This is a genomic window from Actinosynnema sp. NPDC053489 (assembly GCF_044544865.1).
Classification (GTDB): domain Bacteria; phylum Actinomycetota; class Actinomycetes; order Mycobacteriales; family Pseudonocardiaceae; genus Actinosynnema.
On sequence record NZ_JBITXT010000001.1, the window covers coordinates 403700 to 519042 of the forward strand.

General features: G+C 74.9%; 67 protein-coding genes (2 of these 67 running past the window's edge). 44 read left to right on the forward strand and 23 right to left on the reverse strand.

All coding sequences use genetic code 11. The features are described 5' to 3' along the window. Together eccCa (ACIGNX_RS01575) and ACIGNX_RS01580 are read left to right on the forward strand one after the other, a co-directional pair. Positions 1-2307, forward strand: partial view of a type VII secretion protein EccCa gene (gene eccCa / locus ACIGNX_RS01575; RefSeq protein ID WP_396535128.1) — the 3' portion only. 1647 nt of this gene lie to the left of the window's left edge; 2307 of the gene's 3954 nt are visible here — the last part of the coding sequence; the start codon falls outside the window, past its left edge; its stop codon occupies positions 2305-2307. A gap of 311 nt (positions 2308-2618) precedes the next feature. Next, positions 2619-2873: a hypothetical protein gene (locus ACIGNX_RS01580; RefSeq protein WP_396535130.1), complete on the forward strand. Its 255-nt coding sequence runs from the start codon at positions 2619-2621 to the stop codon at positions 2871-2873. A 163-nt stretch (positions 2874-3036) separates the two neighbouring features. Here ACIGNX_RS01580 and ACIGNX_RS01585 read toward each other — a convergent pair whose 3' ends face one another. Genes ACIGNX_RS01585 through ACIGNX_RS01600 form a run of 4 tightly spaced genes read right to left on the reverse strand, consistent with a single transcriptional unit; the run spans position 3037 to position 8876 of the window. Continuing rightward, the gene (locus ACIGNX_RS01585) at positions 3037-4203 is read right to left on the reverse strand and encodes a S8 family serine peptidase (RefSeq protein ID WP_396535132.1); all 1167 of its coding nucleotides are present in this window, start codon (positions 4201-4203) and stop codon (positions 3037-3039) included. Next, positions 4200-7493 carry a right-handed parallel beta-helix repeat-containing protein gene (locus ACIGNX_RS01590; RefSeq protein WP_396535134.1) on the reverse strand — a complete coding sequence of 1098 codons (3294 nt, stop codon included), beginning with the start codon at positions 7491-7493 and terminating at the stop codon, positions 4200-4202. Before ACIGNX_RS01590 ends, ACIGNX_RS01585 begins: the two co-directional genes overlap by 4 nt. Positions 7494-7503: 10 nt before the next feature. Continuing rightward, entirely contained in the window at positions 7504-8118 is a 615-nt protein-coding gene (locus ACIGNX_RS01595) for a response regulator transcription factor (protein ID WP_396535136.1), read from the reverse strand. Between the two features lie 17 nt (positions 8119-8135). After that, positions 8136-8876: a LuxR family transcriptional regulator gene (locus ACIGNX_RS01600; protein WP_396535138.1), complete on the reverse strand. Its 741-nt coding sequence runs from the start codon at positions 8874-8876 to the stop codon at positions 8136-8138. A gap of 343 nt (positions 8877-9219) precedes the next feature. Between ACIGNX_RS01600 and ACIGNX_RS01605 the strand changes: the two genes are divergently transcribed. Beyond that, entirely contained in the window at positions 9220-10392 is a 1173-nt protein-coding gene (locus ACIGNX_RS01605) for a helix-turn-helix domain-containing protein (RefSeq protein WP_396535646.1), read from the forward strand. Further along, positions 10389-12779, forward strand: a complete 2391-nt coding sequence (locus ACIGNX_RS01610; protein WP_396535140.1) for an ATP-binding protein — start codon at positions 10389-10391, stop codon at positions 12777-12779. The genes ACIGNX_RS01605 and ACIGNX_RS01610 overlap by 4 nt, the downstream gene beginning before the upstream one ends. Positions 12780-12848: 69 nt before the next feature. On the opposite strand, the gene ACIGNX_RS01615 is transcribed toward ACIGNX_RS01610, so the two are convergent. The 3 genes from ACIGNX_RS01615 to ACIGNX_RS01625 form a co-directional block, all read right to left on the reverse strand. Then, positions 12849-13136, reverse strand: a complete 288-nt coding sequence (locus ACIGNX_RS01615) for a hypothetical protein (protein WP_396535142.1) — start codon at positions 13134-13136, stop codon at positions 12849-12851. Positions 13137-13261: 125 nt separating this feature from the next. After that, positions 13262-14530, reverse strand: coding sequence for a sensor histidine kinase (locus ACIGNX_RS01620; RefSeq protein WP_396535144.1), 1269 nt, complete (start codon positions 14528-14530; stop codon positions 13262-13264). After that, on the reverse strand, positions 14527-15225 hold the full coding sequence (locus ACIGNX_RS01625; protein WP_396535146.1) for a response regulator transcription factor: 699 nt from the start codon (positions 15223-15225) through the stop codon (positions 14527-14529). Before ACIGNX_RS01625 ends, ACIGNX_RS01620 begins: the two co-directional genes overlap by 4 nt. A 189-nt stretch (positions 15226-15414) precedes the next feature. Here ACIGNX_RS01625 and ACIGNX_RS01630 point away from each other — a divergent pair, with 189 nt between their 5' ends. From ACIGNX_RS01630 to ACIGNX_RS01655, 6 genes are all read left to right on the forward strand, one after another. Next, positions 15415-16620 (forward strand): ABC transporter ATP-binding protein, encoded by a 1206-nt coding sequence (locus ACIGNX_RS01630; RefSeq protein WP_396535148.1) that lies wholly within the window; start codon positions 15415-15417, stop codon positions 16618-16620. Next, the gene (locus ACIGNX_RS01635; protein WP_396535150.1) at positions 16617-17921 is read left to right on the forward strand and encodes an ABC transporter substrate-binding protein; all 1305 of its coding nucleotides are present in this window, start codon (positions 16617-16619) and stop codon (positions 17919-17921) included. Before ACIGNX_RS01630 ends, ACIGNX_RS01635 begins: the two co-directional genes overlap by 4 nt. After that, positions 17918-19237, forward strand: coding sequence for an ABC transporter permease subunit (locus ACIGNX_RS01640; protein WP_396535152.1), 1320 nt, complete (start codon positions 17918-17920; stop codon positions 19235-19237). Before ACIGNX_RS01635 ends, ACIGNX_RS01640 begins: the two co-directional genes overlap by 4 nt. Then, on the forward strand, positions 19234-20154 hold the full coding sequence (locus tag ACIGNX_RS01645; RefSeq protein WP_396535154.1) for a carbohydrate ABC transporter permease: 921 nt from the start codon (positions 19234-19236) through the stop codon (positions 20152-20154). The genes ACIGNX_RS01640 and ACIGNX_RS01645 overlap by 4 nt, the downstream gene beginning before the upstream one ends. A gap of 260 nt (positions 20155-20414) precedes the next feature. Beyond that, positions 20415-22784, forward strand: coding sequence for an ATP-binding protein (locus ACIGNX_RS01650; RefSeq protein WP_396535156.1), 2370 nt, complete (start codon positions 20415-20417; stop codon positions 22782-22784). Between the two features lie 131 nt (positions 22785-22915). Further along, on the forward strand, positions 22916-23455 hold the full coding sequence (locus ACIGNX_RS01655) for a hypothetical protein (protein ID WP_396535158.1): 540 nt from the start codon (positions 22916-22918) through the stop codon (positions 23453-23455). Positions 23456-23503: 48 nt separating this feature from the next. Here the strand turns inward: ACIGNX_RS01655 and otsB are convergent, their stop codons facing one another. Continuing rightward, positions 23504-26086 (reverse strand): trehalose-phosphatase, encoded by a 2583-nt coding sequence (gene otsB / locus ACIGNX_RS01660; RefSeq protein WP_396535160.1) that lies wholly within the window; start codon positions 26084-26086, stop codon positions 23504-23506. Between the two features lie 169 nt (positions 26087-26255). Then, positions 26256-27059, reverse strand: coding sequence for a winged-helix domain-containing protein (locus ACIGNX_RS01665; RefSeq protein ID WP_396535162.1), 804 nt, complete (start codon positions 27057-27059; stop codon positions 26256-26258). 259 nt (positions 27060-27318) lie between these two features. Between ACIGNX_RS01665 and ACIGNX_RS01670 the strand changes: the two genes are divergently transcribed. The 7 genes from ACIGNX_RS01670 to ACIGNX_RS01700 all read left to right on the forward strand — a co-directional run bounded on the left by ACIGNX_RS01670 (position 27319) and on the right by ACIGNX_RS01700 (position 35877). Continuing rightward, on the forward strand, positions 27319-28068 hold the full coding sequence (locus tag ACIGNX_RS01670; RefSeq protein ID WP_396535164.1) for an SAM-dependent methyltransferase: 750 nt from the start codon (positions 27319-27321) through the stop codon (positions 28066-28068). A 563-nt stretch (positions 28069-28631) separates the two neighbouring features. Continuing rightward, a complete protein-coding gene (locus tag ACIGNX_RS01675; RefSeq protein ID WP_396535166.1) occupies positions 28632-28988 on the forward strand; it encodes a hypothetical protein in 357 nt (118 codons plus the stop codon). Positions 28989-29496: 508 nt separating this feature from the next. Next, positions 29497-31011: a histidine ammonia-lyase gene (hutH, locus tag ACIGNX_RS01680; RefSeq protein ID WP_396535168.1), complete on the forward strand. Its 1515-nt coding sequence runs from the start codon at positions 29497-29499 to the stop codon at positions 31009-31011. After that, on the forward strand, positions 31008-31877 hold the full coding sequence (locus tag ACIGNX_RS01685; protein ID WP_396535170.1) for an L-tyrosine 3-hydroxylase: 870 nt from the start codon (positions 31008-31010) through the stop codon (positions 31875-31877). Before hutH ends, ACIGNX_RS01685 begins: the two co-directional genes overlap by 4 nt. After that, the gene (locus ACIGNX_RS01690) at positions 31874-32539 is read left to right on the forward strand and encodes an O-methyltransferase (protein WP_396535172.1); all 666 of its coding nucleotides are present in this window, start codon (positions 31874-31876) and stop codon (positions 32537-32539) included. Before ACIGNX_RS01685 ends, ACIGNX_RS01690 begins: the two co-directional genes overlap by 4 nt. Positions 32540-32559: 20 nt before the next feature. Then, entirely contained in the window at positions 32560-33585 is a 1026-nt protein-coding gene (locus ACIGNX_RS01695) for a zinc-binding dehydrogenase (protein ID WP_396535174.1), read from the forward strand. A gap of 15 nt (positions 33586-33600) precedes the next feature. Then, a complete protein-coding gene (locus tag ACIGNX_RS01700) occupies positions 33601-35877 on the forward strand; it encodes an SDR family NAD(P)-dependent oxidoreductase (RefSeq protein WP_396535176.1) in 2277 nt (758 codons plus the stop codon). Here ACIGNX_RS01700 and ACIGNX_RS01705 read toward each other — a convergent pair. The 4 genes from ACIGNX_RS01705 to ACIGNX_RS01720 all read right to left on the reverse strand — a co-directional run bounded on the left by ACIGNX_RS01705 (position 35852) and on the right by ACIGNX_RS01720 (position 39768). Beyond that, entirely contained in the window at positions 35852-36220 is a 369-nt protein-coding gene (locus ACIGNX_RS01705; protein WP_396535178.1) for a hypothetical protein, read from the reverse strand. The two genes, ACIGNX_RS01700 and ACIGNX_RS01705, sit on opposite strands and share 26 nt — an antisense overlap. A gap of 120 nt (positions 36221-36340) precedes the next feature. Continuing rightward, on the reverse strand, positions 36341-37090 hold the full coding sequence (locus tag ACIGNX_RS01710; protein ID WP_396535180.1) for an SDR family oxidoreductase: 750 nt from the start codon (positions 37088-37090) through the stop codon (positions 36341-36343). A 112-nt stretch (positions 37091-37202) separates the two neighbouring features. Beyond that, entirely contained in the window at positions 37203-37700 is a 498-nt protein-coding gene (locus tag ACIGNX_RS01715) for a sigma-70 family RNA polymerase sigma factor (protein WP_396535182.1), read from the reverse strand. Between the two features lie 202 nt (positions 37701-37902). Then, on the reverse strand, positions 37903-39768 hold the full coding sequence (locus ACIGNX_RS01720; protein ID WP_396535184.1) for an Hsp70 family protein: 1866 nt from the start codon (positions 39766-39768) through the stop codon (positions 37903-37905). Between the two features lie 134 nt (positions 39769-39902). Here ACIGNX_RS01720 and ACIGNX_RS01725 point away from each other — a divergent pair, with 134 nt between their 5' ends. The 4 genes from ACIGNX_RS01725 (at position 39903) to ACIGNX_RS01740 (ending at position 44151) form a co-directional block, all read left to right on the forward strand. Then, a complete protein-coding gene (locus ACIGNX_RS01725; RefSeq protein ID WP_396535186.1) occupies positions 39903-40439 on the forward strand; it encodes a histidine kinase in 537 nt (178 codons plus the stop codon). Then, positions 40430-41095, forward strand: coding sequence for a response regulator transcription factor (locus ACIGNX_RS01730; protein WP_396535188.1), 666 nt, complete (start codon positions 40430-40432; stop codon positions 41093-41095). The genes ACIGNX_RS01725 and ACIGNX_RS01730 overlap by 10 nt, the downstream gene beginning before the upstream one ends. 281 nt (positions 41096-41376) lie before the next feature. Beyond that, positions 41377-43152 carry a hypothetical protein gene (locus ACIGNX_RS01735; protein WP_396535190.1) on the forward strand — a complete coding sequence of 592 codons (1776 nt, stop codon included), beginning with the start codon at positions 41377-41379 and terminating at the stop codon, positions 43150-43152. Between the two features lie 18 nt (positions 43153-43170). Next, positions 43171-44151 carry a sensor histidine kinase gene (locus ACIGNX_RS01740; RefSeq protein ID WP_396535192.1) on the forward strand — a complete coding sequence of 327 codons (981 nt, stop codon included), beginning with the start codon at positions 43171-43173 and terminating at the stop codon, positions 44149-44151. 9 nt (positions 44152-44160) lie between these two features. Here the strand turns inward: ACIGNX_RS01740 and ACIGNX_RS01745 are convergent, their stop codons facing one another. After that, entirely contained in the window at positions 44161-44829 is a 669-nt protein-coding gene (locus ACIGNX_RS01745; RefSeq protein ID WP_396535194.1) for a LuxR C-terminal-related transcriptional regulator, read from the reverse strand. Between the two features lie 487 nt (positions 44830-45316). Here ACIGNX_RS01745 and ACIGNX_RS01750 point away from each other — a divergent pair, with 487 nt between their 5' ends. The 14 genes from ACIGNX_RS01750 to ACIGNX_RS01815 all read left to right on the forward strand — a co-directional run bounded on the left by ACIGNX_RS01750 (position 45317) and on the right by ACIGNX_RS01815 (position 90887). Beyond that, positions 45317-47569, forward strand: coding sequence for a helix-turn-helix domain-containing protein (locus tag ACIGNX_RS01750; RefSeq protein ID WP_396535196.1), 2253 nt, complete (start codon positions 45317-45319; stop codon positions 47567-47569). A gap of 458 nt (positions 47570-48027) precedes the next feature. Further along, positions 48028-48444 (forward strand): YbaB/EbfC family nucleoid-associated protein, encoded by a 417-nt coding sequence (locus ACIGNX_RS01755; protein ID WP_396535198.1) that lies wholly within the window; start codon positions 48028-48030, stop codon positions 48442-48444. A gap of 5 nt (positions 48445-48449) precedes the next feature. After that, positions 48450-48896, forward strand: a complete 447-nt coding sequence (locus tag ACIGNX_RS01760) for a hypothetical protein (protein ID WP_396535200.1) — start codon at positions 48450-48452, stop codon at positions 48894-48896. A gap of 66 nt (positions 48897-48962) precedes the next feature. Then, on the forward strand, positions 48963-72350 hold the full coding sequence (locus tag ACIGNX_RS01765; protein ID WP_396535202.1) for a hypothetical protein: 23388 nt from the start codon (positions 48963-48965) through the stop codon (positions 72348-72350). A 27-nt stretch (positions 72351-72377) separates the two neighbouring features. Continuing rightward, positions 72378-73028: a type VII secretion system-associated protein gene (locus ACIGNX_RS01770; protein WP_396535204.1), complete on the forward strand. Its 651-nt coding sequence runs from the start codon at positions 72378-72380 to the stop codon at positions 73026-73028. 268 nt (positions 73029-73296) lie between these two features. After that, the gene (locus ACIGNX_RS01775; RefSeq protein WP_396535206.1) at positions 73297-73617 is read left to right on the forward strand and encodes a WXG100 family type VII secretion target; all 321 of its coding nucleotides are present in this window, start codon (positions 73297-73299) and stop codon (positions 73615-73617) included. Positions 73618-73658: 41 nt separating this feature from the next. After that, on the forward strand, positions 73659-73961 hold the full coding sequence (locus ACIGNX_RS01780; protein ID WP_396535208.1) for a WXG100 family type VII secretion target: 303 nt from the start codon (positions 73659-73661) through the stop codon (positions 73959-73961). Positions 73962-74037: 76 nt separating this feature from the next. Next, positions 74038-74568, forward strand: a complete 531-nt coding sequence (locus ACIGNX_RS01785) for a hypothetical protein (protein WP_396535210.1) — start codon at positions 74038-74040, stop codon at positions 74566-74568. Positions 74569-74644: 76 nt separating this feature from the next. Further along, on the forward strand, positions 74645-77908 hold the full coding sequence (locus ACIGNX_RS01790; RefSeq protein ID WP_396535212.1) for a WXG100 family type VII secretion target: 3264 nt from the start codon (positions 74645-74647) through the stop codon (positions 77906-77908). Further along, positions 77905-81936, forward strand: a complete 4032-nt coding sequence (gene eccCa / locus ACIGNX_RS01795) for a type VII secretion protein EccCa (RefSeq protein ID WP_396535214.1) — start codon at positions 77905-77907, stop codon at positions 81934-81936. Before ACIGNX_RS01790 ends, eccCa (ACIGNX_RS01795) begins: the two co-directional genes overlap by 4 nt. Continuing rightward, a complete protein-coding gene (gene eccD, locus ACIGNX_RS01800; protein WP_396535216.1) occupies positions 81933-83333 on the forward strand; it encodes a type VII secretion integral membrane protein EccD in 1401 nt (466 codons plus the stop codon). The genes eccCa (ACIGNX_RS01795) and eccD overlap by 4 nt, the downstream gene beginning before the upstream one ends. A gap of 6 nt (positions 83334-83339) precedes the next feature. Further along, positions 83340-84713, forward strand: a complete 1374-nt coding sequence (gene eccB / locus ACIGNX_RS01805; protein ID WP_396535218.1) for a type VII secretion protein EccB — start codon at positions 83340-83342, stop codon at positions 84711-84713. Continuing rightward, on the forward strand, positions 84706-87564 hold the full coding sequence (locus tag ACIGNX_RS01810) for a hypothetical protein (protein ID WP_396535220.1): 2859 nt from the start codon (positions 84706-84708) through the stop codon (positions 87562-87564). The genes eccB and ACIGNX_RS01810 overlap by 8 nt, the downstream gene beginning before the upstream one ends. Beyond that, entirely contained in the window at positions 87561-90887 is a 3327-nt protein-coding gene (locus ACIGNX_RS01815) for a right-handed parallel beta-helix repeat-containing protein (protein ID WP_396535222.1), read from the forward strand. The genes ACIGNX_RS01810 and ACIGNX_RS01815 overlap by 4 nt, the downstream gene beginning before the upstream one ends. Before the next feature lie 67 nt (positions 90888-90954). Here the strand turns inward: ACIGNX_RS01815 and ACIGNX_RS01820 are convergent, their stop codons facing one another. Further along, complete coding sequence (locus ACIGNX_RS01820) at positions 90955-91392, reverse strand: hypothetical protein (protein WP_396535224.1); 438 nt, start codon at positions 91390-91392, stop codon at positions 90955-90957. Between the two features lie 158 nt (positions 91393-91550). On the opposite strand from ACIGNX_RS01820, the gene ACIGNX_RS01825 reads away from it, so the two are divergent. After that, positions 91551-92372 (forward strand): glutamate ABC transporter substrate-binding protein, encoded by an 822-nt coding sequence (locus ACIGNX_RS01825; protein ID WP_396535226.1) that lies wholly within the window; start codon positions 91551-91553, stop codon positions 92370-92372. A gap of 58 nt (positions 92373-92430) precedes the next feature. Here ACIGNX_RS01825 and ACIGNX_RS01830 read toward each other — a convergent pair whose 3' ends face one another. Beyond that, positions 92431-93219 carry an SAM-dependent methyltransferase gene (locus tag ACIGNX_RS01830; RefSeq protein ID WP_396535228.1) on the reverse strand — a complete coding sequence of 263 codons (789 nt, stop codon included), beginning with the start codon at positions 93217-93219 and terminating at the stop codon, positions 92431-92433. Between the two features lie 919 nt (positions 93220-94138). Here ACIGNX_RS01830 and ACIGNX_RS01835 point away from each other — a divergent pair. Then, positions 94139-95551, forward strand: a complete 1413-nt coding sequence (locus tag ACIGNX_RS01835) for an RICIN domain-containing protein (protein ID WP_396535230.1) — start codon at positions 94139-94141, stop codon at positions 95549-95551. Positions 95552-95641: 90 nt separating this feature from the next. On the opposite strand, the gene ACIGNX_RS01840 is transcribed toward ACIGNX_RS01835, so the two are convergent. Continuing rightward, the gene (locus ACIGNX_RS01840) at positions 95642-96487 is read right to left on the reverse strand and encodes a UbiA family prenyltransferase (protein ID WP_396535232.1); all 846 of its coding nucleotides are present in this window, start codon (positions 96485-96487) and stop codon (positions 95642-95644) included. A 36-nt stretch (positions 96488-96523) separates the two neighbouring features. Here ACIGNX_RS01840 and ACIGNX_RS01845 point away from each other — a divergent pair, with 36 nt between their 5' ends. From ACIGNX_RS01845 to ACIGNX_RS01870, 6 genes are all read left to right on the forward strand, one after another. Further along, positions 96524-97582 (forward strand): type III polyketide synthase, encoded by a 1059-nt coding sequence (locus tag ACIGNX_RS01845; protein ID WP_396535234.1) that lies wholly within the window; start codon positions 96524-96526, stop codon positions 97580-97582. Then, positions 97579-98097, forward strand: a complete 519-nt coding sequence (locus ACIGNX_RS01850) for an isoprenylcysteine carboxyl methyltransferase family protein (protein WP_396535236.1) — start codon at positions 97579-97581, stop codon at positions 98095-98097. Before ACIGNX_RS01845 ends, ACIGNX_RS01850 begins: the two co-directional genes overlap by 4 nt. Next, entirely contained in the window at positions 98090-99121 is a 1032-nt protein-coding gene (locus ACIGNX_RS01855; RefSeq protein WP_396535238.1) for an NAD(P)/FAD-dependent oxidoreductase, read from the forward strand. Before ACIGNX_RS01850 ends, ACIGNX_RS01855 begins: the two co-directional genes overlap by 8 nt. Further along, positions 99121-100272, forward strand: a complete 1152-nt coding sequence (locus ACIGNX_RS01860) for a geranylgeranyl reductase family protein (RefSeq protein WP_396535240.1) — start codon at positions 99121-99123, stop codon at positions 100270-100272. Before ACIGNX_RS01855 ends, ACIGNX_RS01860 begins: the two co-directional genes overlap by 1 nt. 60 nt (positions 100273-100332) lie before the next feature. Next, complete coding sequence (locus ACIGNX_RS01865) at positions 100333-101184, forward strand: SDR family oxidoreductase (RefSeq protein WP_396535242.1); 852 nt, start codon at positions 100333-100335, stop codon at positions 101182-101184. 112 nt (positions 101185-101296) lie between these two features. Beyond that, positions 101297-101758: a DUF5980 family protein gene (locus ACIGNX_RS01870; RefSeq protein WP_396535244.1), complete on the forward strand. Its 462-nt coding sequence runs from the start codon at positions 101297-101299 to the stop codon at positions 101756-101758. Between the two features lie 151 nt (positions 101759-101909). Here the strand turns inward: ACIGNX_RS01870 and ACIGNX_RS01875 are convergent, their stop codons facing one another. The 6 genes from ACIGNX_RS01875 to ACIGNX_RS01900 are packed head-to-tail and all read right to left on the reverse strand — an operon-like array spanning position 101910 to position 109451. Continuing rightward, positions 101910-104183: a lantibiotic dehydratase gene (locus ACIGNX_RS01875; RefSeq protein WP_396535246.1), complete on the reverse strand. Its 2274-nt coding sequence runs from the start codon at positions 104181-104183 to the stop codon at positions 101910-101912. A gap of 1 nt (position 104184) precedes the next feature. Continuing rightward, positions 104185-104439 (reverse strand): acyl carrier protein, encoded by a 255-nt coding sequence (locus tag ACIGNX_RS01880; RefSeq protein WP_396535248.1) that lies wholly within the window; start codon positions 104437-104439, stop codon positions 104185-104187. Then, positions 104436-105431 carry a threonine/serine dehydratase gene (locus ACIGNX_RS01885; protein WP_396535250.1) on the reverse strand — a complete coding sequence of 332 codons (996 nt, stop codon included), beginning with the start codon at positions 105429-105431 and terminating at the stop codon, positions 104436-104438. Before ACIGNX_RS01885 ends, ACIGNX_RS01880 begins: the two co-directional genes overlap by 4 nt. After that, positions 105428-106900, reverse strand: coding sequence for an amino acid adenylation domain-containing protein (locus ACIGNX_RS01890; RefSeq protein ID WP_396535252.1), 1473 nt, complete (start codon positions 106898-106900; stop codon positions 105428-105430). The genes ACIGNX_RS01885 and ACIGNX_RS01890 overlap by 4 nt, the downstream gene beginning before the upstream one ends. A gap of 1 nt (position 106901) precedes the next feature. After that, a complete protein-coding gene (locus ACIGNX_RS01895) occupies positions 106902-109220 on the reverse strand; it encodes a lantibiotic dehydratase (RefSeq protein ID WP_396535254.1) in 2319 nt (772 codons plus the stop codon). Positions 109221-109247: 27 nt separating this feature from the next. Beyond that, complete coding sequence (locus ACIGNX_RS01900) at positions 109248-109451, reverse strand: MbtH family protein (RefSeq protein WP_396535256.1); 204 nt, start codon at positions 109449-109451, stop codon at positions 109248-109250. A 180-nt stretch (positions 109452-109631) separates the two neighbouring features. On the opposite strand from ACIGNX_RS01900, the gene ACIGNX_RS01905 reads away from it, so the two are divergent. Next, positions 109632-115343, forward strand: the 5' portion of a protein-coding gene (locus ACIGNX_RS01905) for an amino acid adenylation domain-containing protein (protein ID WP_396535258.1). 495 nt of this gene lie beyond the right edge of the window; the window shows 5712 of its 6207 coding nt (coding positions 1-5712); its start codon is at positions 109632-109634; the stop codon falls past the right edge of the window.

A 115343-nucleotide genomic window follows, 5' to 3' on the forward strand; every position in this document is an offset into this window, starting at 1 on the left:
CTGCACGGCGAGCTGATGCGCCGCCAGGAGCTGCTGCGCCGGTCCGGCAACCACGCCTCGGCGCTGGAGTACGAGCGCGCCCGCGCCGCCGGCGCCGAGTTGGACCCGTTGCCGACGCTGTTCGTGGTGGTCGACGAGTTCAGCGAGCTGCTGGCCGCGCACCGGGAGTTCATGGACCTGTTCGTCATGATCGGCCGGCTCGGGCGCAGCCTGGGCGTGCACCTGCTGCTGGCCTCCCAGCGGCTGGACGAGGGGCGCACGCACCAGCTGGAGTCGCACCTGTCCTACCGGATCGGCCTGCGCACGTTCTCGGCGATGGAGAGCCGCGCGGTGCTGGGCGTGCCCGACGCCTACGAGCTGCCCACCAGCCCGGGCAACGGCTTCCTCAAGACCGACACCTCCACGCTGACCCGGTTCAAGGCCGCCTACGTCTCCGGCGCCTACCGCCCCGAGCGCCGCCGCGTTCGCGCCTCGGTGGTCGCGAGCCACGTGGTGCCCTACACCACCGCCTACGTGCCGCCGGTCGAGCCGCTCGTGGTGCCCGAGCCCGAACCGGAACCGGACACCGCCAGCCTGCTGGAGGTGGCGGTGGACCGGCTGGTCGACGCCGGGCCGCCCGCGCACGCGGTGTGGCTGCCGCCGCTGGGCGACCCCCCGACGCTGGACGGGCTGGTGGCGCCCGCCCCGCGCTACGACGGCACGGGCTCGTTGCGGACGGTGGTGGGCGTGGTGGACCGGCCGTTCGAGCAGCAGCGCGACCTGCTGACCGCCGACCTGTCCGGCGCCGGCGGGCACGTGGTGGTCGTCGGCGGCCCGCAGAGCGGCAAGAGCACCCTCGTGCGCACCCTGATCGCCGGGCTCGCGCTCACCCACAGCCCGCGCGAGGTGCAGTTCTACTGCCTGGACTTCGGCGGCGGCACGCTGCCGGGCCTGCTCGGGCTGCCGCACGTGGGCGGCGTGGCGGGCCGGCTGGACACCGAGCGGATGAGCCGCACCCTGCTGGAGGTCTCCGGGCTGATCACCCGGCGCGAGCAGTGGTTCGCCGAGCACGGCGTGGACTCCATGCCGACCTACCGCCGCCGCCGCGCCGCCAGCGAGTTCGCCGACGAGCCCTACGGTGACGTGTTCCTGGTGGTGGACGGCTGGTCCACGATCCGGCAGGACTTCCCCGACCTGGTGCCGCTGTTCGCGCAGATCGGCACCCGCGGCCTGAGCTACGGCGTGCACCTGGTGGTCACCGCGTCCCGCTGGGGCGAGCTGACCAGCGCGCTGCGCGACCAGCTCGGCACCCGCTTCGAGCTGCGGCTCGGTGACGCCATCGACTCCCACGTCAACATCCGCACCGCCGCCAAGGTCCCGAAGATCCCCGGCCGCGGCCTGACCGAGCAGGAGCTGCACTTCCTGACCGCGCTGCCGCGGGTGGACGGCGTCGCGTCGGCCGACGACCTCGCCGCGGGCGTGGCGGGCCTGGTCGAGACCGTGGCGTCGGCCTGGGACGGGCCCGGCGCGCCGCCGGTGCGGACGCTGCCCGTCCGCCTGCCGGTGGCCGAGCTGCCGCCGCCGGAGGGGGAGCTGGACCTGCGGGTGGCGCTGGGCCTGCGCGAGGAGGACCTGGCCCCGCTGTGGCACGACTTCGGCGCGCACCCGCACCTGCTGGTCGTCGGCGACGCGGAGAGCGGCAAGACCAACGTGCTGCGCCTGGTCGCGGACGCCGTGGTGCGGCGCTTCGGGCCGGACGAGGCGAAGGTGATCGTGGTCGACCAGCGCCGCGAGCTGTACGACTGCGTCCCGGAAGCCCACCGGCTCGGCTACGCGGTGGCCGTGGACGTGGTCAAGCAGCTCGTGGACGGCGCGGCGAACGCGATGCGCAACCGCCTGCCCGGCCCGGAGGTCACGCCGGCCCGGCTGCGGCGGCGGGACTGGTGGCGCGGCCCGCAGCTGTTCCTGGTCGTCGACGACCACGACCTGCTGGGCGGTCCGACCGCGAGCCCGTTCCTGCCGCTGCTGGACCACCTGGCGCAGGGCGTGGAACTGGGCCTGCACGTGGTGGTGGCGCGTTCGGCCAACGGCGCGGCCCGCGGCATGGGCGACCCGCTGCTGCGGCGGCTGGTGGAGGTCAACACGCCCGCGCTGCTGCTGTCGTGCCCGCCCGCGGAGGGCCCGGTGTTCGCCGGTGTCAAGCCGCGCGCCCTGGTCCCGGGCCGGGCGCAGCACATCAGCCGGCGCGGGGTGTCGCTGGTGCAGACCGGGCTCGTGCAGCCGGACGAGCGGGAGGCGCGGGTGTCGGACGCCCTGAGGGGCGGCTGAACCGCCTGTCCGCGGCCGCCGCCGAAATGGGGAAATCGACCTCCGGGTAATGCGAAAACCGAGTGGAACTCACTCGATCGGTTCATCCCGGTGTTTCGGTGGCGGTCCTGTCGGCGGCCTCCGGAAGGGTGTACCGTCTCGTCCGGACGCATCTCCGCTTCGTTCTGACAGGGGATCTTCGACCCCGAAGGCCCTGATCAGGGCCGTGTCGGGCTGGTTGCGGTGGTCGCCCGGGAATCCTTGGCGAATTCCGGCGCGGCACTTGCGCCCGTTCCCGGTCGTGCGTTGTGCAATTCGAGGAGGTCGGTCGCATGTCGAAACCCGTGAACATCCCCGGCAGGGGCGGCGCCAGTCGGGACGAGGAAATCACCCAACTGCTCAGGCGGTTGCAGGAGTGGTACGACCACCCGGTGGGCAGCCCCGACGACGTCGAGAGCCAGAAGCAGATGATCAGACCGGTCCTGGACCGGCTGGCACAGGCCGCCAACCCCGGTGCCCAGCACACCTCCAGCGAGGTCGGCGGGGCCATCGACGCGGCGAGGAAGCTGCTGGACAACCGCAGGTGAACCCCCGGCTCCCGACGGACCCCACCGCCGCCGGGAGCCGACGCCCGGGTGCCCGCGACCGGCAGCCCGGTCGCCGTCGCGGATCGGCTGCTCCCCGATCACCGACCGCCGGGTGCCGCTCGGCTCCCGTCGGCCGGGCGAGCCGGACTCCTGCCCGGTTCGATCACCGCGAGCCGGCCGCCCACCGCCCACCGGGCCGCCACCGCCGCCGCCGGCCGCGCGGCAGCACCGCCGCCGCGATCCCCAGCAGCGCCGCCACGCCCACCGCCCCTGCCGCGACGGCCACCGCGACCGCCACACCCGGACGGGTCGGCGGCCCCGGCACGGCCGGCAGCGCCTCCGCCGGAGCCGCGCGCCCCGCGGACGGGAGCACGGCGGTCAGGGCCGCCACCGGGTCCACCGCCGGGTGGTCGCCCACCGGGTAGCCGGTGCGCTCCAGCCGTTGCACCAGCTCCGCCGGACCCAGGCGCGGGTGGCGGGCCAGCACCAGCGCCGCCGTCGCGGCGGTGTAGGCCGCGGCGAAACCGGGACCGCCCGCGGTGAAGTGACCGCCACCCGGACCGAGGCCGGTCAGCTTGTCGCCGGGCGCGAGCAGGTCCACGGTCGCGCCGCGCGGTGTGGTCACCGGCCCGTCCGGGCCGAGCGCCGCAACCGACAGCACCTCCGGGTACGCGGCGGGGTAGACCTCGCCGTCGCGCTGCTGGCCCTCCACCGTCGCCGCCGCCACCACGAGCACCCGGCGCTCGGCGGCCAGCCGCACGGCCTCGCGCAGCGCGTCGTTGCCCGCCGACACCCCGGGCAGCACGGCGACCACCGCCGCCCGCGCCTCCACCGCCGCCCGCAGCCCCACCGCGAGCGCGTCGGCGTTGGTGTTGCCCCGCCCGTCGGTCACCCGCACGGCCAGCACCCGCGCGTCCGGGGCGACGCCCGCCAGACCCGCACCCGGTTGCGGTGCGGCGGCGACCAGGCCCGCGGCGAGCGTGCCGTGCCCCACGCAGTCGCCCTGGGCCGGACCGCCGGCCACGACGTCCGGGCCCGGCCGGACGCGGTCGCGCAGTGCCGGCGAGGACGTGTCCGCCCCGGTGTCCAGCACCGCCACCAGCACGCCCGCGCCGCGGCTGAACCGCCACGCGTCGGCCACGCCGGTGCGGGCCTGGTGCCACGGCACCTGGTCGGTGTGCCGCCCCGACGTGGCGGTGCAGCCGCGCGAGTCCGGCAGCACCTGCGGGATCGCCGGCAGCACCACCTCGTCGGCCCGCGCGGGCGCGGTGGTCAGCGCGACCGCCGCCACCGCCACCACCGCCGCCGAGAGGGACCGCCCCGCCCTCACGCCGGCACGTCCACCGGCAGCAGGGCACGCAGGTCGGCCACGTCGGGCGAACCCATCCGGTTCACCCGGCCCGCCTGGCGGGTCACCATGGCCTCCACCAGTTGGCGCGCGTAGCGGGCGTTGCCGAACGTCCCGTCGCGCGCCACCGACCCGAAGTGGGCGAGCACCGCCGCCGCGGTGTCCGGGCCGCACTCGTAGCCGGCGGCGGCGGTCCGGCGGACCACGATCTCGGTCAGCTCCTCGGCGGTGTAGTCCTCGAACCGGACGTGCCGGGTGAACCGCGACGCCAGCCCCGGGTTGGACGCCAGGAACTCCCGCATCCGGTCCGGGTAGCCCGCCACGACCACGGCCACCTCGTCGCGGTGGTCCTCCATGAGCTTCACCAGCGTGTCCACCGCCTCCTGCCCGAAGTCGCCGGGCGAACCGGGGGTCAGGGCGTACGCCTCGTCGATGAACAGCACCCCGCCGCGGGCGCGCTCGAACGCGTCGCGGGTGAGCTGCGCGGTGTGGCCGACGTAGCGGCCGACCAGGTCGGCCCGCCCGACCTCGACCAGCTGCCCGGTGCGCAGCACGCCCAGCGCGTGCAGGATCGCCCCGTACAGCCGCGCCACGGTGGTCTTGCCGGTGCCCGGCGGCCCGGCGAACACGGCGTGCCGGGTCACCGCCGCCGCGGGCAGGCCCGCGCGCCTGCGCCGCCGGTTGGCCTCCAGCAGGTCGACCAGCTCGGCGACCTCGGTCTTGACCGCGGCCAACCCGACCATGCCCGTCAACGACCGCAACAACTCCTCAGCGGCCCGCGGCTCGTCCTCGACGCCGGACACGGTCGCCGCGGCGGCCTCGTCCACGTCCGCGGGCAGCAGCAGGGTGAGGTCGCGGGCGGCGATGTCGGGCCGGGCCGCCACGCGCGAGGCGTGCCGGTCCAGCATCTCCTCGAACACCTTGCGCGCCACGCGGCCGTTGCCGAAGTCCGGGCCGCGGTGCATCCGCCGGAAGTGCTCGGCCAGGGTCTCCCGGACGCCGTCGGCCAGCTCGTAGTGGTGCGCGGCGCACATCCGCTCGGTGATCAGCACCAGTTCGTCCACCGAGTAGTTCTCGAACTCGACCGTGCGGCTGAACCGCGACGCCAGCCCGGGGTTGGTGCCCAGGAAGTCGCGCATCCGGTCGGTGTAGCCCGCCGCGATCACCACCAGGTCGTCGCGGTGGTCCTCCATGAGCTTGACCAGGGTGTCCACCGCCTCGCGGCCGAAGTCCGGGCCGCCGCCGGGTTCCTGCGCCAGCGCGTACGCCTCGTCGACGAACAGCACCCCGCCCAGCGCCCTGGTGACCACCTCGGTGGTCTTGATGGCCGTGCCGCCGACGACCTGCGCCACCAGGTCGGCCCGCGCGACCTCGACCAGGTGCCCGCTGCGCAGCACGCCCAGGGAGGCCAGGATCGCCCCGTACAGCCGGGCCACGGTCGTCTTGCCGGTGCCCGGCGGCCCGGCGAAGATCAGGTGCCGGCCGGTGGGCGGCACGGGCAGCCCGGCCCGCTGCCGGTGCCGGGCCAGCCGGTTGAGGTTGATCAGCGTCGTGACCTGCCGCTTCACGCCGTCCAGGCCTACCAGCGCCTGCAACTGCGCCACCGGCCCTTCCGGGTCGACGCGCTGCTCGACCACCGGCACGGTCGGTTCCGCGACGGCGGTCGCCTGGGCGGAGCCGTGGGCGTCCGGGTGGCCGTTGTCCCGGCTGACCAGGTCGTGCACCGACAGCCGGTCGCCGGGCGCGACCTGGCGCAGCCCCGCGCCCCGGTTGCCGGTCACCACGCAGTCGGCCAGGCTCACCGCCTCGACGGTCTCCACCCGCACGCCGTCGCCGCCGTTGTCGTCCACCTCGGTGGCGGTGAGCGCGGCCCGCGCGCCGGCCGCGACCAGCACGCCGGGTCCCGCGCTGCCGCGCACCGCCGAGCGGGTCAGGGTCAGCTCGCCGCCCTCCTCCACCGCGACGCCCTCCGCGCCCGCGCCGGTCACCTCGCTGTCGCGCACCACCAGCACGCCGCCCTGCCCGACCGACAACCCGGCCCGCCGGGCGTCGCGCACGGTGGTGCCGCCGAGCTGGGTCCGCGCCCCGCCGGAGACCCGGACGCCCGCCTGCCCGGCGGCCTCCACCACGCAGTCCTCGACGCGCCCGCGCGCGTCCGAGCCGAACTCGACCCCCGCGGTCCCGGCGCGCACGACGCGGGCCCGCCGCAGCAGCGGGTTGGCGCCGGAGCGCACGTCCACCCCCGCCCCGGCCGGGGCGTCCACCTCCAGCCGGTCGAACTCCGGGGCCGCGCCCTCGGTGACCAGGACGCCCGCCTCCCGGCCGCCGCGCACCGACAACCGGCTGAACGCCGGGGCGCCGTGCCCGCCGACCCACACGCCGGGGCCGCCGGACTCGACCACCTCGCAGTCCTCGAACACCCCGCGGGACCGGTCGGCCACGTGCACGCCCCGCCCGCCCGCGCCCTCGACGCGGCAGCGGCGCAGAACGGGGTCGGAACCGCCGGTCAGCGCGATGCCGTGGCCCGTGGAACCGACGACCACGACGTCCTCCAGCACCGCCGCGCCGGACGTGGTCAGGTGCGCGCCCACCGGGGCACCGCGCACGGATGTCCGCACCACGCGGGTGGCGCTGGCCTGCTCCAGCGCGATGGCGGGCTTGTCGGTGGCGGAGATCTCGCAGTCCTCGACGGTGCCGCGGCCGTGGCCGTTGGCGCACACGCCGTTGCCGCGCGCGTCGCGCAGCACGCTGTGGCGGATCACCGGGTCGGCCCGCTCGCCGATCACCACCGCCGAGGTGCCCACGTGCTCGATGACGCAGTCCTCGACGACGCTGCCCGCCGCGGAGGTGTCCACGATGCCCGCGCCCGCCGGGTTGGTCACCCGGCACTTGCGCATGGCCACCGACCCGCGCTCGCGGGCCAGCACCGCCGTCCACCCGGAGCCGAGGACCTCGCAGTCGTCCATCGCCAACTGCCCACGCGGGACGTCCACCGCGGGCAGGTCGTCGTCGTGGCCCTGGAGCACCAGGCCGCTGAGCTTCACCCCGTCGGCGACGACCCGGATGGCGCTGCCGCGCGGCGGGCTGATCCGGACGCTGCCGGGCGCGTCCTCGGTGGTGATCGTCACCAGCTTCGTGACGACCAGGTTCTCCTCGTACCGGCCCGCGGCCACCTGGATCACCGCGCCGCTGCGCGCCGCCTCCAGCGCCTGCCCGATGGTCTGGTGCCCACCGGGGCGTTCCTTGTGGACGGACACCAGGTGGCGGCCCACGCTCCCCCTCCTAGATGATGCCCGCGCGCAGCGCGTAGGCCACGGCGTGCGGTCGGTTGCGCAGGTTCAGCCGGTTCATCAGCGAGTAGACGATGTTCTTGACCGTCCGCTCCGAGTAGACGAGCTCCTGGGCGATCTCGGCGGTGCCCTTGCCCTGCGCCATCAGCCGCAGCACGTCCACCTCGCGCGGGGACAGCCCCGAGGCGGTGAGCCCGTGGGGCACCAAAACGTCCCGCTGGAGCCGCTTGACCTGTTCCAGCAGCGCCGCCACCAGGTCGGTGGGCAGTTCCCCGCCGCCGGCCAGCACCTCGCGCACCGCGGCCACGAGCCGGTCGCCGGTGGCCTCGGCGGTGGGCACCACGCACGCCACGCCGCACTCCACCGCGCCCAGCAGGTCGGACTCGGGCAGCCCCGAGGTCACCAGCACCACGCGCGCCGGGCACGCGGCGGTGACGCGCCGCAGCTGCGGCAGCACCTCGCCGGACGCGCACACCACGAGCACCTCCGCCTCCTCGGCGCGGCGCGCGGTCAGCACCTCCACCTCCGGGCTGACGCGCAGCTGGCTGACCACCCCCGCCAGGCTGATCGGGTCGGTCGCGTGGACCGCCACGCGGATCTGTCCCACCGGCTCCTCACTTCCCCTCAGATGACGCCCGCCTGGAACGCGTAGGCCACCGCGTGCGGCCGGTTGCGCAGCCCCAGCCGCTTGGTGAGCCCTTGCACGACCTGCTTGACCGCGCGCGGCGAGCAGTCCAGCCGCGCCGCGATCTCCTCGGTGTCGCAGCCCTCGGCCACCAGCCGGAGCACGTCCACCTCGTGCGGCGCCAGGCCCGACAGCTCCAGCCCGCGCGGGCGCAGCACCTCCAGCCGCACCCGGCGCAGCTCGTCCAGCAGCGCGCCGAGGAACGCCGGGTGCAGCGCGGGCACGCCGCGCGCGGCGTCCAGCACCGCGTCCCGCAGCCGCCGCGGGGTCGCCTCGGACCGGCGCAGCACCGCCACCACGCCGCACTCCACTGCGGTCAGCACGTCCAGCGCGGTGACGTCGTCGGCCACCAGGACGCGCCGCCCGCGGCCGGCCGCGCGCATCGTGCGCATCAGGTCGGGGGTGACCGCCGGCGCGCAGACCACCTGCACGTCCGCCGACGAGCCGGCCTCGACCAGGTCGAACCCGATCAGCGCCGCCCGCACCCCGGCCGCGGTCACGGGGTCGCCGCCGTGCAGGGCGACCCGCGGCCGCGGCGCGCTGTGGCGGCGGGACGCGCACAGCTCGGCGAGCCGGGGCGGGGTGCCGACGCGGGCCGGCGGTGCGGGCGCGAAAACTTTCGCGGCCAGGTGTCCGGACAGGATCGTTGAATTCGGCACAACTACCGTCTGCGATGGCACGGCCACTCCTCGGTGAAGGGTTCGACAGGATGTGGTGAATCGGGAAATTACGGCGCGCCCGGTTCGACACCAATGTCGCTTGAGCATTCCTTGAGGAGTGACGGCAATCACAGTTCATTGCTTTTCGGGGGTGGCGTGAGTTATCTGCCCGCGAGTGCGGGACAGGGGTAATTCAACTGCTCCGGCCCTGGTCGCACGAGGCAATCCAGGCGGCAGGTTTTCCTGCCGGGGGCGTGGCCGGGATATCCTGGGCGCGTGCCGGTCGGCGCGCGGGAACGGGTGCGAGGCGGAACACGTGGGGTGGGCTCCGGTGGACGACGCCGAACGTGAATCGGTCTTCGGTGTGCTGCTGCGGGCGCACCGGGTCGCCGCCCGGCTGAGTCAACAAGAGCTTTCCCGAATGGCGGGAATCGGTGAACGGACGATTCGCGACCTGGAAAGCGGACGGGCCCGCCGGCCGCACCCGCCGACCGTGGTGGACCTCGCCCGCGCGCTCGGCCTGGGCGACCGCGACCGGGACCGGCTGCTGCGCGCCGCGCGACCGGGCCCGTCCGAACCCCCGGCGGAAGCCGGACCCCCGTCCGGACCCGGACCCCTGTCGGACACCGCCGCGCCGCCCGAGCCGGTGGAACCGGTCGGCCGTGCCGCCGAGGTTGACCTGGTGACGGCGGCGGCCACTCGTGGCGTCGTGGTGGTCACCGGTCAGGCGGGGGTCGGCAAGAGCGCCTTGGCGCTGCACGCGGCACGGCGGCTCGGCGGCGAGGTCCACTACCTCGACCTGTGCCCGGTCCGCACGGCGGGCGACGACCCGCTGCGCAGGCTGCTGCACGGCGTGGGCGTGCCACCCGAGGAGGTGCCCGGGGACGCCGACGAGCGTCGCGACCTGCTGCGCGCGCGGACCGCCGAGGGGACCGGGGTCCTGGTGCTGGACGACGCCGCCGCGGAGGCGCAGGTCCGCCCGCTGCTGCCCGGCGGCCGGGGGTGGGCGGTGCTGGTGACCAGCCGCGGCCCGTTGGCGGGTCTGGCGCACGCCCACCGGGTCGTCGTGGACCCGCTGCGCCCCGACGACGCCCGGCGGCTGCTGGAGCGCGCGGCCGGCACCGCGGTCCCGGCCGAGCTGGTCGACGCCTGCCGGGGGCTCCCGCTGGTGCTGCTCGCCGCGGCCCGGCTGGTGGCCGAGGGCGGTCCCGGCCACGCCCTCGAACGGCTGCGCGACGAACGGGCGCTGCTGGACCTGCTCGACGGTCCGCGGTCGGGCCTGCGCGGCTCGCTGCGGGCCGCCTACGAGCGCACCGGCCCGGCCGGCCGCGTGCTGTTGCGCCGCCTGGCCCTGCTCCCCGAGGGCGACCACACCGTCGCCGAGGTCGCCGCGCCGACCGGGTGCGCCGAGGCCGAGGAACTGCTGGAAGCGCTCGTGGACGTCGGGCTGGTGCGGTCGGCGGCCGGGCGCTACGCGGTGCCCCACCTGGCCCGCCTGTTCGCCGCCGAGCAGGCGGCGGTCGAGGACCCGCGGTGATCGGGCCGGCCGGGGACGACGTGGAGTTCGGCGAGCTGCTGCGCCGCCACCGCGTCGCGGCGGGGCTGAGCCAGGAACGGCTGGCCGAGGTGTCCGGCGTGGCCACCCGCACCGTGCGCAACCTGGAACTGGGCCGGGTGCGGCGGCCACGCCTGCCCACCGCCCGGGACCTGGCCGACGGCCTGGGCCTGACCACCGCCGACCGCGACCGCTTCCTGCGCGTCGCCCGCACCACCCGTCGCCTCGCCGTCGAACGCGGCTACCGACCCCTGCCCTGGGTGTGCCCGGTGCCCGACGACCTCCCCGACTTCGTCGGCCGCGCCGCCGAGTTCGCGGCGCTGACCGCCCTGGCGAGCGGTGCACCGACGCCCGTCACCGCCGTGCTGACCGGCCAGGGCGGGGTGGGCAAGTCCAGCCTCGTGGTGCGCACCGCCCACCACCTCGCCCCGCGGTTCCCCCACGGCGCGCGCTACCTCGACCTGCGCGGCGTCGCGCCGACCCCGCTGCCGGTGCCGACCGCCCTGCACCGGCTGCTGCGCTCGCTCGGCGTGCCCGAGGCGCAGGTACCCGCGCAGCCGGAGGACCGGCTCGCGCTGTACCGGTCCCTGGCCGGCGAGCGCGGCGGCGTCCTGGTGCTGGACAACGCCGCGGACGAGGACCAGGTCCGGCCGCTGGTACCGCGCGCCGGCGGGTGGCTGGTGCTGGTCACCGGGCGGCGCTCGCTGTCCGGCCTGCCCGCCGCGACCCGGCTGTCGCTGGACCTGCTCGCCCCGGAGGAGGCGCGGGCGTTCCTCGCCGGGCTCGTCGGGCCCGGGCGCGTCGGGGACCCGGCGGCCGTGGCCGACCTCGTGGAGCTGTGCGGCCGGTTGCCGCTGGCGCTGCGCATCGCCGGCCAGCGGCTCGCCAGCCGTCCCCAGTGGACGGTCGACGACCTGGCGGTCCGGCTGCGGGACGAGCAGCGACGGCTGTCCGCGCTGTCCGCGGGCGACCTCCAACTGCGAGCGTCGTTCGCGGTCAGCTACGAACAGCTCGACCCCGGGGAGCGCACGGTGTTCCGGCGGCTGCCCCTCGTGCCGGTCGACCAGTACACCCCGGAACTCGCCGCCGTGCTGTCCGAAGTGGACGAGGACACCGCGCGCCGCGCCTTCGCCGGCCTGGTGGACATCGGCCTGGCGCACCGCTCACCGGTCGGCGACCGCTACCTGCTGCACGACCTGGTGCGGCTGTTCGCGCACGAACGCGCGCTGGAGGAGGACGACGGCCGGGACGCGGCGGTCGAGCGCGCCCGCCGCCGGTTGCTGGAGACCGCCATCGCCGCCGGGCGGACCTTCGACCCCGACACGGGGGACGACGAGCCGGCACCGCTCGACACCGGGACCGGCGACGCGATGACGTGGCTGGACGAGGAGCAGGCGGCGTGGACGTGGGCGCTGCGCCGCACCGCCGACACCGGGCTGCACGCCGAGGTGCTCGCCGCCGCCGAGGCCCTGCACTGGTACTCCGACCGGCGGCCGTTCCAGGCGCCCTGGCGCGAAGTGTTCGAACGGGGCATCGCGGCGGCCGTGGCGCTGCGCGACACCCGCGAGGAGGTGCTGCGGCGCAACCAGCTCGGGTGGACCCTCGTCATCGTGGAGAGCCGCCTGGAGGACGCGCTGGCCGAGCACCACCGGGCGCTGGCGCTGTGCGGGGGGCTGGACGACCGGCGGCTGACCGCGTGGACCCGGTACTACTGCGGTGGTGTCGCCCGCTACCTGGGCCGGCTGGAGGACGCCGCCGAGCACCACTCCGTCGCCGTCGAGCTGTTCGGCCGGGACGGCTACCCGCTGGGCGTGGCGGTGGCGCGCAAGGAGCTGGCGACGTGCCGGTGGCGGCAGGACCGACCGGACGAGGCGGCCGCGATCCTGGCCGACGCGCTGACGTCCTGGCACCGCGACGGCGCGGGGACGAAGGCGTTCCGCGAGGTGGAGGCGTTGCTGCTGCTGGAATCCGGCCGCGTGGCCAACGCGCGGGGCCGCTACGCCGAGGGGGTGGAGCACCTCACGGCGTCCGTCGCGGCCTACCGGCAGGTGCTGCACGCCTTCTCCGTGCCCAGGGCGCAGCGGGAGCTGGCGCAGGCGCAGCACCGGCTGGGCCGCACCGCCGAGGCCGTCGCCACGCTGGGGGAGGCGCTGGCCCTGGTCGAGCAGGACGGCGACGTGCCCGAGCAGGCCCGAATCCTGCGCGAACTGGGCGCGCTGCACCGCGCGGCCGGCGATCCCGCAGCGGCGCGCGAAGCCTGGCTGCGGGCGGCGGAGCTGTGCGCCTCGCTGGACCTCCCGGAACTGCGCACCCTGGCCGCCGAGGTGGCCGCGGACCTCACGGACGCACCCGGCCCGCCGCGGTCGTGACGGACGACGTCGGCGAGCCGCCGGGGGACCGGGGTGGCCGATCGCTCGACCGGCCACCCGGCGGGACCCTCAGAGGCCGAACCAGAGGTAGTAGATGCCGCCACCCTTGGCTTGGACCGCGCACGCCTTCCACTCGCGCTGGCTGAGCTTCGTCGCGCACACGAGCTGGGCTGCGGACGCGCTCGTGTACCAGGTGTAGAAGTACGGGGTGGACGCCTTCGGCGGGTTGCCGGGCGTGGGGGCGGTCGTGCCCGGCGCGCCACCCGAGCCGGGACCGGTGGCGGCGGAGGCGGCGGGTGCGCCGACGGCGAGCGCGGCGCAGACGAGCACGACGGCCGTTGCGAACTTGCGGAGCATGGGTTCTCCTCGTGGATGCCTTGACAGCGCCACGAGTCTCGGGGGTGCGAGGCCCGGGGAACCGGGGGAGCGCGTGGTTCTGCCCGGCCACACCACGAGAACCACCCTTCCGCCCCTGCGGGGCGTCACCGATCCCGGCCGGGGTTCTCGCAGTTCTTCCACAGGCGCCAGGCACGAGGGTCGTCCGAGCGGTGCTCGCGATCGGCCTCGCACAACCGCAGCCGCACGCGGGCACCGCCCAGCCTGCCCCGGTCGGCCACCACGTGACCGCCGGTGGCCTCCACGGTGGACCGGGCGATGTCCAGGCCCAGCCCGGTCGACCCGCTGCCGCTCGCGCCCCGGCTCAGCGCGCGGCCGGTGTTGGCGAACCCCGGGCCGCCGTCCTCCACCACCAGCGTGACCCACCCGGCGTGCCGGACGACCTCGACCGACACCGGCGCGGAGGGCGGGGTGTGCTGGAAGACGTTGGTCAGCAGCGCGTCCACGGCCGCGTCGAGCCGGTCGCGGGGCAGGGCGACCGGGATCGGCTCCTCCGGCAGCACCACCTCGCACAGCCGGCCCTGGGTCTCGGCGTGCGCGGACCAGAACACCATGCGCTCGGCCACGGCGGCGGCGAGGTCGCAGGTCGGCGCGGAGCTGGGCGGCGCGACGGGCCGCAGGGAGCGGATGATCCGGTCGACGTCGCGCTCGAGGGCGTCGACGGAGGCGCGGACGCGGTCGGCCGCGGGGCCGGAGCCGATCGCGTCGGCGTCCAGGCGCAGGGCGGTCAGCGGGGTCCGCAGCCGGTGCGAGACGTCCGCGATCATCTCCCGCTCCTTGGCGAGCAGCCGCTCGGTGCGGTCGGCGTTGGCGTCGATCGCCTCGGCGAGCGCCTCCAGCTCGCGCGGCCCCTCGACGCGCACGCGACCGCCGCTTCCCCCGGCGACCTCGGTGAGCGCCCTCAGCGCCCGTGCCACCGGGTGCAGGGGTCGCAGGCCCAGCAGCACCGCGCCCGCCCCGGCCGCCGCGGCGACCAGCAGCGCCAGCGCCCAGGTCGCGAACGGCACCGGTGTCGGCGACGGCGCCAGGGACACCGAGGCGTCACCCCCGCCCGCCGCCCGCACCCGCAGCACGACGGAAGCATCGCCGGCGCGCGTCCCCAGCACCCCGCCGTCGGGCAGCCGCACCTCCAGCCTGCCCGACCGGCCCGCCTCGGTGCGGGTCGCGGCGGCGCGGACGACGTCCGGGTCCGCGCTCACGGCGAGCACCTGCGCGACGACCTCGGCGTCACGCGCGTCCCGCTGCCGGACCAGGTCCCGCTCGTGCGCCGCGGTGAGCACGACGACCAGCAGGACCAGCGGCACGGCCAGCGCGCAGCAGGCGCGGAGCAGGGCTCGGGTGGCGAGCCGGGTCATCCCGGCGCCGTGAGCCGGTAACCGACCCCGCGGACGGTGTGCAGGTAGCGCGGCGCCGCCGCGGTCTCGCCGAGCTTGCGGCGCAGCCACGACGTGTGCACGTCGAGGGTGCGGTCGTCGGCCGTGGTCGCGCGGCCCCACACCGCCTGGAACAGCTCGCGCCGGCCGACCACCCGGCCCGGCTGCCGGGCCAGGTGGGCGAGCAGGTCGAACTCGCGCCTGCTCAGCTCCAGCGCCTCGCCGTCCAGCGCCACCTGCCGCGTGCCCAGGTCGATGCGCAGCGCCCCCAGCTCCACGACGTCCTCGCGCTCCGCATCCTCCTGGGCGGAGGGCGACTTGCTGCGGCGCAGCAGGGCGTTGATCCGGGCCGCGAGGTGCGTGCCGGAGAACGGCTTGACGATGTAGTCGTCGGCGCCCGCGTTGAGCGAGCGCACCACCGACTCCTCGTCGCCGCGGGCGGTCGCCACGAGGACCGGCACGTTGCTGACGCCGCGCAGCATCCGCAGCGCCGCCACGCCGTCGAGGTCGGGCAGGCCGAGGTCGAGCACCACGATGTCGAGCCCGCCGACCGCGGCCTCCCGCAGCGCGGCGGCGGCCGTGCCCACGGCGTGCGCCACGTGGCCGAGCCCGCGCAGCGCGTGCACCAGCGCGGCCTGGACCGCCGGGTCGTCTTCGACCACGAGTGCTCTCGACATGGCGGGAGCCTAGGCACGGTACCCGGTCGCGGGCGCGCGAACAGGGGGCGTCCGGGCACACATCTCTTCCCCCGCAGACCTTATGACGATCGTTCTCACTCCTTAGGGCCCAGTTAGGGCGGCGGGGCCTACGTTCTGCGCCACACCGCGTTCGCGGTGCCCCTGGTTTCACACAGTCGTGGAGTTGGTGTGGCAGAACTGGTGCTTGCCGGGCTCGGCAAGGCTTACGGCGACGGCACGCGTGCCGTCACGAACCTCGACCTGGACATCCACGACGGGGAGTTCCTCGTCCTGGTGGGTCCCTCGGGGTGCGGGAAGACGACCGCGCTGCGGATGGTGGCGGGTCTGGAGAGCATCAGCGAGGGCACCATCCGGATCGGCGACCGCGTCGTGAACGACGTGCCGTCGCGCGACCGGGACGTGGCGATGGTCTTCCAGTCCTACGCCCTGTACCCGCACCTGAACGTGTTCGACAACATCGCCTTCGGGCTCACCCTGCGCAAGATGCCCAAGCAGGAGATCGAGGCGCGGGTCCGGCGGGTGGCCGAGGTGCTGGAGCTGGCCGACCACCTCGACCGCAAGCCCCGCAACCTCTCCGGCGGGCAGCGGCAGCGGGTGGCGATGGGCCGGGCGATGGTGCGCGCGCCGCAGGTGTTCCTGATGGACGAGCCGCTGTCCAACCTGGACGCCAAGCTGCGGGTGCAGATGCGCGCCCAGATCGCCCGGATGCAGCGCGACCTCGGCGTCACGACCGTCTACGTGACCCACGACCAGACCGAGGCGATGACGCTGGGCGACCGCGTCGCGGTGATGAAGCGCGGCGTGCTCCAGCAGGTCGGCCCGCCCCAGGAGCTGTACGACCGGCCGGTGAACCTGTTCGTCGCGGGCTTCATCGGCTCCCCGGGCATGAACCTGCTGACCGCGCGGCTCGACGTGGACGACCAGGGGCAGCACTGGGTGACGCTCGGGTCGGACGCGCTGCTGCTGCCGGAGTCGGTGCTGCGCGAGCGGCCCGCGCTGGCCGGGTACGTGGGCCGGGACGTCGTGCTCGGCATCCGCCCGGAGGACATGGAGGACGCCGAGCTGGTCGAGCACTCCGAGGGCTCGCTGCTGCACTCGGTCGCCGACCTGGTCGAGGCGATGGGCTCCGACGTGCTCGTGCACTTCCCGGTGGACGCCGACCCCGCCGACACCGAGGACACCCGCGCGCTGGCCGAGGACTCCGGCGCGGACGACGTGCCGTCGCCCGCCAAGGGCACCGTGCTGGTCGGCCGCTTCAGCCCGCGCTCGCGGATCTACGAGGGACAACGCGTCGCCACCTGGGTCGACACGTCCCGCCTGCACTTCTTCGACCCGGCCACCGGTGCCGCTGTCTGGAACGAGGAGAACCGATGAGGACCACCACCGCCATCGCGGGCGCGCTCGCCGTCGCCTGCGCGCTGAGCGCCTGCGGCAGCGGCACGTCGACCGGGGGCTCCGGCGCCCTGGAGGGCCGGACCGCCGAGGTCGTCGGCACCTGGTCGGGCGAGGAGCAGGCCCGCTTCGAGAAGGTGCTCGCCGCCTTCAGCGACAAGACCGGCGCGAAGGTCACCTACACCCCCGCGGGCGACGAGCTGCCGACCGTCGTGCAGACCAGGGTCTCCGGCGGCACGCCGCCGAGCGTCGCGCTGGTCGCGCAGCCCGGGTTCGCCGCCCAGCTCGCCAGGTCCGGCGCGATCAAGCCGGTCGACGGCGAGGTCCAGCGGGCCGTCGCGGAGCACTACGCGCCGGTCTGGGAGACGCTGGGCAGCGTCGACGGCAAGCTCTACGGCGTCTACTTCAAGGCCGCCAACAAGTCCACCGTCTGGTACAGCCCGAAGGCGTTCCAGGACGCCGCCCTCCCGGTCGACGCCCCGGGCACGTGGGACGAGTTCCTGAGCGTGGGCCGCGCGCTCGCCGACGCCGGCAAGCCCGCCGTGTCGATCGCCGGCGCCGACGGCTGGACGCTCACCGACTGGTTCGAGAACGTCTACCTGCGCACGGCCGGCGCCGCCGACTACGACAAGCTGGCCAAGCACGAGATCCCGTGGACCGACCCGTCGGTGCGGGTGGCGCTGGAGGAGCTGGCGAAGCTCTTCGGCGATCAGCGGTTGGTCGAGGGCGGTCCGGCGGGCGCGTTGCAGACCGAGTTCCCGAAGTCGGTCACCACCGTCTTCGGCTCACCGGGCAGGGCCGCGATGGTGTTCGAGGGCGACTTCGTCTCCGGCGTGATCAGCTCCAGCACGGACGCCGCCGTCGGCGAGGACGCGGTGTTCTTCCCGTTCCCCTCGGTGAGGGGCAGCGCGCCCGCCGTCGTCGCCGGCGGTGACATGGCCGTGCAGTTCAAGGACGACCAGGTCACCAAGGAGCTGATGGAGTTCCTGGCCTCGCCCGAGGCCGGTGCGGTGTGGGCGGCCGAGGGCGGCTACCTGTCGGCCAACAAGGACATCGCGCCGGGCACCTACCCCGACGACGTCACCCGCGAGCTGGCCGGGCAGATCGTGGACGCCGGCGACAACGTGCGCTTCGACCTCTCCGACCTCGCACCGGCCGCGTTCGGCGGCACGAAGGGCGCGGGCATGTGGAAGGCCCTCCAGGACTTCCTCGCCGACCCGACCAAGCTCGACGAGACCGTGCAGCGGCTCGAAGCCGACGCCGCCAAGGCGTACGCGCCGTGACCCGCGCGCCGCGGGTCCGCCGCGTGCCCGGTGGGGTCCGCACGGCCGAGCCGGGGCGATCCCCCGGCAAGGCCGCGCTGTTCCTCCTGCCCGCCGTGCTGCTGCTCGGCGCGCTGGTCGTCTACCCGCTGGTCTACTCCCTGTTCCGCAGCTTCTTCGACGCGGGCGGTGACCGGTTCGTCGGCGTGGACAACTACGTCGAGGCGTTCACCGACCCCCGCACGCTGGTCGCGTTCCGCAACAACGTGATCTGGGTGGTCGTCGCCCCGGCGGCGGTGACCTGCCTCGGGCTGGTCTTCGGGGTGCTGACCGAGCGCATCCGGTGGGCCACCGCGTTCCGGCTGGTCCTGTTCATGCCCATGGCGATCTCGCTGTTCGCCTCCGGGATCATCTTCCGCCTGGTCTACGAGGAGGACCCGGCGCGGGGCGTGGTCAACGCCGCCGCGGTCGGCGTGCACGACGCGTTCGCGTCGCCCTCGCCGTACCCCGGCGCCCGGCCGCGCGACGGTTTCACGGCCACCGAGGACGGCTACGTCGGCGCGGACCCGGTGTCACCCGGGGACGTGGTGCTGCTGCCGCTGGTCGGTTACGCACCGCAGCAGGTGCCCGCCGAAGCGCGTCCCGTACCGCCGCCGACACCCGGCGCAGGCGAGGTGCGGGGCGCGGTGTGGCTCGACGTGTCGCAGGGCGGCCGGGCCGGTCGGATCGACCCCGCCGAACGCGGTCTGCCCGGTGTCGAGGTGCGGGCCGTGCGGGACGGCGCGGTCGTGGCGACGGCGACGACCGGGGACGACGGCCGCTTCACCTTCGTCGGCCTGGGGCCGGGGGAGTACTCGGTGCGGCTGCCGGCCGACAACTTCACCCCGCCGTTCCGCGGCCTGACCTGGCTCGGGCCGACCCTGGTCACCCCGGTGATCATCTCGGCCTGGATCTGGATCATGACCGGGTTCGCCATCACGTTCATCGCCGCCGGCCTGTCCGCGATCCCGCGCGACGCGCTAGAGGCGGCCCGGGTCGACGGGGCCACCGAGTGGCAGGTGTTCAAGCGGGTCACCGTGCCCCTGCTCGCCCCGGTGCTGCTCACCGTCTTCGTCACGCTGGTCATCAACGTGCTGAAGATCTTCGAGCTGGTGTTCGTCATCGCGCCCGGCTCGGTGCAGGAGGAGGCCAACGTGCTGGCCCTGCAGATGTGGCAGGTGTCGTTCGGCTCGGGTGGCGACCAGGGCGTCGGCAGCGCGCTGGCGATCGTGCTGTTCCTGCTGGTCGCCCCGGCGATGGTGTACAACGTCCGCAAGTTCCGACGGGAGCGGTCATGACTGCGGTGGTGTCACGGGGGACCCGTGAGGTCCGCGTCGTCGAGGTGCCGGTGACCGGCTCGCCGCGGCGCGGTCCGCTCACCCGGCTCGTCGCCGCGCTCGGCAACGGCGCGGTGCAGGTCGGCCTCGCGCTGGTGGCGCTGTTCTGGCTCATGCCGGTGTTCGGCCTGCTGGTCGCCTCGCTGCGGGACGAGCGGGCCAACAGCGCGGGCGGCTGGTGGACGGTCTTCACCAAGCCCGCCGAGCTGACCCTGGGCAACTACGCCGACCTGGCGGGCAACACCACGATCTGGCGGTCGTTCCTCAACACCGTCCTCATCGCGGTGCCCTCCACGGTGCTGGTGGTGGTGATCTCCGCGCTCGCCGCCTACGCCCTGGCGTGGATCGACTTCCCCGGTCGCGACTGGCTCACCGTCGTGGTGGTCGGCCTGCTGGTGATGCCGATCCAGGTGGCGCTGATCCCGGTGGCGAAGCTGTTCGGCGCGCTCGGCCTGTTCGGCACGATCACCGGCGTGGTGCTGTTCCACGTCGCCTTCGGCCTGCCGTTCGCGGTGTTCCTGCTGCGCAACTTCTTCACCGGCATCCCGGTGAACCTGGTGGAGGCGGCGCGGATGGACGGGGCGACCGAGTGGGTGGTGTTCAAGCGGGTCGTCCTGCCCATCGCCAAGCCCGCGCTCGCGTCGCTGACGATCTTCCAGTTCCTCTGGGTCTGGAACGACCTGCTCGTGGCCCTGGTGTTCGCCGACCAGGACTCGGCGCCGATCACCGTCGCCCTGCGGGCGCAGTTGCGGCAGTTCGGCGCGAACATCGACCTGCTGTCCACCGGGGCGTTCCTGTCCATGGCGGTGCCGCTGGCGGTGTTCCTGGCGTTCCAGAAGTACTTCGTCCAAGGGGTGCTCGCCGGCTCCACCAAGTAGCGGCCACGGGGACCCCCGGTGCCGCTCACGATCGGGAGGCCCGCTCCGCGACCCGGGGCGGGCCTCCTGCCCTTCCGGGCACCGGGAGGTGCCCGAAAGACCCTTGTGCGGATCGCTCGCGATCGTTCCCCCGCGCCGGGCGCGTGCCGCTGGTGACAGGTCGTGCTCTACCCTGCTGACTCCCGTTCGCCCGAACGGACCGCCGGGGGAGCCGAGTGGGAGGTCCACCCCTCGGGTGGGCGTGGAGGAGGTGGGCTCTCGTGGCCGTCGCGACGTCGTTCGGCGACTTCCTGAGGTTCTACCGGTTGCGGGCGTCGCTCACCCAGGACGAGCTGGCCGAGCGGACCGGGGTGAGCGTCCGGGCGATCCGCGACGCGGAGCGCGGCCGGGCGACCAGCCCCCGGCGGAGCACGGTGCTGCTGCTCGCCGAGGGGCTCGGGTTGACCGAGGAGGAGACCGGCGACCTGCTCGCCAAGGCCGAGCGGCCCGCCCCGCCCGGCGACGAGCAGCCCGAGGTGCCGCGCGAGCTGCCCCCGGCGCTGCCCGACCTGACCGGCAGGCGGTCGGAGCTGCGCCTGCTGGCCGACCAGGCCGAGGAGGCGGCGTCCTCGCCCACGCCGCACGTCACGGTGGTCCACGGCCCGCCGGGCGTCGGCAAGACGTCCCTCGTGGTGAGCGCCGGGCACGAGCTGGGCGGCCGGTTCGCCGACGGCTGCCTGTTCCTCGACCTGCGGGGCACGCGGGCCGACCGGCTCGACCCCGACCAGGCGGTGCGCCGGCTGCTGCGGGCGTGCGGCGTGCGGCCCGCCGACGTCCCGGCCGACAGCGGCCACCGGCTGGCCCTGTACCGGTCGGTGCTGCGCGACCGCTCGGTGCTGCTCATCCTGGACAACCCGCTGGACGAGGCGCAGGTGCGCCCGCTGCTGGTCACCGGACCCGGCTCGATGGTGCTCATCAGCAGCCGCAACCTGCTCGTCGGCCTGCACGCGACGAGCCGGCTCGAACTGGGCCTGCTGCCCGAGCCCGACGCCGTCGACCTGCTCGGCACGATCGTGGGCCGCGACCGGGTCGCCGCCGAACCGGAGGAGACGGCACGGGTGGTCCGCCTGTGCGGTGGCGTGCCGCTGGCGCTGCGCATCTCCGGCGACCGGCTGGCCGGTCGACCCGGGTGGCCGGTGGCGCGGCTGGCCGACCAGCTCGCCGACGAGCGGCACCGGCTGTCCGCGCTCAGCGCGGGCGACGTGCAGGTGCGTGCCGCGTTCGAGCTGTCCTACCGGGTGCTCGACGACCGCGCCAGGGCGGTGTTCCGCCGCCTGTCGCTGCTGCCCAGCGCCGACGTCGGCGTCGGGACCGCGGCGGTCGTCGCCGGGCTCCCGCCGGACGACACCGAGGCGGTCCTGGAGCAGCTCACCGACGCCAGCCTGCTCGGCGTGAGTGCGAAACCCGGTCGCTACACCGTGCACGACCTGCTCCGGCTGTTCGCCGCGGAACGGCTGGAGCGCGACGAGCGGCCCGAGGCGGTGCAGGCCGCCCGCCTGCGCGCGCGGGACTGGCCGGCCGCGACCGCGACCGCGGCGGCCCGGTGCTTCACCCCCGGCCACGAACCACCGGACGAGGTCCGGGCGCTGTTCCCGGACCTCGCCGCGGCCACCGCCTGGCTGCTGGACGAGCAGGCCAACTGGCTCGGGGCGCTGCGCCTGCTCGTGCGGGACGGGCAGCACCGCCAGGTCCTCGACCTGGCCACGGCGATGCACTGGTACTCCGACCACCAGGGCGACGGCTCCCTGTGGCTGGAGGTCTTCACCGCGGGCGCGGACGCCGCGCGGGCGCTGGGCGCCGCCGACGACGAGGCGGCCCAGCTGAACTTCCTCTGCTGGACGCACTACATCCTCCTGGGACGTCCGCAGGACGCCCTGGAGGCGCACCGGCGGGCCCTGCGGGTCGCGACCGAGGCGGGCAACCTGGTCGAGCAGGCGTGGGCGCTGTACTACCGGGGCGGGATCGAGGTGGTCTTCGGCAGCCCCACCGCGGCCGTCGACTTCGCCGAGGAGTCCGTCCGGCTGTTCGAGGAAGCCGGCTACCCCCTCGGGGAGCACCTGGCGTGGTCCGCGCTCGGCAAGGCCCTCCACCGGGCCGGCCGGTTCGAGGAGGCGGTCGGGGCCCAGCGGCGGGCGATCCAGCGGTACCGGCGGTGGCAGGGGATCGAGGGCCCCGCGACCGACAACAGCCTCGGCGTGATGCTGATGCGGCTGGGGGAGTCGCTGTCCCCGTGCGGTCGGCACGAGGAGGCGCTGGAGGCCTTCGCCGAGGCCGACGCCTGCTTCACCGCGAACGCCGCGCGCACCGGGCTGGCCAACGTCAACGTCATGCGCGGCGAGCTGCTCGGCCGGATGGGCGAGTTCGACGCGGCGCACGCGCAGTTCACCACCGCACTCGGGGGACCGCTGTCACCGAACCTGGAGATGCGCCTGCTGCTCTCGGCGGCGTCGCTGTGCGAGGAGCACGGCCGATCCGCCGAGACCAACGAGTACCGCGTCCGCGCCTACGCGCTGTGCGACCGGTTCGACGCGCCGGGGATGGTCGCTCGGCGCCGCGAGCTGGAGGAGGCGCTGGGCATCGCGGGGCGGTGACCGGGACCCGTTGGACGAACGGGCACGGTCGGCTGTCCGACGGTGCCTCAGCTCCCGCGAGGACCGGACGGGACACCCGGCAGGTGGTCCACTGGCCGTGGAGGCCGGGTGCGCACCGCCGGGAGGCAAGGGTGATCTGCTGGGACCGCGTGGGTGACGAGCTGGTCGTCGGGGTGTTCGAGCCGGAGGAGATCGCTGCGCTCCGGGACTACGCGACCCTCTTCAAGCGCCTGGTCGAGTGGCGGTTGGCCACCCACGAGCCCGTCGAGGTCCTCGGCGTGCGGCTCGGGCTGTCCCTGCCGCCCGCGGTCGTCGAGGACGAGCGGCTGCTGGCCGTGCTGCACCGCCACCTCGGGGCCGACGCCGACGACCACGAGCTGCTGTGGTGGGAGCCCGAGTGCCTGCGCACCCTGGCGGACCACCTGGACGTGCTGCAGGCGACGCTGCCACCGGCGGGCGGCGTCATCGTGCTGCTGGACGACGCGGCCCAGGCCGTGGCGTGGATCAAAGCGGGGCGCGACATCACCGCCGCGATGGCCGTGGTCCGCGACGCGGGCGAACCCGAGGTCGCGGAGCGCACGGCGGTCACGATCGCCTGGCTGACCGAGCTGCTGGACCGGTTGCACGACCACGCGACCAGGGACTCGGACACCTCCGTCATCCCGTGGTAACCGCCGGGCCCTCCGGTCCGCCGAGGACCGGAGGGCCCGGCGCGGTGGCTACTCCCGGTGCGGTTGGGCGGACAGCAGTTGGGCGCAGCGGATGAGGCCCAGGTGGCTGTAGGCCTGGGGGTGGTTGCCGAGGGAGCGTTCGGCGATGGGGTCGTACTCCTCGGGGAGCAGGCCGGTGGGGCCGGCGGCGTCGACCATCTGGGTGAACAGTTCTTCGGCTTCGGTGCGGCGGCCGGTGAGGAGGTAGGCCTCGATCATCCAGGCGGCGCAGAGGTGGAAGCCGCCTTCGTCGCCGGGCAGGCCGTCGTCGCGGCGGTAGCGGTAGACGGTGGAGCCGGAGCGCAGTTCGGCCTCGATGGCGGTGACGGTGGCCTGGAAGCGGTCGTCGGTGGGGTCGATGAGTCCGGAGAGGCCGACGTGCAGGGAGGCGGCGTCGAGGTCGTCGCCGTCGTAGGCGGTGGTGAAGGACTGCGCCTCCTCGCTCCAGCCGTGCTCGAGCACGTCGGTGGCGATGGTGTCGCGCAGCACCGGCCACGCCGGGTCGACCTCGCGCCCGTGGTCCTGGGCGAGTGCGAGCGCGCGGTCGACGGTGACCCAGCACATGACCTTGGAGTAGACGTGGTGGCGGGGTGCGTGCCGCTCCTCCCAGATGCCGTGGTCGGGCTCGTGCCAGCGGCGGGCCACCGCCTCGACCATCGACCGCACCACGTGCCAGTCCGGGTCGGTCAGCTCGCCGCGCGCGGCGGCCAGGTGGGCGACGAGGTCCACGACCGGCCCGAACACGTCGAGCTGGACCTGCTGGTTGGCCAGGTTGCCCACCCGGACGGGTCGGGAGCCCGCGTAGCCCGGCAGGGTGTCGATGACGGCCTCGGCACCGAGGGCGGTGCCCTGGAGCGTGTAGAGGGGGTGCAGGCGCTCGGGTCCGGGGATGGTGGCCAGCACGCCGTGCAGCCAGCGCAGGAATCCGTCGGCTTCCGCCAGGGACCCGACCGAGACCAGGGCCTGGGCGGTCAGGGCGGCGTCGCGCAGCCAGCAGTAGCGGTAGTCCCAGTTGCGGATGCCGCCCAGCTCCTCGGGCAGCGAGGTGGTCGCGGCGGCCATGATCGCACCGGTGTCGTGGTGCACCAGGCCCTTCAGGGTCAGCGCCGACCGCAGCACCAGTTCGGGTTCCACGGCCGGCAGGTCGAGCGTGGCCGCCCAGTCGGACCAGAACGCAGCCGCCCGGGCACACCGCTCCGGCTCGGCGACGGAGGTGTCGGAGAGGTCGTCGGTGCCGCAGCGCAGCTCCAGCAGGATCGGCGCGCCCTCACGGGGCCGCACCACGGCGGTGGCGGTCTCCTGGATGCCGTCGCTGGTGATCTGCCAGTCCACACCCGGCGAGCGCAGCACCATCGGCTCGGAGGTGCCCACCACGCGCAGGCCGTCGCGCTCGCGCAGCAGCCGCACCGGCACCTGCCCGAACTCCGGCCGCGGCGCGAAGGTGATCACCGCGTTGGTCGACCCGGAGATCCGCCGCACCAGGTCGGTGCGGTGCCCGGGCACGTCGTGGTCGAGGTAGTCGGTCACCAACAACCGCGACCAGCGCGTCTCCACGATCATCGTGCCCGGCACGTACCGCTGCCCCAACGGCAGCGACCCGTGCTCCGGCTTGATCGAGAAGTGACCCGCCGACGGACCGCCCAGCAGGTCGGCGAACACCGCCGCCGAGTCCGGCTCCGGGTGGCACAACCAGTTCACCCGCGCATCGGGGGTCAACAACGCCACCGACCGCTCGTTGGCCAGCATGGTCAACCGCTCGATCGGCACCGCCTGGTCACCGTGCAACCAGGCGCGGCGCTCCTCCAGCAGGAACGCCAGCACCGTGGCCACGTCCAGCGTGTCGGTGACGTGGAACTCGGCCAGCGACTCGCCGTCACCGACCTTGATGCCCACGTCCGGACCCGACAACCGGGCGAACGCCTTCTCGTCGGTCACGTCGTCGCCCACGAACACCGCCGCGGTCGCCGACGCGCGGTGCCGCAGCACGTCCAGGGCATGGCCCTTGTCCGTCTGCACCACCGCCAACTCGACCACCGCCTTGCCCTCGGTCACGTGGACGCCGTGCCACGTGGCCGGGCCGAGCCGGATGTCGTCGACCAACGCCTGCGCCGTGCCCGCCTCGCACCGCCGGTGGTGCACCGCGACGCTCGCCGGCTTCACCTCCAGCAGCGCGCCGGGGGCACGGGTGATCAGCGCCGACAGCTCCTCGCCCAGGGCCTCCAGCAGCACCCGCGCCTGCGGCGCCAGGGCGTGCACGAAACCGACGTCGAACTCGGAGCCGTGCGAACCCACCAGGTGCACCTCCGACGGCAGGCGCGACAGCGTCGCCAGGTCGCGCAGCGCACGTCCCGAGACCACCGCGGTGGTCGTCTCGTGCAGCGCCGCCAGCGAGCGCAGGGCCGCGACGGCGCTGCTGTCCGGTCGTGCGTCCTGCGGCACCTGCGCGATCGGGGCCAGCGTCCCGTCGAAGTCGCAGGCGACCAGCAGGTGCGGCGTGCGCGCGAGCCGGACCAGCGCCCGGCGGAGGTCGGGCGGGAGCGTGCGCGTCTCCCGTCCCCCCGTCGACCCCGGGGCCTCGACCACAGTTGTCACTCGTCTTCCTCCCTGTTCGCGTACCGGTCCCGACCCCGCTCGGGACCGCGGGCTCCGCAGGAGAACACGGCACGACGCGGGAAACGGCCCGGATGCCCTGCGGGCTCCCCAGGTCTGCCCTCGACTTCCGGTCCTTGAGGTTCGCTTGAAGTCCCGCGGCGGCGCGGCGTCAGCACGACGGCGGCCACCGGCGCGCCTGGTCCGGGATCGCCGGTGGCACCGGGTCGGCCCGGTGCGTGCCGGAGCCGGTGAGCGCGCGCGATCGCGGCAGGGGTGCGGCCAGCTTGACCCCCACCCCGAACACGGCCTGGAGGTAGCCGCCCGCACCGGCCGACTCCTCCAGCCGCCGGCGCAGGCGGGTCACGCACGCGTTCACCACCCGGCAGGTCCCGTGCCCGCCCCACAGCGCGTCGAGCAGCTCCCGCCTGCCGACGACCTCGCCGGGGCGTCGGGCGAGGTGGACCAGCAGGTCGAACTCCCGGTTGGACAGGTGCACCGGCCGGTGGTCGACGGTCGCGGTCCGCGTGCCGGTGTCCAGCACCAGGCCGCCGACGACCAGGTCGTCCCCCTCGGCGGGGGTGACGGGTGCGGCGGTGCGCGCCGTCGACCACCGCGCCCGCCGGACGATCGCCGCCAGCCGGGCCGCCACCTCGGCCGCCGGCGCGTCGTCGGCCAGGCACTCGGCGGCACCCGCGGCGAACAGCTCCTCGACCGCCGGTCCGGTCCGCCGGTCCGCCACCACGATCACCGGCCTGCCGCTCCCGGCCGCGAAGGAGGACACCTGGCCCAGCACGAACCGCGGCGGGGCCGGCGCGAGCGCGAGGACGACGGCCTGGAGGGAGGGGTCGCCGGCCAGCGCGTGGCGCGCGTGGGCGACGGTGTCCACCCGGTGGACCGGGAACCGCCCGGCCAACGCGGTGGCCACCCCCCTCGCGGTCGCGGGGTCCGGGCTGAGCAGGAGGATCGGGTGCATGGTGTCTCCGGTGCCGGGGATGTTGCGGCAGTACACCAAGGAACGCGCTCGATCCCGCAACCGTCTTGAGCAAGGGTTGACGTGTAGAAACGATCACACCGCCGCTCGGGGTCCTCTGTCGACGGACGGTCTGCCCGCGGTGTGCACACTTGACGGTCAAAAGGGGCACGGACAGCCGGAACGACCCTCCCGCGCGGGCGTCGTGGGGTTCCCTGGTCAGTCACGGACCGGGCCGCCGGTCCTCGACGGAGGGGACCGGATGATCGCGCCGCCCGACCACGCCGCCGTTCCGCCCTCCGGTCGGTTCGCGCCGCCGCACCCGACCGCGGCCGAGGAGGTGCGCCGGTTGCGGCGGCACGAGCGCGAGTTCCTGACCAGGGCGACGATCTTCATGCTGGACCGGGGCATCCGGCAGTTCCTCGACCTCGGCTCGGGCCTGCCCACCGAGGGCGGCCCGCACGACACGCTCACCTACCTGGGCGTGGACGGGCGGGTCGTGCACGTCGACTCGGACCCGGAGGTGGTGCGGGCCGGGCGTTCGCTGGTGCGCGACACCGGGCGGCGCGGCCACTTCCTGTGCGCCGACGCCGCCGACGCCCACGACGTGCTGGCCGCGTGCGCGGTGAACGGGTGGCTCGACCTCGACGAGCCGGTGGGCGTGCTGGCGGTGGGCCTGCTGCACCTCCTGCCGCCGCGGTCGGACCCGTGGTCGGTCGTGCCCCGGTACTGCGCCCCGCTGGTCGGCGGCAGCGCCGCCGCGATCACGCACCTGGCCCCTCGCCGCACCGGGGCGGACGCGTGCGAGGTCGCGCGCCTCGTCGCCGGGCCGGGCGGTTCGGCGCACCCGCGCGGTCACGCCGACGTCGTCGACATGTTCGCGGGCCTCCGCCTCGTCAAGCCGGGTGTCGTCGCGCTGCCGTACCGGTGGGCGCCCGGGCTGTTCCCCTCCCCGGCGCCACCGGTGGCCGAACCCGTCACGGCGCTGGCCGGGCTCGGGGTCAAGTGGTGATCCCGGGCCGCCGGCGGTCCGGTCGGACGTCGACGGACAGGCAGCACCTGTTGTCCTGAAGGGCAAACAGCCTTCGCGCTGCCCGTCCGCGTCCCGGTGTGCGCATAGCGTGTCGGCGAACCCGACCACCGATCCGGGAGCCCGCGGGATGCCGCAGTCGTTGCGCCAGTTCGAGACGCCGATCCTGCCGGTGACCCCGCCCTCGGGCACCAGGGTGCTGCGGTTGCCCCGGCGTCGAGGGCGATCGGGTCACCACGTCGACGTGGGCGGAGCCGGTGCGGCGGCCGGCCTGCGAGCAGTCCGGTGTGGACAGCGCACTCGTGGCCGCGTGCGCCCTGGGTCCGCACGTCCTGGTGATCGAGAACCGCGAGGCGTGGACCGCTCGTGGGCGTCGTGCGGCACGTTCGCGGTGTCGCGCACCGCGGTGTCGGCGCAGGGCGGTGTCGGCGCAGTGCGGTGGCCACGGTGAGTCGGTCTTCGTGGTCGGCCGGTGGTCGACCGGAGGTGTCCGGTGCGGCGCTCCCGCCGTGACCGGGTTGACAAGCACGAGAATCGGAGGAGCAATGCGCAAGTCGAAGTCGCGCCGCGTCGCGCTGGCGGGTCTGGCCGCCGCCACGGGGCTGGCGCTCTCGGTGCTCGGCGCCGGGCAGGCCCAGGCGGCGACGCCCGGCAAGATCACGGTCTGCACCGGCAAGGACTTCTTCATCACCGTGCAGTTCCCCGGTCGCGGTGGCCTGTCCTTCACCCCGGCCAAGAGGCCGAACTACGTCACGTGCGCCACGGCCTCGATCGGTGGCAACGGGACCAACGAGCGCTTCGACGTCTACAGCGGGAGCCGCTACCTGGGCTCGTCCATCTACAACAGCTCGCGCGGTGCGGAGGTCCACGGCGTCCCCGGCCCGAGCTTCTACGTCATCTGACGTCCGACGCCGACGAGCGGTGCCCGGGGCCCTGCCGCCCCGGGCACCGCTCGTCGGCGTTCCCTCCGGCCCTTCGCGTTGCCCGGTCTGACAAAGCACCTTGCCCGAACGGCCCTGCGAGGGCACCAACAGGGCTCGACCTACCCCGTGCAGCCCCATGCTGACCCAGTGGCGAACGGGCGCACCGCGCGCACCGCCGCCCCGGCCGGCGAAGGAGGCGTGAATCGCGGATAACATTCGTGTGGCGTTCGGAAAAACCTTCATCACCGGGTGTCCGGGGGTGGCCTAGGTGGTTTTTGCCGGGCCGTTTCCGGAAGTGTTCATCGTGGTGAAGTCGGGCGCATCGTCGCAGGTCACTGACTGATCAACTGCTTCTGCTGTGTGTCGCAGCTATCTTTTCGCCTTCTTTTCGGGTCGCTGTCCGGGTGTTAGCCTTCGCCGCGACCGCATTCCTCCGCCGCTGTGGTGAACATTCTCCGCTCCTCACTCACCGTTCGAGGACGTCCCCATGACACTGGTCCCTGCCGTTTTCACGCTTTCCTCGACCGACCCCCTGACCCCCGCCTCGCTCGAGGCCGCCGCCCGACCGGTGGACGTCGTCGTCACCGAGGAGACCGAACGCCGGGTGGCGCGGGGCCGCGCCTTCGTGGACCGGTGCCTCGCCGACGGCCGGCCGGTCTACGGGGCGACGACCGGATTCGGTCCCCTGGTCGTCTTCGACGGCCGCGCCGACGACGAGGACCAGTGCGACAACGCGTTGCAGCACCTGACCGCCGGCCAAGGCCCCGACCTGCCCGTCGAGGTCGTGCGCGCGGCCGTGCTGGTGCGGTTCCGGTCGCTGTCGCACGGCCTGTCCGGCGTCTCGCCCGCGGTGTTCCGCGGGTTGCGGGACATGCTGGCCACCTCGTTCACGCCCGCCGTGCCGGAGTTCGGCTCCGTGGGCGCCAGCGGCGACCTGGTGCCGCTGGCGCACGTCGTGCAGGCGCTGCGCGGTGTCGGGCACGCCTATTTCGACGGCGTGCGGATGCCGGCGGCCGAGGCGTTGGCGCTGGCCGGCCTCACGCCGTTGGCGCTGACCGGCCGGGACGCGTTGTCGCTGGTCAACGGCACGTCGGTGACCACGGCGGCGGCCGGGCTGGCGGTGGCGTCGGCCCGCCGCTCGCACGAGGTCGCGCTCGCGCTGAGCGCCCTGCTCACCGACCTGCTGGGCGCGGCGCCCGCGTTCCTGTCGCCGCACCTGCTCTCCGCGTTCGGGCACCCGGAGACGGCGTGGGCCGGGCGGCGGCTGGCGCACTGGCTGGAGGGCACGGTCCCCACCGGCAAGCGGTCCCTCCAGGAGCCCTACAGCGTGCGGTGCGCGCCGCAGCTGCTCGGCGCGGCGGGCTCCGCGCTGGACTGGGCGGAGCGGACCGTCCGGCACGACCTGGACGGGGTCAGCGACAACCCGCTGTTCTTCGCCGACGAGGACCTGACCGCGCACGGGGGCAACTTCTTCGGCCAGCCCGCCGCGTTCGCCTCCGACACGCTGTCGATGGCGCTGACCCAGACCGGCAACCTCGCCGAGCGCCAGCTCGACCTGCTCATCGACCCGAACCGCAACGCCGGCCTGCCGGCGATGCTCACCCCGCACGCGGGCGAGCAGCACGGCGTGCAGGGGCTCCAGGTCGTCGCCACGTCGGTGGTGGTGGCGATGCGGCGGGCGTGCGTCCCGGCGAGCACCCAGAGCATCCCGACCAACCTGCACAACCAGGACGTCATCCCGTTCGGCACGCAGGCGGCGATCACCGCGCTGCGGCAGGCCCGGCAACTGCGGGTGCTGCACGGCTGCCTGGGCGTGGCCCTGCGGCAGGCCGCCCACCTGCGCCCGGGCGGGGCGACCGCGCCCCGCTGCGCCGAGCTGGTCGGGGCGCTGGCCGAGGTGGTCGAGCCGGTCGACCGGGACCGGCCGCTGGACGCCGACATCCGCGCCGCCGCCGACGCCCTGGACCGGTTCGTCGGTGCCGTGACGGGAGGTGCTGAATGAGCACTCCCGTCGCGGAAGTGCGGCCGGCCGACGCCGGCACCGCTCCCGGTCCCGACCCGTTCGCCGAGCCCGCCCTGCTGCGCCTGCCGTGGCCGGACGCGCCCTTCACCTCCGGCGACGACTGCGCCGACCCGTCCTGCGTCGCCCACGCCGACCCGACCCGCCCGCCGGACGTGCCGCGCCGGTGGCCCGAGGTGGACCGGGACGGCACGATCGGTTGGTACCGCTGGATCGTCGGCCACCACGCCGCGGTCTGCGCGTGGCGGCTCATGGTCGAACGGCTCACCGACGCCCTGGCCGGCGCACCCGGGGCCGGCACGGCCGTCGCCGAGCTGTTCGACGCGTACTCGGCCCTCCTGCTCTACTCCGGGAGCTGCTCGCCGGAGACCTACGCCGCCGTCATCCGGGCCCGCATGAAGGCCCGGCACCCCGCGTTCAGCGGCACGTGGGCCCGCGACCACGAGCACGTCACCGCCCTGGTGGCGCGGTTCCGCCCCCACGCGGGCACCCGGCTCAAGCAGGCGCTGAAGTTCAACGGCTACGTCCACATGGGGGTCGGCAGGCGGCTCGTCCCCGCGGGCAAGTCGCTGCTGCGCGAGTCCGGCGGCCACGCCGGGGCCGTCACCGAGGCCGACCGCGACCGCTTCGACGAGTTCTTCCTCATCGACCGCGCCCCGGTGTGCGCGGCCGGGTTCGAGGGCCAGACCGCCGAACGCGTCGGCCTGGCCCTGGCCGACCTCGCCGTGCGCCCCGCGGACGTCGACTACGGCGACGACCGGGTCAACGCCCTCCAGGCCGCCCTGCCCACCCACCTCGAACGCCTGCGCGACCTCGCCCGCCCGGCACCACGAAGGGACACCCCATGACCCTCACCGACGCCCCGAAGTCGGTGGCGCTCACCGACGAGGTGCTCACCTACGTCCAGGACCAGGTGGTGCTCTCCGACGTCCAGCGCGACCTCGTCGAGCGCACCCGCGCGCTCGGCGGCGTGGCGGAGATGCAGATCCCGTCCGCCCAGGGCGCGCTGCTGACCCTGCTCGCCCGCACCGTCAACGCCCAGACCATCGTGGAGGTCGGCACCTTCACCGGCTACTCGACCCTGGCGCTGGCCCAGGGCCTGCTGCCCGGCGGCCAGGTCCTCACCTGCGACCTGTCCGCCGAGTGGACCGGCATCGCCCGCCGGGCGTGGGAGGCCGCCGGGGTCGCCGACCGCATCCGGGTGGAACTCGGGCCGGCCGCCGACACCCTGCGCCGCATCCCCGACGAACCCGTGGTCGACCTGGTGTTCCTCGACGCCGACAAGGCCGGCTACGTCGAGTACTGGGAGCTGCTGGTGCCGCGCGTGCGCCCCGGCGGCCTGCTGCTCGCCGACAACGTGCTCTACGCCGGCGAAGCCGCGTCCCCCGACGCCACCGGCAACGCCAAGGCCATCCGCGACTTCAACGCCCACGTGCTGGCCGACGACCGCGTGGAGTCCGTCCTGCTGACCGTCTCCGACGGCCTCACCATCGCCCGCAAGAAGCACTGACCGAACGAGGAGGAACACCGATGAGAGCCGCCATCCTCCGAGGAGCCGGAGACCTCGGCGTCGACACCGTGCCCGACGCCGCCGTGGAGACCCCGACCGACGCGGTCGTGCGAGTGGTCGCCGCGGGCATCTGCGGCACCGACCTGCGCGGGTACGCCGGTCAGCCCGGCCCGGTGCAGGGGCCGCGCTGCGGGCACGAGTTCGTCGGCGTGGTCACCGAGACGGGGACCGACGTGCGGACGCTGCGCCGGGGCGACCTGGTCGTCTCGCCGTTCATGTTCTCCGACGGCGTGTGCGGGCCGTGCGGGCGGGGCGTCCCCAGCTCGTGCCGCTCGGGCGGCATGTTCGGGGTCGACGCGGGCGGCGGGCAGGCCGAGGCGGTGCGGGTGCCGTTCGCCGACACCACGCTGGTGCCGGTGCGGGCGTCCCCCGACGACGAGCGCGTCCCCGCCCTGCTGGCCCTGGCCGACGTCATGGCGACCGGCACGCACGCCATCGCCTCGGCCGGGCTGCACCGCGGCGCGGCGGTCGCCGTGGTCGGCGACGGCGCGGTCGGGCTGTGCGCGGTGCTGGCCGCCCACCGCGCCGGGGCCGAGCGGGTGTTCCTGCTGGGCCGCCACCCCCGCCGGCTGGAGATCGGCAAGGCGTTCGGTGCCACCGACCTGGTGACGACCCGTGGGGAGGAGGCCCACGCCGCCATCGCGGAGGCCACCGGCGGCGTCGGCGTCGACCTGGTGGTGGACGCGGTGGGGGAGCAGGCCGCGTTGGACACCGCGATGGCGGTCGTGGCCGACGGCGGGGCGCTGGCCCTGGTCGGCGGCCCGCACGGCGGGGTGAACGCGATGCTGTGCTTCCTGCGCAACATCCGGGTCGCCGGCGGCCTCGCCCCGTCGCGCGCCTACCTGCCCGCGCTGGTGGACCAGGTGCTCTCCGGCGCGCTCGACCCCTCGCCGGTGTTCGACCTCGCGGTGTCCCTGGACGACGTGGCCTCGGGCTACCGGGCCATGGCGGACCGCTCGGCCACCAAGGTGCTCGTCCGCCCCTGACCACGGAGCCCTTCGATGACGATCCCCTCCCTCGACCCGGCCGACACCGCGCTGACGGCCTGGGTCCTGCCCCGCCGCCCACCGGCGGCCGACGGCCGGACCGCGCTGGTCGACCACTCCCGGGGCCACCGGCGGCGGTGGTCGTACGCCGAGCTGGTCACGGCGGTGGCGAACCTGGCCGCGCACCTGCGCGACAGCGGCCTCCACGAGGACGACGTGGTGGCCGTGCTGGTGGAGAACAGCGCCGAGTTCGTCATCGCCTACCACGGCGTGCTGGCGGCGGGCGGGGTCGTGCTGCCGCTGGAGCCGCGTGCCCGCGAGGGGGACTGGGCCGCCGAGGTCACCCGTCGCGGGGCCCGGTTCGCCGTCGCGGAGGCGGTGCTGTGGCCGGACCTGCCGCTCCCGGCGGGTCAGGTGGTCCACATCGGACCGAACGGGAGCGGGGCCGGGTGGGACGAGGTCGTCGCCGGACCGCGCCGCACCGTGCCCGAGCCGGCAGGCGGCGACCGGACCGCGGTGCTCATGTCGTCCAGCGGCACGCTGGGGGAGCCGAAGACGGTGGTGGTGACCCACCGCAACCTCGTGGTCGGGTTGGCGCAGATCGACCGGGTGCACCGGCTGCGCGAGGGTGAACCGGTCGTCGCCGTGGGACCGTTGCGGCACGTCTACGGGATGCAGATGGCCATGAACGCGGCCCTGCGCGCCGGCAGCCCTCTCGTGATCGGGTACGCCCGGTTCGCCGTCGCCGCGTTCGCCGGGCTGCTGGCCGCCGAACGGATCGGGGTCGCCTACCTGGTGCCGAGCGCGGTCGCGGAACTCGGTGCGCTGCCGGACCCGCCACCGCTGCCCGACCTGCGCGCGGTCGTCTCCGGCGGCGCACCTCTGCCGACGGCCGCCGCGACGGCGTTCACCCGGGCGTACGGCCTGCCGGTGATCCAGGGGTTCGGCATGACGGAGGCCGGGTGCGTCTCCTTCACCCCCGACGGCGATCACGGCCCGGCCGGCACGGTCGGCGTGGTGCTGCCCGGCACCGAAGCCCGGTTCGTCGACCCGGAGACCTGCCGGGACGTGCCCTACGGGGAGCCGGGGGAGCTGTGGTTGCGCGGCCCGCAGGTCGCGGCGGGCCACCTCGCGCCGGACACCGGCGAGGTCGTGCCGCTGTGCGACGAGCAGGGCTGGTTCCGCACCGGCGACCTGGCCGCGCCCGACGCGGGGCGGCTGCGGATCACCGGCCGGCTCAAGTCGATGATCAAGTACAAGGGGCACCGGATCTCGCCCGCCGAGCTGGAGGACGTGCTGACCGGCCACCCCGCCGTGCGGGCCGCGCTGGTCGTCGGCGAACCCGACCCGGTGGCCGGTGAACTGCCCAAGGCGTACGTCGTGGTGGACCAGGAGGTGCCGCTGGACGACCTCGCCGCCTTCGTCGCCGCCGCGGTGCCCCCGCACAAGCGGGTCCGGCTCGTGGAGCGGGTCCGCGAGATCCCCCGCTCCGCCACCGGCAAGCCCGTGCGACCGCCCGCGCTGCGCGTGGTCGTCACGGGCGGCGGGCGCGGTCTGGGGCGGGAGTTCGTCCTCGCGCTGGCCGGGGCCGGGATGTCGGTGCTCGCCGTGGGGCGCGACCGCACGGCGTTGGAGGAGACCGCCGAGCTGGCGGCCGACGCGCGGGGCCGGGTCGAGGTCGCGGTGGCCGACGTGACCGATCCCGTCCTCGCCCTCGGCCCGGCCGACGTCCTGGTGGCCAACGCGGGCGTCCCCGGGCCGATAGGTCCGATGTGGACGGTTGATGCGGACGACTGGTGGCGCGCTCAGGAGGTGAACCTGCGCGGCGCGCACACCGCCGTGCGGACCGTGGTGCCCGGCATGGTCGACGCCGGCCACGGGAGGGTGATCACCGTCGTCAGCAAGGCGGGCAAGCGCCGCTGGCCGCACGCCGGCGCGTACGCCGTGTCCAAGGCCGCGCTCATCTCCTACACCACCAACCTCGACGGCGAGCTGCGCGGCACGGGCGTCACCGCGATCGCGTTCGACCCGGGCCTGCTCGACACCGGCATCACCCGCGCCCACCTCGACCGCGGCCACGTCGGCGACCCGTGGGCCGACAAGATCCTCGACTTCACCCTCAAGGCCCGGGAGGAGGGCGGCTTCACCCCGGTCGAGGACGCCACCCGCGCGCTGGTCCGCATCGCCACCGGTTCCGCCGACCACCTGGCCGGGCGCTACGTCACCGTCGCGGACGTGGCGCCCGGCGAGGCCGCCGGTCGGGACGTCAGTACGGGAGCTTCCCGTAGGTGAAGGTGGAGAGACTGGCCCAGGTCTGCACCAGCGTGCGGCCCGAGCTGTACGTCCGGTCGAGGGGGGTGATCCTGGTGGTCCGGAAGGTCCGGACACCCGTGACGTGGAGGTAGAACCGCTCGTTGGTCGAGGCCAAGACCTCGAGGCACCCCTGGGGTGTGACGACGTAGGTCGACTTGCCGCCGCGGTCGGGGAAGACCGCGTCCACGTAGTAATCCGAGCCGTAGTTGCACAGCTTGAAGGTCGTCGTCGCCGCCTGCGCGGTGCCGGTCACGCCCAGGGGCGCGACGGCGGCGATCGCGATCGCCGCCACGACCGACGCGATCCGCTTCACCAAGGTCATGTCAGGAACTCCCGGGATCTGGTTGACAGGTCCGATGTGGACACGATCATCCTGTCCGCGTGGCGGAGCGGTCGGCAACGGGTCTGCCCGATACCCCCGCGTTCGCTGCCCTCGCCGGGATCAGGTGGGCTGCCGCGTCGACAGGACGAGCAGCTGCTTGAAGTTGACGTGCCCGGGCCTGCTGGTCGCGTAGGCGACCAGGTCGGCCACGTCGGCCGGCAGCAGGCACGGCACGTGCGTGGCCAGCGCCTCGGCGGGTACGTCCGGGTTGCCGGTGTACTCGCTGAGCAGCTCCGTGGCGACCAGGCCGGGTTCGACGGCCGTCACCCGCACGCCCAGCGGCCCCAGCTCGGTGCGCAGCCCGGCCGACAGGTGGGACACGGCGGCCTTCGTGGCGGTGTAGACGCCGAACCCGGGGTGCACGGAGTGCGCGCCCGCCGAGGAGATGTTCACCAGGTCGGCGACGCCCTCGGCGCCCGCGGCGACGAGGTCGGGGGTGAACGCGCGCGACACCGCGAGCACGCCCTTGAGGTTGGTGTCGACCATGCGGTCCCAGTCGCGCGGGTCGCTCTCGGCGAAGGGGCCCTGCACCAGCACGCCCGCGTTGTTCACCACCAGGTCGACCCGGCCCACCCCGGCGTGCACCGCGTCGACCAGGTCGGTCGGGTCGCCGGTCACGTCGGCGGGCACGGCGACCGCCGTGCCGCCCTCGGCGGTGATCCTGCCTGCCAGGTCGGTGATGCGGTCCGCGCGTCTGGCCACCAGGGCGACCGCGGCGCCCGAACGCGCCAAGAGCAGGGCGATTTCCGCGCCGATACCGCTCGCGGCTCCCGTCACCACGGCCGTGCGGCCGCTCAGGTCGTAAGTCATGGCCCGACTCAAGCACATCCGCGTGGCGGAGGTCACTCCTGTGCGGTGAACTTGTTGAATCGTAATGGTTTCCCGCGTGGAGTTCGTCAAGAAGACCTGTGTGGACGGTTGTTCACGCGGCGAGGTCGTCGCGGAAGTCGGACGAGCGCAGGGTGCGCAGGGCGTTGTGCAGCCGGCTCTTGACCGTGCCGAGCGGGATGTCGAGCGCCCGGGCGGTCGCGGCGGCGGTGCGGTCGGCGAAGTAGACGTGGACGAGGGTGGCGCGGTGCCGGGCGGGCAGCGCGGACAGGGCGGCACCCACGACGATGCGCTGGAGCACCTGGTCGTCGGGCTCCGGGACGAGCGTCGGGTCGGTGTCGGGCAGTTCGACCTCGGCCGGGCGGGCCTGGCGGTGGCGGTGCTGGTCGACGGCCACGTTGTGCGCCACGCGGAACAGCCAGCCGCGCACCGAACCCCGGTCCTCGGTGAGGCGGTCGAGGTTGCGCCAGGCGCGCATCCAGGTCTCCTGGACGACGTCCTCGGCGCGGTGGCGGTCACCGCGGCACAGGCGCGTGGCGTAGGCGAGCAGCGCGGTGCCGTGGTCCTGCACGATGCTCTCGAAACCGGACATCCTGGCTTCCTCCCACCGGGTGCTTCCCTTGTGGGTGGAGGATGTCCTCTCGGGGAGGGCTGGGGCGTTGGGTCTGTCCCCACACCGGGCGGGGGTGTCCCGAAGATCCGGTGGAGGTGCCCTCCCGCGCGGGGTGGGGGAATCCCCACCCCGGACGGCCCGCGCCCACCTCAGCGCACGGCGGCACCGGCCGGGGCGCGGGTCACTGGAGGTCGTCGCAGCGGGTGGCCTGGGGGCTGTCGGCCTCGCGGGGTATCCAGCGGATCATGCCGAAGTCCGCCTCGAACCGGCCCTCGGTGCGCAGCAGCAGGAGCGTGTCGACCTTGGTGGGGTCCAGGCCCGCGTCGACGAAGCACGCCAGCGGTATCCGCACGGTCGACCTCCGCCCCACGGGCAGGGCGCGCAGCACTCGGGTCGCGTCGACCTCGCCCGCGCACGGGTAGGTGCAGTGCGCGCCCACGGTCACGGCCGCAGCGGGCGCAACGCGCACGACGACGTCGAACACCACCGCGCCGCGCGCCTCGACCACGGCGGTCAGGTCCAGCTTGTTGTCCGGGTCCTGGAAGGACAGCTGACCCGCGCCGGCACCGCTCCACTTCACGGCCAGGCCCTGCTCACCGCCCAGGTCGCCGGGGACCACCGAGACCGCCGGGTGCGACGCGGTGCGGCCGGGGCCGATGCGGGTGCCGCTCCAGTCCTGGTCCGACGAGATGACGCTCGTGAAGGGCGGCACGTCCCGGCCGTCGAAGATCCGGGTCTCGGTGCCGGCCATGCGGCGCGTCCCCGGCGCCGCCGCCGCGTCGGTCGTGGAGGCCGGTGCGCCGGCCGCGGACGTGGTCCCGTTGTCGTTCGGCACCAGGGCGACCGCGGTGGCCGCCGCCGCCACGGCCACCGCGGCAGCGGCGGCGGGCACCAGCCACCGGGGCCGCCGGCGGGCGGGGGCCACCGGCAGCGCGGGAACGGGGTGCGGCGCGGGGGCGGGCCGGGGTGCCGCGGGTCGGGGCGCGGTGACGGCCTCGCCCGCCATCGCCGCCGCGCCCAGGGCCACGGTGAGCTTCGGGTGCAGGCCGACCCGGACCGGCCTGCCGAAGGCCGCCGACACCATCTGCGGCACCAGCGGGATGCGCGACGAGCCACCCGCGAGCAGCACGGCGGACAGGTCCTGCGGGCGCAGCCCGGCCGAGGCGATCGTGCGCTGCATGGCCTCGGTGGTCAGCGCCACGGCGGGCCGGATCATGTCGTTGAACTCCAGCCGCGTCACCTCCACCTCCCGCACCCCGCCGGGCAGCGGGACCCGGATCGTCACGGACGGCTCGGTGGACAGCTCCTCCTTGGCGCGCACGCACAGCGCCCGGATCTCGCCCAGCGCCGCCGAGTCGCGGGGGTCGGCGGGGTCCAGGGCGCCCACCGCCCCGTCGAGCCTGGCGTCCACCTCGCTGAGCAGGGCGTCGTCGAAGTCCATCCCGCCCAGCCGCTCGACGCCCTCCGGGGTGCCGAGGATCTCCATGCCGCCGGGGCGCGCCCGCAGGACCGTGGTGTCGAACGTGCCGCCGCCGAGGTCGTAGACGGCGATCAGCTCGCCGTCCCCCAGCCGCCGTTCCACCGCGTAGTGCATGGCCGCGGCCTCCGGCTCGGTCACCACCCGCGCGTCCCGCACGCCCGCCAGGACCGGCACCTCGGCGAAGTGCTCCCGCCGGTAGGGACCCCACACGGCGGGGCAGGTCAGCACGACCTGGTTCGGCGGCGCGCCCTCCGCGGCCCGCACCGCGGCCAGCACGTCGCGCAGCTGCGCGGCCAGCAGGGCGGTGGCCGAGAACGCCGCACCCCCGATGACCAGCGGCGTCGGGTCGCCCAACCGGCGCTTGAAGCCGCGGCTGAGCCGGGTCGGCTCCGTGCGGCCCGCCACGACCGCCGTGTCGCCGCTGAGGGTGCCGCCGCTCGGGGTGACGAACACCGCCGAGGGCGTGACCACCTCGGGACCGAGGTGGACCATGCGCGTGCCCGTCGGTCCGGACACCGCCGCCGCGGTGAAACTGGTGCCGAGGTCGACACCGATCGCGTAGTGCACTGGACGACCCTTCCGCGCATGTTCGAGGGTGCTCGGCGATCATCCAAGCCCGCCGGAGGGGGGTAGGGACATCCCTACCGTCCATTAGGGAAGCCCACATTGCCCGAACGACTCCGCCGGCCGATCCTGGCGCCGTGCCCGGACGCATCGGTGTACTCCTGTCGCTGCTCGGCGTGCCCGCCCACCGGCTGCGCGCGCCCGACCGGGCCACCGCCGACCTGCGCTGCGAACTGGAGCACACCTTGCACGACGGACCCGCGCTGCGCGTGTCCGCGCTCGCCCTCGAACTGGGCCTGGCCGCCACGGCGGTCACCGACCCGGTCGGGCGGCAGCGCCTGGACTCGGCCCAGGACACCGTGCGACTCGTCCTGGAAGACCTGAGGGCGGTGGGGGAGGCGCTGCACCCACCGCTGCTGGCCGGGGCGGGCCTGGAGCCCGCGCTGCGCGCCGTGGCCGACCGGCTCGACCTCGCCCTCACCGTGGACGTCGCCGGCCTCGCCCCGGCGGACCACCGCCGCACGTGCCTGCTCGTCGCCGACCACCTGCGCTCGCTGTGGCCGGGCGCGGTGGTGTCGGTGCGGGTGCGCGGCGGCGCCCGGCTGGTCCGGGTGCTGATCACCGTGGCCGGTCGGCGCCCGCTGCGGCACTGGGCGGTGATCCGGTGCGCGTAGCCATCGCCGAGGACGGCGCCCTGTTCCGCGAGGGCCTGGTGCTGCTGCTGGAGGCCGCCGGGCACGAAGTCGTGGGGTGCGTGCCCGACGGCGACCGCCTGCTGGCGCTGCTGGCGGGCGAGCCCGTCGACGTCGCGGTGCTCGACATCCGGATGCCGCCCGAACCCGACGGCGGGCTGGTGACCGCCGAGCGCATCCGGGCGACGTGGCCGGAGACCGGGCTGCTGCTGCTGTCGCACCACGCCGAGACCCACTACCTGATGCGGGTGCTGGAGATCGGCACCGAGCGCATCGGCTACCGGCTGAAGGAGCAGGTCGCGGGCGTGCGGGTGCTGAGCGACACGCTGGACCGCGTCGTGGCGGGCGAGATCGTCATCGAGCCGGTGCTGGCCAAGCGGTTGGTGCGCGGCCGGGTGGGGCGCGAGGACGACCCGCTCGACGCGCTCACCGAGCGCGAGGCCGACGTGCTGCGGCTGATGGCGGAGGGGCGCACGAACAACGCCATCGCCGCCGAGATGTTCGTCTCGGTCAAGGCGGTGGAGAAGCACACCGCGTCGATCTTCACCAAGCTGGACATCTCCGGCGACCCGTCCGTCCACCACCGCCGGGTCCTGGCGGTCCTGGCCTACCTGCGGTCGCACCGGATCAGCGGGTAGGCCGGGTGCTCCCCCGTCGGCGGCAGGCCGTGCCCCCGCACCGGACGGCGGCCACGACCCCCGCCCCGCTGCTCCCGACCGCCCTCGTGCGCGACCTGGCGGAGCAGGTGGGCGGCGAGGCGGTGTGCCGCGCGCCGGGTCCCGGGGGCGAGGTGGAGATCGCCGCCTGGCCGCCGCGAGTTGTGGATTCGGGGGTGGGGAGTGGTGCGGAGGGCTGGGGTGGTGCGGAGGGCTGGGGTGGTGCGGGGGTTCGGCGTGGCGCGGGTGCGGGGGGTGGAGCTGTGGTCGAGCCGGTGCCCGGTGGCGGGGTCGTGCTGCTGACCAAGCCGACCGCGCTCACCCCGGCCGACCGCGCCGCGCTGCGCGAGACCGCCGGCTGGCTGGGTGTCGCGCTGCGCCTGGACCGCGCCCGCGCCGACCGCGACAGCGCCGCCGCCAGGGCCGAGGCGCTGACCGGTGACCTGGCCGCCGCCCGCGCCCGGTTGGCGGAGGTGCGCGACCTGGAGCGCCGCCGCCTCGTCGCCGCCATCACGGGCGTGACCGGTCGGGGCTTCGCCGACGTGCGCGCCGCCGTCGCCGACCTGCGCGCCGTGGTGGACCGCGCGGCAGCGGGTGAGCTGGGGTCCGGGGAGTCCCGGGAGGAGGCCGCCGGGCGGTTGGGTGCCGCGCTGGACGAGCTGATCGAGCGCTTCCGCGGCCTGGTGCGCGGGGTGTACCCGGCGATGCTGCCCGAGCGCGGGCCGAGGGCCGCGCTGGAGGAGCTGGCCGCCACCCTGCCCGCGCCGGTCCGGTTCCGCGGCGGGCTGGTCCGCCAGGTCGGCTGGGAGGTCGAGTCCGGGCTCTACCACGCGGTGGCCGCGGTGTTGCGCCTGGTGGCCGACCGCTGTGACGGCGAACCGGTCCACGTCGACCTGGCCGACGAGGACGGCGAGCTGCGCGCGCGGGTCACCGCCGCCTGGCCGGGCGGTGCCGCCGGGATGGCCGCGGCGCTCGCGGACGACGCCGACCGGATCGCGGTGCTCGGTGGCGGGCTGGAGTGCGTCGACCGCGCCGGCGGCACGGTCGAGGTGGCGATCAGGCTCCGCAGGCATGTCGGCGCCCCGCCGGAGCGCCCGCCCGCCCCCGGTCTGCGCGACGCGATCGACGACCTGCTGCGCCGGGGCTGGCAGGGTGCGCCCGACGAGCGCGCCCGCGCGCGGTGGGAGGCCGTCGCCGAGCGGCTGCACGCCCCGCCCCGCCTGGCCGTCCTCGCGGGCCCGGCGACCGCCGCCGTCGTGGCCGCCCTCACCGGCGCGGAGGTCGCACCCGTCGACCGGCCCACCTGGTACGCCCACGGTGACGGCGGCGCGACCGTCGACGCCCACGGCACCCCCGTCGTGCTGCTGCCCGCCGAACCGCTGCGCGGGCTGTCGGTGCTGGCCCTGCCCGGGGCGGTCGACGCCACCCGCGCCGCAGCCCTGCCCGTCGAGCCGCGCTGGTCGGTCGACGCGGTCCTGAGCCCGGGCCTGCCGCCGTGGTTCCGCGCCGCCCTGTCGGCGAGCGGCCATCGAGTGCTCGTGCTGGACGTCCTGGGCGTGGACCACCACGAGGCCGACCCGACCGGGGCCCTCGCCGCCGTCCGGGACCGGTTGGCGCGTGGCCTGCTCGCCCGTGCCGACGTCGTCGCGGCCCGCCGCGCCCTGGTCGACATCGAGGCCCTGCCGGGCGCGGACGACCTGCGGTGGGCCACCGAGCGCGTCCGCGCCGCCGCCCACGACCTGGCCGAACTCCGGGTGCTCGACGACATCGACCGGGGAGCGGTCCCGCTGGGCGACGACCACCCGGCCGCCGTGCGCCTGCTCGGCGCGTTCGGCACCGACCCGCGCACCCGGCTCGGCCTGCCCGCCCACACCCCGGACGACCGCCTGCACGCCGCCGCCCGAGCCGAGGTGGACCGCTGGCGCGCCCTGGCCGCCCGCCCCGGCCGCTCGTCGGCGCTGCGCGACGCGGCCGAAACCCTGGTGCGCACGTGCGAGGGCGTCGTGGCGGCCACCGCCGCCGGGGCCGGGCCGACCTGACCGGGGTACCTTCGCCGGGTGCGGTGGCGGGATCGCGAGCGACGGGCGGTGGCCGCGGTGGCCGAGTGGTCGCGGCTGCCCGTCGGCCCCGGCGGGCAACCCGACCTGCGGCTGCTCGCCGAGGGCATCGGCCGGGCGGTCGGTGCGGCAGGCTGCTGGGTCCGGGTGGGCGGCCACCACCACGGGTGGGGCGCCGACGGTCCCGGCGCGGCGGTGGCGGTGGAGCACGGCGGACAGGTCCAGGGCTCGTTCGGGCTCGTCCCGGCACCGGCCGGGTCGGTCGGTGAGCTGGCGGCGGCCCTCGGTCCCGTGCTGGCCGCCGGTCGCCTGCACGCCGAGGCGGACGCGTTGCGCCGCCGCGGCGACGCCGCCGCCCGGGAGCTCGCCGACGCCCGCTGGCACGCCGCCGCGGAGATGGAGGCCGAGCGCCGCCGCCTCGAACGCGACCTGCACGACGGCGCGCAGCACCAGCTCGTGGCCCTGAAGCTCGCGGCGGCGCTGGCCGAGCACGCCGCGGCGTCCGGCGACCTCGCCGCCGCCGCCCGCGCCCTGGCCGGGCTGGCGGACCGCCTCGACGCCGCCGAGGCGGTCGTGGAGCGGACGGCGGCCGGCGTGCTGCCCCTGGCCCTGGTGTCGGACGGGCTCGTCGCGGCGCTGGCCGCCGAGTTCGCGGGCCACGCCGACGTCACCCTCGACGCGGGACCGGATGTGCCGCACTGCCCTCCCGCCGCGGCGACGGCGGTGTACTTCATCTGCGTGGAGGCGGTCAACAACGCCCGCAAGCACGCTCCCGGCGCGGCCGTCGCGGTCACCCTGCGCGGCACGCCGGGATCGCTGGGCTTCAGCGTCACCGACGACGGCCCCGGCTTCGCGGAGCTGCCCCCGGACGCGGGCCTGCACCACCTCGGCTCCCGCGCCACCGCCGTGGGCGGCTGGGTGCGGGTCCGGTCGACGCCGGGCCGGGGCACCACCGTCAGCGGAGCCGTGCCGACGGCGTGACCGCGGTCGTCAGATCAGGCCGTGGCGGAGGGCGTAGGCGACGGCGTGGGCGCGGTTGCGGAGGTTGAGCCGGCTGAGCATGTTGTGCAGGACGTTCTTCACGGTGCGCTCGGAGTAGATCAGGCGTTCGGCGATCTCGGCGGTGTCCATGCCGTCGGCGAGGAGGCGCAGCACCTCGGTCTCGCGGAGCGAGAGCCCGCTGAGGGTGAGGTCGCGGGGCGCGAGGGTGTTCTCCTGGAGGTGCTTGAGGGCCTGCAGGACGGTGCCGAGCTGGTGCGCGGGGAGGTCGCCGCGGCCCTCGCGGGCGTCGGCGATGGCGCGCAGCAGGCGCGACTTGGTGGCGGCCTCGGCCCGGGGGACCAGGACGACCAGGCCGTGCTCGATCGCGGTCCACAGCTCCGCCTGGCGCAGGTCGTCGGCGATGAGCACCAGGCGGGTGTCCGGGCTGATCTGGGTGACGAGGTTGTGCAGGCCGTTGTCGGGCACGGCCATGAGGACGTCGGCTTCGTGCACCTGCTCCACGATGTCGAGCCCCGGGGTGGGGCGCAGCATGGCGACCAGCCCGGAGGCGACCAGGGGATCGGTCGCCTGCACCGCGAGGCGGATGCTCGTGCGGCGTGCCTGTCCCGGGGGAGCCGAGCGGCGGTGATCGCTCGGCCAGGCGGTGTGCGGCGTCATGGCACCAGGGAACCGCGTCCGACCGGCGGTGCCAAGCGGTTCCGGGCGGCAGCTTTTCGAGAGCGAAAAGCTGCCGGTCCTCGCCGTTCCGCGCTTTGTCGGAAGTGACCCGGAACACGTGCCGAGTGGCTGAACCTCCGCCCGCCTGGGAAACGTGGAAGAAGGTCACCGCAGGCCCGGTGAGGGCATCGAGCCTGGTAGAGCTGCTGTGACGCTGTTTTCTCACCGGTGCCGCCCTCGATCAGCCAACACTCGGGAGTAACTTTCCGCAAACCGTAATCCCGGAGTGTGGGAGATGGCCCGTACGCGTTGCGAAGGGTTTACATCGGCTTGCTGCCCGCTTGAGGTCGACTTAATGAATGGCGGCTCCGCTCCCGGATTCGACCACGCGCGCCGCGCTGGAAGTGGAATGTTCAACCACCGCGCCTCTCGCGCCCCGACGAGGGCGTTTCCCCTCTTGCGGGCGCAAGAGGTTGAATACCGGGCTGTGACCGGTCTCGCGGCCCCGAGCCCCAGCTCGTCCTTCGGCCTGTGCCTGATGCGGTACCGCACGGGGGCGGGGCTCTCGCAGGCGGAGCTGGCCCGCGCCTCGGGCATGAGCGTCCGCGCGCTGCGCGAGCTGGAGCGCGGGCGGGCCGCCGCGGCGCAGGAGCGGTCGGTGGAGCTGCTGGCCGAGGCGCTCGGGCTCACCGGGGACGAGCGGGAGTCGTTCGTCCTGCTCGCGAAGGAGGGGCGCCGCCGCACCACGCGCACGGGCAACAGGACGATGCTCTACGCGCTGCCGGTCGTGCCCCGGCTGATCGGCCGGGAGGAGGAGCTGGAGCGGTTGGCGGCGGAGGCGGGCACGGGCGGCGTGGTCGTGGTCGCCGGCCCGCCGGGGGTCGGCAAGACCTCGCTCGCGGTCGCCGCCGCCGGTGCGCTGGCCCACCTGTTCCCGGACGGTTGCCTCGCACTGGACCTGCGCGGTGTCGACGACCGGCCGATCCCGGCGACCACCGCCCTGGAGCGGATGCTGACCGCGCTGGGCGTGGCCCCGATGCGCATCCCCGCGAGCGAGGAGGGCCGCGCCTCGCTGTACCGGACGCTGCTGCGCGACCGGCGCGTGCTGGTCGTGCTGGACAACGCCGCCGACGAGGCCCAGGTCCGCCCCCTGCTCGGCACCGGCGAGCGCAGCCTGACGATCGTCACGTGCCGCCGCGCGCTCGCCGGGCTGGAGTCGGCGCGCTGGCTGCCGCTGGAGGTGCTGCCCACCCGGGGGGCGCTCGACCTGCTGGCGTCCATCGTGGGCGAGGACACCGTGCGGGAGCAGGCGACGGCCGCGCACGACCTGGTGTCGCTGTGCGGGAACCTGCCGCTGGCCGTGCGGATCGCGGGCAACCGGCTGGCCACCCGCAGGTCCTGGTCGATCGCCTACCTCGTCCGGCAGTTGCGCGACGAGCACCGCCGGCTCGACTCGCTGTCGGCGGGCGACCTGCACCTGCGCTCGGCGTTCGAGGTCTCGCTGCGCCGGCTCTCGCCCGAGGCGCAGCGGGTGTTCCGCCGCCTCGCGCTCATCCCCGGCGCCCACTTCGACGACGACCTCGCCGCCGTCGCGGCGGACGTGCCCCCCGAGCGGATCGGCGCGCACCTGGACGAGTTGGTGGAGGCGTCGCTGCTCACCACCTCCGGGCCCCGGCGCCTGCAGTTCCACGACCTGCTGCGCCTGTTCGCGGGTGAGCGCCTGGCCGCCGAGGAACCGGAGCACGTGCGGGCCGAGCTGCGCGACGGCCTCTACTCCCACGTCCTGGCCAAGGCGTCCGCCGCGGGCGACCTGTTCTACCCGCACGTGCGCGAGGCGCCCGCGGACAACCCGTTCCGGTCCCAGGACGAGGCGAAGGAGTGGTTGGGCGAGCAGGCGACGAACTGGGTCGCCGTGCAGCGCGAGGCCGCGGAACTCGGGTGGCACCGCCGCGTGCTCGACTGCACCTGGGCGCTGCACCGCTACGCCCACGGCCGCGAGCCCGAGCAGCGCTGGGACGAGATCTTCGGGATCGGCCTGCGCGCCGCCAGGGCGTTGGGCGACCGGGTCGCGGAGGTCGACATGCTCACCCAGATGGGATCGGCGCAGCACTGGACCGCCGCCGAGACGGAACGCGCCATCGTCAGCTTCGGCGAGGCGATCGCCCTGGCCGAGGAGATCGGTTACCACCGGGGGATCACCATCGCCAGCGCGTCCCTGGGGCAGACGATGTTCAGCACCGGCCGCACCGAAGAGGGGATGGCGCACAGCCTCCGCGCCTACGAGATGTCGATGGGCTACGACTTCTTCGACGTCAAGCTCTGGATGGCGCTCGGGTTAGGCACCGTGCTCAACATCGCGGGCCGGTTCGAGGAGGCGCTGGACGTGCACCGCACCCTCCTGGCCGAGGTGGGGGTCCGCCGGGAGCAGACGAACCCGGAGACGGCGAAGAAGGTGACGACGCTGCTGCTCGCCCTCATCGCCGACGGCCTCGCGGGCCTCGGGCAGTGGCTGGAGGCGGCGCGGCACTACCACCAGGCCGGGAAGCTGGCGTTCGACAAGCAGCCGGGGTACCGCAGCGAGGCCGAACTGGCGCTGGCCGAGGGCATCGCGTGGCGCGAGGCGGGGCAGTACGAGCACGCGCGGACCCGCCTGCTGTTCGCGCTCGACCTGTCGGACGGCCCCGCCTCCCGCGTGGAGCGCGAGCGCGCCGAGGCCGAGCTGGCCCGGTTGCCCGACTGATCGCCCGTGCCGCGGCCGGGTCGGGTTCGGTCGCGCCGGTGATCGTTCCCGCCCCGGGCTGAGCCGGTTCCCGGACCGACCGTTCGCGCCGCCCCCGGTGCGCGCGAGCGGCCGGCCGGGGGAACCGGCCGCTCGCCGGAGCCGGAACGGCCCGCGGTCCCGGCCCGGACAACGGGGGAGGGCGCGGAGGCCGGTTGTCCGGACCGGGGACGCTCGACCAGCGTGCTCGATCCGCGGGTGGGAGAACACCGCCTGCGGCCTTCGGTGCCCGAATTCCCCCTGATACCTGCCCCTTGCGACGCCGTCCGAGGTGGACGGGTCGCCGACCGCGGCTCACCGGGGTGATGGGGCAGCCTTGGTTTCACTTCCACACTCTCCTCGGGCGGATCGCGTTGATCGCCACCGATCACGTGGCTGTACTCGTCCTCATCGACCGCGAGTTGGTGAGGAGGGTGCACGTGACGAACCCGCACTCGGAGCAGATCGAGCACCTCATGGCGCAGTACCGCAGGCAGTTCGCCGAACTCCAGGAGACCCAGCGACGCCTGCGGGAGATCTCCTGCACGGTGACCGCACCGCGCCAGGTGGTCGCGGTGACCGCTGGCCACGGCGGGGTCGTGAAGGACATCAAGTTCCCGACCGGGGCGTTCAAGCGCATGACACCCGGCGAGCTGGCCTCCGTCCTGGTGAAGGCCATCGGCGACGCGCAGCAGCAGGCGACCCGCGAGGCCGCCGCGGTGGTCGCGCCGACGCTCCCGCCCGGCGTGGACGCCGAGAAGCTGTTCTCCGGCGGGGTCGACCTCCAGTCCGCCCTGACCCCGGAACCGCCGCCCCTGCAGGACATCACCCGCGACCTGATGAAGATGAGGAGCTGATCACCGTGGCGACCAAGGGCAACGGCTCCGGTGGCGGCGACCGCGACGAAGAGCCGTCGTCCACCGGTGGCTCCGGTCAGCCGGACTTCGGCTCCGGCTCCGGCTACCTCAGCGTGGACACCGACGGGCTCTACCGCGGAGGCGCCGACATCGACGGGCTCGGCGGCACCATCCACGGGTTCGGGCAGACGTTCATGGGGTTCATCAGCCGACCGCCGCTGCTCACCGGCGAGGTCGACGACACCTGGGAGCGGTTCGCACCCGACTACAACGCGGGCATCGAGACGTTCGTGGGCGGCATCTTCAGCTTCTCCCAGGCCGTGGCCGGCATCGCGCGGAGCGTGTACGACTTCGCCGAGTTCTGCGCGGGCATCGAGGAGAACGCCACGTACATCGGCAAGAACGCGCTGAACATCAAGCCGCCGTCGGGGTCGACCGGCGGGGAGCAGTAGCAGTCGGTTCGCCCGACCCCGTGGGAAGTCGTCGTGCCGCAGGAGTTCCGGAGGAGGGGCTGACCGGTGATCCTCCCCCCTCCCGACCCCGCGTTCGACTGGCTGTGGGTCCTCATCGCGGGCAGCAAGGCGCAGCGGGTCGACGTCGACCAGGGACGCGTGCACGCGGCGTACTGGTACCAGGGCGGGGCGACGCTCCAGGAGCTGGCCAACCAGCTCGTGGAGCTGACCGCCGGCGTGGAGAACTCCATCGGCGGCGAGACGGCGGCGGCCTTCCGCGGGTACGTCCAGCGGTTGGCGTCGACCGTGCCGCAGCTCGTCACGCTGGCGCAGCGGCAGGGCGACTCCCTGCTCGACCTCGCGCTCAACGTCGAGGCCGCCATCTACGGGATGTACATCGAGGTCGCGTTCTTCGCCGCCTCGATCGCCACGGCGCTGCTCAGCCCGTTCACCGCGCCGCTGGTGCCGTCGTTGATCACCGCCGCCCGGACGGCGGTCAACCAGATCCTCCACCAGCTGCACTGGATCGTGCGCGTGCTGGTCGAGGCGCTCCAGGAGGGCGTCGAGGAGGTGATTCAGGGCGCGATCGCCCAGATCACGCAGTTCTTGGAGGGCAACCGGCACGACTGGGACAAGACGAGCACGCTGATCGAGTTCGTGGCCGGATCGGCGGCGGGCGGCATCATCGGCGGCAACCACGCGCTCGCGCACAAGTTCAAACCGGAGCTGAACAACAGGGCGTGGTTCCACGGGCTCAACGAGGCCTTCGCGGAGACCATCGTCGGCATCGGCGCGGCGGGCATCCTCGGCCAGAGCATGGACGACGCGTGGACGGGGACGGTCAACGGCGCGTTCAGCGGCTCGTTGGACAAGAAGGTCAACGACGTCGGCGACGCGATCGACGAGGTCGTCAACGGCCCGAAGTTCGGCGCGCCGGACACGTCCGGGTTCACGCCCGTGCCCCGACCCGAGGTGTTCGGGGGACCGGGCGGTGCGAACAAGGGCACGGGCGGGCCGGGTCCGGAGGTGCCCAATCTCGACGGTCCCGGTCTCGACGGCCCCGGTCTCAAGGGCGGCGGCACCAACGGGGGCAACGGGTCCTCCGGTGATCCGTCCGGTGTGGACGTTCCGACGACCGGGGACGACCAAACCGACCCCCAGCTCCCCCCGCCGCTCACGAACGGGCCGGAGGGGGTCGGTGGTCCCGAGGACATCCGGCCTGGCACACCCCAGCCGGAGATCACGCAGCCCGACGTCACGCAACCCGACACCACGCAGCCCGACGTCCTGCCGCCGGGAGCACTGCCACCTGGCACCCTGCCGCCGGGGACGCTGCCGCCGGGGACGCTGCCGCCCAAGGCCTCGCTTCCGCAGAACTTCGCGCCCGGCACCCAGCCGCCGGGAGATGTGCCACCTGGAGCACTGCCACAGGGAACCCAGTTGCCGGGCAACCAGCTGCCGGGGGCTCAATTGCCGGGTACCCAACCGCCGGGCACCCCGCCGACCGGGATTCAGCCGCCGAGCACCCAGCCGCCGGGGAACTTCGCGCCGGGGACCCAACCGCCGGCCACCCTGCCGCCGACCATCCCGCCGACCGGAACTCAGCCGCCGGAGACTCAGCTACCGGGGACTCAGTTGCCGGGCGACTTCGCGCCGATCACCCAGGACCCGGTGTCGTTGCCGCCGGAGAGCTTGGTGCCGGGGACACCGCCACCCGACACCACGCCGCCGCTCGACCTGACCCCGGTGGGTCAGAACCCGCCGTCGGTGCAGAACCCTCCGATCCAGAACCTTCCGGTCCAGAACCCGTCAGGGCCGAGCACCCCGGGGTTGAACACTCCGGGGTTGAACACTCCGGAGTCGGGCATCCCGGCGTTGGACGCGCCGCCGGTGTCGAGCGCGCCGCAACCGGACCACCAGCCGGTGACCAACGCGCCGTCGCTCCAAAACCCGTCGGGGATCGATGTGCCGGTGGTCGAGTCGCCGGTGGCGGAGACGCCGGTGGACTTCCCGCCGGTGACCGAGACACCGGTCATCGAGACACCGGTCATCGAGACGCCGGTGGGCGAAGTGCCGGTCGGCGAGACGCCGGTCGGCCAGATCCCGGTGGGCCAGATCCCGGTGGGCCGGTCGCCGGAAGTCGGGACGCCGCCGAGCCAACTGCCGGTGGACCAAGCTCCGTCGCCCGTGGTCGAGAGCCCGGTCGGCACCCCGGCTGCCCCGGCACCGCAGCCGAACGCCCCGGCACCGCAGCAGAACCCGCAGGCGGGGGACGCGGTGGTCCGCGGTGGTCGGGACATCCCGTCCTCCGGCGACCCGGTGAACCCGACCGTCCCGACCGGCCCGACCGGCCCGACCCACCTGGACGGCCTGCCACCGGTCATCGACGCCCCCACCGACCCGTTCACCCAGCCGTACGACAGCGACAGCGACAGCGACTCCGAGGTCGAGGTCGAGGTCGAGGTCGAGTCGATCTTCGACGACGGCCGCACCGACGTGACCGACGCGACCGACCTCGGCGACCCCGCTGACCTGGCTGACCCGGTCAACCCCGCGGTCGACCTCGCAGCAGGTCCTGCGGTCGGCACCGCCCCGCCCCAGCCGGTCTTCGCCACCCCGCACGGCTACCCGCGCGACCAGCTCGACCAGGCGACCCCGGTGCAGCGCGGTCGGGTGCACGTGGCACCGGGGTGGCCCGCGCCGGTCCGGTCGGCGTTCGAGGTGCGGCGGGCGAAGCAGGGCGGCGACAGCGTCGTGGAGATCACCGTGGCGGTCGACCTCGACCCGGACGGCCGCTACGACGACGCCACCAAGCAGGCGGTGATGCGGGACGCCCAACTCGCCGTCGACGAGTTCTACAACCGGCCCGACCTCCGCCTGCCCAACGGCGACCTGCTCCGCTTCCGGATCACCCCCAAACCGGCCGACGGGCCGGCGCACCACGTGGTCGCGCTCGACCCCGACCACGAGATCGACCAGAACCACTGGCGGCCGGGCCAGCTCGCCGCCCACACCGCGCACGAGTTCGGCCACATGATCGGCCTGGTCGAGGAGTACTCGACGACCCCGGGCAGGCTCGACGTGACCGGCACGGTCATGGGCCGCCAGGTCGAGGTCGGTCCGGACGGCAAGCCCCGACCGCTGCCGAACCCGCGCGTGCCGCAGCGCTACGTCGACGTCCTGGCGCTGGCCGTCGGCGACCCGGCGCAACCGGCCGGGAAGATCACCGCCGACCTGCCGGCGGACACGCCGCTGCCCAGGGCGTTCACCGGCGTCCCCGAGGCGGCCGGCACGAAGGGCGACCGCACCGCCGACGTCGACCAGCCGGGTGAGCACGAGCAGGAGGAGCAGGACCACGCGCACGACGGGCAGCGCGGCGAGACCGTGCAGGACGCGGTCACCGGGCAGGCGGTCCGGGACAGCCTGCCCGACTACCTGCGCACCAGCCGTTCCCTCGGCGTCGCCGCCCAGAAGGGCAAGCTCACCGGGGCCGCGCTCGAAGTCGAGGCGCACCTGAGGAAGCTCGCACCCCGCGTGAAGGTGTGGAAGGGCGTGGAGGACGTCGCCAAGGCACTCGCCGACTCCGTGGCGGGCACCCTGGTCGACGGTGGCGCGCGGGCCGTCGTCAAGGGCGACGGCAAGTACTACGAGCTGAGGATGCGCTCCACGTTCGACTGGGACGGCCTCCAGGTCGAGGGCAAGGGCACCTACACCCTGAACGCGGAGTCGAAGGACAAGCGCAGGACCGCGGACGAGTCCGGCCACAAGCGCGACGCCAACCTGCTGCCGGTCGTGCAGTTCTCCGGCCTGCCCGGCATCGTCGTCCAGTTCGTGCCCGGCGTGCCGATCGCGCCGACCGAGGAGGTCGGCGGCGGGACCAAGTCGGAGCTGGCCCGGTCGTCGGCGATCGCCTTCGGCTCGCCGCAGGAGGTCACCGCGCCCCTGACGGTGCGGTTCTCCCTCTTCGACGAGCGCGCGCGGCCGGTGCGGGTCGAGGGCGAGGTCCGGGAGGTCGAAGCCGGGGGAGAGGTCCTGCTCACCACCTCCACGGAGCTGGCCACCCAGGACGACGCGGGTGCCCTGGTCCTCGCGACCACCGCGCCGAAGGACCGCGACGCGGGCACCGAGAGCGACGTCGAAGCCCTGGCGCGGCACGGCATCCACCCGGTGGACCGGGACGCGCCGCCGCCGAGGCGGTTCGTCCCGGAGTCGGTCGTCGTCAACCGGGGCGCGGAGTCCGGGGGCATCCGCCCCTTCGCCGACCAGGTCATCGCGCTGCTGGGACCCCGGTACGCGAAGGCGACCTCCGTGGGCGCGCACGGGCGCGACGTGGTCCACGAGTTCGTCAGCGAGGGCAACATCCGGTCCAACCTGCGGAGGATGACGGTCTTCGACGGGACCGCCGACCCGGAGGCGGGCTGGATCCGCTCCGAGCCGATCTTCAAGGGCAAGAACCGCGGCGGGTTCGAGTGGCGGACCAGGATCACCCAGCTGGAGATGCGGGCGGTGGCCCGGTGGGTCCGGGTCGACGGCACCGCGCCGAACACGTCGATCACCGAGCGGCGGCACGACCACCACGAGCACTCCCACCGCAACAAGCTGAAGCGCCGCTGGGGCCTGTCCGGCTTCGTCGGCGGCGGCGGTGACGTCCAACCCCTCGTCACCGTGGCGGGCGGCCTCACCTACAACACGAGCCTGGAGCGCAACGCCTCCTCCGGCCTGGAGCACTCGACCGCGGCGAAGGACGCCGTGGAGATCAAGGGCGACGCCGTCCGCTACGAGATGGTCTACGACATCGAGGTCCGCCAGGTCGGCCGGGCCGGGCGCAAGCCCTGGAAGCTCGACGGCAACGTCAGCTCCCACCAGTGGAGCACCCAGGAGCACGCCCGCCGCTCCGGGATCGTCCCGCGGCGGCCGGACGGCGAGATGTTCCGCTCCGGCCCGGACCGGACGACGCGCGGCCCGCGCGAGTTCGAGGACGGCCGGGCGCTGCTCGGCCTGGTGGAGGAGCTCGACCAGGGCGAACTGCTCAACCGGGCGTTCCAGCCCCTGCTGACCAAGCTGTCCTCGGAGAAGAGGTGGTACCTCGACCAGAAGAAGTTCCTGCGGCACCTGGAGAACCGCACGGCGAACAAGCACCGGTACGCGCACTCGTTCACCGGTCCCGACGTCGACAACGGCAAGCTGACCACCAAGGTCGCCAAGGCGCTCGAACTCGGCGCCAACCTGGGCGACGCGCTCTCCGAGCAGGAGATCTCCCACCTGGTCGAGCACATGTCCGACCGCGGGTCGGGCCTGTTCATCCCGCTCAAGCACGGGGGCTGGGTCCACGACCACACCGTCACGGTCGTGCTGAAGGCCGACGTCGGCCCCGTCGAGGAGGGGGAGCCGCTCGACGCCACCGAGGTCCACGGCCTGTCCAAGAACAAGGACGTCACCACCGTCGAGACGGGGCGGGGACGGGAGTTCGAGATCGGCGGCGGTCCGCAGGGCCGGGCGCTCGGGCCGCTCGGCTCGACGGACTCGACGGTCGCGTTCGGCGTGCTGCTGGCGGGCGTGCGCGGTTCCCGGGCGTGGATCGCCGAGGTGTCGTCGACCCTGACCGGCAAGCGCAACACCGAGCGCAAGCGGGGCGACTCCCTCACCCCGGACGGCAAGGTCGGCAACCGCGCGGTGCGCCAGTTCCGCGCCAAGGTCACGATCACCGGCGAGATCGACTTCACCGAGCGGCCCAAGAAGGGTGCTCGCAAGATCAGTTTCGGGCGTCCTGGCCGCCAGGCGCCCGAGGTGCTGCCCCTCGCCGCACCGGACCCCGTCGAGTTCGAGCTGCGGGTGCTGGTCCCGGAGGCGCTGCTCGGCCGGCCCGGGCAGGACGAGGGGGGCGACGCCCGCACGCCCGAACCGACGCGACCGGTCGACCCGGCCCTGCTCAAGCCGCCGCACGCCCTGCCGGCCCCGATGTCCCGCTCCTTCGACGACATCGAGGTGGTGGCGTTCACCGCCGCGCCCGAGCTGCAGGCCGCCGCGACCGACGTGCTGAGCGCCGCCTCCGACCACGACCCGGTCGTGCGCTCCCGGGACCAGGCCATCGCCCGCGCGATCAACACCCGGCTCTCGCCCGAGTCGCTCAAGGGCGACCCCCGGTTGTTCAGCCGCACCACGATCATCGACTCCTCGCAGCTGGTCTACGAGCGCCGCGCGGAGGACCTGGTCGCGACCCTGGGCGTGGCGTTCCGGCCGAAGCTCTCGGCACGCCAGGTCACCGCCGAGGAGTTCCAGGAGGTGGTGCGCGAGCACGAGGCGTCGGCCAAGGTGTCCGGCTCCGGCGGCACCGTCGACCAGTTCCGCGGCTACGTGGTCGCGGTGCCGCTGCTGACCCAGAAGGGCTTCACGGGCGCGGCGGGCGGCACCAACGAGGTCGCCGCGCGCGGTGTCTTCGTGATCGCCGCCTCCCCGTACAGCGTCAGCCGGGGCCACACCGCCGCCGTGCACCTGAAGGGCGGCGAGAAGCTCGCCGTCGGGACCCCGGCGCGCAGGATGGTCCTGGCCAGGGTCGACATCGAGTCCACCGTGGTCGCGGAGGCGCAGCACAAGGGCAACCTCAGCTTCGGCCTGGTGCGGCCCGACCCGGCGCGGACCGAGGGCGCGGTCGTGGACCTGCCCGAGTCGGCCCTGGTCTGGCTCACCGAGGAGCAGTTCCACGAGCTGCGGACCGGGGAACCGCCGCAGCGCGTCGAGCCCACCGCCACCGCCGAGCGCGGCGTGGAGCCGCCCGCGTCGCTGCGGCCGGGCGGGTCGGCCAAGCCGTCGATCGGCCTGGGCGGCATCATCGAGCCGATCGACCTGAGCGCGCAGGTCGACGCCCTGCGCGTGAAGCTGGCCGCCAACCCCGACGTCGGCCCCGAGCTGGCGGCCCGGCTGCTGCCCGACAGCTCGCTGGACCCGAAGAACGCCAACATCGCCGCGGTCAAGTGGTTCCTGTCCGACGCGAACCGCATGGTCAACAGCCTGATCAACGGCGGCACGTCCACACCGGTGCGGCTGGAGGACCGCTTCAGCGGGCGCACCTACGACCTGACGCTCGACGCGACGTTCACCCAGGCCCCCGAACGCGGTGTGGTCGGCAACTTCACCAAGCTCAAGTCGACGGTGACCGCCGAGTTCGGCGTCAAGACGGTCAAGAGCCGGGCGCGGACCCTGTTCACCTGGCTCGCCTCCGCCCGTCCCGCGCTGACCGTCCGCGAGGAGAAGGGCCCGGCCACCACCGACGGCCGCGCCCAGGGCCAGGTCGGCGGCGGCCTCGGCGTGGAGAAGCTCTCCGGCATCCGCGACCGCAAGAAGACGGCGGAGAAAGCCACCAAGTACACCCAGAGCGGCGCGCTCAAGGGCCCCGCCGCGAGCCACCGCTGGAAGCTCGACCTCACCGTCGGCATCGGGCGGCACGGCAGGGACCTGGCCTCCGTCCGGGTGTCCGAGGACGTGCGGATCACCAAGCTCGCCGAAGAGGCGTTCCCCGAACCGGAGCACGGCGGCCTGCTCGGCTCGGCCGAACCGAGCGCCCCGGCGAGGTCCGCGGTGATGACCGACGACGACCTGGCGGCCTGGCGGGCCGGCGGCGACCGGGAGACCACGCGGCTGCCCGCCGTCGAGGACTACTGGGCCGAGCACTACTTCGGCGACGTGGAACGGCTGCGGTCCCTGGCCAAGGACGTGCTCGTCCACTCCGGCGTCCCGATCACCGCGCAGGTCGAGCGGGCGGTGAAGGCCGGCATCACGCCCGCCGCGGTGCGCGCCGGGCTGTCCGCCGGGACCGAGGGCACGTTCAAGGTGCCGCTGCCCGGCGGGGTCGACCGCTCCCTGGAGATCCACATCCGGTTGCCGGGCAAGCCCCGCTTCGCCAGCGCCAGCGCCGGTGTCGACATCCGGTCCTACCGGATGAACACCGAGAAGGAGGAGGTGAAGATCACCGCGGGCGGTGAGGTGGAGCTCCTGGAGACCGCGCCGTTCGGCACCGGTGGCGAGTCGAACTCGGTCCCGCCCGACGGGTCCGGCCAACCGCCCGTGCGGCAGGCGTTCGACGACAAGTCCGGTTCGGCACAGCGGCAGGTCACCACGGTCACCGGTCCCCAGGACGAGCAGGCGGAGCACACCAGGACCGCGGGCCCGGCCCGCACCTTCGACCCGCTGATGCCGTGGACGATCGCACCGGACGACAAGCTGTCCCGCGTCCTGCTGACCGGCGCCGAGTTCCGGGTTGTGGCCATGCCCGCGACCAAGCCGTCGTCGGGCAGGGTCGCGGTCAGTTACCGGGACCTGACCACGCACGACGCGTACGCGGTGCGGATGCGCGACACCGCGGCCACCGAGCTGACCGGGAAGACGCTGCCGCCGGAGCTGGTCAAGGCCACCAGGGACCTGGCGGCCAAGGGCAAGGCGTGGCTGGCCGCCGAGCAGCGCGCGCTCGCGCCGACCGCCGAGCGCGAGGCCAGGGAGCGCCCGATCGACGTGGCCGCCCGCTCGCGCGCGAACCGGCTGGTCGAGCTGGACGAGCTGGAGGAGGTGTTCGCCGAGCAGCAGGCCGAGGTGCGCGACCTCCGGCGACGACTCGACACCGCGATGAAGGCGGCCGCCCAGCGCGGTCGCACCCGCGGTCCCGCGGCCGTGCGGAAGGCGCGAGCGGACCTGATCGTCGCCCGTCGCGCCTGGCACGCCGGGCAGACGGACCTGGGCAGGCTGGACGACCGCAGGAAGGCGCTGGTCGCCGAGCTGTCCGAGGGCGGCGTCACCATCGACCAGCTACGCCGGTACGCCGCCGCGCTGGAGGCCGAGCGCACGGCCGTCGAGGCCGAGCGGAAGGCGGAGGGGGAGTGGTGGGACGCCAAGGCGGTGTACGACCGGGAGGTCGCCGCCCTGCACGAGCAGGAGGCGTTGGAGCGGCGTGCCGACCGGACGCCGGACGGCACGCCGGAGGAGTCGCCCGGCCGGTCTGGTGCTGACCGGGGCAGTGCCGACCGGGGTGGTGTGGACCGGGGCAGTGCAGACCAGGGCGGGGCCGACCGGGGTGGTGTGGACCGGGGCAGTGCAGACCAGGGCGGGGCCGACCGGGGTGGTGTGGACCGGGGCAGTGCAGACCAGGGCGGGGCTGACCAGGGCAGCGCCGACCGGGGCAGCGCCGACCAGGGCGGGGCCGACCGGGGTGGTGTGGACCGGGGTGGTGCCGACCCGAAGCGCGGGCCGTCCACCTCCCGGAGGGCGCCGGTGCTGCCGCCGATCCCCGAGTCGGGTGACCTCGACGACCTGATGTCCGCGGTGCAGGACCTGCCGGCCCCGGGGTCGTGGGCCGACGAGGTCGCGGCGGCGCGGCGCAACCTGGGCAAGCTGTCGACCACCGCGCACGAGCGCCTGCAGGACGAGGCGCGGCAGTTGGTCCCGCCACCGGACGGCTCGCTGTTCCTGGGGACGCGCACGCCCGAGCAGATCGCGCGGGAGCGGCTGCTCGACGAGGTCCGCGCCGTGGTGGCCGACGAGCGCCGCCGCCGCGGGCCGCAGGCCGCCGCCGACCGGGCCCGGGAGCTGATCGCCCGGTTCGACCTCAGGCGCACCCGCGGCCTGCTCGGCAAGGGCCCGCTCCCGGTGGAACCGCCCGACCCGCACACCGCCGGCGAGTCCTCGTCGGCCGGCGCGCGGCGCGAAGGGCTCCCCGCCCGGGACGAGACCGCCCACCACCCGGCGCCGCTCGACCCGAGCCCGCCGCAGGACGACGTCGACAACACCGCCCCCACCGCGGAGGAGGTCGAGGACACCGACCCCACCCCGGAGGAGTCGGCGTTCGCGAACATCACCGACGCGGTGGGCGGCCTGGCCCGGCTCGACCTGCCCGAGGCCGAGCTGCGGGCGAAGCTGGCCGAGTACAGCTCCCTGGCAGACGACGACCTGCTCGAACCGCACGAGCTGCCGCCGGGGACCCGTGCCCGGCTGGTCGCCCTGAACGACTCGCTCGCGGCGTTCGGCGACCCGGAGACCGCGGCGCGGGTGCGCGTGCTGGTCACCGAAGCGCTGCTGGCCGCGAGCCTGGTGCCCAGCCGCGCCCTGGAGGGGCCACCGGCCAGGGCGGGGCACGGCGTCGTGCTGGACCGCCTCGCCATCCAGCCCGTCGCACCCGACCGGCTCAGCCGGCTGCTCGACCAGCTCCACGACCACCTGGTCCGCGGTCAGGACCCGTTCACCGCGCCGCACTCGCCCCTGCGCGGCCTGGACGTGCCGGCGGACGCGGTCCTGCCGGTGCGGCTGGCCCACCTCGGCCTGGTCAACCTGGACGCCGAAGCCCGGGACGCGGTCGTCCACAGCACGCTGTTCGCCGCCCTGGTCGCCCACCCCGCGGCGCTCACCGAGTCGATGTTCGCCGGCTCCGGCCACACCCACCGGTACTTCCCGACCACCTCGGCCGCGGCGGCGGTCGACGCGGCCGTCCGCAGCACGTCCCCGACGTTCGCGACCCTGCTGCACCTCGGCCGCGCCGCGGCCCTGGCGACCGGCCCCCGACCCGGCAGCGGGCGGGTCGGGGCCGCGGTCCGGGAGTTCAGGAACCTCCAGCGGCTCGCCCTCGACCTCGTGACCCGGGACCAGGCCCTCCCCGCCACGCGCGAGACGTGGCGCGAACTGGCGGGCCTGTGGTCCCGGGTGGTGCAGGACCTGGCGTCCGCCGACAGCGGGAAGCCCGGACCCGACCGCGCGGCGCTGGAGAAGCACGCGGCCCGGTACCGGTCGCAGCTCGCGCCGGAACCCGGCGGTCCGCCGTTCGGCGCGAGCCACCTCTCCGCCACGGGCCCCGACGCCGTCCCGCTGGCGGCGCACCTGGCGACCCCCGAGCAGCAGGAGCGGTTCTGGCACCGGGTGGACTCGGCCGGCGGGGCCGTGCTGTCCACGCCGTCCGGCGTGGTCCACCTGCACGCGACCACCATCGCGGGCGAACCGGTGTTCGTCCTGGACGACGTCGCCGACCGGTACTCGACGATGCTCGACCGGGACCGGCTGGCGGCCTGGGCGACCGACACGGGCGCCCGCGCCGGCGCTGAGCTGTTCCCGTCGGCGGTCGCCGGGCCGGCCGGGGAACCGACCCTCCGCCCGGCCGACGAGCCCGCGCGGACCGGTGCGGACGACCCGCCGCCCGGCGACGCCGACGTGCTGCACCGCGCCCGCTCGATCCCGGTGGCGCGGTTCGTGCTCGACGACCTGGACACCTGGTTCCGCCAGGACCAGACCGCGCTGGAGCACACCCAGCGCGTGCTGGACGTGCTCGACGGCCGGGTGGCGGGCACCAGGCACGGCCTGCGGCCGGCGTTCCTGGCACGCGGCAAGCCGGCGAACCCCGCCCACCAGGAGGCGCTGCGGCTGGCCGCCGTGGTCGACAACGTGGCCCGAGCCGTGGCCGAGTCGTTCAACGACCCGCTGCTGAAACCTTTGTTGGCCCGCCGGATCATCGCCGCGCACCGGGAGGCGTGGGGCTCGCCCGAGGCGGTGGAGGTGGCCTCGGCGCTGGTGTCCGACGACCCGCTGACCGCCCTGCTGCGCGGCGACGTCGACGACGTGGCGGCTGCGGCCCGCGTCCGGTCGGTCGCCGAGCGCGCCGGGCTGGACCCGCTGACGACCCTGGACCTCCTGCGCCGCCGGCACGAGGCGGAAATGCTCTCGTACTCCTTCGAGGAGATCCAGGCAGGTCTCCTGCACCGGGACGAGCACACCAGGGGCACCTTCGAGCTGGCCCACCTGCCCGGCGAGATCGCGCTGCCGCACTACACCCGCGTCGTCACGGTGCGGGACCCGTCCGCGCTGCTCGGCGAGGTGACCAAGTCGCTGGACCTCACCCTCACCCCGTGGGCCGTCGAGAAGCTCGACGCGCTGCGGGACCTGGTGGCGCCCGGACTGCCCCTCGCGCCGACCCCACCCCCCGCGCCGGACGCGCCGGGGGACCCCGGGCCCCGGGACCTCGCCTTCACCGCCGACGACCTCACCGCGGCGGGCCGGGACCTGCGGACGCCGAGCTCCGTGCCCCCGCCGGGATCACCGGCGGCGGCCGCGCTGACCCAAGCCGAGTACGAACACCTGCGGCGCATCCGCGCCACGCCGCCCGACCCGCGGCGGCGGGCCGAGCTCGTCGCCCACCTCCAGCAGATGTGGGGGCTGCCCGACCCGGCCACCGCGGAACAGGTCCTCGCCCGGGTCGAGCACTGGTTCGAGACCGCGCCGGTGACCATCTCGTTCTCCGCGGACCGGCTGTTCGGCGACGAGGCCAAGGCTGCCGTCCTGACCCGGGACCACGCCGAGTACCTGCCCGCCTCCCAGGTCGGCATGCGCGTGGTCAACGCCGCGAGCCTGCCCGCCCTGGACCGGCCGACCCACGACCTGCCCGCGCTGCGCGCCGAGGCCGAACGCCTGGAGGGCGCCTACCGCGCCGCGCTCGCGCTGAACCCGGCCGGCGTCGACACGGCGGAAGCCCACGACCGGTTCCGGAAGGCGCGCGGCACGCTGGCGGCGGCCGAGCAGGTCGAACGGCGCAGGCCGAGGCAGGCCCGCTACCTGCGGGCCCTGCTCGACGCCGACCCGGGGTTCGCGTTCTGGACCCAGGCGAACACCGAACTGTCGCGCGGCGACAACTACCCGCGCTGGCGGCGGGACAAGGACGACCTCATCCACGGCCGGCGCGGCCTCGGCCCCCGGGAGACCGCCGTGTTCGGCGCGGTCAACCTGAACTACCACCACACCAGAGGCTTCGAGGGCAGCCAGTACTACGGCGAGAGCCACCTCCTGCTCACGCCGGAGATCCGCCGGCGCGCCTTCTACACCTTCGGCTCCACGGCCCGCCCCACGGCGCACCTGTCGGACCTGATGCACGACATGGTCACCCAGGGGATGAGGGAACCGGTCGACGCCCTCGTGCGCAACGCGCTCGGGCTGGAGGGGATCGGGCCGCAGTCGTTCCTGCACCTGGAAGTGCACGTGCACGGCGGCCTCCGGTTCGACCGCGACGTGCGGGAGCTGTCCCTGCCGCCCGGTGGGCTCGCGGACGACGTGCGCGCCCGGGTCGAGCGGTTCGCCCGGCACCACGGCATCCCGACCACCACGGACCGCACCTCGCCCCCGCCGGGCGCGCCGATCACCGGCGGCACCGTCCTCGCCGCGCTCGCCACCGCCGACCGCGGGTCCGGCGCGTGGACGGAGCTGCTGGACGCCCGGCGCGACCTGGCGGCGGCCTTCGTGGCGCAGCACGAGCTGTACACCCGACTGCACACCGGTCAGGCCGGTCCCGGGGACGCCGCCCGCGTCACCGAGGTCGCCGTTCGGCTCCAGGCGGCCCAGGCGCGCGTCCAACGGGCCGAGGCGGTTCTGGGGTCGGGAGCCCAACCGGGTGTGCCGAGGACCCCGTCCGACCTGTCCAGCAGGCACTCCGCGGGAACGCCTTCACCCCTGGCCTCACCCCCGATCCCGCCACCGCCCCCGTCACCGCCCGGGGCGAGGAGGTCCTGGCGGGCGAGGGGCGCGCGGCTGCTCAACCACCTCTTCGGGGTGTCCCCGGACGACGGGGGGCTGGCGTTCGGCCCGGTCGACTCGTCCCCGGAAACCCGCTCGACCGGGTCGGACTCCGGGTCGGACTCCGACGGGGACGGCGGTCGGCGGACCGGCGTGGAGGAGTTCCGGACGTCGTCGGGTGTGCGGGTGTTCAGCCGCCCGTTCCCGGCGGTCGCCGGCGACCCGGCCGGGGTTTCCCCGGATGACGGGGGGTTGGCGTTCGGCTCGGTCGACTCGTCCCCGGAAACCCGCTCGGCCGACTCCGACTCCGACTCCGATGCCGACTCCGGGTCGGACTTCGACGGGGACGGCGGTCGGCGGACCGGTATGGAGGAGTTCCGGACGTCGTCGGGTGTGCGGGTGTTCAGCCGCCCGTTCCCGGCGGTCGCCGACGACCCCTCCGACCACCCCTCCGACGAGTCCGATGTGGACTCGGGCGCCGATGACGGGTCCGGGCGGGAGTTCCAGCGGTGGTTCGGGTCGTTGACCGACGAGGGCCGGGAGCGCTTCGAGTCGCTGCACGAGCAGGCGAGCAGGGCGCAGAAGCAGCTCTTCCGCGACGCCTTCCCGACCGGCCCCGGGTGGCGCGACCGGCTCGCCGACGCCCTCGACACCGAGGAGGCGACGACCACGGCACCCGCCTGGCCCGAGGTCGTCGCCCTGGTGGCCGACCGCCTGGCCCGGCTCGACTCGAACGCGCTGCACGACGCCCACCTCGCCGCGACCCGCATCGTCGCCGACGTGGAGCAGCGGCACGGGCAGCCGTTGCCGGACGGCCCCGTGACCGACCAGGTCCTCGACCTGGCCGCCCACTGGTCCGCGACCCTGGGCGAGGCCGAGGCGCTGGAACTGGTCGACGACCTGCTCACCCGGACCGACGCGCGCTACCTGCAGGGGGACACCCCGCCCGCCCCGCCGATGGCGCCGAGGCCCGACGGTGAGTGGGTGGCCCGGGTGGCCTCCGCCCGCGCCCTGCTGTCCCGGTTGCCCGAGCACCGCAGGCGGATGGCCGAGGAGACGGCCAGGCAACTCGTGCCCACGCCGAACGGGTCGCTGTTCGTGGGCTCGCGCACCCCCGAGCAGCTCGCGGGGGAGCGGCGGATCGACGAGATCCGCGCCGTCGTGGCCCTCGCGCACGCCGAGGGGGGTCGGGCGGCCGAGACGGCGCGCGAGCTGACGCGGCGGTTCGGGGTCGTCCGGACCAGCGGCCTGCCTGCCGGCGCCCCGCCGCCCCGCCGGACCGATCCGCACGGCGCGGGGGAGTCCTCGGGGGGACCGGCCCGGCGCGTCCCGCCGGCGACGCCCGACGAGGTCGCCGACCACCTGGCGCTGCTCACCTCCGCGCTCGACCCGGTGACCGGCGTGCCGACGAGCCTGCTGGACGAGCACGTCGAGGACCCCGGGCTCGCGCGGGCCCGCTCGTGGGCCGCGGAGCTGCGCGACGCCGGCGTGCCCGGCGTCGCGACGGTGTTCCTCGGCGGCGGCGACCCGCTGCGCTTCCCCTCGCCGCACGCCTTCGGCGGCACCGACGACCAGCCGCGCGGCGTGACCTCGGCGTTCCGGGCCGCGGTGGCGGTCGAGGTCGACCCGGGCGACGGGGGACCGCCGCACCACCTCGTCCTGGACCCCTCGGTCAGCCCGGGCACCCCCCTGACCCCGGACAGGTGGGCGGAGCTGTTCGGCGTGCGGTCGGACGACGGGGACCCGAGCCGCAACCGCGTCGTGGTCGTCGGTGCGGGCGAGCCGGTGCCGCCCTGGGTGCGGGAGCCGGCCCCCGGCCCGCTGGACGACCCGGACGCCCTGGTCGACGAGGTGCTGTGGCGGAGGGAGTTCCGCGACTGGCACCGGTCGCTGAGCCCGGCGGCCCGGGAGCGGTTCGCGGCGCTGAACGCACGGCTGACCCCGGTGCGGCTGCGGCTGTTCCACGACGACTTCCGCGCCTCCGACGACGTGCGGCGCTCGGACCTGGCCGACCGCCTCGACACCGGACGTGCGACCACCCTGGTGCCCGCCTGGCCCGAGGTCGTCGCCCTGGTGGACGCCTCCCTCGCCGACCTGGACCCCACCGCCCGCCGGACCGCCCGGACCAGCGCCCTCCGGATCGTCAACAACTCGGAGATCCCGCACTCCCGCGACGTGCTGGGCCCGGAACTGGTCGGGCAGCTGGCGGACCTGGTGGCCCACTGGGTGACCACGATCGGTGAACCGGCGGCGCGCGCCCTCACGGAGAACCTCCTCCTGGAGATGGACGCGCGGTACTCCGGCGGCACCGCGTCGTTCGGCTCGGGTCTGGTCACGGCCCCGCACCGGCCGGGCGCGCCGGCCCCGACCCCGATCCCGCCACCGCCCGCGTCCGTGCGCAGGCTGCGGGCCGCCGTGCCGCCCGGCAGCCGGTTCACCGACCCCCGCCGGTTCGTCGGCCTGCTCGGCGGGGCCGGCCGCGACGTCGACCGGCTCGACCTCGCGATCGCCTTCCACCAGACCTACCGGGGCGAGCCGCGCCCCGCCTCGACCGTGCCGCCGGGCACCGGCCTGGGGCGGGCGCACCTGGCGGTGGAGGTCGGCCATGCGCCGGAGTTCATCGGTCGCGGGCCCAGCGCCCTGGTCGAGGTGGCGGACCGGGTCCGGCGCGGCGGACACGGCACGAGCGCGCTCGTGTTCGGCAGCCCCCCGTACGGGCCGGACGAAGCCTGGAACGTGGTCAACCACCACGGGCGCGTCCTCGTCGTGGACCCGCGCCGGGGCACGGTCGAACCGGCCGAGGGCAACGTGCGCTGGGCCTCCGACACCGTGCACGCCATCGCGCTGGCCCCCGACGGGCGTCCCGTCCGCGGCCGGAGCCCGCTCCCCGAGGGCCCGCACTGGGACGGCGACGAGGCCGAGCGCTTCGCCCGCGGCGAGCCGCTGTCGCCGTTCGGGTCCGAGGACGGTGACCGCCCCGACGACCTCGCGCCCTCGGTTCCCGGCCACGACCCGGTGGACGACCTCGCCGGCGACCTCGGGCGGGTGGCGGTCGAGGACGAGCCGGAGGACGAGCAGGACGAGGAGGCGTCCTGGGCGGCCGAGGTCGAGTCGGCGCTGGACTTCCTGGACGGGCTGCCGTTCCTCCGGCAGGAGATGCTGCGGGAGGAGGCGCGCAGGCTCGTGCCCGCGGCAGACGGGGCGGTGTTCATCGGCTCGCGCACCCCCGAGCAGCTCGCGCGGGAGCAGCGGGTCGACCAGATCCGCGCCGTGGTCGCCCGGGAGTACGCGGTCAACGGCGAGACCGCCGCGTTCGACCTGGCGCGGCAGCTGGGCAGGTGGTTCGGCACCCTGCGCACCCGCGGCGTCCCCGGCGGCGCCCTGCCCGGGACCGACCCGACCAACCCGCCCACCGCCGGCGAGTCCTCGAAGACCGGCGCGACCCGCTCGCGCGCGGACGTCCACTTCCAGCCGTCCCGGACCGCGTCCGGTGGCATGAGCCTGGGCGTGGGCGACGGGTCCGACGACATCCACTGGCGGGTGACCTACCAGTCGCTGCCGTCGACCGGGGACCGGCCCTTCTACGTGTTCGCCACGGCCAAGGGCGGGAAGTACCTGGTCGACGGCTCCTTGATCGACGGCGCCGCGCTGGGCCGGCTGGTGCGCGACTCGCCGCACTTCCAGGCGCACGCCGCCGACCCCTCGGTGCGGGTGCGCCTGATCGGGCTCGACCCGGCGCACCGCGCGGAGTCCGAGCAGGCGGCGCGGGACTTCGCCGAGGCCCTGCGGGGGCCGGGGGCGCACCGCGAGGTCGAGGTCTCCAACGGGGTCTACGACTTCCGCCGCGTGCTCCTCCCGGTCCGGCCGCAGGACGTGCGGTGGGAGCCGTTGAAGCGGGCGGACGGCAGTGCGTACGGCGTGGGCTTCGCCACCGACACCCGCGCGCGCCGCACGCTGGCGAAGCTGGGTTCCCGGGCGACCGACGAGAGCACCCGGGTGGTGGCCGAGCAGCCGCGTCGCGCCGACCAGGTCACCAAGGACCAGTGGAAGGTCGCGCCGTGGGCCGCGGCGACGACCGGGAACCGGACCCGTCCGGCCACGCTGCTGCTGGAGAGCGACGGCGACGAGTTCGTCGTCCCGCTGGTCGACGGGACGGCGCGGAGCCTGTCGGTCGACGAAACGGCGCGCCTGCTGCTGGCCTCGGAGCAGTTCAAGCGGTTCGGCGAGCAGACCGTCCGACCGCCGCTGGTGGTGATGAGCCACGACCGGTACGCCAAGCCGGGCCGCGGCCGCCCGATCAGCGGTCGGCTGCTGGCGAAGCTGCGCGAGCTGAGCGGCCCGTGGCAGGGCTACCACTACACCGGCGGGATCGACGTCGCCGGGGGCTGGCCCTTCCCGGCCCTGCCGAGGGGACACCGGTTCACCGAGGGCGACCCGCTGCCGCCCGGGCACGTGGTGCGCGAGTCGTCGGGTTCGGTGTTCACGTTCCCGGTCACCGACCGGCAGCCCCCGCGCGGTCCCGCGCCGGACGGGCCGTGGCGGCCCGCGGACGGCTCGCCGGGTCCGGAACCGCTGCGCGTCGTGGTCGACTCGCCCGACGGCACGTACGCCCGCCTGGTCACCGAGCACGACGGGGTGCGCCACGAGCACGAGGTGGACGGCCGGGGGCTGGGCCGGGTGCTGCTCGCCGACCCGGTGTTCCGGGCGGCGCTGGAGGCGGACCCGGCCCGGCCGGTGGTCCTGGAGGCCCGCCACGCCGGGGAGCGGGTGAACTTCGGCGGCCTCGGGTTCGACTTCGCCGGTGCGCTGCGCGCCGAGGGGTTCCACCCGGACGTGTACGCCTCGCGCGGTCCGGACGGCACCGACTTCGCCCTGGTCTCCGTCCTGCGCGCGGGCGACCTGAGGACGGAGGTGCTGAAGAACCGCGACGGTGCCCCGGTCGCCCTGTACGTGCGGGCGCCCGGCGACGACTCGCGGTACGCCGCCGCGGTCAGGTGGGCGGCCAACGTCCTGGCCGGCCGCGCGGACCGCTACGCGGTCAAGGACGCGCAGGGCGGGGTGGCGCAGCGGGAGTCGCCGTGGGACAAGGGCACGCTGCCGCTGTTCCTCATCGCCCACTCGGACGGCGACGGCTACCTCGGCACCCGGCGGGACGGCAAGCGGGAGAGGACGTCCCCGGCGGAGCTGGCCCGGGTCCTGCGGGCGGACCCCGTGCTGCGCGACCTACTCGGCCGGAGCGGGGGCGGCGCGCCCGAGCGGTCGATCGTGCTCGTGTCGCCGGACGGGACCACGCCCGGCGGCGACGAGTTCACCCGCTCGCTGCTCAAGGGCGGCTACTCGCGGCGGCTGCACGTGCCCCCGCACACCGTCGCGCTGCGGCCGGACGGCGTGCTCGAAGTGGACGGCGGGCCGCTGGTCACCCACGACCGACCCAGGCCGGAACCGGAGGACGTCGCCGACTACCCCGCCGCGTCCGACTCCGCCGGCCTGTTCGGGCACTTCTACCCGCAGGACGAGGGGGAGGTCTACATCCGGGCGCGCAGCGCGCGCCGCACCCGGGCGGTCGGGCTGCGCCTCTACCTGCGCGAGGAGTTCACCGGGGGCCGGGACGCCCGGGGCAGGCCCCGCACCCGCCAGGTGCCCCACCTCGCGCCCTGGTTGGCAGCCGGGGTCCCGCCGTGGTTCATCGGCGGGCACGGTGCGCCCACCGGCATCTCGGTCGGGCTCAAGACCGACCAGCCGCTGCACCTGGGCGACCGCGTCCACGTCAACGGGGGTGACGCGGCCAAGGTCGCCGCGGCCGCCGCCTCCTACCGCAACGCCCGGCGCTCGCCCAAGGCGTGGGTGGTGCTGCGCGAGTGCCTGCAGAACGCACCGGCGCCGCACGGCGCGGCCAACGCCGCTGAGCGCTTCAAGCCGAGGTGGCACCGGGCGGTCGAGGGCTCGGACAAGGTGTTCGGCGCGACGGCCAAGACGATCAACAACGACGAGTCCGCGGTGCTGCGCGTCCTGGGGGAGGGCGCCTACCGCGAGGCCCTGCCCGACTCCGACGACGTGCCGTCGGTGCCGCTCTCGGACCTCGTGGTCACCGCGATCCCGCCGCTGGCGCTGTCGTTCCCGGACAACGGCAAGCAGGTCGACGGCGCCCGGTACGGGGAGGACCTGGCCGGCGCCGCGCGGGCGGTGGTGCGGGCGGCGTGGTGGCGGATGCGCAACGGCGTCCCGCTGCCCGAGGTCACCATCACCGGTCGCGGCCGGGGCTCGCGGTACCCGTGGCGCGCGCGCGAACCCGGGATGTCACGGGCCCAGGCGGTCGAGGCGGCGTTCCGGGCGGCGCTGGCCGCGGAGGCGGCGCGGCTCGCGACGGCGGGGGTGGCCATCGACCCGGCGCTGATCCCGGTCCGGGTGCTCGGCGAGCGGGTGCCCGAGGGCGCCACGCCGTCGGCCACCGTCCAGTTCCACCTGACCGACCACGAACTGGGGCAGGCGGTGCTGGCGGACCTGCCGGAGGAGGACGTCTTCGACGAGTGGGTCGAGGACCTCTACACGGCGTTCGCGGCCCTGGAGCACTCGCCCTGGGGCAACGCGCACCCCCCGACGGACGCCGCGGTGGGCGGCCTGAGCTTCAACGAGGGCGGTCGGTGGGACAAGCCCCGCTGGGAACCGCTGCACGCGTCGCTGCCGCCGACCGGCGACAAGGCGTTCCACGTCTTCGCCGCGGCCCGGGGCGACCGGTTCCTGGTCGACGGGGAGTTGGTCGACGGTGCCGGGCTGGCCGAGCGGGTCCTCGGGTCGCCCGTGTTCCAGCGGCTCGCCGCGGACCCCGGGGTGCCGGTGCGGCTGGTCGCGTTCGACCCCGCGAACCCGGCCGCGTCGGCCAGGGCGGCCGGGGAGTTCGCCGAGGCGCTGCGCGATGCCGGCCCGCCCCGCCGGGTGTGGGCGGCCACCGGGCCGTTGCAGACCGACCCCGGGACCGGTCCCGGTTTCACCCTCGTCTCCCGTCCTCGACCGGGTGACCCGACGCCCTCCCCGGCGCCGAACGCACCCGCTCACCGACCACCGGCCCCGACCGGCACGCCCCCGACCTCCCCGGCGCCGAATCCCGCCGACGACCCGAACCCCCTGCGCAGCACCGCCGCCTCGGCCCCGTGGTTCGACCCGCACCACCCGGTGCCCTCCGCCGCCGTCGCCGAGGCCCGCTCCACCACGCCGCCCACCCGCTGGGTGCGGGGCGAGGACGCGGGCGTCCTCGACAGCACCACGATCGGCCCCGAGGGCATCGTGCTGCGGGCCTGGCGCGGTCCCATCGCCTACGACGTGCGCGACCTGGAGATCGACGGGACACCGGTCCGGGACTTCACCGTCCGCCTGCACCTGGACCGACCGGACCCCGACCTGCGGGCCCGCGCGCTCGCCGGCGTCGAGGAGGTGTTCAACCGCGGCCACCGCCTGCCCGGCGGGCAGCAGTTCCACGTCACGGTCGAGTTCACCGACGACCCCGCCGACGCCCACGCCCGCATCGCCGTCACCGCGCCCGCCGGCCGCGCCGACCAGTTGACGTGGCCCGTGGACACCGATGCCCGCCGCCTGGCGCACGAGATCGGGCACTTCCTGGGCCTGCGCGACGAGTACTTCGAGCCCGGCGCGGTGAAGCCGATCTTCCAGCACCGGGACGGCCGGGGCCGCGTGGTGCACGACGACACCCCGATGACCGCGGGCCTCGACGCCCCGGGCGCGGCGCTCAAGCCGAGGCACCTCCGGCTGGTCGACGACCGGATGAGGGCGCTGGAGTCCTCCCACGAGCCCGCCCCAGAGGAGTTCACCCCAGAAGAGTTCACCGCCGACGTCCCGGCACCCGCCGCGCCCAAGCGCCGCGCCGGCGCCGCGGACCTCGACGAGCCGTCGGCCGACCGGTCGAAGAAGCACCGCGGCCCGGCCGCCGCCACCGACCGGGAAGTCGAGATGACCGACACGGAGGTCACCCTGGTCAACGCGGGCGGCGCCCACAACGCGGCGTTCGCGGACCTGGCGGGCGGCCGACCGCTGCGCCGGATCACCGAGGTCGACTACCTCGACCGCACCCGGAGCGGCATCGAGAGCGGGGAGCCTCCCTCGTTCGTGGTGAACATCATCGTCCGGGCGAGCGAGCTGGGCGACCTGGACCGGGTCCTCGACGGCATCACCGCCCACGCCGGCGACCTGGGCGGTCGGGTGGCGTTCGTGCTCGGCGTGAACGCGCCCACCGCCGCCGACGTCGCCGACGCGATCGACCGCGCCAGGGCGGTGATCGCCGCCCGCGCCGAGCCCATCGCCCTGGTGGGCCTGCCGCACCCGCCCGGTGGTTTCCGCTTCGGCGAGACCCGCAACCGCACGCTGGACAGCGACGCGCACGTGTTCGCCGTGCACGCCTTGGCGGCCAACGGCACCCACCCGTACGTGGCGGTCATGGACTTCGACGCGAGCGACCGCCGCACGCAGCGCGGCCGGCACGTCTTCGACCACGTCGCCGACCTGATGCGGGCGCCCGACGACGACGGCCCCCGGGAACCGCTGCGCCCGCTGCTGGTCGGCGGCGGCTACCGCGTCTCCGACCGGGCGCAGCTGCGCCGGGACACCATCGCGCGGATCAACGCCGATCCGAACCTGGCCCCCGAGGCCAAGCGGGCGCTCGTCGACCGGGTCGAGGACGACCCGTTCGTGGCGAACTTCGAACTCATGATCACCGAGGACATGCACGCCCGGCGCAACCAGGCCGCCGTGCACCCGCTGCTGCCCTACACCCCCGAGCCGAACCTGTTCTTCGACGCCCTCGTCCCGCTGGCGGACCCCGAGGTCCGGTTCGGGCCCGGCGGCGCGGAGTTCAGCCGCCTCGGCAAGGCCCTGAACCAGTTCTACGCCCGGGAGCTGGCCGCGCTGCACGCGCCGCCCACCCCGGACGACCTGGCCGAGGCCCGGGAACGGCTGGCCGCCGACGCGCAGAACAACGGGCACCCGCTGCGCGGGCAGGCGTTCAGCGTGGACTTCGTGGACGGCGCCACCGGCACCGACCTGTCCCGGATGGCCTACCACCTGCTCCTGGAGAACTCGCTGCGCCAGTCGCACGTCACGCTGAAGAACGTGCCCGAGCGGCTGTTCGCCGACCGCAAGGCCAAGGACGGCACGAAGCTCGCCGACGAGCGGGACGGGCTGGCCACCAGGGACCACGCCCTCACCGAGCCGTTCCGCCTGCCACCACCGGGGCGGACCGACAACACCTGGACGCCGACGCCCGCCATGAAGGTGAACCTGGGCAACCGGAAGAAGAACAAGCTCAACCCGGCGGTGTCCACACCGGTGCCGGCCCCGTTCACCGGCCTGTCGGCGGGGGTCCAGGAGGAGCACAAGCTCCTGGCCGCGCACGGCCTGGTGGCGTCCGACCCCTACGACGACGCGCTGCGGCAGATGCGGCACCTGGCCCACGAGCTGCCACGCCTGGTGGTCGACCCGCTGACCGGGCGCAACCTCATCGCCCCCGCCGGCCTCTACGCCGCGGCGGGCCAGGCCGCCGGGGTCGACGCGCGGGAGCTGCGGCGCGCCGCGGTCGACCGGGCGGCGGCCGGGGACGAGGTGACCCGGGCGGTCGCCCGCCACACCCTCACCAACCCGGCGCACCGGGGCCACCTGCACGCCGCGCTGACCGACACCCGCACCCGGGCGGTGCGCCCGGACGACCCGGAGGCGGAGACCGCCAGCGCCACCAACGCCCGCGACCTGGTCGGGCGCCTCATCGCCACGCACCTGGGCCGGACCGTGCTGATCCACCACGGCGGCCCGCGACCGCTCGCGCTGACCCCGCTGACCGGGGAGGCGGGCGGTTCGCCGGTCGAGCTGGACCTGGTCGTGCGGGACGGCCGGATCACCTACCGCCCGCACCGCGTGACCCCGTGACCGACCGACACCGACCCAGGAGCCGCGATGGAACCCGCAACCGACAGGCCAGCCCGCGCCGAGCAGTGGTTCCTGCTCGTGGACCCGGCGTGGGAACCGGCCTCGGCGGACGACTCGCCGCCCGTCGAGGCGGTCGTGGGCGTGTGGCCGGTGGAACCGGACGGTGGTCTCGGCAAGTTCCGCGCGAATCCCGACCACGTGCCGTCCGACGCGGACGGGCCGACGGACCCGCTGGACGCCGTCCTCCGGTTGGCCATGCTGGGTGAGGCGGGGGCCGAGCACGTCCAGCTGATGCTGCGCGACACGCTGTTCGACATCGCGCTGGAGGTCGACGGGCGGCCGGTGGTCACCGAGTCGCCCGACGGCGTGCCGTGCGTCGTCGTGGCGACCGGCGAGCCCCACCGGCGCCGCTTCGACTCGCCGGACTGGCGGCAGGTCGACCTCGACGAACTCGTGGTGATGCTCGCCGACGGCGTGGACGTGCTGTTCAACCCCGACGGGCCCGCCGCCGTGCGGCTGACGGGCGACTTCATCCGCCAGAGCATGATGATGGAGGACGAGCGGGCGACCGAGCTGTACGCCGCGCACCAGACGGCCTCCGACCTGCGCCTGACCCCGTGGGGCGGCGACGACCACAGCGGACCCGACACCGCCGCCGAGGCCGAACCCGGCCGCTGACCTCCGCTCCGCCGCGCGCCGGGTGTGACCGCCCGGCGCTTTCGGCGTGCCCGGAGATCCCACCTCCGACCTCGTCCGAGCGGGGTTCACCGCCGGGTGGCGATGAGGGTGAACGTGTCACACCGGTTGATCTGAAGGGCAGTGAGCCGCCCCAACCGCTGCCGCGACCCCCTCGTCCGTGATGAGGTCCAACCCGGTGGGACCTTGCCTGTGCGAGCTCCGCTTTGCCCGGGCAGCAACGAAAGCGACTCTTCCAAGGAGATGCCCCATGGCACCCGTGTCGACCACAACCCCGGGGATGCAGCAGGCGGCGGGACACATGGCCAACACCCAGAGCGTGGCCAGGAACGGTGTCCAGACCGTCGGCGACAGCCTCGCCGCCCTGAAGTTGACCTGGACCGGTGACGCCTCGATGGCGTTCGACTCCTCGATGAAGTCCTGGATGGACGACTGCCAGTTCATCGTCAACAAGCTCGGCGAGATGATCGAGCTGATGAACGGCAACCGGCAGCTCATCAACGCCGGTGAGGACGCCAACCGCGCGGTCGCCTCGCAGATCCCGGTCGGTCCGGGCCTGGCCGGTCTCTGACCGCCGCGATCCCCATCCGAGCCAACGAAAGGACGGGCACGATGCCCACGTACACGTTCGACCGAGGCATGGCCGACCACGTGCGCGACCAGATGGCCGAGGTCACCAAGCGCCTGCAGGCCGAACTGGAGAACATGCACCAGCAGGTCATGAACACCCTGCAGGACTGGGAGGACGGCGCGAAGGACCAGTACCTCGTCGCCAAGTCCCAGTGGGACGGTGCGGCGCAGCGGATGCCGCACAGCCTGAACTCCGCGGAGGTCGCGCTCAACCAGATCACGGGTGGCTACCTCAAGGTCGAGCACAGCGGCGTCAACGCCTGGGGCGGCTACAGCGTGAAGTGAGCACGCGGTGCCGCCGGGCCCCGACCCCGGCGGCACCGCGCGCCCGACCGGTGAACGTGATCGAGAGGAGCGCGTCGTGGCGGACATCGAGGACATCGTCGCGGGCCCCAAGGGCTACGGCGACATCAAGGACGACCCCACGAGGGGCAACTGGGACGGGCCTCCGGGGGAGTACTACGCCGGGCTGAACCCCCCGCCGAAGGTGCCGAAGAACGACAAGAAGCCCACCAAGGGCACGCGGGTGGACACCAAGGCGCTGCTGACGTTCGCCGCCAACATCCGCTCGCTGATCCCGATGCTGGAATCGGTGCGGGACAAGCTCGGCAAGGTCGAGATCAAGCCGGGGTCGTTCTACGACGCCAGCCAACTCACCCTGAAGTCCATCGGTGGCCCCGCCGGCGTCTCGATCAAGGAGACCACGAGGGACTTCGTGGAGACCGCGATCAACGCGATCACCACCGTCGCCGACGAGCTGGAGCGGCTGGCCAAGCAGTACGAGACCGTCGAGGAGCTGAACAAGGCCACCGGCCTCGGGCTGGGCGAGCACATCGAGAACGCCCGCACCGCCGTCATCGCCGCGGTCGGGGGCGCGACGAGCCTGGGCTAGCCCGGCCCACCACCACCCACCGGGGCCCGGGTCCCGGCCACCCCACCAGTCACGGTCACACGATAAGGCTTCCTCAATGGGTGAAACGAAACCGGGCGACTTCACCGGCTTCATCATCGACGAGCACGGCGCGGTCATCGCGGACGGCGACGGGGCCGGCACCTCCAGGGACGACTACGACCGCTGGACGTGGAAGTACATCAAAGCGGCGATCTCGCACACGGCGGCGATGGGCACCGACTCCAAGGTCGTGTCGGCCGGTTACTCGGACCCGAACACGCTGTGGAACGCCGCTCTGACGTTCCGGGAGGCCAAGGAGATCCTGGTCGTGGTCGGCAGGAGCATCCGCGACCAGGTGAACGCGCTCGCCGGTGACGACGGGCCGTGGCAGGGCGGGGCCTCGGACGCCTTCCGGGTGATGATGACCCAGTTCTCCAAGGCGTTCCTCAACCACGCCGAGCAGATCGACGGCGGCCCGGCCCGGTTGAACCCGGTGCCGGAACAGCTGTGGTCCTCCGGCGACTACCTCGACTGGGCGCGCCGCACGGTGCACGAGATCGACGTGCACTACGCGAACGAGGTGGTCCGGATGGCCAACGAGTGGAACGCCTACGTCGACGGGCTCTACGAGAGCACCAAGTACTACTACAACGGTCCTTCCAGCGTCCCCGTGATCCACGCGGAGTACATCGACGTCACGCTGCCCAACGGGCTGATCGAGATCAGCAAGTTCCCCCAGGTCGTGGACATGATGACCGAGGACCTGCGCAAGGTGCTGAAGGTGCTGGCGGGCAAGTACGCCGAAACCGAGTTCGACACCAAGCTCACGCCCATCCCCACGCCGGACGCCCTCGACACCACCGGCGAGAACGGCGGCGGGGACAACCCGAGGGCCACCCCCGGGCTCCTCCGCACGGTCCGGGAGGACGCGGAACCGGGCAAGCTCACCCGGGCCTCGGTCCTGACCAGCGCCGTCCGTCCGTCCCTGTCGGAGCCCGGCCACCTCCAGGTGTGGCCCCACCAACCCGACACGGATCCCCCGAAACCCGGCACGGTGCCCTTCACCCCCGCCAACGTGGTGACCCGCAAGCCGGGCGGCGCCACGTTCGACCCCCTCGACACCGATCCCTTCAGCAGCAGGGGAACCACCAAACCCGCCCTGCCGATGACGCTGGTGACCCGGCCGCCCGGTTCTCCCGTCCCCGGCCTGGACGGGCCCGGTGGCCCGGGGCTGGACCTGGACGGACCCGGGCCGCTCAAGCCCTTCGACCCCGACGGGATCAAGCCGCCGAGCAGGTCGGTCGACGGGCCGGTGATCCCCGGACCGCTCGGCGGGAAGTTCCCCGAGGTGCCCGGCAAGCTCCCGGTCCTGGGGGTACCCCCGTTGTTCAACAAGATCGACAAGAAGGCCGGCGCACCGGGGTTCGAGAAGCCGAACGTCAAGCCGTTCGACCCGCCGAAACTGCCGGGCGGCCCGGGTGGTGACACGCCGGAGCTGCCCCGGCTCGACCCCGGGAAGTGGCAACCGGGCGACCTGGACCAGGACCCCGACCGGCGTGAGATCGGCACCACGCCCGGCCTGCCGGTGGTTCCGCCGCCGGCCCCGCTCTCGCCGCCGAACGGCGGTGACGTGGAGCTGCCCGACTCGTCGGGCCTGCTGGATGGCGGGTTGGACCCGTGGAAGGGCGTTGTTCCGCCTGGGCTGGGTGATCCGGGTGGCGTCGACACGCCGGTGGGTCGGCCGGAGGGGTGGTCGGCCCCGGTGGAGAACGGTGTGAAGTCGCCTGGTTTCCCGGCATTGCCCCAGTTGCCGCCGATGTCCCCGCTCTCGCCGTCGAACGGTGGTGGTGTGGAGCGGCCTGACTCGTCGGGTCTGTTGGGCAGTGGGCTGGAGCCGTGGGAGGGCCTGCCGCCGCTGACCGGCGATCCGGGCGGTGTGGACACGCCGGTGGGTCGGCCGGAGGGGTGGTCGGCCCCGGTGGAGAACGGTGTGAAGTCGCCTGGTTTCCCGGGTCTGCCCCAGCTGCCGCCGATGTCCCCGCTCTCGCCGTCGAACGGTGGTGGGAACGAGCGTCCTGACTCGTCGGGTCTGCTCTCCGAAGGGCTGGAGCCGTGGGAGGGCCTGCCGCCGCTGACCGGTGACCCCGGCGGTGTCGACACGCCGGTCGGCCAGGCCGAGGGGTGGTCCGCGCCGGTGTCGAACCAGGTGGCCGCACCCGGTGTGCCGATGATGCCGCCGATGTCCCCCCTCCCGCCCTCGAACACGGGTGGTGCCGAACGCCCCGACTCGTCCGGTCTGCTCTTCGAAGGTGCGGAGCCCTGGGAAGGCGCACCGCCGTCGACGGACGACCCGGGCGGTGCCGACACGCCGGTGGGCCGGGCCGAGGGGTGGTCCGCGCCGGTGTCGAACCAGGTGGCCCCACCCGATGTGCCGATGATGCCGTTGATGCCCCCGCTCCCACCGCCCGGTCCGGTCGACCGGGAGCGCCCCGGCTCCTCCGACCTGCTCGGTGAGGTCCCGGGTTCCTGGCAGGACGCGCCGTCCCCGCTGGACGAGCCGGTCGACCCCGTTGCGGTCGACCAGGACCCGGGCACGTCGGTCGGCATCCCCGTCGTCCCGGTGCCCCTGCCCCTGCCCCTGGGCAGGCGGCCGTCCAACGAGAACCGGCCGGTGGGGCCCGAGCCCGAGCGCGAGGACGACCGCGACGACCGCGACGACCGGGACGACCGGGACGCCGTGGCGCTGCCGGGCGGTCCCGGCTCGGACGGGGGACCGGTGTCGGCGGCGCGGCTGGACGTGCCCCGACCGGGCACGCCGCCCGACCCGCACCCGGTCGCCGAGGTGGTCGCGCCGCCGCAGGAGGAGCGGATCGCGGTGCTCCGCCCGACCGGCGCGGACGAGGACTTCAGCGCCTGGGACGTCTCCGCCGCCGGCGGCACGCTGTGGTTCGCGGCCGCGCACGCCAAGCGCGAGGAGGAGCGGGACGAGGAACCCGCGCCGCACACCCCCGACTACGCGTTGCGGGAGACCACCGCCTGGGAGCACGCCTCCAAGCACACCTCCCGGCACGTGCTGCCCGCCGACCAGGGGGCGGCGCGCGCCGCGGACCCCGCGAACTTCCTGCCCCGCGCGTTCCAGCCACCGCCGGGCACGGGCTGCGCCGGTGACGAGGGCGACGAGGACTTCTTCGCCGAGCAGGAGCGCCGCCGCGCCGAGCGGGAGGCCGCCGAAGCCGAGGAAGCCGAGGAGAAGGAGCGCACGTCGGCCGACCTGCTCAAGCAGGACGACGACGCGTGGTCGCCCGAGCCGAAGCTGAACAACCAGGGGGTGATCGAGTGAGCACCTCCACCGTCAAGCGCGGCCCGCGCCTGGACAGCCCGGAGATGCCCGAGGGCGAGGAGGAGCTGCAGGAGCCGCCGGTGATGCCCGAGCCCGCGGCACGGGACTTCAGCTCGGTGCTGATGTTCCTGCCCATGGCCGTCGCCCCGGTGGCGATGGTCCTGGTCTTCTCCTCCGCCGGCTCCGGCGGCGGCTCGCCGTTCATCTTCATCATGTCCGGCGCGATGGCCATCGGCATGGTCGCGATGGCGATCAGCCAGTTGCTGCGCAACGGCGGCGACCGCAAGAGCAAGCTCAACGCCGAGCGCCGCGACTACCTGCGCTACATCTCCCAGCTGCGCCGCAAGGCCCGCGAGGCGGGCAACCAGCAGCGCGCGGCGGTCGCGTGGAACAACCCTGACCCGTCGTGGCTGTGGTCGATCGCGTCCGGCCCGCGGCTGTGGGAGCGGCGCGGCAACCACGAGGACTTCGCCCGGGTCCGGATCGGGTTGGGCGCGCAGCAGGCGGCGATGAGGTTCACGCCACCCTCGACCAAGCCGATCGAGGACCTGGAGCCGCTGTCGGCGATCTCGCTGCGCCGGTTCAGCGAGACCTACCGGACCGTCACCGGCATCCCGATCTCCGTGGGCCTGCGCAGCTTCACCAGCGTCGAGTTCGCGGGCGACCCGGACGCGGCGGCCGGGCTGGTCCGCGCGATGGTCGCCCAGCTCGTCACCTTCCACGCCCCCGACGAGCTGCGGATCGCGGTGCTCACCGCGCCGCAGAACCAGGCCGAGTGGGACTGGGTGAAGTGGCTGCCGCACACCGCGCACCCGACCGCGCGGGACGCCGCCGGGCCGCTGCGCATGCTCACCTGCGACCACGACGAGCTGGTCGACCTGCTCGGGGCCGACGTCACCGACCGCGGCGACCACGACAAGACCGCCCTGCCCGGCGTCTCCGAGCCGTTCGTGGTGGTCGTCGCCCACCTGGCCACCATCCCGGAGCACTCGCCGCTGCTCGGGCCGGGCCTGCGCAACGCGGTGCTGCTCGACGCCACCGGCGCGCTGCCCGGCGGTGCGAAGGTGCTGCGCCTCACCTGCCGGGACGACGCGGTGACCTACCCCGCGGGGGAGGAGACCGGCAGCGCCACCCGTGATTCGGTCAGCGTGGCGCAGGCCGACGCGCTGGCCCGGCTGCTCGCGCCCAAGCGCACCAGCGGCACCGTGGACGTGGCGGACCAGCCGTTCGAGTCCGACTTCGAGCTGACCACGTTGCTCGGCATCCGCGACGTGCACACCTTCGACGTCAACGCCCAGTGGCGGCAGAAGACCCCGCAGCGCACCCGGCTCCAGGTGCCGATCGGCGTCACTGAGGACGGCGACGTGGTCGAGATCGACCTCAAGGAGTCCGCGCAGGGCGGGATGGGGCCGCACGGCATGCTGATCGGCGCCACCGGCTCCGGCAAGAGCGAGCTGCTGCGCACGCTGGTCTGCGCGCTGGCCGCCACCCACTCCTCGGAGATCCTCAACTTCGTGCTGGTGGACTTCAAGGGCGGCGCGACGTTCCTCGGCATGGAGAAGCTGCCGCACACCTCGGCGGTGATCACCAACCTGGCCGACGAGCTGCCGCTGGTCGACCGGATGCAGGACTCGCTCACCGGTGAGATGACGCGCCGCCAGGAGATCCTGCGCGAGAGCGGTTACCCGTCGCTGTTCGAGTACGAGAAGGCGCGCACCACCGGCGGCCGGTTGCCACCGCTGCCGACGCTGCTGGTCGTGGTGGACGAGTTCAGCGAGCTGCTGGGCAGCAAGCCGGAGTTCATGGACCTGTTCGTCTCCATCGGCCGGCTCGGGCGCAGCCTCGGCGTGCACCTGCTGCTGGCCTCGCAGCGCCTGGACGAGGGCCGCATCCACCGCGTCGAAGGACACCTGTCCTACCGCATCGCGCTGCGCACGTTCTCCTCCATGGAGTCCCGCAGCGTCATCGGCGTCGCCGACGCCTACGAGCTGCCCTCGGGACCGGGCAACGGGTACCTCAAGTTCGACACCACGACCCTGGTGCGCTTCAAGGGCGCCTACGTCTCCGGTCCGTGCCTGACGACCGCGCCCGAGGGCGGTCCGGTCGACACCGCGGACGCGGCGTCGACCGAGGTCGTGCCCTTCTACACCCAGCCGAGCCCGCGCCTGCACGAGATCCGGCGGGCACCCGCCGAGGAGCAGCCGGAGGAGGCCGAGGAGGAGCCGGCGACGCCCGCCGCGGACGCGCCCAGCCTCGCCGACGTCCTGATCGGGCGGTTGGCGGGCTCCGGGCCCGCCGCCCGGCAGGTGTGGCTGCCGCCGCTGGCCGACTCGCCGAGCCTGGACTCGCTGCTGCCCAGCGTCGTGCCCCACCCCGAGCTGGGCATGGTGGTGGACGACGAGCGGGCGCGCGGGCGGTTGCGCGTGCCGGTCGGCCTGGTCGACCTGCCCTACGAGCAGGTGCGCGAGCTGCTGGTCGCGGACCTGTCCGGTTCGGACGGCCACGTCGGCGTCGTCGGGGCGCCCATGAGCGGCAAGTCGACGTTGCTGCGCACGCTGGTGCTCGGCCTCGCGCTGACCCACACCCCGGAGGAGGTCCAGTTCTACTGCCTGGACTTCGGCGGCGGCGGCATCATGTCGATCAGCGGGCTGCCGCACGTCGGCTCGGTCGCCACCCGCATGGAGCGCGACCGCGTCGTGCGCACCCTCGAAGAGGTCGTGCAGGTCATGGAGAACCGCGAGGCGGTGTTCGCCGAGCGCGGCTTCGAGTCGATGGCCGCCTACCGCGCCGCGCGCCGGGAGGGCCGGGTGTCCGACCCGCACGGCGAGGTGTTCCTCATCATCGACGGCTGGTTCACCCTCCGGCAGGACTTCGGCGACCTGGAGACCAAGCTCACCGAGATCGCCGCCCGCGGCCTGTCCTTCGGCGTGCACCTGGTGGTGTCCTCGACCCGCTGGTCGGAGATCCGGCCCTGGCTGCGCGACGTGCTCGGCACCCGGTTCGAGCTGCGGCTGGGCGACTCGATGGAGTCGGAGGTGCAGAGCCGCAAGGCGGCGACCGTGCCCAACCAGCCCGGCCGCGGCCTGACCAGCTCCGGGTTCCACTTCCTGGCCGCGCTGCCCCGCCTGGACGGCTCCTCCGACACCGAGGACCTGGCCTCGGCCACCAAGTCCGCCGTGGAGGAGGTCCGCACGTTCTGGCCCGGTCGCAGCGCGCCCGGCGTGCGGCTGCTGCCGACGCGGCTGCCGGTGGTCGACCTGCCCCGCCCGGAGGGCGACCTGCGCATCTGCCTCGGGCAGGACGAGCAGCGCCTCAACCCGGTGTGGCACGACTTCAACGCCGTCCCGCACCTGTTCATGCTGGGCGACGCGGAGACCGGCAAGACCAACGCGCTGCGGCTGGTGCTGCGGTCGATCGTCGCGGGCTACGGGCCGGAGCAGGCGAAGATCCTCGTCGCCGACTCCCGCCGGGACCTGGACGACGTGGTCCCCGAGGAGTACCGCATCGGCCACGTCGTCAGCTCCGACGCGCTCACCGACCTGGCGACCAAGGCCGCCGTGTCGCTGCACAAGCGCGTGCCCGGCCCGGACATCTCCTCCGAGCGCCTGCGCCGGCGCGACTGGTGGGAGGGGCCGCAGCTGTTCGTGGTCGTGGACGACTACGAGCTGCTCTCCAGCGGCATGGGCATGGGCACGCCGCTGGACACCCTGCTGCCCCTGCTGGCCCAGGGCGTGCACATCGGCTTCCACCTGGTCCTGGCGCGCAGCAGCGCCAACGCCATGCGCGGCATGATGGACCCGGTCCTGCGGCGGCTGTGGGAGCTGGGCACGCCGGCACTGCTGTTCTCCTACCCCAAGGAGGAGGGCAAGTTCCTCGGCGAGGCACCGCCGCGCACCCTGCCACCCGGCCGCGCGCAGCTCGTGACCCGCCGGGGCGTCAAGTTGATCCAGACCGGTTACGTGCCCGCGGCCTCGCCGCGCGACGACGCGGTCACCGCCGGGGCCCTCGGAAGGAGCGAAGCGCCGTGACCACCCCGGAGCTCTGCCGCATCACGGTGCTCGGCCCCAGCGGCCGGGCCGACCTCGCCGTGCCGGTCTCCACGCCGGTGACCGCGCTGCTGCCGACGCTGGTGCGGCACGTGGTGCGCGACCAGGACCTCCCCGCCGGCGGGAACGGGTACGGCTCGTGGGTCCTGCAACGCCTCGGCGACGCCCCGTTCGACCCCGACGGCACGCCCGAGACGCTGGACTGGCTCGACGGCGAGCAGCTGCACCTCGTCCCCGCCGAGGACCCGCTGCCGGAACTGGACTTCGACGACGTCGCCGAGGGCATGGCGACCGCGGTCAACCGGCAGGGCAACCGGTGGAACGAGGCCGTCAACCGCAGGCTGTTCCTCAGCCTGGCGGCCTTCGCCCTCGGCGCGATCGCGGTGTCGCTGTTCGAGAACGAGGGCACCGCGGCCGCCGTGGTCACCGGGTCGCTGCTGGCGCTGGTGCTGACGGTGGCGGCGGTGCTGGTCGCCCGCACGCTGGCGGACCGGGCGCTGGCCGCGATCACGGGTGTCGCGGGCTGCGGGTACGCCGGGCTGGCGGGCGCGATCGCGACGGCGGGCGTCGCGGGCGCGGTGGACCTCGACCCGGCCGCGGTCGTCGTCGGCGGTGCGCTCGCCGCGGGCGTCTCGGTCGTCCTGCTGGTCGTGCAGCGCCTGCTGGCGCGCGACCTGCCGATCGTGCCGTTCGGCGCGACCGCCGTCGCCGGGTCCGCCGCCGTCGTCGCGGTGTGGCTGCACACCGCGGTGGGGCTGACCCGACCGCAGACCGCGACCGTCGTGATGGCGGCGTTCTTCCTCCTGCTGCTGTTCGCGCCCAAGCTCGCCACCCGCGCCGCGCGGCTGCGCGGACCCCAGTTGCCGCGCACCGCCGACGAGATGAAGATCGACATCGAGCCGATGCCGGCGGCGGAGGTCGTGGAGCAGACCGGCAACGCCGACCGCTACCTCAGCGTGCTCGCCATCGGCTCGTCGGTCGTGTTCGCCGCCGGGTTCGTCTACCTGATGGTCGAGCCGACGTGGCTCAACCACACGCTCGGCGGGCTGTTCGCCGGGCTGGTGCTGCTGCGGTCGCGCGAGTTCCGCAACATCGGGCAGCGCACCTCCTTCGCGCTGGCGGGCACGTGGGGCGCGGTGCTGCCCGCGTTGAGCATGCTGGCCGGGATGGGCGACATGGGCCGCGCGATCGGCGTGCTCATGCTGCTGGCCACGGCGCTGCTGCTGGTGCTCGCCGCGCTGCGGCCCGCGCACCGCAGGATGCTGCCGATCTGGCCGCACGCGGGCGACGTGGTGGAGAACCTGGCCTGCCTCGCGCTCGTGCCGTTCGTGCTGCACGCGCTCGGCGTGTTCGCCTGGGCCCGCGGCCTGGCGGGGTGAGGCGCGGTGCAGACCAAGAAGGACCACGTCCACGCCTACCAGACGCTCGTCGGGCGGATGAGCGCCGCGCTGCTGCTGGGTGACACCAACTACAGCGAGGCGCCGGCGCGCCGGGCGCTGATGGGGATGGCGTTCGGCCTGGTGCTGGCACTGGTGATCGGCGTCGGGTTCTGGGTCTACGGGCTGCTCAACCCCGGCGGCAACACCGCGTGGCAGAAGCCGAACACCATCCTGGTGGAGAAGGAGAGCGGCGCGCGGTACGTCTACCAGCGCGGCGTGCTCGTCCCCGTCCTCAACCACGCGTCGGCGATGCTGCTGGTGGGCGCGGGCGCGACGGTCGAGACCATCTCGCGCGCCTCGCTCGGCGGCCTGGAGCACGCACCGCCGGTCGGCATCGCCGACGCGCCCGACCCGGTGCCCGACGCGGGCGCGCTCGTCACCACCCCGTGGCTGCTCTGCCTGCCGCGCACCGGCGGCGTCGAGGCGCAGGACATGGGGATGATGAGCCTCAACGCCAACCCCGACGCCTCGTCCACCCCGCTGGGCGAGCGCGAGTACCTGTGGGTCGGCTCGCCGGAGGGCCGGCAGTACCTGGTGTGGCAGGGGCAGAAGCTGCGGCTGGCGGGACCGGCCGTCGCCGTCGCGCTCGGCCTGGGCACCGGCGCGCCACCCGAGGCACCCGCCGCGTGGCTGGGCGCGCTGCCCGACGGTCCCGAGGTGGGGCCCGCCGAGATCCCCGACGACGGCCGGCGCGTGCTGCGGGTCGGGGGCGTCGACCGGCCGGTGGGCACGGTGTTCCGCCAGGCCGTCGGCAACGGCGTGGAGAACTTCTCGGTGCTGCGCCCCGACGGCCTGGCCCCGCTGTCGCGCACCGAGGCCGCGCTGCTCACCGCCGACCGCGGCGAACCCGCGGTGGACGTCGACGCGACGGCGGTGGCGGCCGCGCCCCGCTCGGCCGACGCGTCGCTGACCACGCGCATCCCCGACCTGCTGGGCGCGAGGTCGGTGCCCACCGGGGACCGGGCGTTCTGCCTGCGGCAGGAGCCCAACGGCGGCGGCGTGGTCAGCGTCCCGGTGACCACCGAGCGCAACTACGCCTGGTTCGGGATGAACTCGCGGATCGGCGCGTACCTGAAGCCGGGCACCGGGCTGCTCGCGGCCTCGGTGCCCGCGCCCGCCGGCCCGGGTGCCAAACCCGACCGCTACCTGATCACCGACCGCGGCTTCAAGTACCGGCTCCTGGACGACGAGGCCGTCAAGGCGCTCGGGTTCGGCGGGGTGCCACCCCAGCCGGTGTCGGCCGAGGTGCTCGCGCAGATACCGAGCGGACCCGTGCTGAGCCGGGCCGCGGTGGGCGTGTTCGAGAGAGGACGTGGCTGAAGTGCCCCTGTTGACCAAGCGCCGTGACGGCAGCCGCGGTGGCGATCGGGAGTTGATCGGCCACGTGATCGGCAACGCCCTGGTGGTGCACCCCCGCAGCGCCCTGCGCAACGAGATCCGGGACCTGGCGCTCACCCTGGCCGAGGACCCGGAGCACGAGCTGGTCGTGGTCGACCTCCCGCCGGACAGCTCGATGGCGGTGTGGGAGGCGGCGGCCAGGCTCCTGCCGCGCAAGCGGCGCGGCCTGCGGCTCGTGGTCGGCGGCCGGACCCGCGAGACCACCGCGCTCGCCGGCCAGTGGCTCTCCGAGCGCCTCGGCCGCACGGTCGTCGCCCCGGACGGCGACGTGCTGCCGGGCGTCGGTGGCTCGCTGTTCGTGGACTCGGGCTGGGGCACGGGCTGGATGCGCTTCCAGCCCGGCCGGGAACCGACCCGGGACGGCAAGCGGTTCCCCCGCCCGACCTGGGAGGAGGTGTCGTCGCTGGTCGAGGTCATGCCCACCAGCGCGATCGGCGTGGCGGAGCCGCTGCCCGGCGGGGTGTGGCTGCGCCCGCGCGGGCCGGAGCACGTGCTGCGCCCGCACCGCCAACTGCTGGTCGACTCGCTGCCGAGCCAGCCCGACGTGTGCGTCGTCGTGCTCGGGTGCCCCGGTACCCAGCCGATCACCACGCACGACGTGGCCCGCTTCTGGGGCTGGCTGCCCGCGGGGCTGCGGGGCAGGCTCCGCCTGATCGCCTTCGGGCCGTTCACGACGCCCGGCGACGTGCCGCGCGGCCAGGCCATCGCCGACGCGCTCGGCGAGGGCGTCACCTGCTACACCGGCCTCCCGCTCGGCTCGCGCACCGAACCGGACGTGTTCACGGTGCGACCGGACGGCGCGCTCGGCTGGCGCGCCCTGGCCGAGCAGGTGGCCTACCTCCCGGCCGAACCGGGCCGGCCCGCGCCACCGCCGTCGCTGATCAGCCACCGCACGCCGTTCGTCGGGGTGGACGAGATCGCCCCCGCCGTCTACCGGTACTCCGCGGACGTGGTGCTGGAGGTCGTGCAGTCCGGGTTGTGGCTGCGCCCGCCGCACGAGGTGGGCCACGCCGCCGCCGTCCGGTCGGCCGTGCCCGACGCCACCCGGCACCTGGTGCTGTTCGAGGAGGGGCACCGGCACGTGCGGGAGCTGGCCGAGGACGTCTTCGACCGCCTGGACCCGGCGACCCGGGCCCTGAGCGCGCTGGTCCGTGCCGATTCGGTGGTGCGGCGGCGGATCGAGGTCGTGGGCGGGGCTCTGGGCACGGTGGAGGAGGGGACCGCCGTCGCGGTGGTCCCGGCGACCGCGGACGACCCCGTCGCCCACCCGGTGCTCACCCGGGAGGGCCCGCTGTCGATCGAGGCGTCGACCATGCGCCTGGAGAGCGCCTGGCCGGACGCGCCCTCCCCGACTCCGGTGACGGCACCCGGCGAACCACCGGCCGTGCCGCTGCCTCTCGGCCCGCTGCCCCATGGCGCGCTGCCTCTCGGCTCGCTGCCCGACAGCCCGCTCCCCGGTGGCTCGCCCGCCGTGCCACCACTCGCTGGACCGCCACTCGCTGGACCGCCGGCCGGATCGCCGCCGGCAGGGTCACCTCTGGTCGGGCCGTCAACCGCTGGGCCGCCGCTCGCCGTGCCGTCACCGGCTGGGCCGTCGGCCGCTGTGCCGCCGGCCGGGTGGTCGCCGACTGGGCCGTCACCGGCTGCGTCGCCGCCGGCCGGACCGTCAACCGCCGTGCCTCAACCCGCCGTGCCTCAGCCGTCCGTTCCGGTGGTGGAGGAAGCCTTTCCCCCGGCCGCCTTCGACCTGCCCGCGGTCGACGCGCCGGAGACCACGCTCCCCACCGCCGCACCGCCCGCGGGCCCGCACTCCGCACCGCAACCCGCGCCACCATCCACCACACCGCGAACCACACCAACGCAACCCGAGCCGCCGAGCGCCGCGCCGACCAGCCCTGCGCCGACCAGCGCCGTGCCGACCAGCGCGACGCCGACCTCGGTCGTCCAGCCCACCCCGGACCTGGCCGCCGCCGCGCTGGTGCCCACCCGCGGCCTGGAGGAGGAACGCGCCTGGCTGCGCCGCACCCTCAGCCGCGAGTACGCCGCCGTGGCCAACTCGGTCACCCGCGTGCTCTCCGAGCACCCCGGCTTCCAGGGCGCGCTGGAGCGGTCGTCCGGCGAGGTGCTGACCGACGCCGTGGCGATCCGGCTCTACCTGTCCGGCGAGGGCGACGGGCTCGACCTGCCGCTGCGCACCGGCGCGGTCGGCCCGCACGTGCCGTTCGCCCGCTGCGTCGTCTCCGGCCTGAGCCGGCTGCCCTCCCACCGCGGGGCGACGGTGTTCGCCACGTCGCCCACCCCGCGGGAGTGGGAGCTGTACCGGGGCCGCAAGTTCTTCACCGAGTGGGGTTTCGTCAACGCCCTCACCGCGCCGTGCGCGCGGCAGCGGCAGGAGCACCAGGTGGACGTGGTGCTGTGGTCGATGACCGCGCGCCGCACCAAGCTGCTCGAACCGGAGAGCGACCCGACCACCGACCGCGTGCTGTTCGTGCCCGGCACCAGCTTCAAGGTGCTCGACCTGGTGGAACCCCGGCCGGGCGAGCGCGGCCTGCTGATGCTGCGCGAGCTGTCCGCCACCGAGATCGACCCGTCCGGCCGGGTGGACGGCAACCGGGCGTCGCTGGACGAGCTGGCGGTCAACTCGCTGCGCCGCCAGCTCGACACCTGGGCCGCGACCGCGGCGCAGGTGCGCGTGCCCGAGGCCGCCGCGCACCGGTTCGCCGCGCTGCCGGGCCTGGTCCGGACCGCACCCACGCCGGAGGAGGGGCGATGAACCGTCAACTGCTGGTGGTGGCCGCGGACCGGCCCGGCGCGTACCCCACGATCGGTGCCGCGCTGCGGGACGCCGGCGACGGCGCGACGATCAGCGTGCTGACCGGCCGCTACGAGGAGAGCCTCGTGGTGGGCCGGATGGTCACGATCACCGCCGAGGACGGTCCGGGCACCGTCGAGGTCCTGTCCCGCGCTGGCAGCGTCGCCGTCGTCGCCGCGGACGCCCGCTTCTCCGGCCTCGTGCTGACCGGTGAGGACACCGGCCTGGCCGCCCTGGACGTGCGCGGGGGAGAGGTCGCGCTGGACGACTGCCGCGTGTCGTCGGCGTCCTGGGCGGCCGTGCTCGCCCGCGGTCGGGGTCGCGTGGTGATGCACGGCTGCGCGGTCGCCGGCGTCGGCGGCGCGGGCGTGGTGGTGACCTCACCGTCGCCGAGCACGGTGGAGGACTGCGAGGTCGTGGACGCGGCGTCGACCGGTGTCGTGGTCACCGAGGAGGGCGCGCTGGAGCTGCGCCGGGTGACCGTGCGCGGTGCCGGGGGCAACGGCGTCTGCGTCAACGGCCGGGGCCGCGCGGTGCTCGAGGACTGCCGCGTCACCGGCTCCGCCAAGCCCGCGCTGGTCCTGGAGCAGGAGTGCCGCGCCGAGGTCCGCCGGGTCGTGGTCGAGGGCAGCGCGAGCCTGGACCTGTACGTGCGCAGCACCGGCGAGGTCGTGATCACCGACTCCGAGTTCACCGGCTCGGGGGTGCAGGCCGCCCACATCGCGGGTGGCGCCTCGCCCGTGCTGCGCGGCTGCCGGTTCGGCCCGGCCGGCGGCAGTGCCGTCTACGTCACCGGCGGCGCGTCACCCCGGTTCGACGACTGCCGGGTCACCGGGACCCCGATCGGCGTCGCGGTGGACGCCGCGTCCCGCCCGGAGTTCACGGCGCTGCACGTGTCGGGCACGACCCAGGGCGCGGTGCTGGTGGACGCGGAGTCCGACGTGCGGCTCAAGGGCCTGCGCGCCGCACCCGAGTCCGGCCCCGGTGTGCTGGTGAAGGGCCGTTCGCGGCTGGTGCTGGGCGACGCGGTGGTCGAGGTCGGCGACGACGTCGCCCTGTCGCTGGCCGAGGACTCCCGCGGCGAGGTGGGCGACCTGCGCCTCACCGGTTCGGCGGCACACCTGGTCACGGTCCTCGGCGGCGCGCACGCCGAGGTCGCCTCCGCCCTGCTGCGCGGCGGCGGCCTGCGCGCCGAGGCGGCGCACCTGTCCGTCCGGGACAGCGAGGTCGTCGGCGCGGCCGAGGACGGCGTCCGCGCGGGCGCGGGCAGCGTCGTGCAGGTGCTCCGCTGTCGCGTGCGCGGTGCCAGGCGGCACGGCGTGCACCTGCTCGGCGGGGCGCGCGGTGACGTGCGCGGCTGCGAGGTGACCGACAGCGCGGGCGACGGCGTCCTGCTCGACACCGACGAGGCCGTCACCGTCGCCGAGTGCGTCGTCACCGGCAGCGGGGGCAGCGCGGTGCGCCGGGCGGTGGAGCACGAGCGGTTGTCGGTCACCGGGATCACCACCGACCAACGGCCGCGGCGGCGGTCCGCCGACACCGCGCCCGCCCCGCGCCGCGAGCCCGCCGACCAGCGCCACGCCGACACCGGTGGTGAAGACCGGTCCCTCGGGGACGCGATGGGCGTCCCCCTGGAGGGTCCGCTCGCCGAGCTGGACGGCCTGATCGGCCTCGACGGCGTGAAGCGCGAGGTGCTGGGGTTGATCAACCTCATCAAGATGACCCAGCGCCGCAAGGAGTTGGGCCTGCCCATGCCGCCGATGAGCAGGCACCTGGTGTTCGCGGGTCCGCCCGGTACGGGCAAGACGACCGTGGCCCGGTTGTACGGCTCGGTGTTGGCGGAGTTGGGCATCCTGTCGCGCGGGCACATGGTCGAGGTGGCGCGGGCGGATCTGGTGGCCCAGTACATCGGTGCCACGGCGATCAAGACGGCCGAGGTGGTGACCAAGGCGATGGGCGGGGTGCTGTTCATCGACGAGGCGTACACGTTGTCGAGCCAGTCGGGTGGCAGCGGTCCGGACTTCGGGCAGGAGGCCATCGACACGCTGATGAAGATGATGGAGGACCACCGCGACGAGATCGTGGTGATCGTCGCGGGCTACTCGGAGCTGATGGAGAAGTTCCTGGCCTCCAACCCCGGCATGGCGTCCCGGTTCTCCAAGACCGTCGAGTTCCCCAACTACAGCGTCGAGGAACTGGTCACCATCACGACCAACCTATGCCGCAAGCACTACTACGAGCTGACCGACGACGCCGTCGACGCCCTGACCGACTACTTCGAGCGCGTCCCGAAGAACGGCACGTTCGGCAACGGCCGCGTGGCCCGCAAGCTGTTCGAGGCCATGGTGGGCAACCAGGCGTCGCGCCTGGCGCTGGAGCCGCCGTCGAAGGACTCCGAGCTGAACCGGCTCGCCGCCGTGGACCTCGCGGGCGAACTGGCGGCGCTGGGGGAGGCCGCGCCCCGGGCCGCCCTCCCCGACGCCGGCACGGACCCGGTCGCCGCCGTGCGGGCCACGCGCGGGTGGCAGCGGTTCTCGGCGCTCAGCGGCTTGGAGGAGGTGCGCGAGGCGGCCGGGCGGACCCTGGTCCAGCTGTGCCGCCTGAAGGCGGCCAACAAGGGGCTGGGCAGGCAGGCGAACGTCGTGCTGTCCGGCAGGCGGGGGATGGGGCGACGCGCCGTCGCCGCGCTCTACGCGCAGGGCCTCGCGGAACTCGGGCTGGTGGACAGCGGCCACGTCGTGCGCCTGTCGCTCGGCCTCGACCTGTGCCCGCGCTGGCCGGGCCAGGCCGCCAGCCTCGTGGCGACCGCCTTCGCGGAGGCGGGCGGCGGCGTCCTGCTGCTCGACGCGGACACCGACTGGGCCACCGACTCGCCGGACCGGCGCGCCGAGGCCGTCGAGGCACTGGCGAGCGCGGTCGCGCACGGCCCGGCCGGGCCCGTCGTGCTGCTGTCCGGCGAGCCGTCGTCGCTGGGACGGCTGCCCCGCGCGCTGGACGCGTGCTTCACGCAGCGGTGGGACTTCGACGACTACGACGTCGACCAGCTCGCCGAGCTGGCCGTGCGCCACCTGGTCCGGTGCGGCCACGAGGTGCCGGACGACGTGGTGGAGGCGCTGCGCGGCCTGCTGCCCGACGACGGCCGGCACACCGCGTGGGACGCCCACCTGCTGGCGCAGCGCCTGGCGACCACGGCCGCCTCCCGCACGCTGGCCGCCGCCGACCTGCACGCCGTCGCGCTGTCCCGGCTGTCGTCGCGGGACGGCGGCCTGGCCGCGGTCGGCTGACCCCGGGAGCACGAACGCGCCCCGGTGGGAGGAGATCCCCGCCGGGGCGCGGCCGTGAGGTGCCGGGTCAGCTCGCCTTGCAGGCGCCCTGCCGGAGTTCCGAGTAGTAGAACTCCGAGGTCTTCCAGCCCAGGTCGGCACCGCGGTTGCGGGACCACACGAAGGTGCAGGGGTGCTTCGGCCCGTCCGCGCTGCGCGGGGGCAGCCAGAAACCGGTGGTGCCCCGGGTGTTGGTCGCCCAGATCTCGTAGGTGCTGCCCTTGGGCACCCACGAGCCGATGCACCGGCCGGGACCGATCCCGGCCGGGACCCACGAGATGCCGTTGGACATGTTGACCTGCACCCGGGCCGACGCGACCGCCTGGTCGGCGTTGACGCACAGGCCGACGTAGACGGTGCCGGCGCCCGCCGACGCCGTGCCCGCCGTCAGGACGGTCGTGCTCGCGACCGCGGCCAGGCCGCAGATCGCCGCCACAGCGCGCTTCAACGAAGTGCTCTTGCTCAACTCTCCTCCTCGAACAGGGGATGGCATCTCGTGCACGCCGGGGGTCGGCGAAAAGGTTCACGGCTCGTGGCGGTCGAAGGGGCACTGTGCCCGTCCTGCCGGACACACCGGACCGCACCGGTCTTCCACCCGCACTCCCGGTGCCCGACCGTGTGCGCATGGGAGCGCTCCCCTTGACCAAGGCCCTCCACGCCGTCGCGGTCCTGGCCCTCGTCGCCGCGTGCGGCGCGCCCGACGACACCCTGGTGACCAGGGCCGGTGACGGCCTCACCATCGGCATCCGCTTCGACCAGCCCGGCCTGGGCCTGCGCCGCGCCGACGGCAGGCACGTGGGGTTCGACGTGGACGTCGCCCGGTACGTCGCCGCCGAGTTGGGCGTGGACGAGGAGGGCATCACCTGGCGCGAGGCCCGCCCGGCGGACCGGGAGGCGTTGATCGAGGACGGCTCGGTGGACTTCGTCGTCGCCTCGTACTCGATCACCGACGAGCGGCGGAAGCGGGTCGCGTTCGCCGGGCCGTACTTCGAGACCGGGCAGGGCCTGCTGGTGCGGTTCACCGACACCGGGATCACCGGCCCCGACGCGCTCGACGGCAGGGGCCTGTGCTCGGTCAAGGGTTCCACGTCGGCGCAGAAGGTCCGGGACGGCTTCGCGCGGGGCGTCCGGCTGGTCGAGTACGGCGACTACGCGGCCTGCGTCACCGCGCTGCTGGTCGGCAAGGTCGACGCGGTCACCACCGACGAGGCCATCCTCGCCGGGTACGTGGCGGCGAACCCGGAACTGCTCAAGCTCGTCGGCGAGCCGTTCTCCACCGAGCGGTACGGCATCGGCCTGGCCAAGGACGACACCGCCGGCCGCGCGGCCGTCGACGCCGCGCTGGAGGAGATGGTCCGGTCCGGCGAGTGGCGGGCCGCGCTGGAGCGCAACCTCGGCGGCTCCGGCATGGACCTCCCCGAGGCGCCGCACCTGCCCGGGGGATGACGCCGGCCCGGTCGGCGGGGTTCCGGCCGGGACGCGCGGTCCCGGCCGGAGCGTCCACTCAGGACGTTCGGCGCGCGGTGAGCAGCAGCCGCCCGCTCCCGATCCCGCAGGGCTCGCCCGCCGGACCACCGAACAGCCCGACGTCGGTGAACCCGTTGCCGGCCAGCAGGTCGACGACCTGCGCCACCGTGTAGACGTGGTGGATCGCGGTCACGTCGAGCTCTTCCTCACCGCGGGTGAACCGGTAGCGGCTGAGCACGCGGCTCCCCGCCACGTCGTACTCGCCCGTCGCGAGGACGGTGATGTCGCCGGTGCGCAGGGTCCGCGGCTCGGCCCGGTAGCCGGGCAGGATCGACTCGGCCGCCGAGGCGAGGTCGACCACCAGGCCGCCGCCGGGCCGGACCGCCCCGCCCAGCGCCGCGACGAACTCCCGCAGGCCGTCGAGTTCGAGGTAACCGAAGCTGTTGCCCAGGCACACGGCGGCGTCGAACCCGCCGTCCCGCGGGACGTCCCGCATGTCGGCGTGGACGAACTCGACGTCGAGGCCGGCGGCGGCACGCCTGGCGTGCCCGACCGCCTCGGCGGACAGGTCGACCCCGGTGACGCGGTGCCCGCGCCGGGCGAGTTCCAGGCTGTGCCGCCCGCTGCCGCACGGCACGTCCAGGACCCGCGAGCCCGGCGCGAGCCCGAGGCGCCGTTCGACGAGGTCGACCTCCTCGGCGGTGACCACCGCGGGCACGGCGCGCCGCCAGAACTCGTTGGGCAGTTCGGTGAAGAAGTCCACGTACCAGGTGGGTGAAGGAATTCCGGACATGGTGAAGAAGCTCCTCGCGGTGCATCGGCTCATGAGTGCGATGTCACCGGGCGACCCGGGCCGTCAGCCGGCCTCGGTGCGGTGGCCCGGTGTGAGGCTCCGGGCAGCCATGGCTTCCTCCACGATCAGCGGTCCCCGTGAGGTTAGCAGCGCCCGACCGGATCGGTGAACGGTTTTCCACCGGCCCTGCCGGCGGCACGTGCACGACCGGATGGCGGCGGAACCGGCCGGGGACCGCGGGGTGGCCCGGTCCGCAGCGGATGCGCTGCTCGCCCTGCGCCGGGTGGCCACCAGGTCCCGCCGTACGGGAAGTCACGGGCGATGGCGCCCGACTGCCTTTCCACGCCCACGTCCAACCGGAAGAGCGAGTTGCCGCTGTCGAACCGGGTGGTGCCGGTCAGGCGTCCCACCGGCGTTTCGGCACCGGTGGACGAGTAACCGCGGAGCCGGGTGTTCACGGGTTGACCGGCGTCCGAGACCGCCTGCGCGGGGCAGCGGTCACCGCGGCGCACAACAGCGCGGCACCGAGGACCCCGGCCAGGCGCAACAGCACCTTCGACGTCATCGACGCACTCCTCCGCCGCGGGAAGGGGATTGGTCGTCCACCTCCGCACGGAGGCGGGCTCGCGCGGTGAGCCGAACGGCCGCGAACCGCCGGCCGCGGCCGGCGCTCGCGCTTGCTAAGGAAATCCTTGCGATTGTTAGCAATTACGAGGCGCGGGCCTGTAGGTGCCCACAATCGCCGAAATACTTTCGTCACACCTTGACCGCGTGCACGACGTCATCCAGAGTCGGTGAATGCCACCGGCACCCGCGGCAGTGTCGCCCCGCTCCGCGTGCCCGTTCCCGACCCCTTGAACCGCCGAGGCCACCGCGGTCGTCGTTCGCGCGGACGGCGCGCTGCCGTGCCGGGGCCACCCCCGCCCGCACCTCGACGAGGAGGAGCACGCCCATGGCCGGATCAGGCCACCCACCCACGACCGCCCCACGAGCCCGCGGGCGTGCGATCGGTGCCGCCGCCGTCGCCGTCGCACTGCTCGGCGGACTGGTGGCGACGCTCAGCGCCGCGCCCGCGTCGGCGGCGACCGTCGACACGACCGCGTGGTACGTGCTGGTCAACCGCAACAGCGGCAAGGTGCTCGACGTCTACAACTTCGCCACCAACGACGGCGCCCGGATCGCGCAGTGGAGCCGCACCGACGGCACCAACCAGCAGTGGCAGTTCGTGGACTCCGGCGGCGGCTACTACCGGGTGAAGTCGCGGTTGTCGGGCAAGGTCCTGGACGTCTACAACTTCTCCACCGCCGACGGCGGCTCGATCGTGCAGTGGACCGACAACAACAGCACCAACCAGCAGTTCCGGCTGGCCGACTCGGACAGCGGCTACGTGCGCCTGGTCAACCGCAACAGCAACAAGGCGGTGGAGGTCCAGGGCGCGTCCACCGCCGACGGCGGCAACGTCGTGCAGTACTCCGACTGGGGTGGCGCGAACCAGCAGTGGCAGCCGGTCCGGGTCGGTGGCACCGGTCCGACGACGACCACGACGACCACGACGACCACGACGACCTCGACGACGCCCCAGCCGGGCCGCCCCATGGTCGAGAACAACTTCCCGGTCACCCGTGAGGGCGCGTACGGCGACAACCGCTTCACCGTGTTCCGGCCTTCCAACCCCCAGGCCCTCGGCCGTCCCCTGCCCGTGCTGGCCTTCGGCAACGGCGCCTGCGCGCACACCAACAACAGCGAGGTCACGCAGCTGCTCACGGCCGTCGCGTCGAAGGGCTTCGCGGTGGTGGACATCGGTTCCGCCAACGGCTCGGCGAACGGCCTGCCCAGCGGTTCCCCCATCCCCTCCCTGCTGACCGACGCCCTGACCTGGGCCGAGCGGGAGCAGAACCGCTCCGGCGCGGCGCTGGCGCAGCGGCTCGACACCAGCAGGATGGCCACCGCGGGCCACTCGTGCGGCGGGCTGGAAGCCCTCATCGCCGCCCAGGACCGCAGGGTCGACGCCACCGTGTCGCTGGACAGCGGGCTGTTCGCCGACGGTTCGTTCGGCTACCCGCGCTCCGAGTTGACCAAGCTGCACGCCCCGGTGCTGTACATGGACGGAGGCCCCTCCGACATCGCCTACGACAACACCAGGGCCAACTACAACCTGACCACCGTGCCCGCCGTGCTGGCCGAACACCCCCAAGCCGGGCACGGCGGGTTCATCACCGGTTACCAGATGGCCGACGGCGTGGTCACGCTCGTGCAGTTCCTCGACATGGTTCTCAACGGCAACGAGACCGCCCGCGGTTACATCCTCGACCCGTCCGGGCTGGCGTCGAAGGCGCCGTGGGTGGTGGCCCGGAAGAACTTCTGACCCGATCGGGTCCCGGCTCCCCGGCGAGCCCGGTCGCACCGCCGCGCGGTGCGACCGGGCTCGCGTCGTCCCGGACCCCGGGTTACCGGCTCAGGTGGCGTTCGTGATCAGCAGGACGACGTCGAGGAGCGCGATGAGGATCGTCAGCCGGAACGCCAGGGGGGAGTGGGGCGCGCGGAGCGCGGCGACGGTGGTGGCGACGGCCAGGGCGATCCCGATCGCGGGCACGACCAGGGCGTACGCCGTCGCCGTGCCCGCCGGGGCCAGGCCGAGCACGACCGAGGCGGCCGCGAGCGCCAGGGCCATGACGATCACACCGGCGCGCGGCCCGAGCCGGTGGGGCAGTCCGCGCACCCCCGTCTCCGCGTCCGCCCGCAGGTCGGGCAGGACGTTCGCGAAGTGCGCCCCGAAGCCCAGCAGCGCGCCGACGACCGGCACCCACCACGGCGGCCACGGGTGGCCGGGCGCGGCGACGTACGGGGCGACGGGCAGGAAGCCGAAGGCGACCAGGTAGGTGGCACCCGACCAGGCCGTGGCCTTGAGCCCGAGGTTGTAGGCCCACCCGGCGGCGACGCCGACCAGCAGGGCCGCCGCGGCGGCAAGCCCGAGCAGCGAGGACAGCACCACCGTCGCCACCAGGGCGGTCGACGCGGCGGCGGCGATCACCTCCCGCGGCACGGTCCCGGCCGCCACCGGTTTGTCCGCCCGGCCCGCGGCGCGGTCCCGGGCGGCGTCGACCCAGTCGTTCGACCAGCCGATCGACAACTGCCCGGTGAACACGGCCGCGCCGAGCAGCGCGACCCTGCTCGCGGTGAGGTCGGTGCCGACGGCCAGGACCACGGCCACCACGGTCACCGCCAGCCCCGGCACGGGGTGGCACGCCTCGGCGAGACCGCGCAGCAACCCCGGCCTGGTCCGCGTCGGCGCGCCGGTCATCTGCCGAGTGTAGGCACAAGCCGTACCGTGCGAGGGATGACGACGATCCCGGCGGTCCGCGGCGTGCTCGCGCCGCACAAGTACCCGCAGGCGCAGCTGACCGAGTGGTTCGGCCGGTTGTGCCTGCCGGACCGGGCCGCGCGGGCGGTGGCGAGCCGGTTCCACGCCAGCGCCCGGGTCGAGTCCCGCCACCTGGCGCTGCCCCTCGACCGCTACGGCGACCTCGACGGCTTCGCGGCGGCGAACGACGCGTTCCTGGCGGTCGCGGTGGACCTCGGCTCCCAGGCCGCGCTCGCGGCGCTGGAGGACGCGGGCCTGACCCCCTCCGACGTGGACCTGGTGGTGTCCACGACGGTGACCGGCATCGCGGTGCCCTCCCTCGACGCGCGCATCGCGGCGCGGATCGGCCTGCGCCCGGACGTCAAGCGGTTACCGGTCTTCGGGTTGGGCTGCGTGGCCGGTGCGGCGGGCATCGCCCGGCTGAACGACTTCCTGCGCGGGTGGCCGACCTCGGTGGCGCTGCTGGTGTCGGTCGAGCTGTGCTCGCTCACCCTCCAGCGCGAGGACGCCGGTCCCGCCAACATGATCGCGTCCGGGCTGTTCGGCGACGGTGCCGCCGCGGTGGTCGCCGTGGGCGACCGGCACCCGGCCGCGCCGGCCGGACCGCGGGTCGTGGACTCGGTCAGCCACCTGTACGGGGACTCCGAACGGGCGATGGGGTGGGACGTCGGCGGCACGGGGCTGAAGGTGGTGCTGGGCGTCGAGGTGCCCCACCTCGTGCGCACCCACCTCGCGGGTGACGTCGAGCGGCTGCTGTCGCCGCACGGGCTGGGGGTCGGCGACATCGCGCGCTGGATCTGCCACCCCGGCGGGCCGAAGGTGATCGAGGCGATCCAGTCGGTGCTGGACCTGGACGAGGACGACCTGGCGATGACGTGGAGCTCGCTGCGCCGGATCGGCAACCTGTCGTCGGCCTCGGTGCTGCACGTGTTCGCCGACACGGTGGCCGCCCGGCCCGCGTCCGCCGGCGACTGGGGCGTGGTGATGGCGATGGGCCCCGGGTTCTGCGCCGAGCTGGTGCTGCTGCGGTGGTGAGCCAGGTGTGGTACTCGGTCCTGGTGGGGCTGGTCGCGGTGGAGCGGCTGGTCGAGCTGGTCGTGGCCAGGCGCAACCTGGCGTGGAGCCTGGCCAGGGGAGGGCGGGAGACCGGGTTCGGGCACTACCCGTTCATGGTGGTGCTGCACACCGGGCTCCTGGCCGGGTGCCTGGTCGAGGTGTGGGCCGCCGACCGCCCCTTCACGCCGGTGCTCGGCTGGCCCGCGCTGGCCCTGGTGGTCGCGTCCCAGGCGTTGCGGTGGTGGTGCATCCGCACCCTGGGCCGCCAGTGGAACACCCGCGTCGTGGTGGTGCCGGGGTTGCCGCGCGTCACCGGCGGCCCCTACCGGGTGTTCCCGCACCCGAACTACGTCGCCGTGGTCGTGGAGGGCTTCGCCCTGCCGCTCGTGCACGGTGCGTGGCTCACGGCCGTCGCGTTCACCCTGCTGAACGCCGGGTTGCTGGCGGTGCGGATCCGCGCGGAGGACGAGGCGCTGAGGTCGGCCCATGCCTGAGCACCTGCACGACGTGGTGGTCGTCGGAGGCGGCCCGGCCGGGCTCGCCGTGGCACTGGGGTGCGCGCGGGCGGGCATGGACGTGGTGGTGTGCGAGAAGCGGACCGGGGTGATCGACAAGGCGTGCGGGGAAGGGCTCATGCCGGGAGCGGTGCGTGCGCTGACCGCGCTCGGGGTCGACCCACCGGGGTACCCCATCCAGGGCATCACCTACCGGCAGGGCGCGATCGTGGCCCACGCCCCGTTCCGAGGGGGTCCCGGGAGAGGGGTGCGGCGCACCGCGCTGCACGACGCGTTGCGCGGTGCGGTGCTCCGCCACGGCGTGCCGGTCCTGCCGATCGGGGTCTCGGACGTCTCGCAGCACGGCGACCACGTGCGGGCGGGCGGGTTGCGGGCGCGCTACCTGGTCGCGGCGGACGGGCTGCACTCGGCGGTCCGCGACGCCGTCGGGCTCGCCGCCGCCTCCTCCGGCCCGCCCCGCTGGGGGTTGCGCCGCCACTACGCCCTCGCCCCGACCACCGGCGCGGTCGAGGTGACCTGGGCGGCGCGGTCCGAGGCGTACGTGACGCCGGTGGACCGCGACACCCTCGGCGTCGCGATCCTGTCCTCGGTCCGCGGCGGGTTCACCGAGCAGCTCGCCGCCTTCCCCGAGCTCGCGGCCCGGATCGCCGGGGCGGAACCGGTCTCGTCGGTCCGGGGCGCCGGCCCGCTGCGGCAGCGGACCTCCGGCCGGGTGGCGGGCCGCGTGCTGCTCGTCGGGGACGCGGCCGGCTACGTCGACGCCCTCACCGGGGAGGGGCTCGCGCTGTCGCTGACCACGGCCGCCGAACTCGTCCGCTGCCTGCGCGCGGACCGGCCCGCCGACTACGACCGCGCCTGGCGGCGGACGTCGCGGCGGTCGCGGTGGCTGACCGAGACCCTGCTGTGGGCCCGCGGCCGTCCCGCGCTCGCCCGGCGGATCGTGCCGGCCTCCGCGCGGGCCCCGAGGCTGTTCGCCGCCGTCGTCGACCAGCTCGCGCGCTGATGCGGGACGACAACTGGGACCTGGTGGTCGTCGGGGCGGGACCCGCGGGGTCGACGGCGGCGATCGCCGCGCTGCGCGCCGACCCGTCCGCGCGCGTGCTCCTCCTGGACACCGCGGACTTCCCGCGGGACAAGGTCTGCGGCGACGGCGTCGCGCCGCACGCCCTGGACGTCCTCGCGGGTCTCGGCGTGGCCGTGCCCGACCTGGTCGCCGGCACCACGCCGGTCACCGCGCTGCGCCTGGTGTCGCCGAACGGCGCGCGGGCCGGGCGGAGCTTCGCGCGACCGGCTTCCGTCGTGCCCCGCAGGCTGTTCGACGCGAGGCTCGTGCGCGCCGCCCGGGACGCGGGCGCGGTGCTGCGGCGACACCGCGTCCGCGCGCTCGTCGAGCGGGACGGGGTGGTGCTCGTGGACGGGGTGCTCGGCGCCCGGACCGTCATCGGCGCGGACGGCGCGGAGTCGGTCGTGCGGCGGCAGTGCGGCGCCGGTGGCGCGCCCGCGGGCACCGTCGCCCTCGCGCTGCGCGGCTACACCGCCGCCGGCGCGTGGCCGGCCGCCGAACAGCGCCTGGTCATGACCGGCGCGCACTGGCCCGCCTACGCCTGGGTGTTCCCGGTCGGCGACGGCACCGCGAACGTCGGCTACGGCGAACTCGCCCGCACCCCGCCGCCGACCCGCGCGGAGCTGACCGCGCGGCTGCACGACCTGCTCCCCGGCCTCCCGCCGGTGCCGCTGCGGGGGCACCGGTTGCCGCTGTCACCCGGGCGTCCCGACGTCGCGCACGGCCGGGTGCTGCTCGCGGGCGACGCCGCGTCGCTGATCAACCCGCTGACCGGTGAGGGCATCTACTACGCGGTCCTCTCCGGTGCCCTGGCGGGCGCCGCCGCCCTGGCACCGGACCCGGCGGGCTCCTACCGCCGTTCGCTGCGGCACGCGCTGGGCAGGCACCTGCGGCACACCGACGTGCTCGCCCGGCTCACCCGCCGGCCGCGGCTGGTCGACCTCGCCACCGCCGCGGCCCGCGACGACCGGCGCGCCTTCGACCGCCTCGTGGAGATCGGCCTCGGCGCGGGAACGCTCGACTTCCCGCTGGCGGCGGCGGTGATCAGGGCCGCGGTGACCGGGGCCGGGGTGCGCGGCACCACGTCGTGACCACTCGCACGCCCCCCGACCGAGCGGTGTCGACCGGGACGGAGCGGGTACGCAAGGGCCATGTTCTCCACACGGTCGGTCGAGGGTCGCGTCGTGCTCGTGACGGGCGGTTCCGCCGGGATCGGGCGCTCGATCGCGGCGCGCCTGGCGGCCTCCGGCGCGACCGTCGTGACCTGCGCCCGCGACGAGGTGCGGCTGCGGGCCGCGGCCCGCGACCTGCCCGGGACCGTCGAACCGGTCGCCTGCGACCTCACCGACCGGCGGCAGCGCCGGGACCTGGTCGAGGGCGTGGTCCGGCGGCACGGCCGGCTCGACGCGCTGGTCAACAACGCGGGCCAGGGCCGGGTGGGGCTGTTCGCCGAGCTGGACGCGGAGGGCGTCGAGGAAGTGGTGGCGCTCAACGTCACCGCGGTCGCCGACCTGACCCGCCTCGCCCTGCCGCACCTCGCCGAACGGCGGGGCGACGTCGTGGTGGTCGCCTCCGTCGCCGGGTGGGTGCCGATCCCGCCGCTGACGCTGTACTCGGCCACCAAGGCTGCGGTCGACGGGCTCGTCCACTCGCTGCGGCGGGAGGTGCCGGCCGGTCTGCGCGTCCACACCGTCAACCCCGGCCCGGTGCGCACGGAGTGGCTGCTGCGGGCGGCCGGCCTCCGACCGGACGACGAGGAGGGGCGGCGGGGCCGCACGTTCGGCACCCGGCCGGAACGCGTCGCCGCCGAGGTGCACCGCTGCCTCACCGCGCGCCGGCACCGCACCGTCACCGTGCCCCGCTGGCTGGGGGCCGCGCGGCTGGCGGGCGTGCCGCCGCTGAGCAACGCCCTCGACCTCGTCCTGCGATCGATCGCGCCACCGGTGGCGCGCTGGGCCCACCGCTACCAGGACGAGCTGGTGCGCCGAGCCCGCGACGAGTGATCCGGTCGGGATCTCAACGGACTCTGAGATCCGGTCGGTAGCTTCGGTCAGGGCTTGTCCGCACCAGTTCAGGAGGGGTTCAGTGAGATTCGCTGCTCGTGTCCTCACATCGGTGCTCACCGTCGTCCCGGTGCTCGCGCTGGCGTTGGTCGGCGCCACGACCGCAGCGTCGGCGGGAACGTCCTCGCTCGCCGGATCGTGGGACCTGCAGGACTTCGACAGGGCGCAACGGGTGTGCGTGCAGTACGGTGCCGGCGACGGCACCCACCGGTCCTACCTGATCTTCGCGGTCACCGGGAGCTGGTCCACCGACCTCGACTTCGGGATGCGGGACCTGCCCCCGGGCTGGGTCGCCACGCAGGGCCGGCTCCCGTCGGGGTCGAACCACCCGGACCCGGACGACGGCGGAGTCCTGATCAACGGGTGGATCCACGTGCAGGGCCCTTCCTCGGTCCCGCAGGGGACCTACCACCCGCGGATCCGGGTGTCGGACGGGTCCACCACCGAGACCACGCCGGTCGAGGTCGTCGTCACGACCGCGTCCTGGCTCGACTGCATGCAGGCGAGGGGATGAGCGCCGGGCGGCAGGGCGGCTCGGCACCACCGCGGCCGTTGCGCCACCCCGACCGGAACCGGCGCCCGATCGGTGGGTGAACGGGTTCTCCCGCACGGCACGCCTTCGGTCCCCGACCCGTCGCGGTCGGGGACCTCCGTGCCACGGCCCGTCAGGCGGTCGTGTCGTGCAGGACGAAGCGCAGTTCCGACGTGTACACCTCCCCCCGGTCGTCGGTCAGCCACGTCTGCTCCGGCGTCGGCAGCATCTCCGTCACCGTGAGCCGGGCGGAGGCGTCGGCACGGGCCAGCCGGCGGGCGGCCTTGGCCAGCAGCGTCACCGAGGCCGGGCTGTCGAAGTCCACGAACACCGGGCGCGGTTCGGCCGGCGAGGTGAAGAACACGAACCGGGGCAGGTCGTGCCGGGTGCGCCAGGCCCGCGCGCCCACGAAGCGGCGCGCCTCGGTCTTGGCGTCGGCGAAACCCAGCTCCGCCACCGGGAACCGCCACGCCTCCCGCGAGACGACGAGCCGGTCCACGGTCACCCGGGGGGTGTGATCGGCCTCCGGCAGCACCCGGAAGCCGTCGACCACGAGCGTGGTGAGCACGTGGGAGAACACGTCCGCCACCGGGAACACCGCCCCGTCGGGCAGCACGGCCACCAGCTCCTCGTCGCGCAGCTCCACCCGGACGTCGGCGCTGCGCTCGGTGCGCGGGCGCGCCGGGTCGGCGGTGTCGTCCACCAGCGCCACGTAGTAGTCCTCGGGCCGCACCAGGCTCTGCCGGACCCTGGTGGACAGCCGGGACTTGTGCTCCTTGGGCAGCAGCGGCAGCAGCCGCGGGCCCGGCACGTCCCGGGTCGTCAGCGCGGCCAGTTCCGTCGGGTCCGGGTGCTGGTTGAGGTACAGCGACGCGCCCAGGGTGTTCATGGCCACGTGCAGCTCGCCCAGCACCAGGCCGAACTCGCCGCGCCGCACCGCGTCCAGGCCCGCCGCGGCGATCATCACGTCCGGGCTGAGGTAGCGGGCGGCGTTCCAGCCGCCGCCGGGGGAGGCGAACTCCTCGTTCGCCCGCGCCGAGACCTCCGCCAGGGACCGGTGCACGTCGCGCCCACCCTCCGGCAGGTCCAGCACCCGGTCCCAGCGCCGCCAGAACTCCGCGCGCAGCTCGGCCAGGTCGGCGGGGGCGTCGCGGTGCAGGACCGGCATGCAGGCGAACCAGAACGTGGCCAGGTCCACCGGTCCCGAAGCGTCGAACACCCGCCGCGCCCGGTCCAGCACGCGTCGCGCCAGCGAGGACGTCAGCCAGGCCGCGCTGACCAGCAGCGGTTCCAGGGCCGCCAGCTCGTCGCGCACCGCGCCACCCAGGCGGACGGTGGCCGAGCGCCGGGCGTCGGAGTACACCAGCGCCCGGCCCGGCGCGGTGGAACCGCCCTTCTCGCGGGCGGCGGCGGAGTCGGTCAGCCTCTCGAACTCGCCCTCCAGCGCGGACATCGCCGCCATGAGCTCGTCCGATGTGGACGCACGCGCGACCTCGTCCCGGCCGCGCTCCAGGGTGTCCAGCGCGGCCAGCCCGGGTGCGGCCACCGCCGCCGGCACGCCCTCCAGCCACGCCCGCAACGCCCGTTCGGGGTAGGGGCCGGCGGGGACCTCCAGCCGCCGCACCACGTACCGGCGGCGCTCCAGCTCCGCCAGGTCGTCGGAGACGTCGCGGCCCACCCGCTCGCCGATCGCCGCCGCGGGCAGGGTGCCGTCGCACAGCGCCAGCACCTCCAGCAGCGGGGCGGCCAGCGGTTTCGGGGCGCAGCCCGGCAGGGCCACCTCCCCGTCGCCGACGCGCACGAACGGCACCCGGCGCGGCGCGACCCACGGCGCGAGCGCCGGGTCCTCACCCAGCACCCGGGCCAGCGCGTCGACGGCCCAGCTCGCGAAGTACACCGTGGTCTCGGCGACCAGGCCCTCGCCCGGGTCGACCTCCACCCCGTCCACCCCGTCGTCCAGCCGGCCCCAGCCGACCGGGCCGAAGAAGCCGATGGTGTCGTTCTTGACGCAGAACCGCTGCCAGTAGTGCGAGATCAGCTCCTCGCGCTGGCGGGTGCGGCTGGTGCGCCCGTCACCGGGTTCCCACTCCAGGAACGGCCGCACCGCCCGGCCCAGCACCGCCCGGTTCTGCCAGGCCACCGCGCTCTGGAACGCCTCGCCCGCGGCGATGTCGCGCATCTCCAGCGCCGACTTGGCCGCCTCCGCCTCGAACGCGTCCTCGAACGCCTTCCACTCCGCGCCCTGCGGCGACTTCTGCGCCGCGAAGTGGTCGGCCGCGAGGCCCAGGCCGTGCGGTGCGAGCCGCAGCACCCCCTGCGCGGGGAACCCCGCGCCGCGCACGCTGAACTGGTCCCACAGCCGCCACCGCCCGCCGGGCAGCGACCGCCCCTCCCGCCCGTCCGCCATGTCAGCCGACCTCCAGCTCCTGCTCGACCACCGACGCGAGGTCGACGGGGGAGGGGTAGGCGAACACCAGCGCCACGGGCACGTCCACGCCCAGCGCCGACTGCAGGCGCGCGGTGATCTGGAACGCGGCCAGCGAGTCGCCGCCCGCCTCGAAGAAGTCGCTCTCGGCGTCGAGCGACGGGTCGCCCAGCGCGTCGCGGTAGACCTCCACGACGAGGTCGGTCAGCTCGGTCGCGGTGATGCCGATGGTGGTCATGGTCGGTCCCCTTCGGTGGTGAGGTGCGTGGTGTGCTGTGGCGGGACGGCCAGGCCGGTGGAGGCCAGCGCCTCGGCGGTGTTGCCGCCGGACACCACCACCGCGGCCGTCCCGGTGAAACCCGATTCGAGTGCCCCGGCGAGCGCCACGGCGCCGCTGGGCTCGGCGTGCACGCCCGCCCGGCGCAGCAGCGCCGCGGCGTGCGCGATGGCGTCGTCGGTGACGCCCACGAGGTCGTCCACGCGGCCGGCGATCACCGGCAGCGTCACCCTCCCGGGCCGCTGCCCGCGCAGCCCGTCGGCGATCGTCCGCGGCGGCGGCACCGCCACGGGCGCTCCCTCGGCCAGCGAGAGCGCGTAGCGGCGGGCGTCGGCCGGCTCCACGCCGACCACCCGCACCGGCAGGTCGCGCGCCGCCAGGCACACCCCCGCCAGCAGCCCGCCGCCGCCGGTCGGCACGAACACCGCGTCGACCCCCGGCACGTCCTCGAAGACCTCCAGGCCGACCGTGCCCTGGCCCGCCACCACCAGCTCGTGGTCGGAGGAGGGCACCAGCAGCGACCCGGTCCGCTCCGCGTGCTCCCGGGCCCGGCGGTCGCGCTCGTCCACGCCGCCGGGGGCGTGCAGCACGGTCGCGCCCAGCGCCCGCAGCGCGGCGGCCTTCGCCGGGCTCGCGCCCTCGGCCATCACCACGGTGACGGGCACGCCCAGCGCGCGCCCCAGCGTGGCCACCGCGATGCCGTGGTTGCCCGAGGACCCGGTGACGACCCCGCCGCCCGGACCGGCCAGCAGGGCGTTGGCCGCGCCGCGGATCTTGAACGACCCGCCGCGCTGCGCGTGCTCGGCCTTGAGCAGCACGCCCGGCACGGAGTCCAGCGCCAGCAACGGCGTGCGCAGCACGTGCCCCCGGATGCGGCGGGCGGCGGCCAGCACGTCGCCGGTGCCCAGCCGGGTGGCCGCCAGGAGGCCGGGCCGGACGTCCGCGCGGGTCACCGCGCACCCCCGGCGAGCGCCACGCGGTCGACCTTGCCGCTGCGGGTGGTGGGGAAGCGGTCCAGGCGGGTGAAGCGGCGGGGCATCAGGTGCGGCGGCAGCGAGTCGGCCAGGTGGGCGCGCAGCGCCGCGTCGCGCACCTGCGCCAGCTCGCCCGTCACGTGCGCGACGAGGTAGACCCGCTGCTGGTCGTCGGTGGCCGGGGTGACCGCCGCGCCGGTGACCGCCGGGTGGGTCAGCAGCACCGCCTCCACCTCGGCCGGGTCGACCCGGTGCCCGCGGACCTTGATCTGCCGGTCGTTGCGCCCCAGGTACTCCAGCACCCCGTCCGGCCGCCGCCGCGCCAGGTCGCCCGTGCGGTACAGGCGCGCGCCCGGCTCCCCGCACGGGTCGGGCACGAACCGGTCCGCGGTCAGGCCCGGCCGCCCGGCGTAGCCGCGGGCCACGCCGACCCCGCCCAGGTGGACCTCGCCGACCTCGCCGTCCGGCACCGGCCGCAGCTCGCGGTCCAGCAGCCGCACGACCACGCCCGCCAGGGGCGTGCCGACCAGGTCCGCGTCCGCCTCTGGCCGCGCGGGCACCTCGAAGCGGGTCGAGGTCATGGTGCACTCGGTCGGGCCGTACTGGTTGACCAGCCGTCCCGGCAGCAGCGCCCGCCCGCCGGCGGCCAGGAACGGCCGCAGGGACTCCCCGCTGGTCGCCACCAGCCGCACGCCCCGCAGCGCCTCCGCCGCGCCCTCCTGCCGGGACAGGAAGGTCAGGAACGACGGCGTGGTGCTCAGGATCGTGTCGACGCCGTGCTCCGCCACGGCCGCGAACAACTCCTGGGGTCGCATCAGCGCCGACCGGGGCAGCACCACCACCCGCCCGCCGGCCAGCAGCGGGGCCAGGGTGTCGCGGATCGAGGCGTCGTACCCCGGCGGCGCCAGTTGCAGCGCCACGGTGTCCGGGCCCAGGTCGTTGTCCCGCACCGCCGACCGCAGGTAGGACTCCAGCGAGCGGCGCTCCACCAGCACGCCGTTGGGCGTGCCGGTGGACCCGGACGTGTGGCTGACGTAGGCCAGCGACCGCGGGTCGGTCCGCTCCGGCAGCGGCGCGACGGGATCGGCGTCCTCGTCGACCAGGACGGTCGGGCCGGGCACGGGGAACCGCCCGGCCAGGCCGCGACCGGTCACCAGCGCCCGCGCCCCGTCCAGCAGCGCGGCCACCCGCTTGGTCGGCAGCTCGGTGTCCACGGTGAGGAACGCGCCCCCCGCCCGCAGCACCGCCGCCATCGCCACCACCGCGTCCGCTCCCCGCTCCAGCGCGATCCCGCAGACCACCTCGGGCCCGACGCCGCGGCCGCGCAGCACCCGGGCCAGCCGGTCGACCCGGGAGGCCAGCTCGGCGTGGGTGAGCACGCCGTCGGGGGTGACGACGGCCGGGCGGTCCGGGTGACCCGCCAGGCCGATCCGGTCCAGGGTGTCCACGTCAGTCCCGCCCGGTCTGGTCGAAGGCCACGAACCGCAGCTCGGAGCTGTACTTGGCGCCCGTGTGGTCGGTCAGCCACGCCTGCTCGGGGTTGGGCAGCATCTCCGACACGGTCAGCCGCGCCGACGGGTCCTGCCGGGCCAGCCGGCGCGCCGCCTTGGCCAGCACGTTGACGTAGACCGGGCTGTCGAAGTCCACGTAGAACGGCCGGGGCTCGGCGGGGGAGACCACGAAGACGTAGCGGGGCAGCTCGTGCTCGTCGCGCCACGCCCGCGCCCGCACGAACCGGCGCGACTCGTGCTTCTCGGCGGCGAACTCCAGCGAGCCGGCGGTGAACTTCCACGTCTCGCGGGCGACCACCACGTTGTCCACGGTCACCCGGGGCGAGTGGTCCCCGGCGGTCCGCAGGCTGAACCGGTCCATGATCCGCGCGGTCAGCGCGTTGCCGAACACGTCGATCACCGGGAACACCGCGCCGTCGGGCAGCACCGCGACCAGGTCGCCGTCGCGCTCCTCGACCAGGACGTCCGCACCCATCGCGGTGCGCGGGCGGTGCGGGTCGGCGGTGTAGTCGACCATGCCCACCAGGTAGTCCTGCGGCCGGTTGAGCGCCGGGCGGCTGCGGGTGTTCCAGCGCGGCGGCTGCTCCTTGGGCAGCATGGGCAGCAGCCGGGGCTCCGGGTAGTCGGTGTCGGTCTCGGCCAGCAGCTCGGCCTGGTCGGGGTGCTGCATCACGAACAGCGACGCGCTCATGGTGTTCACGCCCACGTGCAGCTCGCCCAGCACCATCTCGAACTCGCCGCGCTCGACCGCCGCCTCGTCCTCGGCGACCACGAACACGTCCGGGCTGATGTAGCGGGCGACGTTCCACCCCGAAGCCGGTTCCTCGAACGCCTCGCGGACCCGGTCCGCGATCTCCGCGGACGACAGCCGCACCCGCCGCGCGTCCGCCGGCGCGTCCACGATGGACTCCCAGCGGCGCTGCAGCTCCGCCTGCACCCGGTCGGCGTCGGCGATCGAGTCCGGGTGCGGCACGGGCAGGCACGCCATCCACAGCGACGCCAGGTCGACCGGGCCGTTGGCGCGCAACGACTCGAACGCCTCCCGCAGGTGGCCGCGAGCGATCTCGGCGTACCGGTTGGTCATCCACCGCGCCGCCGTCAGGCACTGCGCCAGCGGGGTGAGCTGCTCCAGCACGGCCCCGCCCAGGCGGGCGGTGGCGGCGCGGCGGGAGTCGGAGTAGACCAGCGCCCGGTTGGCGGAGGTCCGCGCGCCCTTCTCGCGCTGCGCCGCGGTCCGCGTGATCTCCACGAAGTCCCGCTCCAGCGCGGACATGGCCTCCAGCAGCGCGTCGGTGTCGCCCAGCGCGGCCCGCACCCGCTCCCGGCCGCGTTGCAGGACCTCGATGCGGTCCAGCGCCCGCCGCCGCACGTCGGGGTCGCCGACGCGCTCCACGATGGCGCGCAGCGCCTCGTCGGGGTGCGCGCTGGCGGGCACGTCGATGCGCCAGGTGATCCACCGCTTGCGCAGCAGCTCGTCCAGCGCGTCGAGCACCCCGGCCAGGTCGCGGCCGAGCCGCCCGGCGATCTCCACCGGCTGGTGGGCACCGTCGCACAGCCGCAGCACGTCCTCCAGGCCGTCGGCCAGCGGCACGGGCGGGCGGCCGGGCAGGCGCACCGCGCCGTCCTCGACCCGGGCGAAGGACACCCGGCGCGGCGGCACCCACTGCCGCATCCCCGGCTCCGCGCCGATCGTCCTGGCCAGCGCGTCGATGCCCCAGCTGGAGAAGTACACCTCCGAGGAGGCCAGGAAGTCCTCGCCCGGCTCGGTGGTGATGCCGGGCGCGCCGTCGAGGTCCCAGCGGCCCCAGCCGACGGGACCGAAGAAGCCGATGGTGTCGTTCTTGACGCAGAAGCGCTGCCAGTAGTGCGCCACCAGCTCCTCGCGCTGCCGCGGCATGCTGGTGCGGCCCGCGGCGGTGGGCGTCCACGCCAGGAACGGCGCGATGCCCGAGCCGAGCACGACCTTGTTCTGCCACGCCAGGGCCGTGCGGAACCTCGGTTGTGAGGCGATGTCCTGCAGCTCGCGGGCGGTGCGCACCGCGGCCTCGTCGAAGAACGCCTCGAACTCCTCCCACTCCGGGCCCTGCCACCGGTCGCGGGGCGCCACGTCGGTGAACTTGTCGGCGGCCACCCCCAGTCCCGGCGGGGCGAGGCGGAGCACACCGGCGGCCGGGAAACCCGTCCCGCGCAGGGCGAACTGGCCCCACAGCCGCCAACCGCCACCGGGCAACAGCACCGTTCCAGCCACGCTGACCATCCCTTCCCAGGTTTCCGCGGGCTGTCGTCAGCCCGGCTGCCCCATCCGCTCGCGAAGGCCGCGCGGACGCATGTCGGTCCACACCCGCTCGATGTGGTCGAGGCAGGCCGCGCGCGGCCCCTCGGTCCCCTCGGCGACCCAGCCGGCCGGCAGGTCCCGGTCGGCGGGCCAGGTGGAGTACTGCTGCTCGTCGTTGGTCACGACCCGGTACACCCGCTCGTCCTGTGTCATTCGGCGCTCCCGAACCGCTCGCTGCTTGCGTTGCCGGACCGACGATGCCGCCGGGCCGCGCGGCGGGGTAGAGAAGAACGCGCAGTCACGACGGCAACCGCGTCGTGCCACTTCTTCCCTGGTGGGAGGCCCTGCCGGGCGAGCAGGCTTCGGCCAACCAAGCTCGCAGGGAGGTCGGCAGTGAACGAAGGCGCACCGCACACGGCGACGGAGCACCACGCGGTCTCCTCCGCGCAACGCCGGTTGTGGTTCCTCGAACAGCTCACCCACGGCTCCTCGGAGAACCTGCTGCCGCTGGCGCTGCGCGTGCGCGGCGCGCTGGACGTGCCCGCGCTGGAGCGGGCGCTGGCCGGGATCGTCGAGCGCCACGACGTGCTGCGCACCCGGTTCACCGCGGTCGACGGGGAACCGGTGCCGGTGGTGGACCCGCCGGGCGCGGTGGTGCTGCGCCGCGTCGAGGCGCGCGACCCCGAGGAGGTGTTCGCCCGCGAGCTGGGCCGCCCGCTGGACCTGGCCGCCGAACCGCCGGTGCGGCTGGTGCTGGCCCGCCTGGCCGAGGACGACCACCTGCTGCTGGTCGTCGTGCACCACATCGCGGTCGACGGCTGGTCCTGGGACGTGCTGCTGCGCGAGCTGGACGCCGGCTACCGCGGCGAGGAGGTGCCCGCGCCGCGCCACCGGTACGCCGACTTCGCCGCGTGGCAGAACCGGCGGCTGACCCCCGCGCGCCTGGAGCGGCTGCTCGCGCACTGGACCGGCCGGCTGACCGGGGTCACCCCGCTGGCGCTGCCCACCGACCGGCCCCGGCCCGAGGTCTGGGACGGGTCCGCGGGGCTGCTGCACTTCCGGGTGCCCGCCGACCTGGTGGCCCGCGTGGACGCCGCCGCCCGCGAGCGCCGGGCCACCCGCTACATGCTGCTGCTCGCCGTCTACCAGTCGCTGCTGGGCCACTACAGCGGGCGCACCGACATCGCGACCTGCACCACGATGGCCGACCGCGGCGGCCCGGTCGACGTGTCGAACCTGATCGGCCCCTTCGTCAACACCGTGGTGCTGCGCTCGGACCTGGGCGGGCGGCCCTCGTTCGACGCGCTGCTGCGCCGGGTCCGCGACAGCGTCCTCAAGGACCTCTCCCACGCCGAGGCGCCCTTCGACCGCGTGGTCGGCGCGCTGGGCCTGGACCGCGACCTGTCCCGGCACCCGGTGGCGCAGGCGTCGTTCACCCTGCTCAACACCGTCCACCAGCCCGCCAGCCTGCGCGGCCTGGACGCGGTGATCGCCCGCGCCCCGCTGGGCGGCACCGACATGGACGTCTTCCTCGACCTCAACCTGATGCCCGACGGCACCCTGGCCGCCCGCCTCCAGTACGCGACCGCGCTGTTCGACCACGCCACCATGGAGCGGTTCGCCGACGGCTTCCTGCGGCTGCTGACCGCCGTGCTGGACGACCCGGACGCCCCCGTGGCCGACCTGGCCGCCGCGCTGCCTCCGCTGCCCGGCCGCGCCCTGCTCGACTCGTGGAGCGGCCCGGCGCGACCCCCGGCACCGGCCGCGCCGCTGGAGGTGCGCGGGCGGGGACCCGCGCTGGTGTGCGGGGACGAGGTCGTCACCTACGAGCGGCTCGACGCCCTGGTGGGCGGGCTGTCCGCGCTGCTGCGGCAGGCCGGGGTGCGCCGGGGCGACGTGGTGGGCGTGTGCGTGCCGCGCGGCACGTGGTCGGTCGTGGCCATGCTCGCGGCGTGGCGCGCGGGTGGCGTGTACGTGCCGCTGGACCCCGCCCTGCCCGCCGACCGGCTGGCGTTCATGGTCGCCGACGCCGACGTGCGCTGCGTCGTCGGGGACGCCGACCTCGCCGGGGTGCCGCACGTGTCGGTGCCGCACGTGTCGGTGGCCGACGTGGTGCCCGACGCCACCGCGCCCGCCGTGACCCCGGACCCGGCCGAACTGGCCTACGTGATCTTCACGTCGGGCTCCTCGGGCCGGCCCAAGGCCGTGGGCGTCGAGCACGGCGCCCTGGCCGCGCACGTGGCCGCCGCCCGCGAGCACTACGCCGTCACCGCCGACGACCGGGTGCTGGCCTTCGCCTCGTTCTCCTTCGACGCCTCCCTCGACCAGCTCCTGCCCGCGCTCACGGCCGGCGCGACCGTGGTCGTCCGGCCCGACGAGCAGTGGCTGCCCTCCCGGGTGCCCGCGATCATCGCCCGGCACGGCGTCACCGTGGCCAACTTCCCGCCCACCTACTGGAGCGAGCTGGCGCTGTCGCTGACCGGCGGCGCGGACCTGGCGTCGCTGCGGCTGCTCATCCTCGGCGGCGAGGCCATCCCGACCGGCGCGCTGGCCGCGTGGCGGCGGCACGCGCCGCACGTGCGGGTGCTCAACGCCTACGGCCCCACCGAGGCCGTGGTCACCGCCACCACCTACGAGGTCACCGACGCCGACCGGGTGCCCATCGGCCGGCCGCTGGGCGGGCGGCGCGTCCTCGTGGTGGACGAGCACGGCGACCCGGTCGGCCTCGGCGTCCCCGGCGAACTGCTGGTCGGCGGACCCGAGCTGGCCCGCGGCTACCTCGGCCGCCCCGCCCTGACCGCCGACCGGTTCGTCCCCGACCCCGCCGGCGGCCGGCTCTACCGCACCGGCGACCTGGTGCGCTGGCGGGCCGACGGGCAGCTGGAGTTCCTGGGCCGGCTGGACGACCAGGTCAAGCTGCGCGGCTTCCGGGTGGAGCTGGGCGAGGTGGAGTCGGCGCTGTCCGGCCGCGCGGGCGTGCTGGCCGCCGCGGCGGCGGTCAAGGCCGACCCGCACGGCGGCCAGGTGCTCGTCGGCTACGTCGTCGGCGACGTCGACCCGGCCGCGCTGCGCGCCGAGGTGGCCCGGTGGCTGCCGCACTACGCGGTGCCCTCGGACATCGTGCGCCTGGACGCGCTGCCGGTGACCTCCTCCGGCAAGCTCGACCGCGCCGCGCTGCCCGACCCCGCGCACGACCGCGCGTCCGCCGGCGCCGCCTACACCGCGCCCCGCGACGACGTGGAGCGCGAGATCGCCCGCATCTGGGGCGAGGTGCTCGGCGTGGACGGCATCGGCATCGACGACGGGTTCTTCGACCTGGGCGGGCACTCGCTGCTGGCCACGATGGCCGTGTCGCGCATCGCCGAGCGCCTGGAGCGCGACGTGGAGCTGCGCACCCTGTTCGAGAACCCGCGCATCCGCGAGTTCGGCCCGCTGGTCGCTGCGGCCCGCCCGGTGACCACCGCCGGTGTCGTCCCGGTCGACCGCGGCGGCCCGCTGCCCATGTCCTTCGCGCAGGAACGGCTGTGGTTCCTCGACCGCATGTCCGATTCCGGCGAGGACTACGTGCTGTGGTTCTCCTGGCGGGTGCGCGGCCCGCTGGACGCCGACGCCTGGCAGGCCGCGCTGGACGACGTGGTGGCCCGGCACGAGGTGCTGCGCACCGCGCTGGTCGAGGTCGACGGCCGCCCCGTGCAGCTGGTCCACGGGCAGGTGACCGTGCCGCTGGAGCGCCACGAGTGCGCCGACGTGGAGCAGGTCCGGGCGCAGGCCAAGCGGTTCGCCGCGGCCCGCTTCGACCTGGCGTCCCCGCCGCTGGTCCGCTCCGGGCTGTGGCGGCTGGGACCCGACGACCACGTGCTGGTGCTGTCGTTCCACCACGTGGCCACCGACGGCTGGTCCAAGGACGTCGTGGTGGACGAGCTGGCCCGCTCCTACGCCGCCCGCCTGCACGGGCGCGCCGCCGACCTGCCCGACGTGCCGGTGCAGTACGGGGACTACGCGGTGTGGCAGCGCGGCCGGCTCGCGGCGGGCGCGCTGGAGGCCCAGCTCGCGCACTGGCGGACCGCGCTGGACGGCGTGCCCGTGCTGGAGCTGCCCACCGACCGACCCCGCCCGGCCACCCGGTCGGCGCGCGGCGGCGCGGTGGAGGTGCCGCTGCCGCCGGAGCTGGCCGCCGGCCTCGACGCGCTGGCCCAGCGGTGCGGCACGACCCGCTTCACCGTGCTGCTGGCGGTGTTCCAGGTGGTGCTGGCCCGCTGGTCGGGGCAGACCGACATCGCCGTGGGCACCCCGGTGGCCGGGCGCGACCGGGTGGAGCTGGAGCGGCTCATCGGGTTCTTCGTCAACACCGTCGTGCTGCGCTCGGACCTGTCCGGCGACCCGTCGTTCCTGGACCTGGTGGCCCGGGTGCGCGGCACGGTGCTGGGCGCCTTCGACAACCAGGACGTGCCCTTCGAGCGGCTGGTGGAGGAGCTGCGGCCCGAGCGCGACCTGTCGCGCAACCCGCTGTTCCAGGTCATGTTCGACGTGCAGGAGACCGCGGTGTCCACCGGGATGGCCGCGCCGGGGCTCCACTTCGAGGGCTTCACCCTGCCGTGGGAGTCGGCGAAGTTCGACCTGGCGGTGACCTTCCTGCTGCACCCCGACCGGTTCTCCCTGGACGTGGAGTACAGCGCCGACCTGTTCGACGCCTCCTCCGCGGTGCGGCTGGCCGAGCACGTGACCCGCGTGCTGCGCGCCGTCGTCGCCGACCCGCACGCCGGCGTGACCGGCCTGGACCTGCTCTCCCCGGCCGAACGCGCCGCCCTGACCGCCGCGCCGCCCGCGCTGGACGCGCCGCCGCTGCGCGTCGCCGGCGCGCCGGGCGACACCGCGCTGGTGTGTGGACCGCGCACCGTGACCTACGACGAGCTGGACGGGCTGGTCGGCGGCCTGGCCCGCGCGCTGGCCGACGCGGGCGTGCGCCGGGGCGACCCCGTCGGGGTGTGCCTGGGCCGGGGCGTGTGGTCGGTGGCCGCGATGCTCGCGGTGTGGCGGGCCGGCGGCGCCTACGTGCCGCTGGACCCGAAGTTCCCGCTGGAGCGGCTGCGGTTCATGCTCGCCGAGGCGGGCGCGGAACTGGTGGTCGCCGACGCGGGCACCGCGGGCCCGCTGGCGGGGCTGGGGGCGCGGGTCGTCGCGGTCGACGGCGTCGTGCCCGCCCGGTACGACGGCGTGGGAGCGGACCCGGCCGACCTGGCCTACGTCATCTTCACCTCCGGCTCGACCGGGCTGCCCAAGGCGGTCGGCGTCGAGCACGGCCCGCTGGCCGCGCACGTGGCCACCGCCCGCGACCTGTTCGGGCTCACCGCCGCCGACCGGGTGCTGTCGTTCGCGTCGCTGTCCTTCGACGCCTCGCTGGAGCAGGTCCTGCCCGCGCTGACGGTCGGCGCCCGGGTCGTGCTGCGGCCCGACGAGGTGTGGTCGGTCGACGAGCTGGCCGCCGAGGTCCGCGCCCGCGGCGTCACGGTGGCCGAGCTGACCCCGACCTACTGGGAGGAGGTGGTGGCGCGCCTGGGCGACGTGGCCGCCGACCTGGCGTCGCTGCGGCTGCTGGTCACCGGTGGTGAAGCGCTGCCGTCCGCGCCGCTGGGCCGCTGGTTCGAGCTGCTGCCGCACGTCCCGGTGGTCAACACCTACGGCCCCACGGAGTCGGTCGTCTCCACCACCGCCCACGTGGTCACCGCCCCGGTCGCCGGCCGCGTGCCCATCGGCACCGCGCTGGGGTCGCGCACCCTGCACGTGGTCGACGCCCACGGCCGGCCGGTGCCCGACGGCCTGCCCGGCGAGCTGCTCGTCGGCGGGCCGCAGCTGGCCCGCGGCTACCTCGGCCGCCCCGAGCTGACCGCGGAGCGGTTCCCGGCCAACCCCTTCGGCGAGGGCCGCGTCTACCGCACCGGCGACCTGGTGCGCCGCCTGCCCGGCGGGGAGCTGGAGTTCCTCGGCCGGGTGGACGACCAGGTCAAGATCCGCGGGTTCCGCATCGAACCCGGCGAGGTCCAGGCGGTGCTGGAGGACTGCCCCGGGGTGCGCGGCGCGGCCGTGGTGGTCCGCGACGTGCGCGGC

Bases quoted from the DNA above. Each gene is read 5' to 3' on its own strand.
- ACIGNX_RS01580 (WP_396535130.1), top strand. From the start codon at position 2,619: ATGTCGAAACCCGTGAACATCCCCGGCAGGGGCGGCGCCAGTCGGGAC.
- ACIGNX_RS01615 (WP_396535142.1), bottom strand. From the start codon at position 13,136: ATGCTCCGCAAGTTCGCAACGGCCGTCGTGCTCGTCTGCGCCGCGCTC.
- ACIGNX_RS01620 (WP_396535144.1), bottom strand. From the start codon at position 14,530: ATGACCCGGCTCGCCACCCGAGCCCTGCTCCGCGCCTGCTGCGCGCTG.
- ACIGNX_RS01625 (WP_396535146.1), bottom strand. From the start codon at position 15,225: ATGTCGAGAGCACTCGTGGTCGAAGACGACCCGGCGGTCCAGGCCGCG.
- ACIGNX_RS01635 (WP_396535150.1), top strand. From the start codon at position 16,617: ATGAGGACCACCACCGCCATCGCGGGCGCGCTCGCCGTCGCCTGCGCG.
- ACIGNX_RS01645 (WP_396535154.1), top strand. From the start codon at position 19,234: ATGACTGCGGTGGTGTCACGGGGGACCCGTGAGGTCCGCGTCGTCGAG.
- ACIGNX_RS01665 (WP_396535162.1), bottom strand. From the start codon at position 27,059: ATGCACCCGATCCTCCTGCTCAGCCCGGACCCCGCGACCGCGAGGGGG.
- ACIGNX_RS01670 (WP_396535164.1), top strand. From the start codon at position 27,319: ATGATCGCGCCGCCCGACCACGCCGCCGTTCCGCCCTCCGGTCGGTTC.
- ACIGNX_RS01675 (WP_396535166.1), top strand. From the start codon at position 28,632: ATGCGCAAGTCGAAGTCGCGCCGCGTCGCGCTGGCGGGTCTGGCCGCC.
- hutH (WP_396535168.1), top strand. From the start codon at position 29,497: ATGACACTGGTCCCTGCCGTTTTCACGCTTTCCTCGACCGACCCCCTG.
- ACIGNX_RS01685 (WP_396535170.1), top strand. From the start codon at position 31,008: ATGAGCACTCCCGTCGCGGAAGTGCGGCCGGCCGACGCCGGCACCGCT.
- ACIGNX_RS01690 (WP_396535172.1), top strand. From the start codon at position 31,874: ATGACCCTCACCGACGCCCCGAAGTCGGTGGCGCTCACCGACGAGGTG.
- ACIGNX_RS01695 (WP_396535174.1), top strand. From the start codon at position 32,560: ATGAGAGCCGCCATCCTCCGAGGAGCCGGAGACCTCGGCGTCGACACC.
- ACIGNX_RS01700 (WP_396535176.1), top strand. From the start codon at position 33,601: ATGACGATCCCCTCCCTCGACCCGGCCGACACCGCGCTGACGGCCTGG.
- ACIGNX_RS01705 (WP_396535178.1), bottom strand. From the start codon at position 36,220: ATGACCTTGGTGAAGCGGATCGCGTCGGTCGTGGCGGCGATCGCGATC.
- ACIGNX_RS01710 (WP_396535180.1), bottom strand. From the start codon at position 37,090: ATGACTTACGACCTGAGCGGCCGCACGGCCGTGGTGACGGGAGCCGCG.
- ACIGNX_RS01715 (WP_396535182.1), bottom strand. From the start codon at position 37,700: ATGTCCGGTTTCGAGAGCATCGTGCAGGACCACGGCACCGCGCTGCTC.
- ACIGNX_RS01745 (WP_396535194.1), bottom strand. From the start codon at position 44,829: ATGACGCCGCACACCGCCTGGCCGAGCGATCACCGCCGCTCGGCTCCC.
- ACIGNX_RS01770 (WP_396535204.1), top strand. From the start codon at position 72,378: ATGGAACCCGCAACCGACAGGCCAGCCCGCGCCGAGCAGTGGTTCCTG.
- ACIGNX_RS01775 (WP_396535206.1), top strand. From the start codon at position 73,297: ATGGCACCCGTGTCGACCACAACCCCGGGGATGCAGCAGGCGGCGGGA.
- ACIGNX_RS01780 (WP_396535208.1), top strand. From the start codon at position 73,659: ATGCCCACGTACACGTTCGACCGAGGCATGGCCGACCACGTGCGCGAC.
- ACIGNX_RS01790 (WP_396535212.1), top strand. From the start codon at position 74,645: ATGGGTGAAACGAAACCGGGCGACTTCACCGGCTTCATCATCGACGAG.
- ACIGNX_RS01815 (WP_396535222.1), top strand. From the start codon at position 87,561: ATGAACCGTCAACTGCTGGTGGTGGCCGCGGACCGGCCCGGCGCGTAC.
- ACIGNX_RS01825 (WP_396535226.1), top strand. From the start codon at position 91,551: ATGGGAGCGCTCCCCTTGACCAAGGCCCTCCACGCCGTCGCGGTCCTG.
- ACIGNX_RS01830 (WP_396535228.1), bottom strand. From the start codon at position 93,219: ATGAGCCGATGCACCGCGAGGAGCTTCTTCACCATGTCCGGAATTCCT.
- ACIGNX_RS01835 (WP_396535230.1), top strand. From the start codon at position 94,139: ATGGCCGGATCAGGCCACCCACCCACGACCGCCCCACGAGCCCGCGGG.
- ACIGNX_RS01840 (WP_396535232.1), bottom strand. From the start codon at position 96,487: ATGACCGGCGCGCCGACGCGGACCAGGCCGGGGTTGCTGCGCGGTCTC.
- ACIGNX_RS01845 (WP_396535234.1), top strand. From the start codon at position 96,524: ATGACGACGATCCCGGCGGTCCGCGGCGTGCTCGCGCCGCACAAGTAC.
- ACIGNX_RS01855 (WP_396535238.1), top strand. From the start codon at position 98,090: ATGCCTGAGCACCTGCACGACGTGGTGGTCGTCGGAGGCGGCCCGGCC.
- ACIGNX_RS01860 (WP_396535240.1), top strand. From the start codon at position 99,121: ATGCGGGACGACAACTGGGACCTGGTGGTCGTCGGGGCGGGACCCGCG.
- ACIGNX_RS01865 (WP_396535242.1), top strand. From the start codon at position 100,333: ATGTTCTCCACACGGTCGGTCGAGGGTCGCGTCGTGCTCGTGACGGGC.
- ACIGNX_RS01875 (WP_396535246.1), bottom strand. From the start codon at position 104,183: ATGGCGGACGGGCGGGAGGGGCGGTCGCTGCCCGGCGGGCGGTGGCGG.
- ACIGNX_RS01880 (WP_396535248.1), bottom strand. From the start codon at position 104,439: ATGACCACCATCGGCATCACCGCGACCGAGCTGACCGACCTCGTCGTG.
- ACIGNX_RS01895 (WP_396535254.1), bottom strand. From the start codon at position 109,220: ATGGTCAGCGTGGCTGGAACGGTGCTGTTGCCCGGTGGCGGTTGGCGG.
- ACIGNX_RS01900 (WP_396535256.1), bottom strand. From the start codon at position 109,451: ATGACACAGGACGAGCGGGTGTACCGGGTCGTGACCAACGACGAGCAG.